108 protein-coding genes (1 of these 108 cut by a window edge) are annotated in these 115,343 nt (G+C 49.4%); 47 read left to right on the forward strand and 61 right to left on the reverse strand.

Translation table 11 applies throughout. From position 1 onward, the window contains the following. Positions 1 to 217 carry the 3' end of a Fic family protein gene (locus IPJ88_04105; protein ID QQR90923.1) on the forward strand. 335 nt of this gene lie to the left of the window's left edge, so the window shows 217 of its 552 coding nt (coding positions 336-552); its start codon lies off the left edge, out of view; it ends in the stop codon at positions 215 to 217. A gap of 171 nt (positions 218 to 388) precedes the next feature. Beyond that, complete coding sequence (eat, locus tag IPJ88_04110) at positions 389 to 1,852, forward strand: ethanolamine permease (protein ID QQR90924.1); 1,464 nt, start codon at positions 389 to 391, stop codon at positions 1,850 to 1,852. 99 nt (positions 1,853 to 1,951) lie between these two features. Here eat and IPJ88_04115 read toward each other — a convergent pair whose 3' ends face one another. Further along, the gene (locus tag IPJ88_04115; protein ID QQR90925.1) at positions 1,952 to 2,503 is read right to left on the reverse strand and encodes a hypothetical protein; all 552 of its coding nucleotides are present in this window, start codon (positions 2,501 to 2,503) and stop codon (positions 1,952 to 1,954) included. Between the two features lie 227 nt (positions 2,504 to 2,730). Here IPJ88_04115 and IPJ88_04120 point away from each other — a divergent pair, with 227 nt between their 5' ends. Then, positions 2,731 to 3,903, forward strand: a complete 1,173-nt coding sequence (locus IPJ88_04120) for a hypothetical protein (GenBank protein ID QQR90926.1) — start codon at positions 2,731 to 2,733, stop codon at positions 3,901 to 3,903. Positions 3,904 to 3,912: 9 nt separating this feature from the next. Here IPJ88_04120 and IPJ88_04125 read toward each other — a convergent pair whose 3' ends face one another. Continuing rightward, a complete protein-coding gene (locus tag IPJ88_04125) occupies positions 3,913 to 4,179 on the reverse strand; it encodes a rhomboid family intramembrane serine protease (GenBank protein ID QQR90927.1) in 267 nt (88 codons plus the stop codon). Then, on the reverse strand, positions 4,176 to 4,826 hold the full coding sequence (locus tag IPJ88_04130; protein QQR90928.1) for a rhomboid family intramembrane serine protease: 651 nt from the start codon (positions 4,824 to 4,826) through the stop codon (positions 4,176 to 4,178). Before IPJ88_04130 ends, IPJ88_04125 begins: the two co-directional genes overlap by 4 nt. 205 nt (positions 4,827 to 5,031) lie before the next feature. On the opposite strand from IPJ88_04130, the gene lipA reads away from it, so the two are divergent. The 4 genes from lipA (at position 5,032) to IPJ88_04150 (ending at position 9,507) form a co-directional block, all read left to right on the forward strand. Next, positions 5,032 to 5,979 (forward strand): lipoyl synthase, encoded by a 948-nt coding sequence (gene lipA, locus IPJ88_04135; protein QQR90929.1) that lies wholly within the window; start codon positions 5,032 to 5,034, stop codon positions 5,977 to 5,979. Between the two features lie 208 nt (positions 5,980 to 6,187). Beyond that, positions 6,188 to 7,117 carry a thiamine pyrophosphate-dependent dehydrogenase E1 component subunit alpha gene (locus tag IPJ88_04140; protein ID QQR91962.1) on the forward strand — a complete coding sequence of 310 codons (930 nt, stop codon included), beginning with the start codon at positions 6,188 to 6,190 and terminating at the stop codon, positions 7,115 to 7,117. A gap of 22 nt (positions 7,118 to 7,139) precedes the next feature. Continuing rightward, positions 7,140 to 8,114: an alpha-ketoacid dehydrogenase subunit beta gene (locus IPJ88_04145; GenBank protein ID QQR90930.1), complete on the forward strand. Its 975-nt coding sequence runs from the start codon at positions 7,140 to 7,142 to the stop codon at positions 8,112 to 8,114. A gap of 7 nt (positions 8,115 to 8,121) precedes the next feature. Further along, a complete protein-coding gene (locus IPJ88_04150) occupies positions 8,122 to 9,507 on the forward strand; it encodes a 2-oxo acid dehydrogenase subunit E2 (GenBank protein QQR91963.1) in 1,386 nt (461 codons plus the stop codon). A gap of 23 nt (positions 9,508 to 9,530) precedes the next feature. Here IPJ88_04150 and IPJ88_04155 read toward each other — a convergent pair whose 3' ends face one another. Then, positions 9,531 to 10,442, reverse strand: coding sequence for a LysR family transcriptional regulator (locus IPJ88_04155; GenBank protein ID QQR90931.1), 912 nt, complete (start codon positions 10,440 to 10,442; stop codon positions 9,531 to 9,533). Positions 10,443 to 10,993: 551 nt separating this feature from the next. Here IPJ88_04155 and IPJ88_04160 point away from each other — a divergent pair. Continuing rightward, positions 10,994 to 11,599 carry a DUF938 domain-containing protein gene (locus tag IPJ88_04160; protein QQR91964.1) on the forward strand — a complete coding sequence of 202 codons (606 nt, stop codon included), beginning with the start codon at positions 10,994 to 10,996 and terminating at the stop codon, positions 11,597 to 11,599. An 84-nt stretch (positions 11,600 to 11,683) separates the two neighbouring features. On the opposite strand, the gene IPJ88_04165 is transcribed toward IPJ88_04160, so the two are convergent. Continuing rightward, positions 11,684 to 14,218, reverse strand: a complete 2,535-nt coding sequence (locus tag IPJ88_04165) for a hypothetical protein (protein QQR90932.1) — start codon at positions 14,216 to 14,218, stop codon at positions 11,684 to 11,686. 125 nt (positions 14,219 to 14,343) lie between these two features. Here IPJ88_04165 and IPJ88_04170 point away from each other — a divergent pair, with 125 nt between their 5' ends. Then, entirely contained in the window at positions 14,344 to 14,553 is a 210-nt protein-coding gene (locus IPJ88_04170) for a hypothetical protein (GenBank protein QQR90933.1), read from the forward strand. Between the two features lie 271 nt (positions 14,554 to 14,824). On the opposite strand, the gene IPJ88_04175 is transcribed toward IPJ88_04170, so the two are convergent. Next, a complete protein-coding gene (locus IPJ88_04175; protein QQR90934.1) occupies positions 14,825 to 15,622 on the reverse strand; it encodes a hypothetical protein in 798 nt (265 codons plus the stop codon). Positions 15,623 to 15,674: 52 nt separating this feature from the next. Here IPJ88_04175 and IPJ88_04180 point away from each other — a divergent pair, with 52 nt between their 5' ends. After that, positions 15,675 to 15,968 (forward strand): hypothetical protein, encoded by a 294-nt coding sequence (locus tag IPJ88_04180; GenBank protein QQR90935.1) that lies wholly within the window; start codon positions 15,675 to 15,677, stop codon positions 15,966 to 15,968. A gap of 5 nt (positions 15,969 to 15,973) precedes the next feature. Here the strand turns inward: IPJ88_04180 and IPJ88_04185 are convergent, their stop codons facing one another. After that, complete coding sequence (locus tag IPJ88_04185; protein ID QQR90936.1) at positions 15,974 to 16,234, reverse strand: hypothetical protein; 261 nt, start codon at positions 16,232 to 16,234, stop codon at positions 15,974 to 15,976. Between the two features lie 9 nt (positions 16,235 to 16,243). Between IPJ88_04185 and mutY the strand changes: the two genes are divergently transcribed. From mutY to IPJ88_04200, 3 genes are all read left to right on the forward strand, one after another. Then, positions 16,244 to 17,362 (forward strand): A/G-specific adenine glycosylase, encoded by a 1,119-nt coding sequence (gene mutY, locus IPJ88_04190; GenBank protein ID QQR90937.1) that lies wholly within the window; start codon positions 16,244 to 16,246, stop codon positions 17,360 to 17,362. A gap of 63 nt (positions 17,363 to 17,425) precedes the next feature. Continuing rightward, complete coding sequence (serS, locus tag IPJ88_04195) at positions 17,426 to 18,736, forward strand: serine--tRNA ligase (protein QQR90938.1); 1,311 nt, start codon at positions 17,426 to 17,428, stop codon at positions 18,734 to 18,736. A 21-nt stretch (positions 18,737 to 18,757) separates the two neighbouring features. Continuing rightward, positions 18,758 to 19,807: a UDP-N-acetylmuramate dehydrogenase gene (locus IPJ88_04200; GenBank protein ID QQR90939.1), complete on the forward strand. Its 1,050-nt coding sequence runs from the start codon at positions 18,758 to 18,760 to the stop codon at positions 19,805 to 19,807. 146 nt (positions 19,808 to 19,953) lie between these two features. Here the strand turns inward: IPJ88_04200 and dnaK are convergent, their stop codons facing one another. Genes dnaK through IPJ88_04220 form a run of 4 tightly spaced genes read right to left on the reverse strand, consistent with a single transcriptional unit; the run spans position 19,954 to position 23,580 of the window. After that, positions 19,954 to 21,825, reverse strand: coding sequence for a molecular chaperone DnaK (gene dnaK, locus IPJ88_04205; protein QQR90940.1), 1,872 nt, complete (start codon positions 21,823 to 21,825; stop codon positions 19,954 to 19,956). Then, positions 21,826 to 22,542: a nucleotide exchange factor GrpE gene (grpE, locus tag IPJ88_04210; protein QQR90941.1), complete on the reverse strand. Its 717-nt coding sequence runs from the start codon at positions 22,540 to 22,542 to the stop codon at positions 21,826 to 21,828. It abuts the gene before it with no gap. Next, positions 22,539 to 23,084 carry a hypothetical protein gene (locus IPJ88_04215; GenBank protein QQR90942.1) on the reverse strand — a complete coding sequence of 182 codons (546 nt, stop codon included), beginning with the start codon at positions 23,082 to 23,084 and terminating at the stop codon, positions 22,539 to 22,541. Before IPJ88_04215 ends, grpE begins: the two co-directional genes overlap by 4 nt. Then, complete coding sequence (locus tag IPJ88_04220) at positions 23,044 to 23,580, reverse strand: hypothetical protein (protein ID QQR90943.1); 537 nt, start codon at positions 23,578 to 23,580, stop codon at positions 23,044 to 23,046. Before IPJ88_04220 ends, IPJ88_04215 begins: the two co-directional genes overlap by 41 nt. Positions 23,581 to 23,909: 329 nt before the next feature. Between IPJ88_04220 and IPJ88_04225 the strand changes: the two genes are divergently transcribed. The 3 genes from IPJ88_04225 to IPJ88_04235 all read left to right on the forward strand — a co-directional run bounded on the left by IPJ88_04225 (position 23,910) and on the right by IPJ88_04235 (position 27,146). Beyond that, entirely contained in the window at positions 23,910 to 24,206 is a 297-nt protein-coding gene (locus IPJ88_04225; protein ID QQR90944.1) for a septum formation initiator family protein, read from the forward strand. 50 nt (positions 24,207 to 24,256) lie between these two features. Beyond that, positions 24,257 to 26,434, forward strand: a complete 2,178-nt coding sequence (locus IPJ88_04230; protein QQR90945.1) for a diguanylate cyclase — start codon at positions 24,257 to 24,259, stop codon at positions 26,432 to 26,434. A gap of 310 nt (positions 26,435 to 26,744) precedes the next feature. Continuing rightward, positions 26,745 to 27,146, forward strand: coding sequence for a hypothetical protein (locus tag IPJ88_04235; GenBank protein QQR90946.1), 402 nt, complete (start codon positions 26,745 to 26,747; stop codon positions 27,144 to 27,146). 243 nt (positions 27,147 to 27,389) lie between these two features. Here the strand turns inward: IPJ88_04235 and trpS are convergent, their stop codons facing one another. The 4 genes from trpS to IPJ88_04255 form a co-directional block, all read right to left on the reverse strand. After that, a complete protein-coding gene (gene trpS / locus IPJ88_04240; GenBank protein ID QQR90947.1) occupies positions 27,390 to 28,355 on the reverse strand; it encodes a tryptophan--tRNA ligase in 966 nt (321 codons plus the stop codon). An 86-nt stretch (positions 28,356 to 28,441) separates the two neighbouring features. Then, the gene (locus IPJ88_04245) at positions 28,442 to 29,092 is read right to left on the reverse strand and encodes a flavin reductase family protein (GenBank protein ID QQR90948.1); all 651 of its coding nucleotides are present in this window, start codon (positions 29,090 to 29,092) and stop codon (positions 28,442 to 28,444) included. Then, positions 29,082 to 29,381 (reverse strand): OPT/YSL family transporter, encoded by a 300-nt coding sequence (locus tag IPJ88_04250; GenBank protein QQR90949.1) that lies wholly within the window; start codon positions 29,379 to 29,381, stop codon positions 29,082 to 29,084. The genes IPJ88_04245 and IPJ88_04250 overlap by 11 nt, the downstream gene beginning before the upstream one ends. Before the next feature lie 46 nt (positions 29,382 to 29,427). After that, positions 29,428 to 30,942 carry an oligopeptide transporter, OPT family gene (locus tag IPJ88_04255; protein ID QQR90950.1) on the reverse strand — a complete coding sequence of 505 codons (1,515 nt, stop codon included), beginning with the start codon at positions 30,940 to 30,942 and terminating at the stop codon, positions 29,428 to 29,430. Between the two features lie 157 nt (positions 30,943 to 31,099). On the opposite strand from IPJ88_04255, the gene IPJ88_04260 reads away from it, so the two are divergent. Next, positions 31,100 to 33,076 carry an ATP-dependent DNA helicase gene (locus IPJ88_04260; GenBank protein ID QQR90951.1) on the forward strand — a complete coding sequence of 659 codons (1,977 nt, stop codon included), beginning with the start codon at positions 31,100 to 31,102 and terminating at the stop codon, positions 33,074 to 33,076. Positions 33,077 to 33,109: 33 nt separating this feature from the next. On the opposite strand, the gene IPJ88_04265 is transcribed toward IPJ88_04260, so the two are convergent. The 3 genes from IPJ88_04265 to IPJ88_04275 form a co-directional block, all read right to left on the reverse strand. Further along, complete coding sequence (locus IPJ88_04265; protein ID QQR90952.1) at positions 33,110 to 34,483, reverse strand: protein kinase; 1,374 nt, start codon at positions 34,481 to 34,483, stop codon at positions 33,110 to 33,112. A gap of 70 nt (positions 34,484 to 34,553) precedes the next feature. Further along, on the reverse strand, positions 34,554 to 39,083 hold the full coding sequence (locus IPJ88_04270; protein ID QQR90953.1) for a hypothetical protein: 4,530 nt from the start codon (positions 39,081 to 39,083) through the stop codon (positions 34,554 to 34,556). Positions 39,084 to 39,324: 241 nt separating this feature from the next. Then, complete coding sequence (locus tag IPJ88_04275) at positions 39,325 to 40,635, reverse strand: hypothetical protein (GenBank protein ID QQR90954.1); 1,311 nt, start codon at positions 40,633 to 40,635, stop codon at positions 39,325 to 39,327. A 196-nt stretch (positions 40,636 to 40,831) separates the two neighbouring features. Between IPJ88_04275 and IPJ88_04280 the strand changes: the two genes are divergently transcribed. Continuing rightward, positions 40,832 to 42,604 carry a hypothetical protein gene (locus IPJ88_04280; GenBank protein ID QQR90955.1) on the forward strand — a complete coding sequence of 591 codons (1,773 nt, stop codon included), beginning with the start codon at positions 40,832 to 40,834 and terminating at the stop codon, positions 42,602 to 42,604. Between the two features lie 9 nt (positions 42,605 to 42,613). On the opposite strand, the gene IPJ88_04285 is transcribed toward IPJ88_04280, so the two are convergent. From IPJ88_04285 to IPJ88_04390, 22 genes are all read right to left on the reverse strand, one after another. Further along, positions 42,614 to 43,294 (reverse strand): hypothetical protein, encoded by a 681-nt coding sequence (locus IPJ88_04285; GenBank protein QQR90956.1) that lies wholly within the window; start codon positions 43,292 to 43,294, stop codon positions 42,614 to 42,616. Further along, positions 43,282 to 44,256, reverse strand: a complete 975-nt coding sequence (locus IPJ88_04290; GenBank protein QQR90957.1) for a hypothetical protein — start codon at positions 44,254 to 44,256, stop codon at positions 43,282 to 43,284. The genes IPJ88_04285 and IPJ88_04290 overlap by 13 nt, the downstream gene beginning before the upstream one ends. Then, on the reverse strand, positions 44,243 to 45,007 hold the full coding sequence (locus tag IPJ88_04295; protein QQR91965.1) for a CpaF family protein: 765 nt from the start codon (positions 45,005 to 45,007) through the stop codon (positions 44,243 to 44,245). Before IPJ88_04295 ends, IPJ88_04290 begins: the two co-directional genes overlap by 14 nt. Further along, positions 44,920 to 45,333 (reverse strand): Flp pilus assembly complex ATPase component TadA, encoded by a 414-nt coding sequence (tadA, locus tag IPJ88_04300; GenBank protein QQR90958.1) that lies wholly within the window; start codon positions 45,331 to 45,333, stop codon positions 44,920 to 44,922. Before tadA (IPJ88_04300) ends, IPJ88_04295 begins: the two co-directional genes overlap by 88 nt. After that, on the reverse strand, positions 45,330 to 45,716 hold the full coding sequence (locus IPJ88_04305) for a tetratricopeptide repeat protein (GenBank protein ID QQR90959.1): 387 nt from the start codon (positions 45,714 to 45,716) through the stop codon (positions 45,330 to 45,332). Before IPJ88_04305 ends, tadA (IPJ88_04300) begins: the two co-directional genes overlap by 4 nt. A 33-nt stretch (positions 45,717 to 45,749) precedes the next feature. Continuing rightward, positions 45,750 to 45,947, reverse strand: a complete 198-nt coding sequence (locus IPJ88_04310) for a hypothetical protein (protein QQR90960.1) — start codon at positions 45,945 to 45,947, stop codon at positions 45,750 to 45,752. Between the two features lie 14 nt (positions 45,948 to 45,961). After that, positions 45,962 to 46,801 carry a hypothetical protein gene (locus IPJ88_04315; protein ID QQR90961.1) on the reverse strand — a complete coding sequence of 280 codons (840 nt, stop codon included), beginning with the start codon at positions 46,799 to 46,801 and terminating at the stop codon, positions 45,962 to 45,964. Then, on the reverse strand, positions 46,798 to 47,700 hold the full coding sequence (locus tag IPJ88_04320; protein ID QQR90962.1) for a type II secretion system F family protein: 903 nt from the start codon (positions 47,698 to 47,700) through the stop codon (positions 46,798 to 46,800). The genes IPJ88_04315 and IPJ88_04320 overlap by 4 nt, the downstream gene beginning before the upstream one ends. 48 nt (positions 47,701 to 47,748) lie before the next feature. Then, on the reverse strand, positions 47,749 to 48,615 hold the full coding sequence (locus IPJ88_04325; GenBank protein QQR90963.1) for a type II secretion system F family protein: 867 nt from the start codon (positions 48,613 to 48,615) through the stop codon (positions 47,749 to 47,751). Beyond that, positions 48,612 to 50,216, reverse strand: coding sequence for a Flp pilus assembly complex ATPase component TadA (gene tadA, locus IPJ88_04330; protein ID QQR90964.1), 1,605 nt, complete (start codon positions 50,214 to 50,216; stop codon positions 48,612 to 48,614). The genes IPJ88_04325 and tadA (IPJ88_04330) overlap by 4 nt, the downstream gene beginning before the upstream one ends. Before the next feature lie 5 nt (positions 50,217 to 50,221). Beyond that, a complete protein-coding gene (locus IPJ88_04335; protein ID QQR90965.1) occupies positions 50,222 to 51,370 on the reverse strand; it encodes a pilus assembly protein N-terminal domain-containing protein in 1,149 nt (382 codons plus the stop codon). Next, positions 51,360 to 52,127, reverse strand: a complete 768-nt coding sequence (gene cpaB / locus IPJ88_04340; protein QQR90966.1) for a Flp pilus assembly protein CpaB — start codon at positions 52,125 to 52,127, stop codon at positions 51,360 to 51,362. Before cpaB ends, IPJ88_04335 begins: the two co-directional genes overlap by 11 nt. A gap of 13 nt (positions 52,128 to 52,140) precedes the next feature. Beyond that, positions 52,141 to 52,989 (reverse strand): hypothetical protein, encoded by an 849-nt coding sequence (locus IPJ88_04345; protein QQR90967.1) that lies wholly within the window; start codon positions 52,987 to 52,989, stop codon positions 52,141 to 52,143. 199 nt (positions 52,990 to 53,188) lie between these two features. Then, positions 53,189 to 53,728, reverse strand: coding sequence for a pilus assembly protein (locus IPJ88_04350; protein ID QQR90968.1), 540 nt, complete (start codon positions 53,726 to 53,728; stop codon positions 53,189 to 53,191). Beyond that, complete coding sequence (locus IPJ88_04355; GenBank protein ID QQR90969.1) at positions 53,709 to 55,643, reverse strand: hypothetical protein; 1,935 nt, start codon at positions 55,641 to 55,643, stop codon at positions 53,709 to 53,711. Before IPJ88_04355 ends, IPJ88_04350 begins: the two co-directional genes overlap by 20 nt. Continuing rightward, positions 55,627 to 56,649 (reverse strand): pilus assembly protein, encoded by a 1,023-nt coding sequence (locus IPJ88_04360; GenBank protein QQR90970.1) that lies wholly within the window; start codon positions 56,647 to 56,649, stop codon positions 55,627 to 55,629. Before IPJ88_04360 ends, IPJ88_04355 begins: the two co-directional genes overlap by 17 nt. Positions 56,650 to 56,651: 2 nt before the next feature. Continuing rightward, positions 56,652 to 57,176 carry a prepilin peptidase gene (locus IPJ88_04365; protein ID QQR90971.1) on the reverse strand — a complete coding sequence of 175 codons (525 nt, stop codon included), beginning with the start codon at positions 57,174 to 57,176 and terminating at the stop codon, positions 56,652 to 56,654. A 166-nt stretch (positions 57,177 to 57,342) separates the two neighbouring features. Next, positions 57,343 to 57,564: a hypothetical protein gene (locus IPJ88_04370; protein QQR90972.1), complete on the reverse strand. Its 222-nt coding sequence runs from the start codon at positions 57,562 to 57,564 to the stop codon at positions 57,343 to 57,345. A 9-nt stretch (positions 57,565 to 57,573) separates the two neighbouring features. Further along, complete coding sequence (locus IPJ88_04375) at positions 57,574 to 57,804, reverse strand: hypothetical protein (GenBank protein ID QQR90973.1); 231 nt, start codon at positions 57,802 to 57,804, stop codon at positions 57,574 to 57,576. Between the two features lie 230 nt (positions 57,805 to 58,034). Beyond that, on the reverse strand, positions 58,035 to 59,174 hold the full coding sequence (locus IPJ88_04380; protein ID QQR90974.1) for a hypothetical protein: 1,140 nt from the start codon (positions 59,172 to 59,174) through the stop codon (positions 58,035 to 58,037). Positions 59,175 to 59,279: 105 nt separating this feature from the next. Next, positions 59,280 to 59,543 carry a hypothetical protein gene (locus IPJ88_04385; GenBank protein QQR90975.1) on the reverse strand — a complete coding sequence of 88 codons (264 nt, stop codon included), beginning with the start codon at positions 59,541 to 59,543 and terminating at the stop codon, positions 59,280 to 59,282. Positions 59,544 to 59,687: 144 nt separating this feature from the next. After that, positions 59,688 to 62,153, reverse strand: a complete 2,466-nt coding sequence (locus IPJ88_04390; GenBank protein ID QQR90976.1) for an acyl-CoA dehydrogenase — start codon at positions 62,151 to 62,153, stop codon at positions 59,688 to 59,690. A 347-nt stretch (positions 62,154 to 62,500) separates the two neighbouring features. Between IPJ88_04390 and IPJ88_04395 the strand changes: the two genes are divergently transcribed. Then, positions 62,501 to 63,379 carry a hypothetical protein gene (locus IPJ88_04395; protein QQR90977.1) on the forward strand — a complete coding sequence of 293 codons (879 nt, stop codon included), beginning with the start codon at positions 62,501 to 62,503 and terminating at the stop codon, positions 63,377 to 63,379. Positions 63,380 to 63,392: 13 nt separating this feature from the next. Here the strand turns inward: IPJ88_04395 and IPJ88_04400 are convergent, their stop codons facing one another. Next, positions 63,393 to 64,004 (reverse strand): class I SAM-dependent methyltransferase, encoded by a 612-nt coding sequence (locus tag IPJ88_04400; GenBank protein ID QQR90978.1) that lies wholly within the window; start codon positions 64,002 to 64,004, stop codon positions 63,393 to 63,395. 195 nt (positions 64,005 to 64,199) lie between these two features. Between IPJ88_04400 and IPJ88_04405 the strand changes: the two genes are divergently transcribed. The 7 genes from IPJ88_04405 to IPJ88_04435 are packed head-to-tail and all read left to right on the forward strand — an operon-like array spanning position 64,200 to position 69,161. Continuing rightward, the gene (locus IPJ88_04405) at positions 64,200 to 65,357 is read left to right on the forward strand and encodes a M48 family metallopeptidase (GenBank protein QQR90979.1); all 1,158 of its coding nucleotides are present in this window, start codon (positions 64,200 to 64,202) and stop codon (positions 65,355 to 65,357) included. After that, on the forward strand, positions 65,347 to 66,012 hold the full coding sequence (locus tag IPJ88_04410; protein QQR90980.1) for a TIGR00266 family protein: 666 nt from the start codon (positions 65,347 to 65,349) through the stop codon (positions 66,010 to 66,012). The genes IPJ88_04405 and IPJ88_04410 overlap by 11 nt, the downstream gene beginning before the upstream one ends. 15 nt (positions 66,013 to 66,027) lie before the next feature. Then, positions 66,028 to 66,708 carry a TIGR00266 family protein gene (locus IPJ88_04415; GenBank protein ID QQR90981.1) on the forward strand — a complete coding sequence of 227 codons (681 nt, stop codon included), beginning with the start codon at positions 66,028 to 66,030 and terminating at the stop codon, positions 66,706 to 66,708. A 4-nt stretch (positions 66,709 to 66,712) separates the two neighbouring features. Then, on the forward strand, positions 66,713 to 67,414 hold the full coding sequence (locus tag IPJ88_04420) for a TIGR00266 family protein (protein QQR90982.1): 702 nt from the start codon (positions 66,713 to 66,715) through the stop codon (positions 67,412 to 67,414). Between the two features lie 46 nt (positions 67,415 to 67,460). Next, complete coding sequence (locus tag IPJ88_04425; protein ID QQR90983.1) at positions 67,461 to 68,066, forward strand: hypothetical protein; 606 nt, start codon at positions 67,461 to 67,463, stop codon at positions 68,064 to 68,066. A gap of 4 nt (positions 68,067 to 68,070) precedes the next feature. Beyond that, entirely contained in the window at positions 68,071 to 68,520 is a 450-nt protein-coding gene (locus tag IPJ88_04430) for a YiiD C-terminal domain-containing protein (protein QQR90984.1), read from the forward strand. An 11-nt stretch (positions 68,521 to 68,531) separates the two neighbouring features. Continuing rightward, positions 68,532 to 69,161 (forward strand): glutathione S-transferase family protein, encoded by a 630-nt coding sequence (locus tag IPJ88_04435; protein QQR90985.1) that lies wholly within the window; start codon positions 68,532 to 68,534, stop codon positions 69,159 to 69,161. Positions 69,162 to 69,169: 8 nt separating this feature from the next. On the opposite strand, the gene IPJ88_04440 is transcribed toward IPJ88_04435, so the two are convergent. Both IPJ88_04440 and IPJ88_04445 read right to left on the reverse strand, forming a co-directional pair. Next, entirely contained in the window at positions 69,170 to 70,057 is an 888-nt protein-coding gene (locus IPJ88_04440; GenBank protein ID QQR90986.1) for a fatty acid desaturase, read from the reverse strand. A gap of 514 nt (positions 70,058 to 70,571) precedes the next feature. Continuing rightward, positions 70,572 to 71,507: an acyltransferase family protein gene (locus IPJ88_04445; protein QQR90987.1), complete on the reverse strand. Its 936-nt coding sequence runs from the start codon at positions 71,505 to 71,507 to the stop codon at positions 70,572 to 70,574. A gap of 258 nt (positions 71,508 to 71,765) precedes the next feature. On the opposite strand from IPJ88_04445, the gene IPJ88_04450 reads away from it, so the two are divergent. Further along, the gene (locus IPJ88_04450; GenBank protein ID QQR90988.1) at positions 71,766 to 73,181 is read left to right on the forward strand and encodes a hypothetical protein; all 1,416 of its coding nucleotides are present in this window, start codon (positions 71,766 to 71,768) and stop codon (positions 73,179 to 73,181) included. A 120-nt stretch (positions 73,182 to 73,301) separates the two neighbouring features. Here the strand turns inward: IPJ88_04450 and orn are convergent, their stop codons facing one another. Then, complete coding sequence (gene orn, locus IPJ88_04455; protein QQR91966.1) at positions 73,302 to 73,853, reverse strand: oligoribonuclease; 552 nt, start codon at positions 73,851 to 73,853, stop codon at positions 73,302 to 73,304. 76 nt (positions 73,854 to 73,929) lie between these two features. Further along, positions 73,930 to 74,349, reverse strand: a complete 420-nt coding sequence (locus IPJ88_04460; protein QQR90989.1) for a DUF2721 domain-containing protein — start codon at positions 74,347 to 74,349, stop codon at positions 73,930 to 73,932. A 96-nt stretch (positions 74,350 to 74,445) separates the two neighbouring features. On the opposite strand from IPJ88_04460, the gene IPJ88_04465 reads away from it, so the two are divergent. Beyond that, on the forward strand, positions 74,446 to 74,724 hold the full coding sequence (locus tag IPJ88_04465) for a hypothetical protein (GenBank protein QQR90990.1): 279 nt from the start codon (positions 74,446 to 74,448) through the stop codon (positions 74,722 to 74,724). A gap of 108 nt (positions 74,725 to 74,832) precedes the next feature. Beyond that, positions 74,833 to 75,978 carry a hypothetical protein gene (locus IPJ88_04470; GenBank protein QQR90991.1) on the forward strand — a complete coding sequence of 382 codons (1,146 nt, stop codon included), beginning with the start codon at positions 74,833 to 74,835 and terminating at the stop codon, positions 75,976 to 75,978. A 66-nt stretch (positions 75,979 to 76,044) separates the two neighbouring features. Here the strand turns inward: IPJ88_04470 and IPJ88_04475 are convergent, their stop codons facing one another. Then, positions 76,045 to 77,628 (reverse strand): hypothetical protein, encoded by a 1,584-nt coding sequence (locus IPJ88_04475; GenBank protein ID QQR90992.1) that lies wholly within the window; start codon positions 77,626 to 77,628, stop codon positions 76,045 to 76,047. Between the two features lie 210 nt (positions 77,629 to 77,838). On the opposite strand from IPJ88_04475, the gene IPJ88_04480 reads away from it, so the two are divergent. The 3 genes from IPJ88_04480 (at position 77,839) to IPJ88_04490 (ending at position 81,620) form a co-directional block, all read left to right on the forward strand. Beyond that, on the forward strand, positions 77,839 to 79,653 hold the full coding sequence (locus IPJ88_04480; GenBank protein QQR90993.1) for an integrin: 1,815 nt from the start codon (positions 77,839 to 77,841) through the stop codon (positions 79,651 to 79,653). Between the two features lie 26 nt (positions 79,654 to 79,679). After that, positions 79,680 to 80,948: a glycosyltransferase family 39 protein gene (locus tag IPJ88_04485; GenBank protein QQR90994.1), complete on the forward strand. Its 1,269-nt coding sequence runs from the start codon at positions 79,680 to 79,682 to the stop codon at positions 80,946 to 80,948. 105 nt (positions 80,949 to 81,053) lie between these two features. Then, positions 81,054 to 81,620 (forward strand): hypothetical protein, encoded by a 567-nt coding sequence (locus tag IPJ88_04490; protein ID QQR90995.1) that lies wholly within the window; start codon positions 81,054 to 81,056, stop codon positions 81,618 to 81,620. Between the two features lie 37 nt (positions 81,621 to 81,657). Here IPJ88_04490 and IPJ88_04495 read toward each other — a convergent pair whose 3' ends face one another. From IPJ88_04495 to IPJ88_04505, 3 genes are all read right to left on the reverse strand, one after another. After that, a complete protein-coding gene (locus IPJ88_04495) occupies positions 81,658 to 82,251 on the reverse strand; it encodes a MarC family protein (GenBank protein QQR90996.1) in 594 nt (197 codons plus the stop codon). Between the two features lie 101 nt (positions 82,252 to 82,352). Then, positions 82,353 to 83,144: an SDR family oxidoreductase gene (locus IPJ88_04500; protein ID QQR90997.1), complete on the reverse strand. Its 792-nt coding sequence runs from the start codon at positions 83,142 to 83,144 to the stop codon at positions 82,353 to 82,355. Positions 83,145 to 83,274: 130 nt separating this feature from the next. After that, entirely contained in the window at positions 83,275 to 84,951 is a 1,677-nt protein-coding gene (locus IPJ88_04505) for a serine/threonine protein phosphatase (protein QQR90998.1), read from the reverse strand. Between the two features lie 374 nt (positions 84,952 to 85,325). Here IPJ88_04505 and IPJ88_04510 point away from each other — a divergent pair, with 374 nt between their 5' ends. The 3 genes from IPJ88_04510 to IPJ88_04520 all read left to right on the forward strand — a co-directional run bounded on the left by IPJ88_04510 (position 85,326) and on the right by IPJ88_04520 (position 90,092). Beyond that, positions 85,326 to 86,543: a DEAD/DEAH box helicase gene (locus IPJ88_04510; protein QQR90999.1), complete on the forward strand. Its 1,218-nt coding sequence runs from the start codon at positions 85,326 to 85,328 to the stop codon at positions 86,541 to 86,543. Positions 86,544 to 86,628: 85 nt separating this feature from the next. After that, positions 86,629 to 87,228: a hypothetical protein gene (locus IPJ88_04515; protein QQR91000.1), complete on the forward strand. Its 600-nt coding sequence runs from the start codon at positions 86,629 to 86,631 to the stop codon at positions 87,226 to 87,228. A gap of 332 nt (positions 87,229 to 87,560) precedes the next feature. Then, positions 87,561 to 90,092, forward strand: coding sequence for a hypothetical protein (locus tag IPJ88_04520; protein QQR91001.1), 2,532 nt, complete (start codon positions 87,561 to 87,563; stop codon positions 90,090 to 90,092). Between the two features lie 184 nt (positions 90,093 to 90,276). Here the strand turns inward: IPJ88_04520 and IPJ88_04525 are convergent, their stop codons facing one another. Further along, positions 90,277 to 91,320: a hypothetical protein gene (locus IPJ88_04525; GenBank protein QQR91002.1), complete on the reverse strand. Its 1,044-nt coding sequence runs from the start codon at positions 91,318 to 91,320 to the stop codon at positions 90,277 to 90,279. Positions 91,321 to 91,720: 400 nt separating this feature from the next. Here IPJ88_04525 and IPJ88_04530 point away from each other — a divergent pair, with 400 nt between their 5' ends. Then, positions 91,721 to 93,004 carry a CxxxxCH/CxxCH domain-containing protein gene (locus IPJ88_04530; protein ID QQR91003.1) on the forward strand — a complete coding sequence of 428 codons (1,284 nt, stop codon included), beginning with the start codon at positions 91,721 to 91,723 and terminating at the stop codon, positions 93,002 to 93,004. A 166-nt stretch (positions 93,005 to 93,170) separates the two neighbouring features. Here IPJ88_04530 and IPJ88_04535 read toward each other — a convergent pair whose 3' ends face one another. Beyond that, positions 93,171 to 93,719, reverse strand: a complete 549-nt coding sequence (locus IPJ88_04535) for a hypothetical protein (protein ID QQR91004.1) — start codon at positions 93,717 to 93,719, stop codon at positions 93,171 to 93,173. A gap of 258 nt (positions 93,720 to 93,977) precedes the next feature. On the opposite strand from IPJ88_04535, the gene IPJ88_04540 reads away from it, so the two are divergent. Together IPJ88_04540 and IPJ88_04545 are read left to right on the forward strand one after the other, a co-directional pair. After that, positions 93,978 to 94,424, forward strand: coding sequence for a hypothetical protein (locus IPJ88_04540; protein QQR91005.1), 447 nt, complete (start codon positions 93,978 to 93,980; stop codon positions 94,422 to 94,424). After that, positions 94,390 to 94,638, forward strand: coding sequence for a YtxH domain-containing protein (locus tag IPJ88_04545; GenBank protein QQR91006.1), 249 nt, complete (start codon positions 94,390 to 94,392; stop codon positions 94,636 to 94,638). The genes IPJ88_04540 and IPJ88_04545 overlap by 35 nt, the downstream gene beginning before the upstream one ends. 161 nt (positions 94,639 to 94,799) lie before the next feature. Here IPJ88_04545 and IPJ88_04550 read toward each other — a convergent pair whose 3' ends face one another. Together IPJ88_04550 and IPJ88_04555 are read right to left on the reverse strand one after the other, a co-directional pair. Next, positions 94,800 to 96,476, reverse strand: coding sequence for a hypothetical protein (locus IPJ88_04550; GenBank protein ID QQR91007.1), 1,677 nt, complete (start codon positions 96,474 to 96,476; stop codon positions 94,800 to 94,802). A gap of 291 nt (positions 96,477 to 96,767) precedes the next feature. Next, positions 96,768 to 98,054 (reverse strand): hypothetical protein, encoded by a 1,287-nt coding sequence (locus IPJ88_04555; GenBank protein QQR91008.1) that lies wholly within the window; start codon positions 98,052 to 98,054, stop codon positions 96,768 to 96,770. 44 nt (positions 98,055 to 98,098) lie between these two features. Between IPJ88_04555 and IPJ88_04560 the strand changes: the two genes are divergently transcribed. Together IPJ88_04560 and IPJ88_04565 are read left to right on the forward strand one after the other, a co-directional pair. Then, positions 98,099 to 99,370 carry a hypothetical protein gene (locus IPJ88_04560; protein QQR91009.1) on the forward strand — a complete coding sequence of 424 codons (1,272 nt, stop codon included), beginning with the start codon at positions 98,099 to 98,101 and terminating at the stop codon, positions 99,368 to 99,370. Between the two features lie 391 nt (positions 99,371 to 99,761). Then, positions 99,762 to 100,106, forward strand: coding sequence for a hypothetical protein (locus IPJ88_04565; protein QQR91010.1), 345 nt, complete (start codon positions 99,762 to 99,764; stop codon positions 100,104 to 100,106). A gap of 90 nt (positions 100,107 to 100,196) precedes the next feature. Here IPJ88_04565 and IPJ88_04570 read toward each other — a convergent pair whose 3' ends face one another. Continuing rightward, on the reverse strand, positions 100,197 to 101,318 hold the full coding sequence (locus IPJ88_04570) for a hypothetical protein (GenBank protein QQR91011.1): 1,122 nt from the start codon (positions 101,316 to 101,318) through the stop codon (positions 100,197 to 100,199). A gap of 302 nt (positions 101,319 to 101,620) precedes the next feature. Here IPJ88_04570 and IPJ88_04575 point away from each other — a divergent pair, with 302 nt between their 5' ends. Next, on the forward strand, positions 101,621 to 103,150 hold the full coding sequence (locus IPJ88_04575; protein ID QQR91012.1) for a CDGSH iron-sulfur domain-containing protein: 1,530 nt from the start codon (positions 101,621 to 101,623) through the stop codon (positions 103,148 to 103,150). Positions 103,151 to 103,314: 164 nt separating this feature from the next. Here IPJ88_04575 and IPJ88_04580 read toward each other — a convergent pair whose 3' ends face one another. From IPJ88_04580 to IPJ88_04600, 5 genes are all read right to left on the reverse strand, one after another. Then, positions 103,315 to 103,842, reverse strand: a complete 528-nt coding sequence (locus IPJ88_04580) for a hypothetical protein (protein ID QQR91013.1) — start codon at positions 103,840 to 103,842, stop codon at positions 103,315 to 103,317. 2 nt (positions 103,843 to 103,844) lie between these two features. After that, positions 103,845 to 104,915, reverse strand: coding sequence for a hypothetical protein (locus IPJ88_04585; GenBank protein ID QQR91014.1), 1,071 nt, complete (start codon positions 104,913 to 104,915; stop codon positions 103,845 to 103,847). 46 nt (positions 104,916 to 104,961) lie between these two features. Next, positions 104,962 to 106,065: a hypothetical protein gene (locus IPJ88_04590; GenBank protein ID QQR91015.1), complete on the reverse strand. Its 1,104-nt coding sequence runs from the start codon at positions 106,063 to 106,065 to the stop codon at positions 104,962 to 104,964. Between the two features lie 64 nt (positions 106,066 to 106,129). Beyond that, positions 106,130 to 107,806 (reverse strand): serine/threonine protein kinase, encoded by a 1,677-nt coding sequence (locus IPJ88_04595; GenBank protein ID QQR91016.1) that lies wholly within the window; start codon positions 107,804 to 107,806, stop codon positions 106,130 to 106,132. After that, a complete protein-coding gene (locus IPJ88_04600; protein ID QQR91017.1) occupies positions 107,806 to 108,702 on the reverse strand; it encodes a hypothetical protein in 897 nt (298 codons plus the stop codon). The genes IPJ88_04595 and IPJ88_04600 overlap by 1 nt, the downstream gene beginning before the upstream one ends. Positions 108,703 to 109,119: 417 nt before the next feature. Between IPJ88_04600 and IPJ88_04605 the strand changes: the two genes are divergently transcribed. The 6 genes from IPJ88_04605 (at position 109,120) to IPJ88_04630 (ending at position 114,642) form a co-directional block, all read left to right on the forward strand. Then, positions 109,120 to 109,596, forward strand: a complete 477-nt coding sequence (locus IPJ88_04605) for a hypothetical protein (protein QQR91018.1) — start codon at positions 109,120 to 109,122, stop codon at positions 109,594 to 109,596. Positions 109,597 to 109,765: 169 nt separating this feature from the next. Beyond that, complete coding sequence (locus IPJ88_04610) at positions 109,766 to 110,104, forward strand: hypothetical protein (protein ID QQR91019.1); 339 nt, start codon at positions 109,766 to 109,768, stop codon at positions 110,102 to 110,104. Between the two features lie 184 nt (positions 110,105 to 110,288). Beyond that, positions 110,289 to 111,161, forward strand: coding sequence for a hypothetical protein (locus IPJ88_04615; protein QQR91020.1), 873 nt, complete (start codon positions 110,289 to 110,291; stop codon positions 111,159 to 111,161). Positions 111,162 to 111,495: 334 nt separating this feature from the next. Beyond that, positions 111,496 to 112,632, forward strand: a complete 1,137-nt coding sequence (locus tag IPJ88_04620; GenBank protein QQR91021.1) for a hypothetical protein — start codon at positions 111,496 to 111,498, stop codon at positions 112,630 to 112,632. Further along, complete coding sequence (locus IPJ88_04625; GenBank protein QQR91022.1) at positions 112,590 to 113,024, forward strand: hypothetical protein; 435 nt, start codon at positions 112,590 to 112,592, stop codon at positions 113,022 to 113,024. Before IPJ88_04620 ends, IPJ88_04625 begins: the two co-directional genes overlap by 43 nt. Then, on the forward strand, positions 113,014 to 114,642 hold the full coding sequence (locus IPJ88_04630) for a hypothetical protein (protein QQR91023.1): 1,629 nt from the start codon (positions 113,014 to 113,016) through the stop codon (positions 114,640 to 114,642). Before IPJ88_04625 ends, IPJ88_04630 begins: the two co-directional genes overlap by 11 nt. Before the next feature lie 126 nt (positions 114,643 to 114,768). Here the strand turns inward: IPJ88_04630 and IPJ88_04635 are convergent, their stop codons facing one another. Together IPJ88_04635 and IPJ88_04640 are read right to left on the reverse strand one after the other, a co-directional pair. Next, positions 114,769 to 115,053 carry a type II toxin-antitoxin system RelE/ParE family toxin gene (locus IPJ88_04635; GenBank protein QQR91024.1) on the reverse strand — a complete coding sequence of 95 codons (285 nt, stop codon included), beginning with the start codon at positions 115,051 to 115,053 and terminating at the stop codon, positions 114,769 to 114,771. Beyond that, complete coding sequence (locus IPJ88_04640) at positions 115,054 to 115,320, reverse strand: hypothetical protein (protein ID QQR91025.1); 267 nt, start codon at positions 115,318 to 115,320, stop codon at positions 115,054 to 115,056. Positions 115,321 to 115,343 lie beyond the last annotated feature (23 nt).

A 115,343-nucleotide genomic window follows, 5' to 3' on the forward strand; every position in this document is an offset into this window, starting at 1 on the left:
AAACGAGCGCCAAATTAACGTGCTTAGTAATGCTCTGAAAAACACTCACTATAGCCTAAGCATTAAGCACCATCAGCACACCTACAAGGTTGTGTATCAAACTGCGCGGGCGGATCTTTTGGAGCTCGAGGAAAAGGGTTTTTTGAAAAGCAAGAAGGTGGGCCGCAAGTTTGTCTTCTATCCAGCGCCTGATCTAAAGAGACGGTTAGAGCACTAACGATTCGAACGAAGCGCAGGACCGGTGGCGGGCGTGATGGTCGTGACTGGCAGCTAGATTGACTCAGCATCAAGCTGAGCTATCGTAGCGAGAAGCTTTGAAAGTGCCGGTGTTTGCTGGCCTTTTTTCTAATTGGAATCCATGATTTGTTATGCGTGCTAGTTTTCTTCCATGCCCGATCCGAAACCCACTGGTAAAGGCGTTCGTTACGAAGAGGTGCATGAGGCTTATTTTGAGGCGCGGGGGCTGAGGCGGCATGCGGGGGTTTGGTCGCTTTGGGCGCTTGGGGTTGGGGCGGTGATCTCGGGCGATTTTTTTGGCTGGAACTTTGGGCTTGGTTTTGGTGGTTTTGGCGGAATGATTTTTGCCACGGCGATTGTGGCCGTGATGTACGCGGGGCTTTGCTACAGCATTGCGGAGATGACTGCGGCGCTTCCGCATACGGGCGGCGCTTATTCTTTTGCGCGCACAGCGCTCGGACCTTGGGGTGGTTACGTCACGGGTTTGGCCGAGAACATGGAGTATGTGCTTACGCCGGCGGTCATCGTTGTGGGCATCGGTGGTTATCTTGGGGCGATTTTCGAGACGCCCGAGAGCTTGGAACCGCTTTGGTGGTTTTTAAGTTATGCGCTTTTTGTGATCATCAACATCATTGGTGTTGAGCTTGCATTCAAGATGACCGTGGTGATTACTTTTGCCGCGCTCGCAGTGTTGCTAGTATTTTTTGTTGGCGCGCTGCCGCACGTGGACATTGCACGCTACGGTTTTGGCGTGACTCAAGCGCAGAGCATTACCTGGCTTCCTCACGGTGTTTCAGGAATACTTCGGGCGCTACCCTTTGCGATTTGGTTTTTTTTGGCGATCGAGCAACTCCCCTTGGCTGCCGAAGAAGCGCACGCGCCGCAACGTGATTTGCCCAAAGGCCTTACCTGGGGTTTTTTGACTTTGACCGTGTGTGCCTTTGGCACTTTGTTTTTCAATAGTGTGATTCCGCCCGGTGCGCAGGTTATCGCAAGCTCTGAAGAGCCGCTCTTTGATGGTTTTCGCACCATCTTCGGCAGCGGTCTTGCATCAAAGCTGCTTGCGGCGGTGGCGCTCACAGGTCTTCTTGCAAGCTTTCATGCGATCATCTACGCAGGCGGCCGGCAGATTTATTCGCTTTCGCGCGCTGGCTACTTTCCGCGCTTTTTATCGCTCACTCACAAAAAACGTAAAACTCCGCACGTGGCTTTGTTTGTAGGCAGCGTACTTGGCTTTGCTGTGACGCTCGCGGTGCGCTGGCTTGGAAAGGAGCAAATGGTTGGGGCCGTGCTTTTAAGCATGGCCGTGTTTGGCGCAATGATCGCCTATTTGCTGCAAATGATTTCTTTCATTGTGTTGCGCTTACGCTTTGAATCAATTGAACGTCCTTACCGTAGTCCGTTTGGTATTGCAGGCGCGATGACTGCGTCAATTATCGCGCTCGTTACACTTATCGCACTTTTCATTGGTGAAGCGATGTTTGTGCAAGCGGTCATCGGTGCTGCGTTATGGTATGCGTGTGGTTTGGCTTACTTTGCGCTGCACGCACGCCATCGTCTTGTCTACTCGCCCGAAGAAGCTTTTGCTGAGAAGCATTTGAAACAATTGCTGTGATCAACAAGCGGTATTTACGACACAAGATTACCTAGTCGGGTGATCGAACAATCGAGCCACCACGGCGAATCGCTGTCTCGGCGTAGATCTCCGTGCTTTTTAGGGTGCGATAAAAACTTCGCAGGTGCCGCCGTATACTTGTTCCCCTGGGTCAGCCACGAGGGTGAACTCCAGTGTCTCAGACTGAGCGAACTCGTATTGCCATGAATAAATATAGTCTGGAGCTCCCCCACTCATTACGTTGACTGGAGCAATTGCCGTTGGCTGTCCCTGTCTTGTGACGCGAATTTCGAAGTTAGTGAGTGCCTGACCCGCAGCATAGTTCAAGATCCATGTTGAGATAGTATCGGGTGGATCAAAAAAGTATCCTTCAGAGCACGATGATATTGGTCCACTGTCAGCATCTGCATCGGTTGATGCATCAGCTGTAGTTCCCGTATCGGTGTTCTGAGAACGATCGTTGATGACATCTTGGCTTGCGTCGGCTGGTGGTTCGCTCGGATTTGTTACGCAAAGGTTGGTGGTTTTGTCGCAAAAATAGCCCTCAATACAAGGACAAAACTTGCCGTGGAGATCCAACCCCTCGCTGGAACAGGAAGCGAGCAGCAGCAGCCAAAAGCCAATCGAAGCACTCGTCCTTACGCTAAGCATACCATAGCAATTAGTGTAGTGCTTGATGGGCATAGCGTCGAGACATTTGGTCTTCTTTAGCAGCGGTTACAGGTAGGTATCCTGTATGTGGATTGTGCGTGGTAATCCCTGCGCAAGGGTCACGAATGTACTATTGAAATCATTACGCAATATCGCTTTGGTGTTGAAATAAAACGCCTTGCGTTGAGTTTATTTCGTACTCGGTTGTCGCTAGCAAAGGTATTCCTATGACTCGATCTGTTTTTCCGTCCTTCGTCCCCATTCCTATCGCCGTTATGATGGTTTTGTTCGCAGCAAGCTGCATCACCCCGGATAGCGAACTTGAAACTGCAAGCGACATGCAAACTGCTTGCACAATTCAAGTGGAGCTTCCCGCAGACCAAGCTTTTACAGACTTTGAGCATTTTGACTATCAATTGGTAGGTGAGGTAACTGAGGTTCATCCCGCAACGCCGTCGAAGATACCAGAGCCACTGTCGATTAGTTTTAACAAGAACAACGATGGTCAGTGGAATGCTGTTGTGCCCGGTTTTATCTTCGAGCATAGTCTGACTTATGGCCAGTATATAATGACCATGCAGCCTGGTGTTGATCCGCAAAACGATGCTGGGCCATCAATCGTTGCACCGTTTATATTCAACGACGACGAGAACGGTTGCCGATTAACTGCAGCGATGCCATTTTATACTTTCTATAGCGATAATGTTATTGGTCAAATGACAGTATTTGTTGAAGTTGTCGCTTCACCAGAAAGGTGTTCATCTGCTATTCAAGCAAGTGATTTCTTTACTGGACAGCGCACTTTCCGACTGTCAGTTCAAGATTCAAGTGCCCGTTGGCTTAGCCGCAGCGATGTGGTGATTGACTTTGATGAGCACTCAAGCTGTGCAAAGCAGCCGTCAGCCACTGGGGTCTCAGAAGAACATCTATGCACAGATCCCATTCCTGAGGTCGCGTCCGATAATGGGAGCAGTTTTTGCACCACGGTCAGAAAGGAAAGCGCCGCTGCGCAATGTTTTAGTTTGGATATCAACGACAGCCATGCTCTAGGTGCCGGGGGAAACCCTGTTGTTAATATTCACGTCCTACCCGAATCCTATTCCATGGACGATAAGGGCGGGCTTGCAGAGGTTTCTGCCTATGAAGTGTATATGAATTACACTTGTTTTAATGGAGTTGTAAGTTGGCGGGAGTGTGGTGGTATTAACGAAGGACTTTTTGTGGGTGGATGTACAGGTCGTCCTTTGTCTGAGCAACCTTTTGATGCAGGTTTGGTTTATCGTATCCAGAACTGTAAAGGCACAAGCGATGAATCCGGAACCGCAGAGATCTGTATTAAGGGTGCTGGTGTGGGAAGCTACAAGATAAGCGTTGATGTCGCCGCGGGTTATCTGCATTAAGGTTACGATTTAGCGACGAAACACTCTGAGCCAGTGTTTTGATGCAAGGTAGCCCCAGGCTGCGCCCATGAAGAGTCCTGCGCCGTGAACGACATTGGCTACATGACCGACAAGGCCCGTTAGGCACAAGACAAACCAGCCAAGCATGAACATGACAATCTGAGGGTTGAGACGAATACCGTAGCTTGGATCATATTTGCCTCGAATCCAGAGATAGCCAAGCAAACCGTAGACAATGCCAGACATGCCGCCAAACAGCGGGTTTTGTACAATCATAATTGCGCAACGTTGGATACCACCGCAATCACAAGAACCATGACCAACAAAAACAAAGAGCTTTGACGGTTTTCAATTACGCTGCCAAGGTCTTTAAGCCACCACATGTTGAAGAGCAGATGCAAAAAACCAAAATGCACAAAGATGGGCGTAACAAGTCGCCATAGCTGTCCTGATTGCAAATCGCGAGCAAGATTCCAACTGATGTATTCACCTTGCTGCTTGTAGTTTACAATAGTGAAGTGTCGCACGACATTGTGATCTTCACCGAGCTTTGTCATCACGGCGACAAGCACGCTAAACGCGATCAAAATTAACGTCACTCTACCCAAGCGAAGTGCTTGGCGTTGGGCCAGCTGTTTGCGTAAGTTGATGTGTTTCTTTAACTCTTCAGCTTGTGCTTTTTGCTCTTGTTTAAGTAAGATCTGAGCTTGATCCCAGGCTGCTTTGTATTTGGGATCGTTCGGCTCCTTTTCGTACTGCTCAAGCAGGTCATGGGCTTTTTCCAAGTCCGACTCCGCATGAATCCAGACCGCCCAAGGCTCCTCATTTAAAGGACGCACTTCATTGGTAATGCCCTGTGTGTAGAGGTATGCACCAAAGGTTTTTGCTGCTTTTTCGTTTTGGAATGTACTGAGCCTTCGCATGCTGGCTGCGTTACTTACGGTATATAAGGAAGGAGTACCAGCAAGCTTTGAAGAAAACTTCTGTTTTTTAGCGGTATTATGCGCGTTTTTGCCTCACTGTTGCTTTTGCAGTCGTGACACAATTTCGCTATAATGAAGTCTTCAAGGGTGTGCCTTGAGCTTCATGCCTAACTGCGTTAAGCCGCGAAGCCGAAAGGGAAATATAGTGGCAGTATCAGCTCGAAAACCACAGTGGCTAAGGGTTCGCATTCCGGGAGGGGAGCGTTACAACAAACTGCGCGAGATGTTTGGCAAACTCAAGCTGGCTACTGTGTGCGAAGAAGCACGCTGCCCAAATATTGGAGAGTGCTGGGGCGAAGGCACTGCGACGATCATGATCCTCGGCGATACCTGCACGCGCGGTTGTCGTTTTTGTGCGGTCACATCGGGCAATCCACGGGGCGTTGTCGATACGGATGAGCCACAAAAGGTGGCTGAGGCTTTGGCCGTGGTGGACCTTGCCTATGTGGTGTTAACCATGGTGGACCGTGATGATATCCATGACGGTGGTGCTTCGCATGTTGCTAAAACGGTACGCAATATTAAAGAGCGTAGTCCCGAGTTACTGGTTGAGACCTTGATCGGGGACTTTGCGGGCGTGCAAAAAGATGTAGTCACGGTGGTTGAGCAGGGCAGACCGGATGTCTTTGCACATAACGTTGAAGTGGTGCCGCGCTTGCAACGTTCAATGCGTGATGCACGTTGCTCATGGGAGCGTTCCAGCGATGTTCTCAAGTGGGCACGGGCTGCGGGCGCGAATATTACCAAATCCTCTCTTATGGTAGGATGCGGCGAGACCGAGGCTGAGATGCTTGAAGCCATGGAAATGCTCCGTGAAGCCGATGTCGATGTACTTACGATTGGACAGTATTTGCGCCCAACGCCTAAACACGCCCCGCTTATTCGTTACGTTGAGCCGGACGAGTTCGATCGCTACCGCGAAGCGGGCTTGCAAATGGGCTTTAAATTTGTGGCTTCAGGACCTTTGGTGCGATCAAGTTACCGAGCTGCTGAAGGATTCATTCAGGGCATCCTCAAAGGTGCCGATTCTCCTATTGAAAACCGCTACGGGAAAAAACGTCGACACTTGCAGGTGGTGAATTCATGGACATGAATGAAAGTGATAAAACAACGCATGACTCACTTCGTGTTCTATCGGAGCCGCCAAGTGGTGTTGTGAGTGTGCTTGATAACGAAGGCAAAGTTGTAAAACCTAAAAACGATCCGCATTTGGACGTCGAACTCGTCAAACAAATGTACATCGCGATGCGTCGTACACGGATTATTGATGAGCGTCTGGTAGCGCTGCAACGTCAAGGCCAATTGGTTTTCACATTGGCTCGGCTGGTGAAGAAGCTGCCATTGTGGCTTCGGCGGCAGCGATGCGTGAAGTGGATTGGATTTTTCCCTGCTACCGTGAGTTTGGTGCACTGCTTTGGCGAGGTATGCCGCTTCAAGGCTACATTGATAACATGTACGGCAATAGCAACGATTCGTGTAGAGGTCGTCAAATGCCGGATCACTACAGTGGGAAGCCTTATCGTTTCGCTTCAGTGAGCTCGCCTATTGGAACCCAGCTTCCCCAAGCAGTGGGCTTTTCGTGGGCGGCCAAACTAAAAGATGAGAAAATTGCTGTAGCTGTCTATCTTGGCGAAGGTGCTACAAGCTCGGCTGATTTTCATACGGCGATGAATTTCGCAGGTGTGTTTCAGACCCCAACCGTGTTTTTGATTCGCAACAATGGCTGGGCGATCAGTGTTCCTGCAAGTCATCAAACTGCAGCCAAAAGCTTTGCCGATAAAGGCGCAGCCTATGGTGTTCCCGCAGTGCGCGTCGATGGTAATGATGCGCTTGCTGTTTATAAAACAGTCAAAGCAGCTGCCGAAGAAGCTGCCGCGGGCGAGGGGTCAAAGCTGATTGAGATGCTCACCTATCGTATGAGTGGTCATTCGACCAGTGACGATCCACGGGCTTACCGCTCGGAGCAGGAAGTTGAAGCTTGGCAGCAAAAAGATCCCATTGTGCGTTTGCGCAAGTATCTAGAAAGCAATCAAGCTTGGAGCGAAAAAGACGAAAGCGATTGTGTTGAGCAACTTCGCACCGAACTCAAAGCCTGTATTAAGAAGGCTGAAGAATCCGAACGTCCTTCGATCGCATCGATGTTTGAAGATGTCTACCGAGAAAAACCCTGGCACCTTAAAGAACAACAGCGGCAAGCTGAACAAGGTCCACGTCACAAGGCCAATCATTAGCCGCCCAGGGGAGTAAACGTTTATGCCTGAGATGAATATGGTTCAAGCCCTTAACAGTGCCCTTCGGAGCGAAATGCACTCCGATGACCGGGTCGTTGTGATGGGAGAAGACGTTGGCCAAGTGGGTGGCGTGTTTCGAGTCACACAAGGTTTGTTCAAGGAGTTTGGTGAAAAGCGCGTGATTGACACACCGCTTGCTGAAGGCGGCATCATTGGTTCAGCCATCGGCATGGCGATGTACGGTATGCGTCCGGTGCCTGAAATCCAGTTTGCCGATTTTATATTTCCGGCTTTTGATCAAATCGTAAGTGAAGCTGCCAAGTACCGTTACCGCACGGGTGGAGAGTTTAGTTGCCCCATGGTGGTGCGTGCACCTGTGGGTGGTGGCATTCGCGGGGGGCACTATCACTCCCAATCACCCGAGTCACTCTTTATCCATAATGCAGGTCTCAAAGTGGTCTGTCCGTCAAACCCTTACGATGCAAAAGGCCTTTTGCTGGCCTCTATTCGTGATGATGACCCCGTTTTATTTTTTGAGCCCAAGCGCGTCTATCGTGCTGTTAAGACGGACGTACCTGAAGAGCCTTATTTGATTCCGCTCAGTGAAGCTAAAGTGGTACGTGAGGGTCGCCATGTCACAGTGATTGCTTGGGGCGCGATGTTGTTTGAAGCTTTGGAGTCGGCTGAGAATGCTGCACGTCATGGTATCGAAGCTGAAGTGATTGATTTACGAACACTGTGGCCGGTTGATATCGATACGATTCTTGAAAGCATCAAAAAGACAGGCCGTGTTGTGGTCGTACATGAAGCAGCAAAGAGTTGTGGATTTGGCGCAGAACTTGTATCGCTTATTGCTGAAAATGCGTTTTTGCATCTTGAGGCACCACCGGTGCGTGTTACGGGTTGGGATACGCCCTTTCCCTATACCTTAGAGAACGAATATTTACCGCTGGCGCATCGTATTACCCCGGCTCTTTTGCAGGCCGCTCGTTATTGAAAGGATCATTATGCGTTTCGAATTTCGCATGCCCGATATTGGTGAAGGAGTTTCTGAAGGCGAGATTGTCGAATGGCATGTCAAGCCAGGCGATAACGTCGAAGAAGAACAAGCTATGGTCGAAGTCACCACCGACAAAGCGTCGGTGACCATCGATATGCCAACCTCAGGCGTTGTCACCGAGCTTTGTGCCAAAGTAGGTGACATCGTTAACGTGGGTACGGTTATTGCTGTGATTGAAACCAAAGCTTCTGAGAAACCGTCATCAAGCCGGCGCCCGTCTGCACCGGCAACTCCTGCAGCAACAGCGGTGGGCGACATTAAAGATTCATTGCTGCCGGGTATGGCTGCTTTTCAAAAAAGTCGTCAGAAAAACAGCCCGACCACTCAAGGCAACGGGCATTCACAGCCACCACCTCCGTATTTTGCAGATAAACCAATGGCTACCCCGGCGACGCGTAAACTTGCGCGCGACCTTGGCGTCGATCTTCGGCAAGTCAAACCCAGCGGAGACAGTGCTCGAGTGACCAAGCCTGATGTTATGAATTTTGTAAACGGCGTGGAGCAGCACATGGCGGCTTCGAACTATATGCATTCGAGTCAAGGTGCGATGACACCTGCTCGGCGCGATTCGGTTCCGGCGCCTAAGAAAGCCGAACTTCTTAGTGAGCCGCCAACCCAAGTGCACGACATGGAAGAGCGAAGGCCATTCGTGGGCATCCGTAGGCGCATTGCTGAGCGCATGCAGCACGCAAAGAACACGGCTGCTCATTTTACCTTTGTTGAAGAGTGCGATGTAGGCCGTCTTCAGGATTTACGCGAAAGTCTCAAAGAAGAAGCCCAAGCCAACGATGTGAAGCTTGCCTATTTGCCTTTTATTGTTAAAGCAGTTGTTGCAGCTCTGAAGAAACATCCCGAGCTCAATACCATCCTTGATGAAGAAGCCAATGAGCTTGTCACGCGGAAGTACCATCACATCGGCATTGCAACGGCAACGGAACGAGGTTTGCTTGTGCCGGTGGTGCGCAACGCCGATCAACTTTCGGTCATGGAAGTCGCCAAAGAAATCGAACGCCTTGCTAAAGGTGCTCGCGAGGGTTCTCTTTCGACCTCCGAGTTGCACGGCTCAACTTTTACTGTGACGTCTCTTGGAAAGCACGGAGGCTTGTTCGCTACGCCTGTCCTTAACTTTCCTGAAGTAGGCATCCTTGCCGTGCATCGTATGAGGCAACGTGCGATTGTCAAAGATGGACAAATCACCATCGGCAACGTGATGCTTTTGTCGTTTTCCTTTGACCATCGTTTGATTGATGGTCACGTAGGCGCAGCCTTTGCTTACGAGATCATTCATTATCTAGAGAATCCCGGTCGGCTCTTTTTAGAGATGCGTTGATCCAAAGATTCACCCAACGCATTCTAGGCGAACATGCCTTTTTGTGCGCAGGGCTCGATGTGCTTGATAAGATAGTCTTTGAACAAACGCACGCGTTCCGGGAGATACCGACTGGCTGGTTGTACTACGTGCACCGCGCCTGCTTTGGCTAGCCAAGAAGGCAGAACCCGCTCCAATGCTCCTGCGTTAATACTTTTGGCTGCAAGAAACGATGGGATGAGGGCAATGCCGCTACCGGCTTCAACCAGTGCCGCGCTAATACTGTATGCGGTTGTGTTAATGGTGCCTTGGACTTCAACGCTTTGGCTTTGCCCGCTTTTATTGAGTGTCCACTGTTGCTGATTGTCCTTAGCGCGAAATAACACGGCTGGATGTTTGCTAAGCGAAGCGATGTTTCGCGGTTTGCCATGTTCTTTGAGATACGCCGGTGCTGCGACAAGCCATAGCTCGGTGCTCATGACCTTGCGTGCCACTAGCGCCGAGTCGTGCAACTCGCCTGCTCGTATTGCCAAATCAAATCCTTCCCGCACCAAATCAACGATGCGATTGCTTAGCTCGACGTAGATGCGTATGCCTGGATGGATATTGCAAAAGCGATGAATGATCGCTGCAAGCATATGACTAAAATCTTCCGGAGCCGTGATTCGTATTTCTCCGATGGGCTCGGCTCCAACGTCGCGAACAATCTCAGTTGCATCGATCAGTCGATCGATGGCAGAGACAACCTGCCCGAAAAAAGTTTCCCCGGCTTGCGTAAGACGAATCTGACGTGAGCTTCGCCTTAGCAGTTGTACGCCAAGTTCTTCTTCCAAACGACTCAAGCGCCGGGAGACAGTGGATTTGGGTACCGCTAAGAAACGGGCTGCGGGGCTAATGCCTCCTTTTTCAACCACACGCACAAAGGTCGTAATACCATCTAAATCAATGCCATCCATAAATCACTGTTCCGTTTTTGCAACGATTTGTTTAAAAATAGCGTTATTGTTCAAAAACGCAACCTGTCACTGTAATCCAAGAAGCGCTGCAGGGTCCTGAATTCGCGGTATAGACAGAGCTTCTGCAGGTACTGGCTACTCCTATTGAGCTGGTCTATTCTAAAGACGTTCATGGTCGGAGCGGGGCTCGCCAGAACGTACAAGGAGAGTCATCATGGCCAGAGGTCAAGAGAAACCCAAAAAGAACAACAAACCAAAAGTATCTATCGAAGACAAGAAAAAGAAAAAAAGAGAAAAAGAACTCAAGGCAAAACAGATATAGTTTGTGTTTGAAAAGTAATTGACGTTTTACAAGATAGGGCTGCTGCCAGAGTTAGAAGATTATTTTCTTCTCTGATTGCAGCCCGATTCTTTTTAACGCCAACTTGAATTGTTTTGTGTACTTTCTTTTTCGTCGAAGCCCAGTCTCTTTATTTCATCGGCTTCTATGGCGTCTTGTAGTGTGTTGCAGCAAGTGTAAGTTTTGTGCAACAAGATAGTTTATGAAAGACATGGCTGGGCAGCGTTTATTTAGTGAGGCGGCGGAGCGTAACCGTGGGCCGATTCTTGAAGTGCTGAGAACTCTGCTTGCTAAAGATGCGAGGGTGTTTGAAATCGCCAGTGGTACGGGTCAACATGGCTTTTACGTTGCGCACAACTTGCCGTCGATTCAATGGTTTCCAAGTGATGCGAGTCCGGAGGCCTTGACGAGTATTTCGGTGTGGCGGAACGAAGCACAAGCTGCCAATCTTCATGCGCCGCGCCATTTGGATGTCTGCGAAAAACCATGGCAGCTTGAATCCAAGTTTGATGCTATTTTTTGTGCCAACATGGTTCACATTGCTCCCTGGGAGGCTAGCGAGGCTTTGTTTGATGGCGCTGCACAAAACCTTGAGAAGGGTGGTTTGCTGATCTTGTACGGGCCGTATCGTTTTGGCGGAAAGTTTAAAGCTGAGAGCAATCGAGCCTTTGATCAATCGTTGCGGGCCCGTAACCCAGAGTGGGGCGTGCGTGATTTTGAGAAGCTAGACGCCTTAGCAGTCGAGCATGATCTCGAGCATCAGCAGAGCATCACCATGCCGTCCAACAATCATGTCTTGGTGTGGCGCGCTAATTAAGTCCGTAGGCGGCGTTGAGGCCGAAGAAGATGCCGGAGATGGATAGGCCAGCATCTGCGCGCATGAGACTGCAGACTCTTGACTTTAAGGTGTCAGTGATGCGCCACCTTTGTATAGCAAGGCTGCGTGCAGGGCTTCGGCAAGGTCGTACAGCTGAGTGCGTTGGAGCTGAAGCATGCCTACCTCGCGGGCTCCGGCTTGCGCCCCTTCAAGAGCTGCTGAGGAGAACGCCGCCGAAAGGCCCAGCGCGCTATCGTGCATTTGCCAGAGATAAATTTCATCAAATTGGGAAGCCAAATCCTTTACTAATGTTGGTCCAATGGCTTCTCGTGCTAAACGAAACACTGCAAAATCAAAACGCGTAGGTTCATCGACACTTTGCAAAATATAACTTTTCAAGCCCCGCAATCGGTCACCAAGAGCAATCGGACCCCCGTTTTCTCGAAGAATTGCCATAACATCGGTGATTGCCTCATCAAACCAACTAGCCTCTAAGTATTCCGCTGAAAGACCGTATAGGCCGTTCTGAATCATGCTTTGTGGTACGAAATTTCCAGACTGAGCAATGTAGTCGTCCAATACTGGGATTAACACATCTAGGCGGTCGGACTCGGATGCCATGAGTCGAAAGGCTTCCTGTGCTTCATCACCCGCGATGCCCCACATTTCAAACTGAGTGTGTGCAATTTGATAATAAAGCTCGTGTGCAGAAGTTCGAATGCGTCGCAAGAGTTCCGTTTGTGTTGCGAGGCTTCCGGAATGTCCAGGGATATCCAACGTTCGAACGAGGGCTGAGCGCAGTTGCTTTTCGTTCGAAGCCCCCATCAACTCAATCAGCACTTCGTCAATTTGGTCGTCAAGAACGTTGCGAGCATTAAGGTTGGCGCCTGTCCAAAACGACTCCAAAATGGCGGCAACTGATTCGTTGAGCTGCCCGTTGCGGTGAAAAGCTTGCCTCAAAAAAGCCACCATATCATCGCTAACCGTTCCAGCCTCTCGAATTTGAACGAAAAGATCGTACACGTTTCGTGAAGCTAGCGTGCGCGTATAGCTATCGATTGCATTGACAATCTCATTTGAATATTTACGGGCTGACGCTGTTAGTGCGTGCAAGGTTCCATCCATACCAGAAGCAATGCGTGCCACGTTGATCCTTGGCCATTGTGCTTTTGGCAAGTCATTCAGGTATTCTGAAATTCTCATTAGGTACTGCCCGAGCGGCGAACGTACTTCGGCGAGCTCTGGCATGAGCTTGGCAAAGCCAAAGGCTGTGGTGATGGCCTCGAATGCAAACCATGCGCCCGTAGCAATAACGCCTTGACGCTGTGCCATATAGGCAGCCCGATTAGCCAAGGATGGTTCAAGTCCAGACTGGTAGGCGTCTTCGAGGAGCAACATGCGGTCTATTTTTTGGTAAAGGTAGGTGCCGGTCACCGTTGCAGATGCTAGACCTGTGATCTCGACAAGGAGTTGTCCAATGGGAGATAGCGGTGGGGCAAAGATGGCCAACGCTCCCCAGATGCCGAGCGATACGCCCGTTGATATCCCAAGAACAGTCTCGATGCGCTTTTGTTCGTATGTCCGCTCGTCGACTAAGGTTTGTACAAAGGCATCGATGTTATAAAAATCTGGATGTTCTACTAGAACCGCTGTCCGGACTTCGGTAAATAGGCTGAGCAACACGACCTCTTCACTGCTCGCATTGCCAATGCGTGTGCCCGACTCATCGAATTCAAAGAGCTCAGCCTCCACTTTTCCCAAGTTTTCTTCGAGCACGGTGAGGCCTTGTTCCATGGTTGTGGCTGCCGCCGCATCGCCGGGCGCATCTTGAAGCAAATACTCTCCGACTTCTTTGCTCTGTCCAGCAAGTTTTATGCTGGACAATGGTTCTGCACCGTAGATGACTTGAAAAGCAGCTTGGTTTTTTGCGAACTCAATTTGAGCTAGACGCAAAACATGCATGAGTCGGCTATCCTTGAGAGTTTCACGTGTGTAGTCACGATTGTTGCTGCTCGCGAATCGGGCCACCGTTTGCCTTATTTCATCAATTAGGATGTAGCGCTGGCTGTAGTTATCGAGCTCGCCGAATTCACAATAGAGCAATCCGTCCGGATTGAGTGATGTCACCACCTCGCCCTCTCCAGGGCTACATGGCGAATTGGCGCTGTATGGTACGGCGTGAACACGATGAAATCGTCCTCGAGGACTGACATTGATTTGCTCACTTGGAAAAGTTGGTGCAACCACGTAGATATTGAGTTCCGGCCCTAGATAACTATCGAAATCTTCAACTATTCGACGCACGGCCTGCGCTTCATCCAGAAATCCGGTACCGACCGAAGTTAGAACACTTTCGATATGTTGTTGGGTGACGGTAGCTTGGTCACGAATGGCTGGATCCATATGAGGGAACATTGTGATGGCGTTCGTGTTCTGTTCGATGCCACTGCGCAGACTATAGTAAAAGTCCCAGCTCTCTGGAGTGCTTTGGTAGGGGGTGCCAGATTTTACGTGGTTGAGGTAACTTTTCGCCAGCTGAAGTTCTTGCCGTGAAGTATCGATGCGTTTGGCTGCTTCTGTTTTTAGCACGTAGGCATATTCGGCCATTTGATGAGACATGGCACAAGCTGTTTTGTTGCCTTGATCATCTGAAGATAGCTCGTCACAGTGTTCTTGGGCATTGACGCTGGAAGCAGAAAAAAGCTTGTTAGCGCGAGCGTACTAAGCAAGAAAATGTTTTTGATGTGAGATACAGAACCTATCGACATCTGTGCTCTCCTGTGGCTGCATTGATTTCTTTGCATTCCAAACCGAACACGCAATCGAAACTGGTCTCGCAGACACCATCTTCAGCAGTAAAAGCGCCATTGTCAGAGGCTATTGAATGGCTTTCAGTTGTTGGTGTGCATGCTGTGATCGATACAAGCAACAAGATGATAGTGGTTAGCCCTTGATTAGTACGACGCGGTAAAAGCGCTAAGTTAAGTTTCATTTAATGTACTCCGTTGCAACTAGAGTAAAGCAAACTCCATGCCAGCTCTGTACCCCCTTCACAATAGATTAGGATTGACTCCTATCTATTGGGACAACTCAATAAGCAGCTTTGCGCAGCGTTGTCTTGAAGCGAAAACGCATAGGCGTTTTCACTACAGTGTAGTCGCTTGCGCTGAGGGTTAGTGTTCCCCACTATGCCATGGCGATCAGACTTAGCAGGAATTGCTCTCCCTAATTAAGTCCGTAGGCGGCGTTGAGGCCGAAGAAGATGCCGGAGATGGATAGGCCTGCATCAGCGCGCATTTGGAATTGTTTGATGGGTTTATAGCGAAAACTGAATTGGGGGATGGAAAGCCATGGAAAAATAAATGGCTTTGCGCCTCCATGTGCCCAACTTGGCTCGCTGTAGCCGGGGTAGTGGTTGTTGTCAGCGCCGCACCATGGGGCGCCGTCGCTAGTGGTGGTTGCTGGGTTGCCTGCAGAGGTGCAGTCGCGCCACGCAGAAGGATTATCTGGATTGGGATTGCTCGGATCGTTGGGATAGACCTGAGTGCGATGAAGGTTATCGAACACAGCACCTAGACCCACTCCTCCTCCGATCAAGAATGCATACCTGCTGCGTTTTCCGGTCCACACTTCGAACAAAAGGTCGATCGTTCCGTAGATGGCTTTGAGATCACTTGAGACCCGCTCCCAGCTTTCTTCGCCGTCTCCTTTGCCCTTAAATAGAAAAGGATCCATGGAGTAGTCCGCGTACGATAACGCGATATTGAGCTCTGTGCCGCCCTTGCGCGTGGTGAACTCAGGGCCAAAGGTAAAGACGTTAACGGTTGATCCGCCTTTGGCAAAAAGGTTCAGAACAAATTTAGGAATAATCAGGTCCCGAAAACGCATACCGATAAAGGAGTAACGTTCGCTCGAAAGTTCTTTCGGGTCATTGGGATTGGGTTTTGCATCTTGAGCCCATGCTTCAGTTGAAATAAAGCAGCTCATCATCAAGACCAACATGATTCCAACTAACGCTCTCATGGCTTTACAACTTTCATCTGCACGAAATACCTAGTGTATTTCTAGGATCGCTTTGCGTTTAAGCAAAGGTTTCAATTGCCTAAAAAACTATCGCGAAAACCGTTTTCGAATGAATTTTCGCGGTGCGGTATTTAAATTATTGTTTTTATTGCGCTTTAAAGGTGGGATCCTGGATCGGGGATGTGTAGGTGTGGGTGTGGGCGCAGCTTTGGAGGAGGGCACGGTATTGGCTAGCCCTGAGCGGGGCGCAGGGCTGGCATGCGCATTGGTGATTGGCGTAGCTGGGAGGGCGAAGTTCAGCGCCTGGGGCGAGGGCGAAGCATTCCGACGGCTTGGCGGGCGATAAGCAGTCTAGGCGCAGAGGAATTTCAAAATTGCTTTTCCATTTGCCTTGATGTTTGGATTGTAGAATGGCGGCTGGCGCAAGGTGAACGGCAGCACTGTCATGGTTTTGGATACTAAGTTGCAGGCTGCCTGTTTGGTCTTTCTCAAGATCAACAATGACGTGGGGCTTGGTTTTGGGATCGATGTTTTTTTCCGGTTTTTCGGACTCGGCTCTTGAATTTGTGTGGGTTTCGTTTTTGTCTTTGGTGTGGCTTCCGCCGCATGCAAGCAGTGCCCATGCCCCAAACATCATCCAAATTAAGTATTTCACAGCCACTAGCCCTAACGGATTCTTTTGAGCATCGCAAGATACGAAGAGCGCTACTTACTTGGTATCAGAAAAATAAACGCGATTTGCCATGGCGCACGAGCAGTGATCCTTATGCGATTTGGGTCTCGGAAATCATGCTGCAGCAGACGCAGGTGAGTACGGTGATTCCTTACTATGAGCGTTTTATGAAGCGTTTTCCGAGCTTGAAAAGCTTGGCATCGGCAGATGAAGACGAAGTGCTCAAGCATTGGAGTGGTCTTGGCTACTATCGCCGAGCGAGGTTTCTGCATCGCGGTGTACGAGAGGTCCAAGCACGTTACGGAGGCGAGCTGCCAAAAGATGCTAAAGAACGACAAAGCATTTCGGGGATAGGGCGCTATACCGCGGGCGCGATTGGTAGCATTGCCTTTGATCAGCCGGAGGCCATTGTCGATGGTAACGTGGCGCGGGTACTCAGTCGTTTGCTTGGGATTACTGCGCCGCTTGGGAGCAAAGAAAGCGAGCAGCTGCTTTGGGAGCTTGCTTCTTTATTGGCGAAGGGCAGGCAACCGGGTGATTTGAATCAAGCATTGATGGAACTTGGCGCAACGCTTTGTACGCCGAAGCAAGCAAGCTGTGGGCTTTGTCCGTTGAAGGCTAAGTGTTTTGCGTACAAACATGAGCAGGTAGCAGCACTACCCGTCGCTCGAGTGCGCAAGGCGCCAAGGGAGGAGCATTGGGTGACGGTGATGGCGCTTGCAAGTGCCAAGAGTGGTGCGCAAGAGAAGCGTGTCTGGATGGTGAAGCAAGATGGTAGCCGTTTTGCCGGTTTGTGGGGGCTGCCTTCGATGCAAGGCAAAGGCGCAGGAGATGCCCGGCGGATTCTTGGTGAATCTTGTATCGATGCGGTGCTAGAGCGCAAAGCTCGAGGGCATATCGAGCATGTGCTGAGTCATCGTAAGATGAAAGTTGAGCTTTGGTTGGCCAGTGGCGCAAAGGCTCGAAAAAGCTCGACGCGACAGCTTGTGCCCGTTGGAGATATTAAGGGGATGGGAGTATCGACGCTCACGAGAAAATTGCTGGATTTACGAGTTTGCCGGCCATGAGATCTTGCAGCTATAGCTTGCTGATCTCTTGAGTGTGCCGGCAAGCCGCGGTACACCGGCGGCATGTTGGATTTAAAGTATGTGACTGAGCATTTGGATGAAGTGACCGCTTCTTTAAAGAAGCGTGGCGCCTTACCGGACGGACTTGGCAAAATCGCTGATTTGGCCGAGCAACGTCGAAGCTCCATTGTAAAAACAGAGACTCTTCGTTCCTTGCGTAACGATGCAAGTACGGCCATGGCCAAAGAAAAAGATAAAAGTAGTGCTGCCTTTGCCGAGAAGCGTACCGAGCTGAAAGAGCTTGGCGATCAAATCAAAGAACTTGAAGCACAAGCTTCATGGGTTGAATCGGCCATCGAGGAGATTGTTCTTGGCATTCCCAATCTTCCTTCCGAGGGAAGTCCTGTTGGCAAAAGTGAAGCTGACAATCGCTTGTGCCGTCAGTGGGGGCAAAAGCCAGAGATGCACTTTAAGCCCAAAGATCATGTGGATCTGGGTCAAAGTCTCGGTCTATTTGACTTTGAACGTGCTGCGAAGCTTAGCGGTGCCCGATTTAATGTGTTGAAAGGCCATGGGGCTAGGCTTGAGCGCGCGTTGATCAGTTTTATGCTGGACTTGCATAGTGCGGAGCACGGTTATCAAGAGCTTTGGCTGCCCTTGCTAGTCAAAGACAGTGCTTTGCGGGGCACGGGTCAATTGCCTAAGTTTGAGAAAGATTTGTTTAAGATTTCTGAAGATTGGCGGGCTGCGCAAGATGAAGACGCCTCGAAGCTTTATCTTATTCCAACCGCCGAAGTTCCGATTACTAATTTTAGAGCGGATGAGATCTTGGAAGCAAAAGAGCTGCCGCTTGCTTACACGGCGTATACGGCTTGCTTTCGAAGCGAGGCGGGAAGCTATGGCAAAGACACCCGTGGGATGATTCGTCAGCATCAGTTCGATAAAGTAGAACTTGTGCGTTTTGTTAAGCCAGAAGATGGGGAACGGGAGCTGGAGCTGCTTACGCATCATGCTGAAGAAGTGCTTCAACGTTTGGGTTTGCACTATCAAGTTGTCGAGCTTTGTACGGGCGATTTGGGCTTTTCGGCCAAGAAGACCTACGACCTTGAGGTGTGGTTGCCTGGGCAGCAGGCTTATCGGGAGATTTCGAGCTGTTCGTGGTTTGGTGATTTTCAAGCGCGGCGCGCGAAGATCCGCTACCGTCCCGAAGCAAAAGGAAAGCCGCAGCTTGTCCATACATTGAACGGCTCCGGTTTGGCCATCGGACGAACCATGGTAGCTTTGCTCGAGCAAGGTCAACAAGCCGACGGAAGTGTAGTGCTTCCCGAAGTTTTGCATTCTTATATGGGTGGCGTTCAAAAACTCACACCGTGATGAACGAGGTGAAGCGAATTTATGAATCAACGCGTTAAGCCACCGGAGGGTGTTCAATGCAAGGTATCTCTTGCCCAACGAACGACCTTGCAGGTGGGCGGCGCAGCAGAGTTTTACGCTGACGTAAAGAATGAGACACAGCTGCGGTCCTTGTTGAGCTGGTCGGCTGAGCAAAAATTGCCTGTGCATTTGTTGGGCGACGGATCAAACATTGTTGTTGCGGACGAAGGCGTGCCTGGCTTGGTTTTGCATATGGCTTTGCAAGGCCGGAAAGTTGAGCGCAAAGGTAGTCAAGTACTGATCGATGTTGCGGCCGGGGTGTCGTGGGACTACTTGGTTGCGTATAGCGTTACGCAAGGCTGGGCTGGAATGGAGTGTCTGTCAGGCATTCCAGGAACAGTGGGAGCTACGCCGATTCAGAATGTGGGGGCTTACGGACAAGAGGTATCGGAGCTCATTACGAAAGTGAAAGTATTCGACGTTTCAACACAGAAGAGTTTCGATCTTTTAGCAAAAGACTGCGATTTTTCGTATCGAAACAGTTTGTTTAAGAAAAACGATACGGGATTAATTGTCTTGGCTGTGGAGTTCAAATTAGAAGACAATGGTCCTGCAGAAATTCGCTATGCCGAGCTCAAAGAAGCACTGACAGAGCCGAAAGCGGTCACACTTAGGCAGGTGCGACAGACGGTGCTTGAACTTCGTGCGAACAAAGGTATGTACATCGATGCGGACGACTATGTACCTAGCGCAGGCTCGTTTTTCATGAACCCCGTGTTAGATGAGAAGAGCTTTGCTGCGTTTGAGAAACGTTGCCAAAGCAAAGCCCCTTCTTTTGAGATGAACGCTAGCCACCGAAAAATTCCCGCGGCGTGGCTAATTGAAGCTGCCGGCTTCAAAAAAGGTCAGAGCTTTGGACCGGTGAGGATCTCAGAGAGGCACGCGCTTTCGCTAGTCAATCTCAGCGGCGCGACAAGTCGCGATCTTTTGCTTGCTGCTACCGAGATTCAAGACAAGGTCGAAAAAATATTCGGTGTGAGGCTTCAGTTAGAGCCGTGTGTCTGGCCTTAATTAGCCCCTGTCGATCTTGAAGATCTTGAAACCCATACAGTTTTCGCTGCTCCTCAAAATATCGCCGATACTTCAAGATATTCGGACGCCGCAATGCACGCAGATTTGCGGCAAGATGGCTCAACCTTTTTGACTCGCAGCATTCGTTAAGAAGTCTCAGAAGGATTTTCTTCTGTTTCACTTGGCTCTTGCGCCTCTTCGGCTGGTACTTCTTCAGGAGCGTTGTACATGGCTTCGGCGATGCTGAAGGCGCTCATTTCAAGTTCTTGGATAGCTGCACGAATGGCTTCTGCTTCCGGTTCAACGAGAGTTTCTTTGAGCGCCGCTATGTCTTCTTGCACTTTATCGAGAATTGAAGCGTCAACAAATTCGGCATACTCTTTGACGGCGCGTTCTGAAGTGTAAAGCAATGCTTCAGCGCCGTTTTTTAGTTCTGCAAGTTTCCTGCGCATGGCATCTGTTTCTCGATGCTCGTCGGATTCTCGAATGATCTGATCGATTTCTTTTTCATCCAAGCCACTGGATGCAACTACTTTAACTTGCTGTTCGCGTCCGCTTCCTAGGTCCTTGGCGGTGACGTGCACAATACCGTTAGCGTCGATGTCAAATGCAACTTCGATTTGAGGCACGCCTCGTGGTGCTGGAGGAATTGGCGAGAGTTCAAACTGAGCGAGACTTTTATTGTCGGCCGCCATCTGACGCTCGCCCTGCAGTACGTGAATCGGCACGAAAGATTGATTATCAAGGCTAGTCGTAAAGACTTCGGTCAAATGAGTTGGAATCGTGGTGTTTCGAGGAATAATTGCAAAGAAAACACCGCCACCAGTTTCAACACCCAAAGAAAGCGGGGTCACATCCAGGAGTAGAACTTCTTCCATGTCGCCTGAGAGTGCGGCACCTTGGATTGCCGCGCCCATGGCAACGACTTCGTCTGGATTGACACCTTTACTCGGCTCTTTCTCGAAAAACTCTGCGACACGCTTTTGCACCATGGGCATGCGAGTCATTCCGCCGACGAGAATGACTTCGTCGATGTCAGAGACACTTAAGTTAGCATCTTCAAGGACGTTTTTGCAGGGGATCAATGTTCGATCAACTAGTTCGGAGCAAAGGATTTCTAGTTCACTGCGCTTAAAGGTTTGAACAAGATGTTTTGGTCCGGTTGCATCGGCAGCGATAAAAGGAAGGTTGATTTCAGTTTCGTGCGAGCTTGATAGTTCGTGTCGTGCTTTTTGAGCTTGCTCTTTGAGACGTGATAATGCTGCACGATCTTTGCGTATATCGATTCCCGTTGAGCTTTCAAAGTCTTCCGCGAGTTTGACCATAAGGGCTTGGTCAAAATCTTCGCCGCCAAGGTAGCTGTCGCCGTTGGTTGAAAGAACTTTAAATACCCCGTCCGCGATTTCCAAGATAGAAATATCGAAGGTGCCGCCACCTAAATCATAAACAGCCACTTTGCGGACTTCTTTTTTGTCGAGGCCATAGGCAAGTGCCGCTGCGGTCGGCTCATTGATAATGCGTTTGACTTCGAGTCCAGCAATTTTTCCAGCATCTTTGGTGGCTTGTCGTTGTGCGTCGTTAAAGTAAGCAGGAACCGTAACAACCGCTTCAGTGACTTCTTCCCCCAGATAAGCTTCAGCAATTTCCTTCATATGCACGAGAATCATTGCCGAGATTTCAGGAGGTGAGTATTGCTTCCCTTCAATTTCGACCCATGCATCACCATTGGCAGATTTAACAATCGAGTAACTTACGTTATTGGCTTGGGCTTGCGCTGATTTTGTATTGAACGACGTGCCCATTAGACGCTTGATTGCAAACACTGTGGACTCGGGATTGGTTCCGGCGTGTCGTTTAGCTGCCTGACCAATGCGTCGCTCGTTTTCGGCTATAAAAGCCACTACGGATGGTGTTGTTCGCGCTCCTTCAGCATTTGGAATGACTGTCTTGTTGTTGTGTTCGATGACTGCGACACAAGAGTTGGTGGTACCTAAATCGATGCCAATGATTTTTCCCACTTAGTCCTCGTTTGCTTGTACAGCGTCGTCTTCACTTGTAACTGCTTTAGGAGGTTGGGTCTCAGCATCGTCGCTGTATCCCCCATTGGCTTCAACGCTCTTTTGTTTGGGTTTGGCGACAACTACTAACGCAGCTCTCAAGACGCGGCTTCCGATGAGGTATCCTGGTTGGATTTCGGAAAGGATTGTGCCAGGTGCTGCTTCATCGCTTTCTTGTTGTTGAAGGGCTTCGTGAACGGTCGGATCAAATGCTTTACCGACGGTACCAATGCGTTCAATGCCTAGACGCCGGGCTCCATCTTCAAACAATCGCAAAACCATCTGAACGCCTTCGATGAGCGATTTTGCATCCGAGGTGTCGCTGGCGGCTTGTACCGCACGCTCAAGGTTATCAACCACAGGCAACAGTTCTTGAAGTGCTTCTTCTTTTCCTTTGATTTCGGCTGCTTGCAAGTCTCGGCGGGTTCGTTTGCGAAAATTGTCAAAGTCGGCTGCCGTGCGCAAGTAGGTTTCTTTAAGTTTAGTGTGCTCTTTTGCAAGCTTTTCGAGCAAAAGACTTCTCTGCTCGTCTTCGTTTAGCTCTTGGACTTCTTGTTCCTGCGCATCATCTTGCTCGGTCGTTGTCGACTCTACTGGGAGCTCTTGGGTCTCAACGCTTGGACGTTCGTTTATTTCAGCTGGAGGTGCTTCTTTGCTTGTCATGTCGTGATCTGTCATTGATTATTTTCAAGTATTTCACTCATTACTTTAGCTGTATACCCCACAAGTGGCACGATTTTGCCATAATCGATGCGACGAGGTGTGATAACACCTACTGTACCCTCTGTGCTCCCTTGAACTCCATAATTTGCGTAGATCACGCTCAAGTCCTTGGAGCTATCAACGTGCATTTCGGTACCGATGGCGACCTGAACATCTTGAGCAGCGATGGTGTGATTCAGTAATTCAAGTAGCTGTGTTTTGCCCTCTAAGGTACGTAAAATAGCCCGAAGCGTTTCGGCGTCCTTGAATTCAGGGTGCTGAAAAAGGGCTTCCTGCCCTTCGATGAGCAGTTCCGGTTCAGGCTCCTCAGCAGTGGCGGCGCTGACGACAGCAGCCATTTTTTCGAGTAGCACACGGTAAGCCCCGTGCTCAGCGACAATTTCCTCACGCAGCTTTTGCTGCAATTTACGGAGGCTTTGCCCCGAAACGCAAGCATCAAGGTAATTGTGCAGTTGTTCAAGCTCCGGAGTCAGACAGTGGAGTCTGCGGCGCGACAATCCGGTTTTTGACGATGCCCGAGCGACTTACGAGCACAACGAGTAGTTGTTTTGAATCGAGCGGAACGAAACGAATTTGCCTCAGCGTCTCAACCTCGAGTTGAGGTGGAGTAAGGATCGCAGCCGTGCCGGTCATCGATGCGAGCAAGCGTCCTGATTCGCGCAGAAAATCTTGCCGCTGTGAGAATGTGTTGTTGAGATGCGCGGCTACATTGTAGCGGTCCTGGCGAGGTAGCTCTTTGATCTGCACAAGAGCGTCAACAAACACGCGAAACCCGTAGTCGGTGGGAATTCGACCCGCGCTTGGGTGGGGCTGAACGAGGCATCCAAGATCCTCCAGCTCCGCAAGAACGTTACGAATTGTTGCTGAAGAAAGCTTTAGCCCATAACGACGCGCAAGATTCCCAGAGCTAACAGCTTGACCTGTAGCGATGTACTCCGTTAAGGCAGCATAGAGGATTTGCCGTTGTCGATAACTAAGTTGTTTCGTTTCCATGAAGCATGATAGGTGAGAGCCGTGCTCGGAGCTTAAGGCAATAATTGTAACTGGTCAGTCTGTGGTGGCAGCAACGACTTTTTTCCGAGGTTGTCGTATATTCGGCTTAGGTCCTCGGACTTCGTCGTCAGGTACTGATATACCATCCTCCTCAGTCCTGTGGGCGCGCTCGAATCTACGAAAACCTCGAAAAAAGACTTGTCTTCCAGCTTTGCCATCGTGTTCGTATACTTTTTTGTTAACTGCGGACTTTTGTCATCGACTGACCGAGTACCAATAATTTCAGCTTGCGTGTCTAATTTTGGCAAAATTTTGAGAAAAATTGCAAGATGTCCAGTACCTTGAATAATACGATTGCATGGATGTTGCCATTTTTATTGCTAGGTACGGCTGTAGTGGGCGTGCCAATGCTGATGTTTGATTCAAAAGGATTGCCACGATATCAAGCGCTTAGCAGCGAACTGCATCGGGTCGAGAACGTTAATGACAAGCTTGAGCGTGATGTTCAGCGCCTGGAGCATCAGGTCAAAGCGCTTAAAACCGATCGGTCGGCTATAGAGGCTATTGCGCGTGATGAGCTGGGAATGATCTACGAGGGTGAGATAGTTTTTCAGTTTAATCGTTAGGGATTTTTGCAGCGCTCTTTTTTGCGCTCAGAAGATGCGGTAGCGTCTAGGTGCCTGTTGTGACCTCGTTTGCCCTGAATCTCGTTGCTAAAATTGTTTTTCGTGTGCGAAGCACTGCGTCGACATGGTTGGGCTATATCGCCGTTGGCTTATTGGGCGCTCCTGTGGGGCTTGGGGCGTTTCTTCCGCGTCATCGTCCCTATGGCTTTTGGCATTTGGTGTACGTTGTGGCGTGGGTTGCTGTGTTCCTAGCTCGTGTTATGGGCCGGTTTCGCACTTCTTCCTCTGTACGGTATTCTGCAACAACGAGCTCGATGGCGAAGTTTCGCCAGTTGTTTATCGGAAGCATTGGCGCCGATCTTGAGATTGGTTTGCTCTTGCTCGTGGCCGTACAAGCCATGGTGCAGGCGAGTGGAGGTCTGGGAAGTCCCCTTCATCCTTTGGTGTATGTGCTTTTAGCCTTTATGGCTGCTTTTGCCGACCGTTGGGTCGGCATGTCGCTCGTGCTTAGTGCGTTTTTTCTGGAGCTTGTGCTCTACTTTTTCACTGAAAATCAAACCGCACTTCGTCCTTTTCTATTGTATGCCTCTTTTCGGCTCTTTTTCGGTTTGACCAACTGGTTGTTTACGAGTGTTGAAATAAGGCGCGTTCGTCAGCGTTCAAAGCAGGAGTTGGCGACGGCCCAAGCTAAAGTACTTGAAGATGCACGTTTATTTCGTTTGGTGACAGCGCCTGCAGGGCATGAACAACGCGATGACGAGAGACTTTTTCGTTCGAGTGTGGATGAAGTTAAGCAAGCGTTGTTTCATATGCTTGAGCTCCTGCAAGCAACGCTCAACTTACACACTTGTATTTTGCTAATGCTCGATGATTTTGAACACAATCTTCGTATTGTTGAGCTTTCAACCAAGAGCGATGACATTGTTCCGAGTCCAATTCTTAAAGCACACGGGGTTGTCGCTGCGGTTATGGAAAAGCGCGAGCCTGTGGTGTTGTCCAACCTTAGGCTTGGCTACCGAGGCCTTTGCTATTATCGAGGTCCCGCAGAAGTAACCGATTTTGTTGGTATTCCGGTGTTTGAAGGAGAGCAGCTACGAGGCGTGCTATGTGCCGACCGAAAAAATGGTGCGGCATTTTCCCAGGATGAAATTACGATTTTTGCACATTCTGTTCATCAAATACTTCGCGTACTTCAAAATGAACGTGTGTTTGTTCAGCTTGAACAATCAAAGTACGAGCAAACGATGCTCTATCGCGCATCGCAATCGCTCAGTGCGGCGCTTAGTGTAAATGACGTGGTTGACGCTGCAATTGAAGCGACGGCTCAGATCTCTGCTTATGATTTTTGTGCTGTAAGTACCTACGATCGTCACAAACGAAAACACTTGATTCAGCGTGCCGTAGGACGCGGCTCCGAGGCGCTTCAAGGCTTTTCGTTTTCGGACAATACTTCTCTGACAGCCATGGTGGTGAAAACAGGGCATTACCTTCCCTACAGAGGGAGTTTTGATGACAAACAGCAGACTCTCTACACGAAACGCAAAGAGCTTCCCAACATGCGCTCGTTGCTTGTTTTGCCGCTTACGGCACAGGACAAAACCATAGGCACGATTGCCGTGGCTGCCGCGCAGAAAAATGCTTTTTCTTCTGCGATTCGTACCACCTTGCAGGTGTTGTCTACGCAGATTGCAACAGCATTGGCAAACGCTCAAGCCGTCAAACGTCTGGAAGAGCTTGCCACCACAGATGGTCTAACGGGTTGCCTGAATAAGCGAACCCTTCTAGGCGAGATGGAACAGAAAGTTCGTTCAGCGGAGCGTTTCGATCGTAAGCTTTCTTTAGTGATTGCGGACCTCGATCACTTTAAAGCTATCAATGATACTTATGGTCATGCTGCAGGGGACCGTGTCATCCAAGCTTTGGGTACTGTTCTGCAACGTGTCAAACGAGAGACTGATTTGGTGGCTCGTTTTGGTGGAGAAGAATTTTGCCTGCTCTGCGAAGAAACCGATACGGCCGGAGCGGTTTTACTTGCAGAACGCGTTCGTGAAGAGATTGCTGCCAGTGTATTCAATACGGAGCAAGGCGTGATTAACGTGACCTGTTCACTCGGCGTCGCCACCTATCCACGCGATGCACGTGACAAAGAAGGTTTGTTTGAAGCGGCCGATAAAGCGCTATATATGGCCAAACATCAAGGACGTAACCGTGTTTGTGCTTCAACGTAACAGTACCTGGTCAGTCTCTGCCGACTTCGAGCACTTTTTCCGAGGTTTCCGTATATCCGGCTTACCTCCTCGCTCCTCGTCGGCAAGTACCGGCGTACGTGCCTCCTCGTCGCTGCGGGGGCGCTCGAATCTACGAAAACCTCGAAAAAAGAGTTGTCTTCTAGCTTTGTTCTTGTGTTCGCAGTACTTTTTATTAACTGCTGGCTTTTGTCGCGGACTGACCGTGTACTAGCACACCGCAATTTTTGCGATATTGGCCCGTTGGGGTAACGTTAGCCAAGTGTTTTTCTTGAAGAGGCGATGAACACAGATGAGATGGCTATTTATTTTATTGTTAAGTGGGTGCTTTTTTCAAAACGCGAGCGCCCAAGAGCGATTGAAAGATGCGGTGACTGAACTCAACGATCATGCACGTTGGGGACGCTCCTATGCGGCGCTGCAAATCGTACATCCAAAATACCGAGGCAGGTTTAGCGAACGTCGCGAAACGTGGGGCAAGGATGTGCAGATCGCTGATGTGGATATTCAGCAGGTTAAAATGGATGACGATAAACAGGAAGCAACCTCTTCCATACTGGTGAGTTGGTATTCTTTTAAAGACATGCAACTCCAAAACACGATTATCGAGCAGAACTGGGAACGAGCAGATAGTGGTTATCAGCTCGTTAAAGAAAGAGTCGTAGAAGGCAACAAGCACCTCCTCGAGCACTAGGGGGCTTATGATTGATTGCTTTTTTGCCTATGATTAGACGGTTTCCCACGCGGGCCCTGGAGCGGCTTTCCTCCTCGAAAAAACTCCTCAAGTACCAACGTATATTCGTCGCTTTTTCTGCGGGGGCGCTCGCTCCAGAACCCGCGTGAAAAACCGAGTGCTAGATAACCTTGTTTTACCGGAGTTTTTTAGGAACCTAAGCTAGGGGGTGTTTCGCCTGACGCTGTGGTTTTGAAACCGAGATTAAGTAATACCGACGGCTTTTCGCACGCGCTGCATTGTTTTATCAGCAATGGCGCAGGCTCGTTTTGCACCTTTTTTAAGGGTTTCTTCGAGCTCCTTTTCATTCTTACGAATTGATAAAAAGTGCTCCCGCTTGGGGCCCAGCTCAGCTTCAAGGGCTAGGTGAAGGTCTTGTTTTGCGTGTCCCCATCCGTATCCGCCAGCGTTGAGCTTGTCTTTCATGATCTGTTGCTGCTCGCTTGAGGCCACTGCGCGGTAGAGCTCAAAGACAGTACTGCCTTCAGCGACTTTGGCGTCCTCCAAGGATTCTGAGCCCGTCTTGATCTTCATGATGACTTGCTTGAGTTCCTTTGCCGGGGAAAACAAGGGGACAGTATTACCGTAGCTCTTGCTCATTTTTTGGCCATCGGTACCCGGCACAAGCAGAGAATCGTTGATGAGTGCTTCAGGAACAACAAGCGTATTTTCTCCAAACAAATGGTTAAAACGTGTAGCAACATCACGACTTAGCTCGATATGCTGTTTCTGATCTTTTCCTACCGGGACAACATCGGTATCAAAAAGAAGGATGTCTGCGGCCATAAGCACTGGATAATAGAAAACGCCAGCATTTGGGCTTTCGTTTTGCGTCAGAGCGTCTTTGTAGGCATGACCTCGTTCAAGTTGTCCCGTAGCAAGCAAGCAGCTTAGAACCCAACTCAATTCGAAGACTTGCGGCACATCCGACTGTCGATACAAAAGTGTTTTTTCAGGATCGAGCCCACAAGCAAGCCACGTAGCCGCAACATCGTAAACGTAGCTCTTGAGCTTTTCTGATTCACGGAGCGTTGTGAGCGCATGGTAGTCTGCAATGAAAAAGTAAGTGCTGTACTCCTGGCACAGTTGCAGCGCAGGCTTGATCGCACCAAGGTAGTTGCCAAGGTGAGGAGTTGCTGTGGGTTTGATGCCTGTAAGTGCGGTTTTCACGGTGTGCTGTCGTCTGCTGTCTATGCCAGTTAGTTTTTGTTTAGGAGTACAATAAATAACGAGAGTTAGGATAGCTTGTTTTAGTCCTATTTAACTTTATCTGTAGTGGAATGCTTTTCGAGAGCTTTTTTGCCCCAAGGGATCTCGAAGATGTCTTTCGTGCTGCAGTAGTTGAGTCCACCCATACGGCCCACCGCAGCCAACTTTTTCTGATCCACGTGAAACCTTTCGTTAATAAGATCATCATCGGCATGAATCCAAACGACGCGTCCAATAACAATATTTCCGCCGGCAACAGCTCCGGGATTAAGTTCGATAACCTGCTCTAGTTTGCATTCAAAGGCCATTTTGCAGCGAGCAACCCGCGGACACTTTACTTTGATGCTTGGTGAAGCTTCAAGACCCGATAGCTTGAACTCGCTTTCGCCTCTGGGTAGCTCTTCTGCACAAGCTGCCATTTCATATTGAAATTCTTCAGAAACAATGTTTACGACAAATTCTCTGGTGGTTTCGACGTTGAGTAGGGTGTCTTTTTTGCTGCCATCTTTTTTGTTCGCCGGACAAAAAAGCAGGGTAAGAGGATTGCTGCTTACACCCGTAAAAAAAGAATAGGGGGCAAGATTGCTTTCGCCTGAAGCAGATTGGCTCGACACGAAAGCTATGGGCCGAGGCACGACCGATCCAATACATAGTTTGTAACGGTCAGGCTGAGAAATTTTTTCAGGATCAATTTGCATGACGCAACCACCTCCACATCCAAAATAGTCCACCGACGCTCAGAACTAGCGTGGTTGTTGTTAAGGCCAATGATCCTTCAGCGAACATAGCCACGCGCCCGATCGACAGAGCAGCGAGCCCAGCTAGGAAGATTCCCATTAGCGCTTCGCCGGCAATCATTCCGGAAGACATAAGTACTCCTTTATGCTGAGAGTGTTTGCTGTGATCCGCAACGTGCGAAAGAAAAGCACCTGCAAGCATAGGGACAGTTACACCAAAAGGTAAATAAATTCCAACAGCAATTGGCATGAGATGCAAACGAAATACAATATTCTTTTTCGTTGCAAAAGAGTATCTAAAAGCAAAATGATAAGGCCAGAACCCACCCCCTAGACCAGACCATGTCCCATGGCAGACGTTGATCTGAAAAGAAGCCTCTAGCCAAGTTGGCAAACAAGGTGGCCTGTGGGGCGGCAAGCTCGCGTCCGCCAATGCCACCAGGTGTATTTTCATGAAGGAGTTTTAGGACCGGAGCCATCACCACGGCGCCTACGATGACACCAGCAATCTGCATACGTTGCTGCAACTTGGGTGATGCGCCCACAAGATGGCCCGTTTTTAAATCGTTGCAGACGTCTCCCGACGTACACGCGACGCAGCATACGATGCCAGCGACACCAAGCATGGCCGCCATGGCTTCTATTCCTTTAACTCCGGTAAAAGCTGTTGTTGCTAAAATGAAAAGACCGGAGATCAGTACAGCTGTGATCGTCATCCCAGACACTGGACTGTTGCTACTTCCAACCAGGCCCACGATATAGCTGGCCACGGCGGTAAAAAAGAAGGAAAGCACAAACATCAACACGGTAGCGAGAAGGGTTACAGCAAGGTTGTGGGTGAACTCGAAATAGATTCTCGCGATGACAATCACAATTAGTGTGGCAAGCACTGCGATACTTCTGCTGGAGATGTCTTCATCGTCTCCTTCATTGTGATTGTTCCCGTAGAGACGGTCTTTGACATGCAAAAATGCTGACCTGAGGCCGCTTCGTACGCGTATAATGGAATCAAAACCTGCCACGAGCATGGCGCCAACACCGATGTACCGTATGCGGCTATCCCAAATGTGCCAGGCGCTATCGACAGCAGATAGTTCGGATGTCCCTGTGCTGCCGAGCAACGGAATACAAAAGAGCCAAGCAAAAGTCCCACCGATAAAAATCAATAGAGCGATTCGCCATTTTACGATGAAGCCGACGCCAAGCAATGCTGGTGAAATATCGGCGCCAAAATAGAACACACGCTGGTTTCCAAAGAAAAATGCACTTTGAAGGCTATGCGCGATGATTTCAAAGAATCCGGCAAAGATTTTAAACAAGGCTCCGACAGAAGCGCCAATGAATATTGGCAAGGCATTTTGTGTGTGATCGGAGCCCGCTTCAGCGGCCCGCAGTACTTCCGCGCATGCAACGCCTTCAGGGAAAGCAAGGTCTTTGTTATCAACCACGAACACTCGGCGCATTGGGATCATAAACAGCACTCCGAGCAGACCCCCGCTCACGGCTATTCCTGTTGTGAGCCACCAGTTGAAGTCTTCCCATGCTCCTACGAGCACCAGTGCGGGCAGGGTAAAAATGACACCTGCCGCAAGAGACTCCCCTGCTGAAGCTGCAGTTTGAATTTGATTGGCCTCTAGGATAGTGCCGCCTCGAAAGACGACCCGAAGCAATAAGATTCCAACAACGGCAGCGGGAATCGATGCGGAGACCGTCATTCCAACGCGTAGACCAAGATAGACATTGGCAGCGCCCATAATGGCCGAAAGGAGAAGTCCAAGTAGTATCGCGCGTACGGTGAGTTCTTGATGCATAGCGGTCCTTTAATATCGCGATCGGCTGCTTGAGTGTTCTCGTGAGAAGCTGTCTCGTATAGGTTGAGCGAGAATTTCGTAGTTTCCATGAAGAAAATAGCGCATGATGCCCAATGAGACCAAATCTTCGTGCTATGTCACTGTGTAGGCAGCTGCAATGTCTTTGTTATCTGATCTTCTAAGCCAAACCGGTCCGATCGCACGTAGTGTTTCTGGTTACGATCACAGGCCTTCGCAATTGGAGATGGCCGAAACCGTGGCACAAGTTCTCCAATATGGTGGCGTGTCGTTGATTGAAGCCGGAACGGGAACCGGCAAAACGCTGGCTTATCTTCTACCAGCCTTCTTGTCTGAAAAACGCGTGGTTGTATCCACTGCAACGAAAGTTTTGCAGGATCAAATCATCAACAAAGACATTCCTTTACTGGAGCAAGCATTGGGGAGCGACCTGAGAGCGCTTCCTATTAAAGGTTTATCAAATTATGTATGCAAACGCCGTTATCGGAACTTTATACAAAGCTCTGAATTTTTCGATTCTCGCTACGCTCAAGACACTGAACTTGTTCAGCGTTGGATGGACGCCGCAGTATACGGAGAAATCAGTGAGCTTAAACAGCTAAAAGAAAACTCGCTTCTTTGGCCTAAGATCAATAGTGGAACCGATACGCGAATTGGTGCTCGTTGCTCATTTTTTGAGGAATGCTTTGTCACTCAGCTTCGACGCTCTGCAGAGCATGCTCAAGTTTTGGTCGTGAATCACCATTTGTTTTTTGCGGATTTAGCGTCGAAGGGCCCCAACAACAATGGCATTCTTCCTCCCTATGATGCCGTTATTTTTGATGAAGCGCATCAAATCGAAGACGTCGCAACAGAGTTTTTTGGTGTGCGTGTTTCGAGCCATCATTTAGAAACATTGATACGAGATTTGGTGCAAAGCCAGTTTTACCTTGATGAACGAGGCGCATTCGAATTGCTTTTTCGTCAAGTCGAACGTTGTTTTTCAGAGTGTTTCTCGTTGCTTCCAAAAAACCGTGAGATTGATTCACAGCGTTTTGAAATCAGCGTGGAGCATTTCTCTGATGCAGTTCAAAAAAAAATGTTCGAGTTGGATGATGCCTTAGACGCTTTGCAGTCAAGGTGTGACAACTACTCAAAAAAGCACGCGATAGCGGCTCAATTCGTAAAAAGAATACGGAATCTTCGAGATGATATTTCACTTATTTCTGAGGGAGGAAATCGGGACCATGTGATATGGGCAGAGCAGAAGAGTCGCTCTTTGGCAATTGGTGCTAGTCCGATAGATATCTCTTATGTGTTTCGTTCGCAGGTGCTTGAGCGAAATGAAGCTGTGGTTTGTACAAGTGCAACTTTGTCATCCTCATCGTCTTTCAAGTTCATTAGGCAACGTTTAGGTATCGAAGAGGAAGTAGATGAGAAAATCATCGAATCGCCCTTTAATTTCCAAGAACAAGTAATTCTTTATGTAAATGAAAATATGGAGCTGCCTAATACCGCTACCTACAATCAAAGTATTGCCGAAGAGATTATTTCATTGATCGAGCTGAGCAAAGGTGGCGCATTTGTATTGTGTACTTCACTAAAATCCATGCACGAGCTTCATACGCTATGCGCAAAGAGACTTGGGTTCAAGTGCTTGATGCAGGGTCAGGCTTCCAAAAATGAGTTGCTTAGTGAATTTAAGAAAGATGCTAATGCTGTGCTCTTTGGTTCTGGGAGCTTTTGGGAAGGAGTTGATGTGCCAGGCGCTGCACTGCGCTTAGTTATCATCGACAAGTTGCCTTTTGCGGTCCCGACAGATCCTCTTTTGGTCGCACGAGCGAAAGCTATTGAAGAACGCGGCGCATCGCCGTTTATGGATTATCAAGTTCCTTCGGCGGCGCTCGCTCTAAAGCAGGGTTTTGGACGGTTGATTCGTAGCAAGTCAGATAAAGGCATTGTCGCGGTGCTGGATTCGCGGCTTGTAAAAAAGGGTTACGGAAAAGTGCTACTACGCGGGCTCCCTTCATGTCCTATCATCAAAAATTTTGATGAATTAAAAATACGCTATAAAGATCTTTGCCCGAGTGTTGTAACGTTAAAAAGTGAAAACGAATTAGAAGTGCGTGTGTTTTAGAGCTACACGGCGGAGGTGAAAAGTTTTTTCTTTTTATGTTTGCTCGCTCTTCATGTCGTGTTTGAGTAAGTTTTTGGTAAGCATGGTTACGGCCTCTTTTTGTTTTGAACTAGGCGTGTTTGCTCGTGTTGCCGAGATTTGTTCGAAGCGAATGGAGGTGCTTCCGACAACGATAACGTCTCCTGGTTTGAGAACTGCTTGGCTTTGTTTAATGCCATTTACAAAAGTGCCGTTCTTGCTGTGCAGGTCTTCGATCCTAACTTTCCCTTCATCAACAGAAATCACAAAATGCTCGCGTGAAGCATCTAGATCGTCCAAGGTCCAGTGGACATCTCGACCACGCCCGACGATCCAGCGGCTTTGGTTCTGGCTGATGCGAAATTCTTCGCCTTTTTGCGAAGCTGTTTCGATGACGAGCCTGGCTTCGTTTGGGGCAAGCTTGCTTACAGCTGGGCTTTTCGCTCGATGCGTATGAATAGTCATCTCTTCGGGCATGATGGCGTTGATCAGTGCAGCAATTTGCGCGGAGTCGATGCGTAGCGATTCAGGTATCGCATGGTAGAGCATGCTTCGTAGTTCTTGGGCTGTTTGAGGGCGGTATTCGGGATCTTGAGCCAAAGTTTTCATTACCAGGTCATCTAATTTTTCCGGTATCTGTTCGTTAATTAGGCTTGGCTGTGGGATGGGGGCTCCGCGCAAACGATCCATGAGTTCATCCGTACTACTCACGTCAAACAGTGTTTCCATGGTCAATAGCTCCCAAAGCACCACGCCAAGAGCAAATATATCTGTGCGTCTATCGATAATTCTTCCCAAGGCCTGTTCTGGTGCCATGTACTGATATTTGCCTTTGACAATTCCAGAGGCTGTTTTTTCTTGGTGGTTAGCGGCTTTTGCAACTCCGAAATCGATGAGTTTTACGTAGCCCACATTCGCGATCAGGACGTTAGTGGGGCTTACATCACGATGAACAATATTTAGGAATTGGCCATTGTCGTCTCGTGTTTCATGTGCTGCATGAAGACCATCCGCAATGCGCATGGTAATGGCGCAAGCCAGTTCTGTGGACATACGTCTGCCCTGTCTTCGCAAAGCGCGCGTCAGTTCACTTAAAGAGCATCCTGGAACGTATTCCATGACTAGAAAGTGTGTACCTTCCCATTCGCCGAACTCTTCGACTTGCACCACGTTTGGGTGTTGAATGCGTGAGCAGAGCATCGCTTCATCCACAAACATTCGGACGAAGGTTTGATGGCTCTCTAGCCGTGGGTGAATTACTTTAATAGCAACTCGCCTGGAAAAACCTGCTGCTCCCCTGCGGCGGGCAAGGTAGAGTGTTGCCATACCACCTGTTTTCAGATGGGCAAGTATCTCATAGTCACCAATGATATCGCCTGGACGCCACATGTTTCACTTCATTTTGCCTGAAGTGCGTCGTTTTTTGAAATAAGCGACTTTTGGGCGTTTCTCCGTGGAATTATTCCTTGGAAAGACAGTCGTAGTTTAGCTCAAAGCCTGTAAGGGTGGGTGTGACCGTTTGATCACTGGAGGCCTTTAGGACTGCTTTGACCTGTAGGTACGGCAGGTGATCAAACTGCCCATCCGCTTCTAAAGCTGCGCCGATATCCACGGGTCCTGTTTCGGGCGGTGTTGTAAAGACTAGCGGTGTTGCTGTATCAAGCCCCGCTACCGTTTCCGAAGTTGAAATTTCCCAGCGCACAGCACTATTGGATGGAGTCGATACTGTCCACGATAAATCTCCCCAGTCTGGACGTTCCGTGTTGTGGCACTGACCAGAGCTATCGTAGTTACGCCAATACGTGCCTGTAGCTGGGTAGGTTCCGGTGGATGCGCCAGGGACAACGATCGTTACATTTACTGTGTCTAGCACGTAACTCCCATCTCCTAAGAGGTCAATTGTAAAGGTATAAGTGCCCGGTGCGGTGATGGTTGTGTTTTCAAAGCCAACCGAGAACTGCACGTTCGTTCCAGGCAAGCATCCATCAGTAGGATTAGGCCCGCCGTACCATGTGGCGTGCGTTACGCCGCAACGAGCGGCCGACTCGGCTGTAGGTACGGTGGCGATAGAGGTAACGAATTCCGTTTCATCTACAGCGGCAGTGGCGAGATTGTCATTTACACGCAAGGTGATATTCATGCGTGAATAGTTGGCAAGCTCGCTAATAGCTCTGACCACGATGCTGCTCAGACCGGAGCCGTCTTCGCTGATATGGTAGACAAGTGGATCGCCGTCTGCATTAACTGAACCGGTATCGTAAGCAAGCTGTCGCATGACTGATTCGCTTTCTGAGTAATCTTGGGCGCATTCGACAGGACCGTAACTGTCGCACACATCCGTGTTTCCGCAAGTAGTGCCATAGCTATCACATACAGACCAGCATGCGTAATACGAGCTACAACCACCTTGGTCGCAGTACGAGCCACTGCCGCATTCTTGATGGGAACTAGTGCACGCAGGGATGTCGCAACGATATTCGCTATGGCTTGCCAAACAAGGTTGATCGCAACTATAGCGCGGCGGATCTCCAGAGTTGATACTGATCACTTTGGCCCCAATGGCGTTTAGTTGTGACACCGTATCGGAATAACCAGGCGCAGGCACATCGTATTCTTCGGCAAGTGCTGGACCGTTATGGGATTTTGCGTCCGAGAACATGACAACGATGGGTATGGCACCTTCTCTAAAACAAGGGTATCCAAATTCACCTGCTGCACAACCGGTCTGGGGCGGCGTATAGTAGCCATAACCTGAGGGCCATGAGCCGATGCCGAGGTTAAATACACTTGCAGAGTTGATAACACCTTCTACCAGCACATAGTAAGTTCCTGGATCGAGTTCCCGGTGAATCGTTGAGTTCGGTGAGCTTGAATAAGCCGCTGCACATGTTTGTAGATTACCTTCATCGACGCTGTCTTGATACAGCCTTAGCATGGTGTACATATGGCTTTTGTTTGTGGTAATGAGCACTTCTGATCGTTCACTCAATGTGAACTTAAAGACTGTGTCGTTTCCGGTGCCAGTATTTCCGTAACAATCTAAGCCGGTGTAATCATCGCTGTAATACCAGTTGTATGAAGCTGTTTGGTAAGTTGTCCATGTGCCACCGATATCGCCCAAGTCGTAGGCATTGCTTTCGTTGTCGCCCAGTGAGGGGCCGATAGTGAACTGGAATGTTCCGGGGTCTGTCTGATGGTTTACACAGGAATCCAGGACGACGTAATAGGTTCCCGGAGTGATAGTATCGACTCCAACTTCGCCACCTTGACTTCCAGCATAGGCTGAAGTCCAAGACCAAATCTCGTTGAATCCACTATCATAAATCATTACTGTGGCGTCGTAGTCTGTACCATAGGTCGACCATGTGTAGGATTTTTCTTCGGTTACCGTAAAGGTAAAAACAGCGTCTTTGCCCGAATTGCCTGAAGCGCACCATATGTTGGCGTTGTAGCTGAGATCTTGCAATTCGCCGGTAACAGAGCTCGCCGCGTTCGTAATATCACCCAGATCGTAAGGCGCTCCTGCTCCGGCAATACCCGAAGAGATTTCAAGTGAGAAGTTGCCCCTTTTCTGGGAAGCGTTTAAGTTTCCGTCGATAACGACATAGTAAGTTCCTGCTGTTAACCCTACATTTAGATAGGATGCATCATCGCAGTCCACGTCGTTCCATCCAGCATCCATGATATTGATTGTGGGAGGAAATGCTGAGGCCGTGGCATCAAATATCACAGAGGCATCGCTTGTTAGATAGAACTGGATGACTACGTCTTGGGAGTTGATATCGGCGTCACAATAGCCAGCGGTGGTCCAGTGACCGTATTCGCTTGTGAAATTGGTGGTTGTGCCGGTAACAGTTATTCTATCGGAACTGGGGTCGAAGTTGCCGATGTTGTAAGGCCTGAGTTGCTGCTCTCCCTCAGCAAGTGGAGCGACGTTGAGCTTGAAGTTACCGGTGCCGTAGCCGTCAACAATGGCGTAGTAGGTATGCCCTGGTATCGCTGTAAATTCGATCTTTGAGTCAAGATCACTCCCGTCGATGTCGTCGTTGCAAGCGATTTCAGTGGTGGCACCATCTCGAATGCTTAGGGTGGTATCAAAAGCTGTAGTTCCGGAGGTTGATATGACCAAGGGCGTTGTTGTTGATACGCTAAAGGAAACCACAGCATCTTTATTTGAGCCCCCACAGCTGTCAGTATAGTCATTGGAGAAGCCAGAACTGTTTTTGCCAGTGAGCAGATGACGCGTCGATGAAACATCCCCGAGTGAATAAGCTGTAGCAATCGTATTGTTGCCTGAGCTACGAATGTCAACATTGGAGGGAGCTGCGGGAGGTGCTGGTAAAGCAAAACTCGAACTTCCAGAAGGTACGGAAAGTGTAGTGGGCGTTTGACTAAGGTCTACTTGATAGAGGTACTCATCGGCTGTGGTTGAATACGATTCTGTATATGGAAGGCCAAGGCCTGAGGCGACGCTCCAGAGCGCTGGACTTTGTGATTCGGGGTAGTCATCGCCGCATTTAGCAACAAGCTTGTCCACTGCGCTTTGCACAGCGGGACGATCATTATAGATGATGTTTTGAAGGTTGAAGTACGGAACGTCGTGTGTTGTACCCGTTGCTCCGTCATCGCACGAGCCGCTTCCATCGCCGTGTGGAGCAAGAGGATAGTCATCGAAATAGCCCACACCAAAGGCTGCGTCTGCGATGTCACAAGAGATCGCGCCCATCAAACCTTCATATGCGGCTGGAACACTGTCGGGATAAAGATCCAATCGCACAAAGGTGTCCGTCCAGTCGCCACCCCCCTCGGTGTATTCAAATACAATCGTATGCGAACCTACGGTGAAGGCATGCGTGTAGGTTCCTGAAGTGACAGTTGATGGAACCACTTCAACACCGTCAATGACAAGGCGTGCCGTGTCTGTATCCCAATTGCCAACATCATCCGGGATCGTATAATTAAAAACATAGCTAGCAGTACTCGAAATATCGAGTGTCGCGGACCAGCGCGCAGACATTAGGCTTTCATCGAAATCCGTGCCGTCAAGATAAAATAGTCCGGGGTTAGGCCAATCCCAGTTAAAATCGATGTATGAATCTGTTCTAGACAATGATGGCGAACCGCTGAAGGTATCATTTTCGTAATAATCCCCGGACCAATCAGAAAGCGTTCCGCCATTCAATCCGCAAAGAGTCGGGTTTGTGACATAGGTACCAGTGGTAAGAGATGCTTTTAGGTTGTCGATCTCATCTTGCATGGATGCAGTCGTATCCATCAAGAAGTAAACATCGGCGTAGCGTACTTGGGTGGAGATATCCAAGGGGTCGTAGACTGCCGGATCACCTACGGCAAGCACGTGAAAGATATCACCGTTTTCAGTAAAACCGTCGCATCCTGGATCGGATACACAGGCGCCTGGCTCGTAAGCATCTGGAACGCCGTCGCCGTCTGTGTCAGTTAAGCCACCACCGCCGCCACCGCCACTGCCATCTAGAATAATACCGCCACTTCCCGAATCGTACGTGACATCTGAGGAATTGGATGCGTTGAGATCGGTTCCCACAGGATAGTCTGTTGAGATATTGCAAGTGGGATTGCATGGGTTGCAAGATACGGGTCCTGTAATGGCGCCTGAAAATGCACCAGGGCGAGGCAAGGTGTAGTGCTTGTCCATGTTGCAGATGCCCCAGCTTCCATCAACACATGTCCGAGTGCCGCTTTCACATTGCAGAGTCGTATCTTCGATTTTGCTTAGTGCGTAGCAAGGTTCGGTATCGCCGTCGGTGCATGGTCCGCCTGCGTAAGGTGCACCACATTCGGTGGCGCGACTCGGATCATGATCGTCACAGTCTCCGCCCTTGTCGCAACCACGTCCGTATTTATCTCCATCGATATCGACACAACTGTTTGGATCGGTCGGCGTCTTTGTATCGTCGGTGGAATCAACTGGTGCGGATTGCTGTCCGCAGGATAAAAGAAAACCCAACATTAAAAAGATGGGAGCAAGTTTGTGTTGCGAGTTTGCGTTGCGTGTAAGAATCGACGTACCCTCCAGAGCGCCTAGAGCACTTCCGAACTGCAATTAAAGCAATACTCGTTCCATCCGGCCAATTCGTGGTTGTCTATGAAATTATGCTTTTATTTTGACACCAGATGCAAAGTAAACATCGCAAATTATTGTTTGAATACGCAAACTTTGCGTGTGTTGTCGAAAAAGCTAACAGGTACGCTTATTCCACACACCAAGCTGCGATCGCATTTATTTTAGTGGCTTGTGCAGAGGCATCGGTGAAGGCAAGCGCGAGCTGTGTCAGATCTTGGCTTGTTTGAATGCTTAGATCATCAATCTCAGTCGTTGCTTCTATTTCAAGAGCTGTTCTGTCTGTAAGCTGATTTCCGAAGGGATAGAAGGTTTGCAGATTGAGCGTTTTGACCCCGTTTTGGACGCCTTCAAAAGCAACGACGACAAACGATAAAAGCGGGACCATTGCAACATGGTTGGTGCTTGATGCCGAGGTATAAAGTTGTCTGAGGATGTCTTGATCTGCAGGATCTGCTTCATCATGAATGTTACGCAGTCGTGCGCGTGGCGATGAGCCGTTTGCCAATTCAGTCCACCCTACCATTGTGCTTGTGTTTGATGTGCGTACTGCAGCGAGCTCTCCCGTAAGAGGGTCAGAACTTTCGCGAGGTACTTCTGTGGTGGTGCTCGATAGAGCTCCAGAAGAACCACTAATCGTGCGAATATTAATGACGTGACTTGTATCCGCCTTGACCGTGGAGACCACCAATGCGCTATGCTCGCCTTTTGCGAGTGTATATGCGAGTAGATCGCCATCGAGCACTACTTCCGTTGGTCCGTGTTTTGGACTTCCATCCGAGCTCACGGTGGCGAAGAAAAGCTTCTTTTTTTGGACTTGCGGACTTGTCACTTGAGAAGACCATGCGAGTGAAAAACTGCCGTTTTTCAGGGATACTGCTTCTATAGAGAGTGCTGGTCCAGTGTCACTTCCGAGGACTTCAGAAGTGCTCCAGGAACTACCGTTGAAATACCGAGTGTAAACTCGCTTAGAGGAAAAATATGTCCCTATAAAGGCAAACAGTTGAGTGTCATTGAGCCCGGTAACGGACTGTGGCTGATCAAGCGAAGAGAAACCTCGTTGGATTTCGGACTCGCTTCCAAGCACTCCCTCGGCATCGAAGTCTTTTTGGAGAACTACTGGAACGTTTTGTCTTTTGCTTGTGTAGGTAACCGACAGGCTGCTGTCGCGTGTTTTTAGTGAAACCGTCCCAGCAGAAATACTGTTTTCAACGATCTGCATGGGCTCATGCCATTGGCAGGGGACGAGCGCCAGATTTGGCCGAACCCCTCCGTCTGGATAACTATTGATGTCCGAATCCGATAGGTCGCCGTCGGTTCGTCCGTCGGTAGAAGCATCAAAGCTTGAAGAACGTCTTTTGTCTGAGCTACAGGAAGTCAGCAAAAAACATCCTACGGTGACTAAGATGCGAAACAAAAGAGAATGACCAAGCCGTTGCATGCTAAGCGCTCCTATTGTCTCATCATGCCTCGGCTTGAAGGTCAAAGCAAAGCATCGGTACATTGGCATCGTTTAGTGATGCGTAAGGTGTTTCCCTACATAAGTTCTAGCATGGTAGTTTGCAACGCTTAGTTTTTCACCTATTCTATGCCTTGTGATCATGCGTCCATACGTGTGCCTGTTTTTTAGATGCTTCGTGTTAAGTGCTTTGTTGGCTTGTGGCAGCGATTCGACGGGCTCATCTACGCCCACCGTTCTCGATAGCGATGGTGATGGCATTTCAGATGAAGACGAAGGTAGCGGAGATTTAGACGGCGATGGCATTCCTAACTATCTTGACGATGATTCAGACGGAGATGGCATCCCCGATAGCCAAGATAAAACAACGTACTGCGCCGATGGGCGGAAAAATGTTTTCGAAACCGATGTCGATTGTGGCGGAGCGTTTTGCGATGCTTGTGTGGAAGGGAAGAGTTGCACTCAGGCAGCAGACTGCACAACCGATACCTGTAGCTTCTTAGTATGTGTGCCTGCTCTGTGTGCAGACGGGCAGTTGAGCGAAGGCGAGACTGATATCGACTGCGGTGGGATTTGTGGCGCCAGTTGTGTCAGTGGCAGAAATTGCACGAGCAACGATGATTGCCAAAGCAGTCATTGCGGTGCTGATCAGGTATGTGCTGCATCAAGTTGTGATGACGGTATTTTGAACGGGGAAGAGGAGGACGTTGATTGCGGTGGGCCGGATTGTGTATTGTGTGAGAAAGCCTTTGAACTCCGTTTTATAGCCCCGACCTTGTTTGATCCTGTTCTTACACTAAAGGCACAAGCGCCCGCTGTCGAATGGGAATTTTCATCTGGCCTGATGCTTAGCGGATCGAGCATTAGTCAAAACATAGACGGCAGTGGAGATATTTCTGTTGCAATCAAACCATTTAGCCTCCGCAATTACCTTACAGGCCTGGTGGCTCCAAGCGATATGTTAACGGGTGGTATTCCGGCCAGTTTCGTCACATTAATCGAGCTTGAAACTCTGGATCTTAGCAACAATATATTAAGTGGTGCTTTGCCCACCGATTTAGGCAACCTTAGTAAATTAAAACTTTTGCGGTTCCAGGGCAATCAACTAAACGGCACGCTTCCTAGCTCGATTACATCACTTGCGGCCCTTGAGATTTTGGATCTCGGCGGAAACTTCTTATCCGGTAGTCTGCCTTCTGGTCTTGGTTCACTTGGCAATCTTCAGGAACTGCGTCTTTACCAAAACAACTTCAGCGGCAGCATTCCAAGCACATTGGGATCGCTTAGTCATTTGACGCGTTTGTATTTGTATTCAAATCTTTTTGAAAATGCCATTCCAAGTACGCTTGGCAGTTTATCGAATCTTACGCATCTCTATTTGCACAACAACAGTCTAAGTTCCAGCATTCCTACTGAATTGGGATCGTTAGCAAGTTTAAAGATATTAAACCTAAGTAACAATCAACTCAGTGGAAGTATACCGTCTTCGTTTTCAGGACTGAGCAGCATCGAGCAGCTTATTCTAAACAGCAATAGCTTTTCAGGAACGATACCGTCTCAGCTCAATAGCCTAAGTACGCTTCACAGCTTGATTTTGAATAATAACCAAATTACGGGGGCGAGTAGTAACAGTTTAGGGGGTCTCGTTAACATTCAAATCATCAATCTTAGAGACAATAATCTTGATCAGAGCGCTTTGGATGACGTGATTTCCCAGATTTATGCCGCACGGGCTACTTACAACACCCCCGCGCCGATATTGGCTATTCAAGGCAATTCGGGGACTCCTTCTGGCAACCATGCAGCGCCGCCGGCCTCTGGCCTAAGCGATTCGGATTGGAGCTGGAATGGCAGTGGTCACGATCCGCTGACTGCGCTGGCCAAGGTCTATGATCTTGAAAATGACGTGCGCTCAGAGAGCTTTAATACCTGGACCGTGCAGTGGGATTAAAAATCGTTTCTAGCGAATAGGCATGGGAATGAGCTTGGGACGAGAGTGTTTGATTTTGCGGCGCTTGCGTACCTTTCGTTCAAAGCTCTGCTCAAAAGTATAGATGGCATCTGTTGCGCTAACTTCCAGTGTTTTTGTCGGATTTTGAGGCTGTAATAGCGAATCGCTCTGCGTGTCGATGAGTAGCGTGAGTCTCTCATCGGGTTTGCTTTCAACTACCAGATGGGCGACACCATTTTTATTGGTTCGTGCAATTGTTCTTCCCTCAATCAGTATCGGAAGGTTTTCCTTTCCAGAGGCACTGACCAGCACGGCTACTTTCACTTTTTCCGGGGCACAGACAAAAGAGTGGCGAAGAGAACGAATCTCCTGCTTGTCTCCAATCGGCGAAAACTCTCGCAGTCGAAAACGAGCTGTATCGTTTTCGGATCGAAATCCTTTCGGACATACGATAGCAAGAGTGTTTGTATCCCCCACTTTTCCGTGTAATTCAAAAGCAATCTGACCTCGCGCATTTGTCGTTCCAATGAGCTTGTCATTTACAAGAAGCGAAACAGACTCGAGCTTCACTTGATCAGGGGTCTCAACGAATACTTCAATTGGAAACGATTGGATGTCCTGGGATTTCTTACAGCTATTTGTGGATATGACAAGAAAGGTAAATAACAAAATAGATACTAGTCGGTGCATGGCTTTCCTCCTTGGCCGAACCCCTTCGAGCATGAGCGATTGTTTTCACGTTCAAGAATCTCGACAAAGGTGCTAATGTTTTTATCGTGATTTAACAGTTTGTTTAGCCTTTGGTATTGCGCGAGCGCATCTGTTGTTTGTCCAGATATGAGGGCCTCGACAGCGAACTTCTCCGTTGACAAGATTTTTTCTTCAAGAGCGGCACGTTGCTTTTCAAGATCTTGCTCGGAGATTTCGTCTTTAGGCTGCTCTTGAATGCGAACCGTCTTTTTCTCAGGAATTGTTTCCTGATCATGAGGCGATGGTTTTGTAGGTGTCGGGGTGTCAGGTATAGTAATACGTTGCTTTTTGCTGAGAGTAACTTCTTCGGTGTTGCCGTGATTTTCCGCTGGATGCGCTAGCCAGCCGAGAGCAACGGCTGCTGCGAAAAGCAAAGCAGCCACAAGAACGCGAAGCGAGTTTGGCAGTGTTTGGATTTGCTTTTTTCCTAGACTAAGTGCTTTTTGAAAACGGGTGTGTGTGCCGTCTGCCTCAGGTGGCATTGCGAATCGCGCTTTTTGGAGGTCTCGCTTTTCTATGTCTCGAGGCACAACTTTATTTGCTTCTCCTATGACGGTGGAAGTCAGCACTTTTTGTGCTGGTTGTTTGTGCCCAGACTTTGCCTTAGGCCGTGAAGATGGTGTTCGTAGGGGAGCAAGCTGATCAAGCAGATCTGGGGTGCCTTTTTCTTTTCCTTTGTCTTCGGATTTGTTTTTTTCGCTATGAAGCTCTTTCAAACGCTTAGGTAGATCCGGATCAAAGGTTGTTTTTGGTTCCTGTGTTGCTGCATAACTGGGAAAGGCTTGAAGAAGGCGCTCGGCAAGGTGTGGATCGATTGCGGTTGGCAAAGCATCTTGTGATTGTTTCGAGCTCTTCTGATTTGGATCCTGCATATCGTCCTCGTCGTTCTTATGCTTTGACATACATGCTCCCGGGCAGTTCTAAGCCGTGCGCTTGAATCTCTTCTAGACATTCAGGAAGTGATCCTGTCGGGACTAGACCCGATTCGCTGTTGTCATCTTTATTGAATGAGCGACGAAACATGTCCGTGAGCACGTAGCCCCTTTCTCGATTAAAACCGCTTACTTCGGTGATGTGGGTGATGCCGCGGGATCCATCTGAGAAACGAGAAGTCTGTACAATGAAGTTAATAGCTGAGGCAATCTGAGCTTGTAGTGCTGATAGAGGAAGCTCCACGTCGCTCATCAAGGCCATCGTTTCCAGTCGGTTCAAAGTGTCTTTAGGATAGGTGGCATGCACTGTCGATAAACATCCACCGTGACCTGAGGTCATGGCTTGAATGAGTTCAAGAGCCTCTCCACTACGAATTTCGCCAACAACGATACGATCCGGTCTCATCCGAAGCGTTGCTTTAAAAAGATCCCGTATGCTAACTTTACCGCGACCTTTGGGATCGGGCGCAACCGCCTCGAGCTGGACGACATGCGTTCGCTGAAGTTGAAGTTCTCGAGAGTCTTCAATGACAACAACACGATCGTCGATGGGTATGAAAGAAGACAACGCGTTGAGTAGCGAGGTCTTGCCGGAGCCGGTACCGCCAGCAACAATAATGTTTTGTTTTAGTTCTACAATGGTTTTAAAAAATCTGCTGAGTCGTTCCCTAAAGCGCCAAAGGAAATCAGTTTGTCGATGTCTAGTTTTTCTTTTGAAAATCGGCGAATAGCAACGTGTGGGCCGTCGGGCGCTGCGGGTGGGAGAATGGCTTCAACTCTGGATCCATCCGGTAATCTGGCTTCAAGTATCGGGTGATGTGCATCAACCTGTCGTCCAACAAACTGCCCGAGGTTGCGTAGCGCCGATTCCAATGCTTCTCGCGTAGAGAAGGTCACTTCACTTGTATGAATCTTTCCTTTCTTTTCATAAAAAATCTGCTCAGGCCCATTGATCATGATTTCGGTAATGTTTGGGTCGTCAAGATAGCTTTTAATCGGCTCAAGAAAACTCAATAGCGTTTGTTCAAATACTTCTCGGGGAATCATCCTCTGTCCTCCGCGCTTGTGTCGTTTTGCAGTGCGAGCGTGAGAAGGGTAATGGAGTTTTGCGCTTCCTCCGCGTGGTTGCCACTGGGTTCAAGCTCGAGATAAGCTGTAAAATGAGAGATGGCTTCGCTATCGGACTGAAAGTGGTCTCGTAGAAGCGATGCCAAAATAAAATGACAGAATGCGGCATTTGGAGCATCTCGAAGCACATGGTCGAGTTCTTGTTTTGCTTTTTCATGCTCTCCAGTCGCAATGAGAATTAGAGCAACGAGTTGTCTAAGCTTCCATTCTTTAGGATGAGCGTTTAGATAGGGGGTCGCATGTTGCAACGCTGCGTTGTAGTGCGAGCCAGCAATGCAAACTTTTACAAGCCGTGGAATCAACTTGGCCTTGGAGTATCCTTGTTTTAAGGCAGCTCAATAGTACTGCTCGGCACGCAAATACATCGCTCGCGATGCAAATACATCGCCTTTTTTTACTAACTCGGTAGTGTTGTCGTACTCAGAACTGGTTGATTCTGCGCGCTGTGGACTGACTGTGCTTTGCGTCGTTGCGCATGCTGTTAAGCCATGAGTACCCAGTACGATCATAAAAATTATTATTGTCTTGTTCATTTTCCTTCTCCTCACTAGTTCACGGCCCGTAGACGCAGTGATCGCTCTAGTCGATCAAGCCAATCGGTATAGTCGTTTGTTTGTTGCGCAAGCATCTGCTTGAGACGGGACACTTCACGAAGTGCTTCGAGAGCTTCGTTTTCTTTTAGATGATGCTCTAAACGTGCGCGGCTTGATGCGTAGTCTTCGATGAGCCGTTTTTCAAACGACTGTCGTTTATGGCGCACGAGATTAGCTGCTTCGTTGATGCGAATCTCTTCTAAGCAGTTCTCTGCATTTTGATAGAGGCTGACGGCCTCGACGCCGTCACTTGGATCGAAGCTGTAACGTAACGCCTTGGAATCGGCTTCTGCGCTGAGCTCGCTTATGCGCGCTAGAGTTTTTTCTCCGCGCAACTGACAGGTAGTAATAGTCTTAAAAAGGGGTGGTGCGTTCGGTGTGTGAGGTCCGCTGGAAATCGCTCCCGAACGAAGGAACTGCGCTCCAGCAAAAAACAGAAGCAATAGAGCTGCCGCTACGAAAATTAGCGGATGAACTGAACTGGTTTTTGATTTTTTAGTTTGACCTAGCGTTATTTTGATTCGTCCAATGCTGATTATTGTTCCCCAGCGAAGTAGGCCTGTATCAAAGGTCTGGCCGTTTACAATCACTGGGGTGGGCGCATCTTCCGATACGGATAACCAACAGCCGTTTGCTTTTGGAACCAACAGCAGATGCTGAGCAGCGAGCTCGCTTGCTGCGACGATAAGTTGTGCACCGGGACCGCGACCGAGAATCATTTTTTTCTGACTAAGTCGGTAACGTTCGACGGTGCCGTCGGGTAGAGTGATATCGATTTGTTCTAGGGTGTTCATAGGCCAGATTGCATGGTGTTGATAACTAGAGGTCCGAGCAGAATGATCATGATGGATGCAAAGAGCATCATGAGTGGGATCATCATCATGACTTCTGCGCGAGCAGCAGCTTCTTCGGCTAATACCGATCTGCGCATGCGCAGCATGGTGGCTTGGATTTGCAGGACTTCAGCAAGTGGGTTGCCTTTTTCTTCGGCTTGCCGGACGGCGCTTACAAAATCTTTAACCGCCTCAGTTGGAACGCGCTCGGCGAAGGCTTCGAGTGCTTGTTTGCGTGTATGACCGAGTTCGAGTTCTTGTAAGATGCGATCGAGCTCTTCGTGGATTGCATCTTCTTCGACTGGCGTGTGTCGAACGATTTGGCGAAGTGCGCCCACAAAATCCATGCCGGCGCTCATGCACAAAGCCGCCAGATCAATGGCTGGAGGTAAGCCACGACCAATTGCTTTGAAACGTTTTTTAGTTGATTCGGCGAGCATGGAGCTTGGCAGCCATGCGCCAATCGCTATGCCAATCAATACGACGTAGGGCGGAAAGTAGCCGAGCAGTGTAAGGAAAGCGCCTGCGGAGCCGAAAACCGTCCCTGCAAAAATCATGAGCGCGATGTATTCATCTGCGCTTAGACCAAGATACTCACCACTTATTTTGATTTGCTTTTGTAGTGAATCTCGATGGCTTTGGATGCTAAAACGGCTAACCCAGCTTGCGAGGTAGCGCATGGCTGGCTCAACCAAGGAGAACAAGGCGCTTTGTTCTAAGGCGCGCTGACGCTTTAAGCCGCTCAGGCCTCGTGTGGGTCTGGGGCTAAGCGGTTGTCTCAGAACGGCAAAGAATAGGATCCCAAGGGCGATGCCGATGAGGACGATTCCAGCGTGCGATATGAGCCAATCAATGTTCATACCCTTTCATCGGTCAAGGGCTGGCTCGGTTGCGTTATTGCAGTCTTTTTAGATATCGACGCTCAGAATTTTTCGAGCTACGATGACTGAGGAAGCCCACAAAATGACGGCAATTGTAGCGACAACATTGCCAATGAAGGTGTCAATTAGGGGTCTAAGGAGCATCGGGTCGATTTTGTGGATGGCCAGAATCAGTATCCCGGGGATGGCCCCAAGCACCCAGGCTTGTGATTTGCCCGAAGCCGTTTTGGTGCGGATTACTCCCTCAAGACGTGCCATTTCACGTAGGGCTGAAGCGGTTTCTTCCAAAGTCTCAGGGAGATTACCCCCGCTTTGTCTGGCGACAAGCAACGTTACAACGGCGCTAGAAATGGCCCTAGAACCAATTCGGTTGGCCATGCTGTGAATCGCCATATCGAGAGGGGTGCCAAGTTTGTTTTCTTTCAGGAGAAGATCAACCTCCTGAGCCATCGGCGCATGCAGCATGCTTTGGGTTGATGCGATGGCATCTCCTAGCGATGCACTGGCTTTCAGGGAATTTGCGAGCGCCAGGAGCCAGCCGTCAAGCTGCTCTTCGAGTCTAATGACACGTTTGTTCCGGAGCCTGGTAAACCAAAGATTAGGACCAAAGGCAATCAGCGTTGTTACTATCAAAAAGGGATAGGTCTTTAGAACAACACATACGAAGATCCACAAGCAGCTTATAACAAGTTGCCAGATAGCAATTAGAGATCCTTTTTCCTCCTCCATGAGAAAACGCAGTTCGCGGTCTAAATAACGAACGTAGCGTTTCCAGTTTTTCTGAAAGATACTGTCAGGTGCAAGCAAAACGAAGTAGACACTAATTGCTGAGGCAATAGTAAAAAAGCCAACGCCCAGATAACCAGTGAGATCTGTGACAAAAGAAGTGCTCATAAATAGTCTCCGTCGTTAACAAGGCCATGACTGATAAACTGATCAAGAAAAGTTGGCAGATAGCCGGTGGCACGAAATTCGCCATGCACTTTGCCATTGCCATCAGTGTGTGTACGATGAAAACGAAAAATGTCATGAAGCTCAAATCGGTCGTCTTCTATTCCTACAATCTCGGTGATGTGAGTTACTCTGCGTGATCCGTCTGAAAATCGAGTTTGTTGAAGAACGACATCGACACTTGCTGCAATTTGATCGCGAATCGCACGAGCAGGGAGATCAAGACCCGACATGAGTGCGAGTGTCTCAAGCCGTGATAGCGCTTCGACAGGACTGTTTGCGTGAGTTGTTGTCATGGATCCTTCGTGTCCAGTGTTCATTGCTTGCAGCATGTCCAAGGCTTCACCGCCTCGGCATTCTCCCACGACGATGCGATCAGGTCGCATACGTAGGGCGTTTTTGACCAAATCACGAATGCTGAACGCGCCTTTGCCTTCCATGTTTGGTGGTCGTGTCTCAAGAGATACAACGTGAGGTTGCTGCATTCGTAGCTCGGCTGCATCTTCGATGGTTACAATACGCTCGTGCGAGGGGATGGCTGTTGAAAGCACATTGAGCAGGGTAGTTTTTCCGCTGCCTGTTCCACCAGAGATCACGACATTCTTTCGCACTTTTACAGTGCGTTCGAGAAACTTTGCCATTTGATCGGTGATGGATGAAAACTTTACAAGATCATGCATACCCAAAGCGTATTTAGGGAATTTGCGGATTGTGATGCATGCACCGCGAATGGCTAGCGGCTTGATAACAGCGTTGACGCGCGATCCATCCTTAAGACGGGCGTCTACCAGGGGTGTGGATTCATCGATGCGTCGACCTAAAGGCGTTACAATTCGCTCGATGACCGCCCGAACAGAATCATCGTCTGTGAAATGAGTAGTTGTTTTCTCGATCTGTCCAGCGCGTTCAACAAAAATAGTTTGAGGATCCACCACCATTATTTCAGTCACCGAATCATCGGCAAGCAAGTCTTCAAGCGGACCTAGGCCGAGCGTTTCATCGGTGATTTCTTTGATGAGTTGCGCACGGTCCATGTCCTCGGGAAGGCGTTCTCTCATTTCGCCCACAATGCGACCCAGAGCGTCTTTGACTTTGGGTCGCATGTGTTCGTCGTCAAACTTGCTTCGATCCAAGTTAACAAGATCTAGAAAATCCAAAAGGCGACGGTGGATTTCTTTGCGCAAGTTGACGTGGTTAGTGCTTGTGGGCTCGGTGCTTAGTTCCTTTTCGCCTTTTTGAGTTAGCCATTGCGGAATAAGTGCTGCATTGCCGATCTCAATGGGGCAACTTTCGTAGATGACGGTTTCTTCCTTTAGGAAAAGCTTGCCAAATACAACAGTCCCGTTGGACGATGAATCCGTGATGCTCAGAGCACCATCGCGTAGACGCAAAGTCGCATGGGTGCGAGAAACAGAGGGTAAGTCGAGCACAATTGAGCTATCAGGATCGCGACCTATGGTGATAGACTCACCCTCTTTCATCGTGAAACTTCGATCTGTTTCACCCGGTACGTGCACCACAAGACTGAGAAGCACTTCGTTCATAGCAACTATCTCCTTGGTGTGGTGGTGTAGTAGCGAGGCGAGTTTTTCTTGATGGGATCCAAGAGCTCGACATCATCGGTATTTCCTGAAAAATCATCATAGATTTCCAACGCCTCAGCGATTCGATCGCGCGATTGAAGCGATACCGCATCAACCACCGAAGGTACGATGAAAACAAGGTTCTCTACGTTTTCTGATTGTTTTGCTTCCGATCCAAAGAGCAGGCCCAGCAAGGGTATTTGGCTTAGTCCCGGAAGACCCGTGTTTGCTTTTCGTTCGCTCTTAGCGTTGAGGCCCGCAAGAATCAGCGATTGGCCAAGTTCCAAGTTTACGAGTGTTTGAAGCGCGGAGGTGCTTCGTCCTGGGACATCTGCTCCGGGGTCTGTAAGCTCGGATACGTCTGCTTGAACTTGGAGTTCAATTCGGCCGCTGCGTTTGTCATAACGTGGAAGCACCCGGATATCACTGCCAAAAGCGATTTTTCGAATCTCCGCCGTCAATGCTCCTTGAACAGGAATGTTGACCTCACCACCACTTGCAAAATGCGCTTCATTGCCGTTTGAAGTGATTACCGCAGCCTGACGCATGACTTTGGCCCAACCGGCAGTTTGCGCAATGTCCAAGCGCGGAAGAATCTGATCCGCTATCGTGGCCGTTGCACCTTGAAAGCTGCCAGTGATTAAATCAATACCGACATTCGCAGTGAAATTGGCAGCTACCGATCCCGGCCAACCGATGCCCAAGTTGTGGTTGTACGATTCACTGACTTGCACAAAGTAAAAGTCCAAGCGGATATTATCGATAGCTTGTACGTTGTCTGTTGCGCTGCTGGCTTTACTCACGGAGATATTATAGGTCACTTGACTTCCGTCCATCATGATAAACAAAAGCGTTGTGGTTCCCGGGCGAAGAGCAACTAGCACAAACTGCGATGCGTCTTTGGGAAGTCTTACATCAACAATACCTGGAGCCCCTTCGGAGTTGCTTCGTACGTTGCGAGCCGGAATACTGCTTTGCTCGCCAACGGACATGCTGAGATTGCGTTGTTCGCGACTTGCGCTGCTTTGCACGTCGGGTACGTCTTGTGATGCAGCATGCATGGGCATCAAAAATGCACTGACGAGTAGAGAGGTTAATATCTTTCTAGCGAACATGTTCAATCTCCTTTGATTTAATAGCCCCAAGCGAGGGTGCTGAAATATTTTCTCGTTTACTTGCATCGTTCAGGTCGTCGTTGGACGTTTCTGGAAGGTTACGCAGGACCTTGATGTCATCAGGGTTACGCAAAATAAGGGTGAGCTCCCCTTTAACTTTGGCGTGAGCTAAAACTTGAGCTTGTTGAAGGTTGACGCCCAAGGTCACCTGATTGAACGCTCTAGAAGACGATGAGCCGCTCTGACCCATGTTGCTCCCAGCAGCCAATATCAAAATATTTTGCAAAAGAGGTACAGTGCTGTCTTTGAGACCACTGTCGTGAAACAACACATCGACACGGTCACCGGGGCGTAGAAGGCCGCCGAAGGTTGATGCCGAGTTTGTCGGAATCGTGATCGCGCGCATGCCTTGAGCAACCAAGCCCGATAGGTCTCGGCTCGATTCGCTGGTTGTGGCTAAATCGCTCCACAAGACCGACTCATTGGCTTTGAGTGTGGCACGGGTGCGAACGCCAATAATGCGAGAAGCTTGGTCGACTTTAATGTGCCTATCTTCGACGTAATTCTCGGGGAGCTTCCTTGTGGCAAGCATGCTTTCAGTGACTGCTGTGCCCATGGGAATGTCTTCGGTTGCAAAGATAACTGGAATCGGCTCGCCACCCGAGGTTTCTTCTTCAAAGCGCTTTTTGTAGATCATCAGCGCAGCTGTGCCTAAAAGCGCTCCAAGTACTGCGAACCATATTGCTCTGTTGTTCATCTGCTCATTCCTTTCAATGCATACTCATGACGTTCGCAAAACCGCGCCCATCGCTGTTCGTGCCTGTAACGATCGCCACCATTCGACTGCCCTTTTCTGCAACCAGTGTGTGAGGTGAAGTTTTCTGGCGCTTCAAAGCATCCGGATCTTCGCTAAGATCCCAGCCGCTTTTGGCAAGCACTTTTTGATAAAAGCGAAACAGCTCTCGTCCGTTTTGCTTTGCTCCGCCATAGATAGCTAGTGTTTGCGGGTGCCCCACTTCTTTGGCACTGATCAGACGTCTCGAGCCTCCAGGCCGTGGCACATCAGGCAAATCAAAGCCTGGCGCATCCCCCTGGTTCGGAAACATTTCAAATATATTGAGTGAACCTTCGCTCCAAAGGTTTGCAAACAGCGTTTTTTCTTTGCCCCGCTCAACGTAGAAATATCGAAACTCACCGACTTCGGAAATATTTCCCGATTCAGCAAAACGGTTCAATCGCTTGGAGAGTTCTTTTACATCAAGCTCTCCCTCCCCAAAATCAAAGCACGCTACGTAGCCACGTTTCTCGGAATCGTGCCTTAGAGTAGAGTCAAATAATTTTGAATAGGGTGTTTTATCTAGACGCTCGTTTAGACGGCCATCGTGCTTTGCGCATCGATCTTCGAATTGATCGAGAACTTGATTGACCGAATCGTTGGTCGTGCCCACCGACAGTTTGATGGATTGGCCATTGATCAGCACAGTCCTTGCGTTGTCTTGTTTGGAGGTAGCTGAGTATCGAATCATTTCCGGGCCGAGGTTCAGCAACATCTCGTTTAGGTCAGCTTTGGCGGCAACTACCGAAAAGCCAAGAACCAGGGCGTGTATGATAAAAATCACACCCACTACCTTTAGGGTTCGGCTGGCTGTTCGCAGCAAAGCTGCCCGGAAGCTGAATCGCCTCTGCTTCAAGATATTTTCGCTGATTTTACCAAGTCTCATGCCCTTTTATCGGACTCACAGAAGGCTAGTTGCGTGATGCCGACGAAAAGGTTGAAAGGGCCCCCAGCGCTCTGAGCGGGGCATTCGGATCACCGCACTAGTGGCTAAGAATGCTCGTGCCAATATTAATGGCTTTTTCTAGGAAGTTTTTCTCGGCTTCGTTGCACATCAAGTACTGCTTGGCCTGAGTGGCTTTTTTGCCACCACCGAAAAGCGAGGGTCGCTCAACGTGCTTTGAAGCAACTACTTTGACGGGACTGCCAAACAGGCCTTTGTCTACCTCAAGTGCATCGGAGATAGGATTTTTGTAGGTCTCGAATTGGCTTTCTCGATCCCTCTTTTCCAACTGATCGGATTTGTTATCCATGTACTGCAGGGGGTCTGGAAGATCTTCGTAGCCATTTTGTGTTTCAGGATCTTCGGGGCAAATGCTGGGTTTTGGGCCTTCGCAGCCTTTTTCCGAATACTCCCATGCGCATTGCCTGGCTACGAGCCGAGCTTGCTGGTTTTGATAGTATTGGCTGTGCATAAAAAGCACGCCTACCCAAAGGATCAGCAACACGGGCAGCATAATAAGCGCTTCGGCATAGACAGCACCGAGCTGAGAACGTCTTTTTTTAGTGCAATATAAGGTCATCGACACTCCCTAGTTCAGAACTATTGGCTTCGGAGCAATCCGAGCCATCTGGTAGACTCTGTTGACTGTCGGCAAAGTCACACGAAGATGCCGAGTCATTCGCCATCGGAGCTGTTTCGCTTTGCTCTGTTGATGATTCATCTGGCATTCTGAAACGACGTAGTCTGCCGCGCCAGTGCATGTGCCAAAGCCACTCGTCACCATTGCTTTCACTGTCGTCGTAGTAATATTCAGCTTGAGCAAAGTTAATCCGGCTTAGTTTTTGAATCAGGTCCTTGATGCCACCGATAGCCGATGTGTTGTCTTTCTTATTCCATCGAGCCATCTGCACAATACGGTCAGCTTCTTTCGAAGCGTCTTTGCCAACCACAATCGATCGTAGCTGAAATGTTTCTTCGCCCATAAAAGCATTGTCGATAATACGCTGTGGCGATCGTGCATACTTTCTGTCATTGAAACAACTTACGCTTCGACCGTCCTCAGTGCTAACCGTGTCGTTACTTTCTTCGATGGATCCGAGCTTTGCATCAGCTACAACGGTCTTTTTTTGCTCCTCGACACAGCCGACGATGTGTTGCATTTCACGGTAGCTAACAGATACTTCGCCACCCGTAGGAATCTCGAAAGCTTGCGGAACCTCAAAACCAATTTTACATACAGGTTCACTGAAATCATCTGCATTCCATTCGACTTCAGAATTGGGTGAGAAAACATAGGAGCTTTGGTTTGCAAATTTTGAAGGACACTTGACTTTATCGGGTAAGTTGTCAGCATCACTTGCTTCGGTGTTGCTGGAGTCCTGCGCCACTATCTTCCCAACCATTTCACTGGACCCATATTCTCGGTCTTCAATGTTTTCGTACACTTTTCCGGTGGGATCTTTTCTGAAGTGAGCTATGACGTCGCGTTCGACGTAACTAAATCCGACAAAATCCTTGTTGCTGTTTGGATTGCACTCGCTTCGGGCATCTTTAAGACGCTGTTCACAGAGTTCGTTTTCACAATGCGCATCGTTTCCAACAGGTTCACTGCTGTTGAGGTCTTCTTCCGCTTGTGTACAAATCTCTTCGGGACTATCGCCCTTTGCCATATCAAGTGAACCAAAACATTTTTGAAAGGCAGGGGAATGAATCTCGGGAATCGATGTTTTCTGTGTGTACTCGTAGCTCGGAGCTTTCTCTTCTTTTTCATCATCGCTATTTGAAGCACCGCAAAAATAGCTCGGAAATGTCTTGGCGAGCGCAGATATGGGGGCTTTGACGAATTTCTTAAGCGGACCAAAAGGAATTCCCGCGATGTCTCCGACGTATCCGGCTGCGCGAGTACAGAGCTCATTGAAATCGTCGTCTTTCACGGGAAGCTGTTCATAAATCGGCCAGATGACTCCAAATTTTGCGGTTGGTTTGTAAGCATCGGAAACCTCCAACACAACTTTCGTTTGGGATATCACTGGTATAGTCATGCGGATGGCAACTTCGCCGCAGTGCAAGGCTTCAATCATTTTTAAGATAGCGGGCTCAACGCTGTCATACACGTTATCTGCCCACATTTTGACACTTTGCATTTCCGCGGCGCCTGGAATGCAAAACACGCAAGTTCCCCATGATGCAATGTAGATGCCGTAAAGAACGACTGCACCAACCACAGCTACCGCAGAGATAAGTTTCAAAGCAATTAAAATGGCCATGAGCGCGGCCATGACCATGTTGAACATCACTAGCAAGTTCATGCCGCGGGCGTGCATTATTGCGGCGGAAAGCGCGGCAGAGTCGGCGGCGTCTTGCACTTTTTCGCGGTACATGATGGCTTCGCCGATGCCTACGGAGTAGTAGAGCATGGCGACCAAAAACACGGCCATGATCACACCAAGCACCATGATGGCGCCTTGTTGATCGTCTTTAATTCGCCTCGGCATCGTCGTCCTCCCGATCTTTTGGTGGCTCGCATGGCACGGGCTCTTCGCTGTTTTCGAGCTCGCTTTTGTATTTGTAGTTGGAGGCTTGGTTGGGGAGTGTGGCTTGTTCGCGGAATACTTTGAAGCGTTGACCCTTGGCGCCAAATAGGATTTGCAGCCCAGGAACTTCAGAGTGAGCGAGTTCACGAGGGATGATTTTTGCTTTTTTATCTGCTTCGCTTTCTTCTTCGCTGCTGGTATCTTCGTGTTGGTAGTCAAGGAAGTCATTGCGATCAAAGGTAAGGTCTTCTACATTCTCAAATTTTTCTTTAAGCTTTTTGCCGAGCCCGCCAAGAATGGTGTCCATGGGCTTACACATCAGGTACGAGACGAGCGGTACCGCGCAGTGATAGAGATAAGTGACGCGCACAGTAACGTTGGCATCTTTTGCGATTTGGTACTGCGAGTCGGTGCCCTGCTCGGATGAAGGGAAGGTGACTGCTGTGCCGCCCTTGTTGTAGATAAGCCCAGAAAGCATGCGTGATTCGGGCATAAAGCCTACGGCGAGGCGCATGGAATCTTCGTCCCATAAAAAGCGTGGATCGGGCGCCAGAGTGAGCAGCGGCGTGTAGACCGCATTGCGAATGGCCTGCATGCGGGGCCCTGCGTTGTTGTAGCGTGACGAGACACGGTCCAGGGACTGTTTATTGAGTCCCGCTTCTTTCTTTATTTTCCCTGGCGTGTTGTTTAGAGCGGTTTCTGCGATTCGACCAAGCAATCCATCGACGCTGTTTCCGTTGCCGCCGGTGAGGCAGCCGCGCGGCACGTTGTTGTAGTGTTGGGGGTCATCATCGATTACCACAATCGCAGAGCGCACGCCGCGAATCGCAGCGTGTTGCACGGTAAGTCTTGCTGAAGAAAAGAGCGCAAGTTGCATAATGGCCATCCAGACTAAAAAGATGGGAATGAAGACAAGAAGAAACTCAACATAGATCGCGCCGCGTTCTGCTTTGATCAGTTTTTGCACGCCTAGCCCCATAAGCTAATGCTCCTTAGCGCGATGCTCAGGCCGGCAGCGCTGAAAATGGGAAGACCAAAGCGTAAGCTGCTTAAAAGCTGGGGTTCAATCGTTCGCCTTTTTTCTTTGGGCAAAAAGACATTGAATGAAAGGAAAAAAGTATTGCTCAGCGTACGCCAAAGCAGACCTTTCCAAGTGAGTGCAAGCAAGGCGTAGATCGCTGCAATGATGAAAGCAAAGAGTTGGATCTCAATGCCAATCATGTAGCCACACAGCGCCCCAACGGCTGCAAGCAGCTTGACATCGCCGCCGCCAACCGCGCGCTTGTAAAACAAAAGCAGGGGCACCAAGCCACACAGAACCATTCCAAGTAAAGAGCGAATCAGGCCCCAAGGAAACTCAAGCACTGCCGCGTAAATGGGCGCGAGAATCAAAACCGGGAAGGTAAGCCAGTTTGGAATAGTTGTACGGCGCCAATCCGTGAAAGCGGCCACTGCGCACACACTGAGCGTTATCCATTCGGCTAAACTTGGCATGATTGATCCTTTGTAATGATGGGATTCATGCTTCTGTTATCGGCGAGCTGATTTGGAAGTTGCCTGCGATCGTCGAAAAGAGAGATAAAGAATAGCGTTTAATAAATACAAATAGCCGTGGCCCGAGGAGTGATTTCGGTGAGGCTATCTGAGTGCAAGCCGAGGCTTACGGGATGGGAGCGAGCAAAATAGTGCGCGCTAAATCGTATTGCCGCACAAGAGGAATGCCAAGCCCTGCGACAAGTAAGGCAGCGATCAAAGTGACCAGAACCACCAAGGTGATGTATTCGGCGTAGATAGCGCCACGCTCGCATGGTCTCAGCTGCATTGATATTTGGAAAAGAGCCTGCCACGTACGTTTTAGACGTAGTGGCAGACTTTTTGGCATAACCATGATTTAGTTGCTTTCGGGGGATCCGTTGTCCGAACCAGAGACAACGTCGTCCTGAAAGGTCTGATTGGCTCCTTCGATTTTGCCTTTCACGGTTTTTCCGAAGTTCTGCCAACCGATGATGCCTGTCACTGCAATCAGAACCAGAATGATGATGTACTCCACCGTTGAGAGACCTTTTTGATCCTTTAGCAATGAGCGTTTAGCGGCCAGAGATGTGTTTTTGTTTGTGTTCATAAATACCTCGCTTTGAAAAGCCGCCAGTTCACGGTGGCTTATCTCCTTTCACTAAGCTTTATCGGCAGCTTCAAAAGCGAGTTGCGTGAAAAGCGGCATCTGCCAGATATGTCATTAAATACATCAAAAATATGCCAAATATGGCGTATTTATAGCAGAAAACCTGCCATTTCTGGCAGGTCCCTGTCTTAAGAGATTTCATCTCTCTCTTTGTGATGTAGGCGAAAAGACTACTTCTTCTCGATTAAACGCACGGCATCGACACTGACACGGTAGCCTTTGTTCACCTTGATAAAGCCTTTATCAAGTTCGCTGGTGTCCACGATTTTCGCAATCCACCAACGCTTGTTGTGCGCAGTTTCTTCATTTTGGGCTTTGATAAAGATCCCATTTTGTTGCTCGTAAGGCATGATGACTTGCACGCCCTTTTTAAGATCGTCTTGCGATGCTTTTTGCGAGCTATAAACATGCTTGACCTCACCGGTCCATCCGTCGGCTAAACGAAGCACAGTAGGTTTGCCACTTTTGCTGTCTTTGAGCACAACGCCCGCGTGCGCAAAAATGAAACCCACTTCAGGAATATCGCTGTCGGCAATGAACACATGGTTTGGCGTAAGAAAATCGCCATCTTCGCTTCCGGCAAGGGTTACTGCAGGCGAATCGTCACCTTCGATGAGCCTTAGGGCGTTGACGTTGACTTTGTGTCCGCCTGCAACGGTGACAAAGCCTTCATCAATGTCATCCATACCAACAATGCGAGTGAGCCACCAGCGTGTTTGATAAGCATCCTCGCGTGACTTAGGGCCTTGTTGGAGGCGTTGCCTTTTGTTGAAAGGTAAAATCACTAGCTTACCTAGACCAAGTTGCTTTGGATTCGCTGCTTTTGTGCGGTAAACATGTTTGCCCTGAAATTCGTTTCCAGTACGCACACTTTGAAACTTTGCTTCGCCTTTGGTGTCTGCTTGGCTTAGCTGTTTCGCAGGCTCGACATAGACATAATCGCGATCGAATTCTTTTTTACCAACAAAAAGAATGCCTGCTTCAAGACAGTGATTGGCCGGGTTAGGGCAGCTATCGAGCGAAGCGCGCTGAGTCTCTTCGGTGACAGTCGCTTTTGAGGCCGGACAGCCCTGCGTGCACATGCCTTTGTTCTTTGCGCAGTGTGGGCATTTGCCGGCTTCGTTTTTGTGGGGACAGTTTTGGCACTGTTTGCAGCTTCCTGGAGTAGCGCAGCTTTTGCACGTTTTACAAGGACACTGCTGCTCTATGTTGGGTGTGGTATCTTGCTGCTGAGCGCTGCTGCCGCCGCAACCAAGGCCGAAAGAAAATAGAAATACAAAAAAACTAAGAAGTCCTACACGATTCTTCATGAAAGAAACCTCCTTCGATGGGGATTATCATTGTTATTAAAGGATGCCATGTGGCTACCATGCGCAAACATGAGCCGCAACTTGACGCTGCCTGTCACTAGAGCACTAGTTTCGGTTTTCTAGGGCGGTTTTGATGTGTTGGTAGCCTTCTTTGAGGCTACTTAGGCCTGCACGGCCGGCTTCTTTTAATCCGCCAGCGGTTTGATTGGCCGCGTTTTTTAGGCGGGTAATGGTTTCTTGGTTTTTTTCCCATTCTTTTTCGAGCTTATCCCAGTCATCTTTGAGCTCGTTTTTTAGCAGATGGCTTTTTAGCTTAAGCTCATCACGAAGTTGTTGAAGCTTTGTGAGTGCACTTTTATCAAATTCCATGGCGCTCCCCTTATAGTAAAGGCCTATTCGCCGTGCTGCGTGAACTATTCCGCTAGCATGACGGGCCTTTCATCCCCAAAAACATAATGCTCATACGAAGAAGGTCAATGCCTCGCATGGTATTTAGATCACTTTTGGTGTTGTTTAGACTTCTTTTGCCAAAGGAGCCGGCGGTCTTGAATGCATGGTGCGGAAAACATGCGATTCAAAGGCATCCACTCGAATGACTTCATTGCGGGCTTCATCAGCAAGTTCAATCAGTTTTGCTTCTTCTTTACTGATGATTCCGGCTTCTAAAGCATTATTAACCAGGGCATCGCCTGGTGCTTTATCGATTTTGCCTTCGCGAATGGCATCACGAATTTTACGCTCAACCTTGAGGGCATCAACGGCTTTGTCCAAGGCAGCTTCGAGCTTACCGAGACCAGCTTCGTTCGAAGGTGGAATGTAGATATCGCGTGTGAGCTCTTCGCGCTCTTCTTTGTCTTCGAGCAGTGCACGTGCAACTAAAGAGCCGAGTGCATCACTGGGTTCTTTGAAACACTTTCCCCACGGGAAAATAATCGAACGAATCAAAAAAGCAGCAGGCCTCATGGGCAAGTTATCAAGCACGCCACTGAGAGCTTCTTGAATCTTGTACAAGGCGTGGGTGCAGCACCACTCAAGCATCGGCGTGTATTTTTCTTGATGACCTTCGTCGTGATACTTCTTTACAGTGGCTGATGCGATGTAAAGCCATGCGAGTGCGTCGGCGAGTCGGCCGCTAATTTTTTCACGCCGCTTGAGAGATCCACCAAGGGTGGCCATGGCGATATCCGATACGAGCGCAAAGCTAGTGCTCATGCGTGTTAGATGAGCAAGCCATTTTCCGGCCGCTCCGCTAACACCGGTCATGGCACCGCGTGAACCTGTCATTCCAAGCACAAGAGCACGCGCCACGCTTGAAAATACAAAGCCGACGTGTCCGAAAAAGGCCCAATCAAATTTTTTCAGATCGCGATCTGCGACAGCCATCATTTCATGTTGCACAAAAGGATGGCAGCGAATGGCGCCTTGCCCGTAGATGATCATCGATCGGGTGAGAATGTTGGCGCCTTCAACGGTGATGCCAATGGGTGCTGCTGCATAAGCACGTGCCAATATGTTTCGTGGCCCGCGGCAGATGGCAGCTCCTGCGCGAATGTCCATGGCATCGGTTACGACTGAGCGCATGGCTTCGGTTAGATAGCATTTCGCGATGGCCGAAATTACCGCAGGTTTTTCTCCAGCGTCAACCGAACTAGCGGTAAGCACCCGGACTGCGTTGGCCCAGTATGCACTTGCACCAATGCGTGCCAAAGGCTCTTCGATACCTTCAAACCGACCAATTGGCGTATCAAACTGCTCGCGTACGGTTGCATAGGCGCCGGTGACGCGCGCTGCAAGCTCAATTGCACCAACCGATAGAGCAGGAAGTGAGATGCTACGTCCCGCTGCCAAACTTTCCATAAGCATGCGCCAGCCTTGGCCAGCGTTTTCTTTTCCGCCGATGATAAAGTCCAGCGGGACAAACACATCTTCGCCTGTGTTCGGGCCGTTGTGAAAGGGCACACCCATGGGATCGTGTCTTGCGCCGATGGTGATGCCAGGAAGTTTAGCTGGAATCAAAGCGCAGGTAATGCCCAAATCTTCTTTGTCCCCGAGCAGCTTGTCAGGGTCTTTGAGCCGAAAGGCAAGACCAATAACAGTGGATACGGGTCCAAGCGTGATGTAACGCTTTTTCCAGTTGAGTTTCATCCCAAGAACTTCGCGGCCTTCGTAGTGGCCTTTGCAAATCTCTCCGATGCTTTGCGTTGCTGCAGCATCGCTGCCTGCTTCGGGGCCAGTGAGTGCAAAACAAGGGATTTCGTGACCTTGCGCGAGGCGCGGCAGGTAGTGCTTCTTTTGCTGATCTGTTCCGTAGTGCAGAAGCAGTTCGGCAGGGCCTAAAGAATTTGGCACCATGACCGTGACGGCAGCGGTAACGCTTCGGCTGGCGATTTTGGTGACCACTGCAGAGTGTGCGATGGCTGAAAACCCCAGACCGCCAAACTCCTCGGGAATGATCATTCCCATGAAACGGTGCTTTTTGATGAAGTTCCAAACTTCCGGAGGAAGATCACCTTGTTGCTGAACTCGCCACTCATCGAGCATGCCGCAAAGCTCATGCACGGGTCCGTCTAAAAATGCTTTTTCTTTGTCAGAGAGTCCTTGTTTTTTAAATTTCAGTAATTTTTTCCAGTTGGGTTTGCCAGAAAAAAGTTCACCGTCCCACCATACAGTTCCGGCTTGAAGTGCGATGCGTTCGGTATCACCCATGCGCGGCAAAATACCTTTCATGATTTTCATCACCCAGGATGAGATGAGCAATGCGCGCAAGGGGCGGAGGCCGAAGACAAGCGCCCACGCAAGATAGAGCCCAGCCAAGATACGAAATGTGGTGGATTGAATCTGCTCGCTGAGTATCCACGGTAAAAGAGCAATTGCCGCGCCCAGGAGTAATGACAGGTAGGCTCGGCCTACAAACATCAAGCCGATAAAAACAATAACCCCAAGGCCCCAACACAGATAAAATAGCGTGCAATCACACATGTTTATGCTCCTTAATGAATGACGCGAAGCATAACATGACTTTGCTACTTAGAAGATCTTCTTGGGGTAGCTTTGCGTCCGCGAGTTTCAATGGTGCTGGACGTTGAAGGGTCGTGATAGCTCCGCGCTGCTTTGCGCTGAGCTCGGCGTGCGCATCAAAGGCTCTCTATGGATAGGGCAAGCGCCTATTCTGTGCCCATTGAATAAAATAACTAAATAAAATCAATAGAGTTTTGGCGGCACAGTCTTTGCATTTGAGAGTTAGCATGGGAATGCTCGGAGCACTAAAGGCGGCGGGTGGGCAGAGTATCTGCTTCAGCGCTACAATTATACTTTCCAGTTCATGTATGGGAAACGTGGATGGTCCCGGTGGCTCGAATGCCGCGCAGACGGGCGATCCGAACGCTGTTTCCTCGAATAATAGCCAAACAGCCACTGCATCGGGCGATGCGGGCAATGGCGATGCATCAACGCCCGAGACACCGTCTTTTCCAGCAGGTGCGGCATGTCCGTCCTTTGCGATATTGTGTGACGATTTTGAGGCAAGCGGCACACTCAATTTGGATTTATGGACCTCTGATTTCCAAGATGGTGCTGTTGTAATTGATGAAAGCACGGCAGCGGAAGGTTCACGATCGGTGCATGTTTCAGCAGGCAGTGCCAACGGCTTTTGGGGAGGTCAGTCTTTTGCAAACAAAACACCTATCGCTGCGCCCGATCAACAAGTGTATTTGCGGGTCTACATGCGTTTTGAGGACTTAAGTTTACCAGGATGGCATCCGTTTTTTATTACGGCTGTGGGTCCGGACTACAATCCTGATGAATGGTGGCTCCATGCTTCGGTGAGCTTGGCCGCGCTTCGCAATGATTTTGCTATTACGGTGATGGGTTTTGATGAGTCAGCCATTTGGGCAGATGGAGATGCATACAGTGAGCCGGGCGATTCCACGCCGGATTCGGAGCATCAGTTGCAAGCCAATACTTGGTTCTGTTTTGAGATGTTGTTTGATGGACAAAACGATGCCACACAAGTTTGGATCGATGGACAAGAAGTGTCTGATTTTCACACAACCGATGATACTTGGTATAATGACCCCGATCATTGGTCACCTAACTACGATGGCTCGACCTTTAGCTTTGGTGTCAGTACCGACGATGCCCACGCCTATGACATTTGGTATGATGCGCTAGCGATGGCCCATGAGCGTGTTGGTTGCATTGAGTAGTGATCGTTGATTCCTAAAGCTGGCATATCGCGATACAATGCTCGGAGTCTTCATCAAAGGAGCCTTGGTTAAAATCACCAAAGAAGCGCACGTTGAACCCTTGCTGTTGAAGGTTTTCTTTGAGCCACTCTGCTGAGACATAGTGATGAACAATGGATTGGGAAAGCGGTACATAATCTTTGCTGGCAGGAACAAACCGGTAGCGTGCTTCGAGCGAGTGATTTGGCAGACTCCAAAGATGTTGTTCATAGACGTGCCAGCTTTGATCTTCAACATCGATGGTTGTGAGAAAATGGGCATCGGTATCGTGTGTGTCGAAGTTTTCTTCTGCATGGCTCGCGTTCCAGACATCAAACACAAAGATACCGTCATCGGCGAGGTGATTTTTGACTGAGGAAAAGAAGCGAAGTCGTTCTTGAGGGCTGCTTAGACAGTACAATGTATTGAAGGGAGACAGGATGGCATCGAAGCGTTGATCTGTTTTGAAGTCAATCATGTTTTGTTGAAGGAAAGCGGCTTCGGGTACTCTTTTTTTTGCGCGAGCGAGAAGGGCTTCATCCTGATCGAGACCGGTGAGTTTTCGTTTGCTTTTCTTAAAGCATGCAGCATTCGTCCCGATCCACATCCAAGTTCAAGGATGTTGAATTTGTTTCTACAAAGCGCTTTGTAAAAAGCGATGTCGCCGGGGCTGCCATAGTGCAGCGCTTCGTACAGAAGTGCATCAAGTTGTGGATTCATGAATTTTCACCTTAAAAATCTTAGTGTTCATTGGCCTAAAAGAAAAGTGCGAAAAAATCCTCCTTCAGGTAGAGTTCCACGCATGCATGCATTTAGTGGGGGAGTGTTTAGCGATAGCCTCGAAAGAGGGCGCTCTGTTGCAAAGTTGCAAATCAAAGCAGAAGGTATCTGCGCTGAAACAGAGACGCAGTCGTTTATGATTCCTTACTCGGAGCTTCACGCTGAAGTAGGCGGAGCAAGTGGCAAGATGGTGTTTTGCCGCAATGCCGAGCGCAGCGTGACGGTGTACAGCGAAGAGAGGGGTTTTTTGAGTGCCCTGGCGCGCTCAAGCAAAGGCCCTTCTCAGAAGCAGTTGCAAACGCTTGTTGAGGCGATGGCTCGCAAAAGCATGCAGGTTAAGGTTGGCTGGAGCATTCTTGGAGTTGTGGCTTTTGCATTGAGCATGGCTGTGTTTGTGATCGTTGTGAAAACATCATGGCTTAAGGATGCAATTCCTACGCAAGTGGACAAAGAGCTTGGCAAAGTAGGCATGGCGCAGATGCGCGGCGACTTGCCGCTTAGCGACGCCAAAGTCGCCCGTGATGCGCTTGAAGTAATTTTGAAACGGCTAGAGCCTTTAGCAGACCCTAAAGGGCGCTGGAAATTTGATTTGAAACTGGTCGATCGTTCGATGGTTAACGCTTTTGCACTGCCCGGCGGTCAGATGATCGTCTTTCGTGGTTTAGTGCAAAATGCGGAGCATCCAGACGAAGTGGCAGCGGTATTGGCTCACGAGATGTCTCATGTCACACGAAGGCATGGTGTAACGCGCTTGCTGCGTTCCGTAGGGATTGTTGGCGTGGTCGAGGTTTTGGTCGGTGATGTGGGTGGTGTTTTGGCGATGGCTAAAGAGCTGCTAACGCTTTCCACCATCAACAACTACAGTCGCGTGCAGGAATCAGAGGCGGATGCAGATGCAATTCGTATCATGCATCAAGCGGGACTCGATCCCTTTGCGTTGGCTCGTTTCTTTGAGCGGCTCGAGAAAAAACAAGGCGATATTCCTGACTATCTTGAGTGGATGAGTAGCCATCCCAGTCACAAGGAGCGCATCAAGGCAGTCGAAAGGTATCGGCCCAAGACCTCGTTTCACCCAAAGGAGCTAGCAATCGATTGGGATGCGGTTCAAGCTTCGTTTGGCAAAATGTCCTCTACAAAAGAAGAAAAAGCAGTACCTAAAGGAAAAGAGAATGGAAGCTGATATTCGTTACAAACCTTCGTTTGCCGCAATATTTCTCAAGTTAGTTCCAGGCGAATTCATCATGGCTGAGGCAGATGCCATGGTCAGCATGGACGAAGGCACTCAGATTAGAACCAAGTTTAATGGTGGTTTTTTGCCGGCTCTGCTAAGGCGCATTTTTGGTAAAGAATCTATGTTTGTTAACGTCTTTAGTTGTCCCAAGCACAAAGCAAGTTCGGATCTCGTGCTGAGTCAGGCCTTTCCCGGAGACATTGTACCGATCGAATTGCATGGCACCATGATGTACTTGCAGCCCGGCGCATTTGTCGCGTGTACAAGTGGTATCAAACTTGGTGTGGGCTATGCCGGTATTCGTAGCTGGATCAATCGAGAAGGTTTGTTTCGGCTTAAGGTTTCTGGTCGCGGCATCGTTTGGATCGGAGCCTACGGCGGCATCTTCGAGCGTGAAGTTCAAAATGAATACATCGTCGATACAGGGCACTTGGTTGCCTATGAGCCTACTCTATCGATTGGCTTGGGCCTTGCAGGTGGGGTGTTTTCCAGTTTTTTTGGCGGCGAGGGGCTTGTGGCGCGCATGCGTGGCCAGGGCAAGATTTACATGCAATCGCGCAGCATGGATGGCCTTGCCGCGTGGACCAACGCGCATTTGTACTAAATGAGGAACTAGATCATGCAAGTAGAAATCACAAAACGTCCTGCTGCGGCAATCGCAAAGGTTCGCTTGTCTTTAGGCGAGACCTTGACGGCTGAAGTGGGATCGATGGTAGCGATGTCTACGGGACTTCAAGTTGAAACCAGTAGCCTTAAGCGAGGCGGCGGAAGCCTATTAAAGCTACGTCGCATATTTGCAGGAGAGAGTTTTTTCTTAAATCACTTCACTGCACAGACTGAAGGCCAAGAAATTTTTGTGGGACCCAAGAACATTGGCGACGTGATTCACCATCGTTTGGAAAGTGCTTCGATGATCGTGCAAGGCTCAAGCTGGCTTGCTTCAACACATGGCATCGATATTGACGCCACCTGGCAGGGGATCACGGCAGGACTGTTTGGCGGTGAAGGTTTGTTTTGGGTCAAATGCAGTGGCAGTGGTGATTTGCTCCTAAATAGTTTTGGCGCAATTTACGAAATTGATGTGAAGGACAACTACGTCGTAGACACCGGACATATTGTGGCCTTTGAAGATACCTTGCGTTTTAGCGTGGGCAAGGCCACGGGGAGTTGGATTGGATCCTTTCTTGGTGGTGAAGGTCTAGTGTGTAAGTTCTCAGGGCAAGGCAAGCTTTATTGTCAAACCCACAACCCGCCCTCGTTTGGAAAACTGCTTGGCCCAAAATTGAAACCGAGGAATTAAAAGCATGAGTGAAGCATTGCAATTTAATATTGAACAACAGCCTGACTTTGCATTGCTTTCGGTGCAACTTCAGCCGGGACAAAAGATCCAAGCCGAGCCTTCGGCGATGGCTTCGATGGATCCATCGGTGCACATGAAAGCAGGGCTTAAAGGTGGGCTCATGAAATCCCTTGGGCGTGCTTTTGGTGGGGAAAGCATGATCGTTAACACCTTTACTGCCAAAGGGCGGCCTTCGGAAGTGACTTTTGCACCTGGTCCGATGGGCGATATCAATCACTACCGTCTGCAAGGTCAGACCCTCTACCTGCAAAGGGGCTCTTATCTTGCAAACACTGAAGGGGTGCAGATCACTGGTTCTTGGCAGGGCGCCAAAGGATTTTTTTCAGGTGAAGGCTTGGTGCTTCTTCAGGCGACGGGTGAGGGGGATGTGTTTTTCAACACCTACGGCGGCCTTATCGAAATCGATGTGCAAGGTCACTACATCGTTGATACGGGTTATATTGTTGCCTTCGAAGAGACGCTTAATTACAAAGTTGGCATCATGCCGGGTTTGAATCTTTCCTCCAAACTTAAAACTTTCTTCTTTGGTGGCGAAGCGTTGGTGTGTACGTTTTCCGGGCAAGGAAAGCTGTGGATTCAAACGCGAGCAGTGCGACCCTTTTTGCGCTTTCTGCACCCGTTTAGGCCTCGAAAAAAGCGTGGCTAGAAGCTAAACATGCCATTTGCTCAGGCTTTTGTTATGCTCATGGGCAATGAAGGAAGCATCCAAATACCAAGTCATCTTTATGGCTTCGATTTTTTTCCTTGTAGCTTGTGGTGATGATTCGGACTCCAAAGGCAATAACGATAGTGGGGTTGATGCTCAAAATGATGCAACATCACTCTACGATGCCGCAAACACGGATGATCGTTGCAAAAACGGTCCGCTGAGCGAGCCGCTTGCCGATTGCATGCCGTCTTCTGCAGTTGCCAGTGATGATCTGCTGCAAGACTGCGTTGATCGAATCAATCAATTGCGCTGGGAATGTCAATGCTTGCCACCTTTGCAGCGCTGGGCCGAAGGAGAGGCTTGCGCCGCAGAGCATGCAGAATATGACATAACACATGGTGCGCACGCGGGCTTTGGTGACGAAATTTGTTCATCGGGTGGCCGTGCGCAAAATGAATGTCCGGGTCGTGCCACCAACTCAGCGGTGATCGATTCATGTTTGCAACAGATGTGGAATGAAGGCCCTGGCGAGCCTTACGCCCAGCATGGCCATTATATCAACATGACCAATGAAGCTTACACCAAAGTCGCTTGCGGCTTTGCAGATGGCGGTGATAGCGGTATCTGGTCGGTACAGAATTTTAATTAATGTCATGAGTCCACTGGATCTTCAAAACTACATTCATCAGCACATCCCATTAACCCAAGCGATGGGAATTGCGGTGCATCTCGGCACTTCGGAAAAAGTGATTCTTTGGGCACCGCTTACGCCCAATCTCAATCATAAAAAAACAGCTTTTGGTGTAAGCATTGTTGGGCTTTGCACGGTGAGTGCTTGGGCATTGCTCTTTTTGTTTTGCAAAGAAGCTGGGGCTCGAACGGAAATTGTAATTCAAGATAGTCGAATGCGCTACTTGCGACCCGTGCACAATGATTTTGTGGCTACATCGCTAGCTCCGAAGCCTGCATCGCAGACAGAATTTATTGAGACGCTCAAAGAAAAGGGCAAAACCACGATTCGTTTGCGCAGTGTGCTTAGCGAGGAGAACAGCGATGATATGGCTGCTATCTTTGATGGTGTATTTGTGGCTCAACAGGTTTAGTCAGTTAGGCCATGAGTGAGAATTTAAAAAAGCAAGCGCCTATTACGGTCTATTCCTATCGTCGTTGCCCCTTTGCGATGCGTGTGCGCTTTACTTTACATGAAAAAGGCGTGCCCTTCAGTGTAGTTGAAGAAAAGCTACGTGATTTTTCTAAAGAGTTACGCAAGATGCATCCGGAAGCCAAAGTTCCTGTGCTCGTGCATGGTGATCTTGTGCTTTATGAGTCGGCTATCATCACCGAATACCTCGATGAGATATTCCCTGAGCCAAGTTTTATGCCCGATCGTCCAGACGCGCGCGCGAAAGTGCGCCTTTGGACCTATTGGTGCAACCATATCTTTAAGCCCGAGGTCGACCGTTACAAATATGGACCATCACGATTAAGCGACGATGAAGTTAAAGAAGCCACACGGCTTTTATTTGAGCATCTCGAAAAGCTAGAAAATCAGCTTAGTAAAACACCGTATCTTATGGGCGATGCGATGAGCCTGGCTGATATTCATGTTTTTCCATTTGTAAGGCAATTATCTAAAGTCAGCCCTGAGCACCCTGCTTTTGCAAAAAGCTCTGCCGTTCTTAGCTGGCTAAATGTTATTGTTGCCCGGCCCAGTTTTGGGGCCACAATGGAAAAACAGGGTTAGGGGGGTTCCTAGGCGGTTTGCTTGGGGCTGAGCGTCGTTACGGAAGGGGCGCGAGTAAGTTTGTTTTGACGGCCTTCTTCGAGAATACGCGCTGGAGGTTCGCGGATTTCCCATACAAGGCCCACAAAACCAAGCATGCGAATCACATAGTAAGTGATGTCGTATTCCCACCAATAAAAACCCTGGCGTGTGCTGCTCTGATAATAGTGATGGTTGTTGTGCCAACCTTCTCCCAGCGTGATAATTGCCAAGAGCCAGTGGTTTTTAGAGTCATCGCCGGACTCAAAACGGCGTTTACCCCAAAGATGTGTGAGCGAGTTGATGGTGAAGGTGCCATGCCACAACAGAACGGTGGAAAAGAAAAAGCCCCAGAACAAAGCAAACCATCCGCCCACAAGATAGAAGGCAACGGCGTAGATCACGGGTGGGATAAGGTGCCAGCGGTTGAGCCAGACCAGTTCTGGAAACTTGGCAAGGTCCTTGACGCGATCGTAGTCGGTGCCGTTTGTTTTAGGGTTCAAAATCCATCCGACGTGCGAGTACCAAAAGCCATGACGTGCGGGTGAATGCACATCATTTTCTGTGTCCGAATATTTGTGATGATCGCGGTGATGAGCTGCCCACCAGAGCACGCCTTTTTGAGCTGTGGTGCTGCAAAAAAATGCCAGGACCGCTTGAAACCAGCGCGAGGTTTTATAACTGCGGTGCGAGAAGTAGCGATGATAGCCACCCGTCACGAAAAACATGCGCACAGCATAAGAAGCAAGCGCAAGCGCAAATCCAGTCCATGACCAGCCAAAGTAAAACAAGCCGGCGATGGCGATGAGATGAATTGCCCAAAAGGGCCAGCTGCCCGGATGAATATAAGAGAAACGATGTTTCGATGCGATTTCCATGTCCCAAAGCTAACCAACCCCAGTCAGCCCCAAGCCATCCCCATGTCATGATTCTGTCATATACGTATCTACTAGTCTTTTTCTATACCTAGATAGCGTCGTTCGCCGGCAAGGAGGGTATTGATCCTGAGCTTTCAAGACCACAAACTGCGGAAGGCGCACACCTTTTTCTTTACCATCGGGTTCATTCAATGCGCCACATGCAGACGCTCAGGATCAATACCCTCCTTGCCGGCCTATTGCTGCTGCGCATTTCATGTAACGGCTACGATCAAATGGTGCTTGTGCATCGAAAAAGTACATAGCGTGAGAAACCCGGACCAATGAACTGGTGCAAAAAGTCTTGTGTGCATTCTGATTGAGTGCTGCGTCGGAGCGTCTGCATGTGGCGCGTTAAGAGATTGTGGGGATGAACGAGAATTTTGGCATACGCAGTTGGTGGTCTTGAAGGCTCCGACGCAGCACTCAATCAGAATGCGAATGCGAATGCTTTTCAATCCTCCATAGACACAACTTACAATACCCGTTTCAAAGGGGTGAGTCTTAGTAAAGCCACGAAGGCAAAGGTGCCGAAGAAAGTAGACCACAGACGGATGGATGGAACGTCGATAAGACCGTGCTCTTTGAGGTAAGGCGTAAGAAAAAGCGCAAACACCAATGGATGAAGCACGTAGAGTCCAAGCATGTTCGGAACAATTTTAGCAGTCCATTTATCGAGAAAGTTAGGCAACCACGTTGCTATCGTAAGCACCAATAGACCGCCGCCAAAACGAATCAAGTAAACTTTCATGACTGGCTCGATAAAGTGATACATGCTCCAGCCTAGGACGGCGTAAATAGCAAACAAAAGCAGTGCCCAAAGACGAAGGTTTGTCATGTTCTTCTGAAAAGAAAGCATGCGTCCTACGGCCAAACCCAGTGGAAGAGTGGGCAGGGAAAAAACCCACTGTCGGTAGGGCCATTCGAGATTAAATTGGGTCGGAATCCAAGCAGCAAAAACAGCAACAATCACGCTTGCGATGCAAAGCACTCCGGGATGCCAACGCCAGGTCGCCTTGTGAATGAAGTGGGCCAGCACTCCAAAACAAGCAATGAAAGGTAAGAACCACAAATGATCTCGCGGGCCATAAAACAACATGCTTGTTTTAAACCAACCCATCGCAGGTTCTCCTGCTTTGTAAACGTAATAGGCGCGAATGCCGCCGATGACTAAGGACCAAAATATCCAAGGAATCACGATGCGCTGCCATCGTCTTAGGATAAATCGTTCGGTGGGCGGCGGTTTAGGCTTGGCCACACTAAGTGCAACCGAAAGCACCAAGAACATTGGTAGCCCAATGCCTAAAAACACGTGCGTTCCAAGCACATGGATTGCCATGGGGTCGATCGCTGCGATTAACCTTAAGCGATCCCAATTGTACAGGTAGCCAACGCGAGCGCTTTCGGTCACGGCGACGGCTTTTTCTTCCGAGCTGATAACTATCCCGGGCTTGGCTAGGCTTGCTCCCTGCATAATCCCGGGCGTTTTAGCACTGTTTTGCTCCGTGTCTCGTTAAAAAAGTTCTATTTCTTTGAAAATACCGGACTTTTGTGCGTTTCGAACAGCCCATTGATTGCGCTGCAGCAGGCTTTGTGTGTCTCGCACGCAACTTCTCCTACCTGCCACCGATAAACAGTCAAAGAAGATTATTTAGCGTGGAGAAGTAGTATGGAAAAAGCATCATGGATTTGGTTTGCGTTATTTGCGGTTGGGTTGGGCGCTAGTTGCGCACAGTCTGCCGAATGTCCGGATAACCTTGCAGCACTTGATGGCGCCTGTTTCCCGCAATCCGTAGTTGACGCGAAACAAAAAGGCAGCACTTCGAGTCTAGATGGAAGCAGTTCGGATGGCGTCAATGCGGATGGAGTTCATCTTCAAGATTGCGATCCACATTGCATTATTACTGCCAAAGATTTGCAATCGAACTATTTCGGCGCAGCCGTTGCTGTTGACGGTGATGATTTGTTTGTCGCAGCAAGTGATGACTCGGATGCTGCGAGCAAAGCAGGAGCTGCTTACTTTTTTGAGCGCGATCAGACGGGATCCTGGAAGCAAATCCAAAAAATCACCGTAAGTGACGCCGAAGCAAACGATTTTCTAGGTCTTGGCGGTGCTGCTTCAATGCACGAGAAGCGTTTGATTGTTGGCGCAAGCTACAACCGCGATCTGTTGGGCACTCCTAAGGGCGCAGCCTACATCTTCGAGAAGAACGAGGATGGTGTTTGGAAAGAAACTCAGCTTCTCGATATAGAATATACTGCTCCAAACTCAACAACGTATGCTTCATCTGTTGTGATTCACGGCGACTATGCTGTCGTGGGTGCGTATTTAGAAGATCAAGGGCCAAAACAAGACTACGGCGCGATTTATATTTATAAGCGCGAAGACGATGGTCGTTGGCAACGCAGCTTTCGATACGCGGGGGACTCGTACAACGAGTACCGTCGTTTTGGTCGAGCGCTCGCTTTTGATGGCGAAACCCTTGTGGTTGGTGCCCCAGGTTGGAATCCGGATGACTCGCACTCTGCTGGAGCGGGCGGCGTTGAAGTTCTAAGCCGTGTTTCAGATAGCTATTGGGATGCAGAAGTACTTGCCACACCTGCTCCGATGCAAAGCGATGAAGAAATTGGGGCTTCGGTTGCAGTCTACGGGGACGATCTTGCAGTAGGCCATCTGCGTAGAGACGGATCAACTGGAGCGGTGAGTTTGTATCATCGCGATGCAAGCGGTGCTTGGAGTTACGTCACCATGCTTCAGCCTAGCGAGCTTATGGCAGCCGATCAGTTTGGTTTTGCATTGAGCATGAAAGACGATGCCCTTTTTGTTGGAGCGCCGTTTCATGTAAGCGAGGCAACCACCAAAGGGGCGGTGTTCGTGTACACGCGTTCACGATTAGACAATATATGGTCCTATGAAAAGACCATCACTGCCCCTGGTGGTGAGTCAGGCGATCATTTTGGTGCGCGACTTGATTTTGATGGTCAGCGACTTGTCGTGGGGCATGGTGAAAAAGATAGCCCCTCCATCCAAAACCAAGGAGCGGTCTATGTTTTTGACTACAACGTCTCGACGACGCAGCCCTAAACGTTGAGCACGATTCTGTTTCAGGCGTAGTACACCTGATTCAGTACCCCTGCAGCCGGTGGAATAAGGCCTCCTCTTTATCCATCGGCTGTTTTAATTCGCCTAACATTCTTCGGGGGCTTACTTCCGAAACACGCGATCTCGGTAGAAGCGAAGTTCGTTGATGGATTCGCGGATGTCATCGAGAGCTCGGTGAGAGTTTCTCTTTGGTGGCAGAGCTTCGCTTACTTCGGGATACCAACGACGCACCAGCTCTTTAACAGTTGAAACATCAACATTGCGGTAGTGCAAGTAATCGCTAAGCGCTGGCATGTATTTAAACAAAAAACGTCTGTCCTGATGAATTGAATTGCCTGCGAGCGGAACTTGACCCTTCAGAAAGTGTGCTCTGGCAAACTCTAAGGTTTGTCGTTCGGCTTCTTCAAGACTGATGCTCGATCTTTTTACGCGTTCTACCAGGCCAGATTCCGTGTGATGCTTGGTGTTCCAAGCATCCATCGCGGCCAAAATCTCATCCGGTTGATGAATCACAAGTTCAGGACCTTCGGCGATTGCATTAAGATTCGCGTCGGTGACAATTGATGCAATTTCTAGAATATGTTCTTTTTTGGGATCGAGACCCGACATCTCCAGGTCTACCCAGAACAGTAATGCTTGTGTTCCCTTCGCCATGAGTCCATGCATACGCGGCATGGCTATCTTTAGGCAAGGCCTCTAAATGATTTCGATCGCTGCACCAGAGCCCAGATCAAGAGTTTGCGTGAGTTGTCAGTCTGGTCGTTTTTTCGAGATCTTGAAGCTGAATGTTCAATGCGCGTACCGAAATGTGAATTTCATGAACAGAGACGGCGAGCGATGCCAGTAAGGTCAGTAGACTGATGCCAAAAATTATTTCTCCAGCCATCGTGTATTTGGCAAAAATTAAAAACATGGCAGCCACGCATAGCAAGAGTGAAAAAACACCCAGTTCTTGCATCAAGCGAATCAATCGTACGCGGGCAGAAAGGTTCGCGATCTGCGCTAGTAAGAGTTGATTTCCTCCTTTTTTGTACTCGTCGTGAAGTTTTCGAATGAGCGCCGCGAGAGCCAAAAAACGATTGGTATAGGCCAACAGCAAGAGCGATATAGCTGGGAAGAGTAGTGCCGGGGTTGTAAGGTCAATATTCATAGGGACAGTGATTTGTTGGAGCGCACCATAGCACGCACAAGTTGTCCTAGCATCCTTGATTCTTTGGAAGTAGCTTGCGGCACGTGACTTTGACTGATGAAAGAGATAAAATTCGTTCTCGAAGAGAGGTGTCGGGTGAAAGCATCCAGAATCAAAATAGCTTTACTCTTGGGGATTTATGTCTTTGTGAGTATGAGTCTAGGAGCCTGTAGCAAAGAGACAGGGCGCAATGCTCAGAAAACTGCTCACTCTGCAGGCAGTGATATTGAAAACACAGCCAAAAAAGCCTTCAAAGGTACAAGGCACGTGGCAAAAAAGGGCTGTGAAGAGTTCGATAAAGCCATCGGTAAGCATAACAATTGTGGCTCGGACTAATCTCCTGTGTGCCTCTGCGAGTTGACTGAACACGAGTAGCACATCAAGCTTACGAAAGTGATGTGCTATTTAACTCCTTGCCGAGTTGTGTTCCTTGTCATTTTGTTGATGAGTTGTTCCCTCGAAACGCCTCCTGAAGCTGTTGAGATTGGGTTTTCCAGTTCTAGTGCTCGAAGCGTGACGCTGAATGTTGCGAGTTACAACCTTTTTCAGCGACCTGCTTGGTTTGATAGCCTTGCCGGACAAAGCAATCCAGAGTGTCGGGCTTTGGCTGTGGGATCGGGTCTTTTAAACTTCGAGCCGAAGCTCGATATCGTGGCGCTTCAAGAAGGCATGGATACAGGACTTATGAAATCGCTAGCGGTAGCTTCTGGTTTTTCAAATTCACTATTGAATCAGCCACCCAAAGCCAGCGACACCTTGGGATGCTTTGATGAGGAAGGTAGGGTATGGCGCGAATCGGATCCTAGCCAAGGGATGCAGTTTGACGGATGCAAAGAGCAGCAAAAAACCTTCACTGTCATAAATGGTGGACTGGCTCTATTGACTCCTCATTCATTGCCAGAGCTTAGTCCTGCGATCATTAAGCCCTGCACACCAAACTTGGATGAGGCTGCTGTAAGCTGGCCCTATTGCGCCATGTCTTGGAGTGATATTTGGCCGAACAAAGGTCTTCTGTACGCATCGATCAACATCGTTGAGCAAAACATCAGTTTTATCGTGCATGTTATTACGACGCATCTCAGTGCATCAACTCAAGAGGTGCGAGACAAGCAACTTGACACTCTACACGCTTTTATCGAAAACAAGTTTTGTTTGGATCCTCAACGCAGGCTTGAGCCTATCTTGCTGTTGGGAGATCTCAATGTAAAGAAAACTCCTGGTGATCGCGAAGACTACGATCATATGCTGGAGCTGCTTAGTACATCGTGTCTCGGTAAGCCGAGGGACTTGTTAGAGGAGTTCTATCACTCTAAGTTTTCGGCTCATGCTCCGGGAACCATGATGTGCGAGGGTAGCCAGATCGGTGAATGCGCTCCACCTACGCCAGATCGGCGTTTAGACTACATCTTCGCCCTTGAACCATCCGACCCAAGCAGAGCACTGTGGAATCTAAATGTCCTCGAGGCGCGTACCCTCGAATTTCGAAACACAGATTGTGCTTACCAAGTAGATGGTAAGGAGCAGAATTCGCTGGGGCGACTTTCTGATCATGCGATGATAATGGCGCAACTTGAATGGACCACACGATAAAACAAACCCTCCACATGCATGAGGCATGCGGAGGGTTATCTTGCTTGCTGATAGCATTTTCGGCTATCAGTTGATCTCATAGATCGCCGAGCTCAGTCCGTTGGCTCCCGTATTCGATCCTTTCGAGCCGCCTACGCCGCCTTTGCCGCCTGCATTCGGGGTGATGGTGCTTTGCGATTGCTGGAGCTTAGCGCCGGAGCGTAGAGCGATACCAAAGCTTGAGCCTCCCATGCCGCCACCGCCTGCGCCGCCAGATCCACCTCGGCCGCCATCTCCGCCTTTGCCTCCTAGAACATAGTAGGCCTGGCCACCATAGGCTCCTACGCCACCGGATCCACCAACGCCCTTCGCACCGCCGTCGCCACCTGCGCCGCCATTGCTGCTGGTGACTTCAGAGTTTTGTAAGTCGAGAGTGATACCACTGGCTAAGATGCCAATACTCGCGCCGCCGCCGTATCCACCGCTGCCTCCAAAACCTTCACATCCACCGCTGCCGCCTGAGCCGCCTGACATGTAATATCTTTTAATGGGACTGACGACCTTATAAGCTGCTGCGCCGCCGCCACCACCGGCACCGATTGTCCCGTTGCTACCACTACCAGCGAGGGCCGGAGCGTATTTGCTCTCGGAGAATGTTCCGAGTTTGAGACCTGCGGCCCCATCTTTGCCATTGCTGCCGATGCGGCCGGATGCGCCCAAGCGATCGGCATAATTGCCCGATGCTTTGCCTCCAGCAGCGCCCAGTGTACTGTTTCCGCCGTTGCCGTTATTGTAACCGCCGTAGCCTGAACGCGTTAATAGGCTGAATACTGTGCCGCAAGACGATCGGACCGAAGGTGTTGCGCCGGTATCTTTGTTTTCTTGCGCCCATCCTGGTTTTCCGGCTACGCCATTGTTGCCATTTTTACCGTTTTTTCCAGCTGTTCCAACCTGTCCTTTGCCCGCTTTGATGGTGGAGTTAACGATTTGCAGTGCTCCTTTGCCTTCAGCCATGACAGCAATCGAGCTATCGCTTGTCTTCGTTGCGCTGGCTGCGTGGATATCAAAACCTTCGATTCGACTTGTTCCGCTGAGCTGATTGAGGAGTATTACTCTATTGGCGCCGCTGAGCACACTGCGATCCGTGCCTCTGGACCAGTCCGCCTGTGGTAGATAACCGCCCACGAGTATGAGCTTCCTGTTTTTGAGATCTTTCGGAAGTTGAAGCATGTCTTTTTCTACATAGCTTCCTGCGGCGACTAGAATCGCATCAATATTGCCGCCACTTGCCCCACCAAGACTTTCCAAAGCCCCTGCAATGGATGCAAAAGGTGCGTTAAGGCTCCCGTTGTTGCTGTTGCTTCCCGCCGGAGCAGGCGCCACGTAGAGTTGATTGGCCGCGATGCCATCGCTACCGTCGCAATTGTCATCAAAGCCGTCGGCATCCAGAGGATCATCGGCATTGGGATCGCAATCAGCAGTGTCGTTGAGATCATCGCTTGGATCGTCTACCGAAGCATCGGGGCTCGCTGTAAAAAAGGGATCGTCGCCGGCATCGGTATCGAGGCTCGGATCGTCGTTGACTGGGCTCTCTTCTTCTGCGGCGCAGGCGCTAAGCGTCAAGCCGCATAGAAGTAGAGTGTTGAGTAGATAGTATTTCGTGACTGACATGGTTTCCTTCTAGGTTGTGGTGCAACGCACACAATTTCATGTCCCCTTATCGACGCTGCGTAGGTCGAGTTGCGTGGGCGCCGGAAAAAAAGAGGAATTGGAGCAAGCAAAAAAAACTAGAAACGACGCAACTTCGCGCTCCGATGAGCCGATAACTGCTGGTATCCACAGAAAGGTCGTTGTACCGTATTGGCCAAGGAGTCTTTTTACATGAAAATGATTGAGAAAATCGTTGTTCTTGCCTGTCTTAGCCTAGCGGCGTGCTCTACTGAAAGCATTTGCCCGGAAGGCTTAGAGGTAGTGAATGGTCAGTGCACACTGATTGCTCCGGATGCACCGAAGACAGCGCCAGAGCTCAGCATCGAAGCTGGGACAAAGACTCTTAACTTTGGCTGGGCTACCATCGATGGCGCTACGAGCTATAAACTTCTTGAAGACGCGGACGGCTCAGGCGAGTTCACTCAGCTCGGCGATGATCTATCGGAGACGAGCTCAAATTATGCCCATACGATTTCGGTCCATACCTTTGATTGGGACCATGCTGTGTATAAATTGCAGGCCTGCAACGAAGGTGGGTGTATCGATTCAGAAGCCGTAAGCGCAAAAGATCACATGCTTGATGCGATTGGCACCCTTACAGCTTCCAACGCTGAAGCAGGTGATCGTTTCGGGACAGTGGCCATCAGTGCTGACGGAAGCACGCTTGCCGTAGCAGCTCAAGGTGAAGACAGTGGATCTCCAGGAATCGATGCTGACCAAGATGGCAATACCATAGAAAGCGCTGGAGCTGTTTATGTCTTTGTACGAGACGATACCAACAGCTGGGTGCAGCAAGCGTACATCAAAGCCCCAAACCCAGGCGGATTCGCTAATTTTGGGTATACTCTTGCGTTGAGCAGTGGTGGCAACACCTTAGCGGTAGGGGCTGTCAACGAAGGTAGCAGTTCAACCGGTATTGATGGAGCATACAACGGCTCTGCTTATCGGGCTGGTGCCGCTTACGTATTTAGTCGTGACGGAAATGGCCAGTGGTCACAAACTGCTTATGTCAAAGCATCAAACACGGAAACGTATGATCATTTCGGCGGAAGTGTTTCGCTCAGCGCTGATGGCCGGACCTTGGCCGTAGGAGCCTATGCAGAAGATAGCGACGCAACAGGCATCGGCGGAGCACAAAACAATAATTCACGAGAAAATTCCGGTGCGGTCTATGTATACACAGCCACTAGCGATGGGGGATGGAGCCAGCAAGCGTATATCAAGGCACATAAGCCGGGCGCCGACGATTTATTCGGCTACAAAGTTTCACTCAGCGCGGATGGTAACACGCTTGCTGTGGGTGCACATCAAGAAGATGGTTCCGGTACTGGCATTGACGCCACTGTGGATGATTTGTCTTCCAATGCTGGCGCTGTGTATGTTTTTGTTCGCAACGCAACATCGCAATGGTCACAACAAGCCTATATTAAGTCATCGAATGCTAACGTGGGTGATTCATGCGGCATACGCATCGATTTAAGCTCCGATGGAAATACGCTAGCCGTTGCCTGCTCTGCGGAAGATGGTGCTGCTACTGGTATTGGCGGAGACCAACTCGACAACACAGCAGCAGATGCTGGCGCTGTTTATATCTTTGCACGTGATGGTAACGGCTCCTGGTCTCAGCAGAGCTATATCAAAGCATCCAACACGGAAGCTGACGACGTCTTTGGGCTCGATGTTGCACTTAATGGCGATGGTCAGCTGCTTGCTGTTGGTGCGGCGCTTGAAGATGGTAACGCTCATGGTATCGGTGGCGATCAGGTTAACAATGATGCTCTCGATGCAGGTGCTGTCTATCTCTTTCGACGAGAGTCCAATGCATGGACACAGCAGTCCTACATCAAGTCGCCAGTTACCGAAACCGGTGATCGCTTTGCAAACGTGACTTTGGATGAAACAGGATTAATCTTGGCAGTGGGCGCGTGGCATGTTGGGAATAAATTGTCCGACGGTCATGGTACTGGTGCCGTTTATCTCTATTAAGTTATTGCTCTTAAGAATCACCTTGTATGCGTTCACCTGCTATTGGAAACAAGATCGTAGATTTTTTTACGCTAGCCCATAAAATCTCGTTCTATCCTTTGATAGTTGCAATAGTTCTCTGGATGGCTACTACGCTGTTTAGCCATTCAGAACCTTTTCGGTTTTCGGATTCTAAAGCGTATTGGTTTGAAGCAAATGCACTTGTTCACGACGGAGAGTTTCGCGAACCTTTCGATACTGGAACGGTTCCCACAACATGGCGTCCACCACTGACTGGTTTCGTTACATCGTTGGTTTTACGTACATGCGATGATCCAAATGTTGTTGTTCGTTTGCAACAGTTGATGTTTTTTATCACAGCAATTTGCTTGTTTGCTTGCATGCGTAAGCTGAATGTGCGGGCAGGCATCGCGATGTTGTTTGCATTGTTCTATCTTTGGTTGCCTTCTATCAACGATGTAGCTCGATCTATCATGTCCGAGACGTGGTTCATGCTATTCGTTGTGTTTTCAATTTTTTGCGCACTTTGTCTAAAGGACAGTCGGTCACGCTCATCGCTTATGCTATTTGCACTAATGTGTGGTGTAAGCGCAGGACTAGCATTGCTAACACGTACAGTTTTTGTGGCATTAATCCCCACAATTTTAATCCTTGTATTTCAACTAATTCAAACGAAGAAGAAATCAATTGCTATTTGGCTCTTTTTTTTCGCTTTTCTCGCGACACTAGCGCCGTGGACATTGAGAAATTACCAAGTTCATCATCAATTTGTTTTTATCAACACCGCCGATGGCTACAATGTATATCTTGGTAATGTTCACGATACAGCAACAATGCCTGCCAAACACCCTGATCGCCAACGAATAGAAATTCTTCGTAAACGTTACGGAGAAATTAAAACTCAAAAAATACTGAAAAGTCGCGCTTGGCGGTATATCTTATCACACAAGGCGCAGTCGCTTAAACGCTGGGGTGTAAACTCAATTAAGTTATGGCTTTCAACTACATCGCGTCCACGACCATTGCTATTTCGCTTGATCGTAGTATTCAGCAAATTTACTTTACTTGCACTAGCGCTAATAGGGTTTTTCGTATTTAGAAAGCAAGCTGAAGCTTGGGCTTTCATATGCACTCCTGTATTTTTGACAATTGTGCATGCTATGACTTTTGCAACGTGGCGGTTTTGGATACCGGCGGCACCCGCATGTGTTTTTTTGGCTGCGATGATTGTTAATAAGTGGTTGGACAGCTGCATTGAGTTCAGTATGGCCTTGGGGCGGGGCGCTAGAGGGTGAATTATGGAGGAGTGGCCTTTATGGATAGCGGCGTGAATAGGAAATGTGGTGTGCTTATGTACATGCTTGAAGCGTTGCAGGAATGATAGAGGAGATCGAATGCAAATGAATCGTGGATTTCTGGCGGGTGCTGGTTTTGTTTTGATGATTGGGAGCGCCGGTTGTGATTGGGTTTCGCAGAAAATTGGGGAGAAGGTAGCGGAAAAAGCTATTGAAAGTGCTTCCGGCGGCAAGGTCGATGTTGATGCAAAAAACGGTAAGCTTGTTTACAAAGACAAAGACGAAACCCTAGAGCTTGATGGGAAGAAGGGTAGCTATTCCCTCAAAAACAAAAAGGATGATTCGGAGCTGCAAGTGGGCAAAACGGCAAAGTTGCCGGATGGTTTTCCGAGTCTAATCAAGCTTTATCCGGGCTCTAAAATACTTGCAAGCTACGGCGGGACAAACAAGGGCAAGAGCACTTATTCTCTAACGCTTAGCACAGACGCTGGCATGGATAAGGTGACTGATTTTTATAAGTCTCTTGCTGACTTTGAAGTAAAGCAAGAAATGAACAGCCCCGTTCATCGTATGCTCGGGCTGAAACACAGCAAAGAAAAACTCGAACTCAATGCCATGATCATGTCGAAAGGTCAGCAAAGTACCATTCAGCTCAGCGTCACAGATGGGTAGTTGAGGAGATTGTTGGCTTCGCGAACTCAACCGAACACTAGTTGATAAAAGCGGCAACGCCGACGCGAAACATCGCCACTGCGATAGCAGCTAAAAACAGTGACATCACCTTGCCAAAAGCACGAGCGATAGAAGGGCGAATGAAGCGCGTGACAAACTCCGCAAAGTGCAGCAAGGCCCAGATCAGCGCCATGTTGATCGCCATCGATACGATGACCAGGGCTTTGCCATGGCTATCGGACAACACAATGCAAGTGGCCAAGGTGGCTGGGCCAACGATGATGGGGGTGCCAAGGGGTACGACGCCAGCATCGGGATCAAGATCACTCTGCTTGCGTTGCTCCCGTGTAAAAATGAGATCATAGACAGCGATCAGCAGTAGAATCACTCCACCGGCCACGCGAAGATCATCTACCGTGATATGCAAGAAGCGAAACATCGCTTGGCCCAGAAAAATAATCGCTACCGCTATTAAAAGCCCGGTTATAATTGCATGGCGAGCCAACAAGGATTTGTCTTTGGAGTTCATAGCTTCGGTCATGGCCAAAAAAATTGGCAACACCGTCAGCGGACTCATGGCCACAAACAAAGGGAGAAAAACTTCACTAAAGCGAACTATAAATTCATTCACGCCCCTTCTTTATCACATAAGGACTGAGCGCAGAAGAGAATAATAAAGGTTCAAAGCAAAGTTTTTCTCCCTGCGGTTGAAAGGAGACTACAGGCCAAGATTTAGACTGGTGGACCTAGTATCGCTCCGCCGCTGGCTTCGATGCGCTGAGCCGTAATCCAACGGCTATCCTCCGATACCAAAAAAGCAATGGCATCGGCGATGTCGTCTGCTTCGCCAATGCGTCTTAGAGCAGCCGCATTTGCAATGGCATTTCTGAACTGTGGGTTCTCCAAGCGCTCTTTGTTCATGTCGGTGTTGATGGCGCCGGGAGCAATGCAGTTAACCGTAATACCCCGTGGCCCAAGATACTGAGCCAAGTAGCGAGTGAGTACTTCTATGGCTCCTTTTGTGGCGGCGTAAGCAATGTAAGGTGGGATACTGTAGCGTGCGAGTCCGCTTGAAAGCGTTACGATTCGACCGCCTTCTTTCATCATCGGCAACGCTTTTTGAACGAGAAAGAAAACGCCTTTGATGTTGAGATTAAAAAGACGATCAAAATCTTCTTCGCTTGTCTCTTCGATCACTGCCTCGTGAATAATACCCGCGCTAGCAACTAAAATATCAATACGTTCAGCTAAGTCGGCTGCCTTGAGTTCTTTTTTGAGCTGATCATAAAAAGACTGAATGCCAGCGACTGAAGAAAGATCACCTTGTACCAATAAAGCTTTTGACCCGGTGGCTTCAACCTGCTGTTTGACTTGCTCGGCCGCTTCGCGGTTATTCTTGTAGTTAATCACGATATTCGCGCCGTCGCTCGCAAGTCGTAAAGCAGTGGCCCGGCCCAATCCCCGGCTCGATCCGGTGATTACAGCTAGCTTGCCGCTTAAACGCTTGATACTTTTTGTATTCATTTATGAATCTCCATTGGTATATTGTTCATAGATGGCTGCGTATGTTGCTGCAAATATACTGTGTACTTCGATGAGTGACTACTAGTGCTCCGATCAAAGCACTAGGTATTCATCGTTGCGAACGCGAACACTAGCTTAGGTGATTGATCTCAGGTGGGCTTTTGAAAAATGCGTTGCGCTCTGGTGTATTGAACGATTCATAGTCAATTTTCCAGGGCCTTATTGAAAGCTCTCCTTGGCGATAAGTAACGGTCATGGCCATTGGGGTGACTGAACGGTAGCCTGAGTTTTCTGGCAAATCGCGATTATTGCATCCGCCTGCGGAAAAAAGAGTAAACAGGGCGATTGATTCATCCTCAAATGCACGAAAACCTTCTTCGATTTTCTCGTGCCCACGTACCAAACTATGACAACCCACACGCTTTAAAAAGAAGGCAGCTTGGGAACGTCCAAAGGCAAAACGTGCGCTTTGTTTTTGAAGTTCAGCGGGAATCACCTCGGCTACGCTTGGATCGCTCCACATCATCTCAAAACGAATGTCAGGATCGTTAAGGCTCGAAAGATCCTTGTATTTTTCTTTCAGGGTAGCGTCACGTGCGATACCGCCGTGGACGAAGAGCATGCCTTCAAAGAAAAGCATGTTCGGTAAGTTTTCAAAAAGTTCGATGTATTGCCGAAAGACTTCGGTTGGCAAATGAGGTTTGAGGCTGTTGATGGTTTCAGATGGTTTTACGCCGCCATAAACTTGTCCCTGATACTCGAGAAAATATTCATGGTTGCCGCGCAGCACGTAGACATGTTCGGGTGCGTGCAGATACATTTCTAGCACAGCACGCAAAACGCCATTAAGACTGAACATGCCGCGATCAATATAGTCGCCGAGAAACACAAGCTTTGGTTCAAGATGCTGTTCGGGGTCTTTTCTAAATGCTTCGAGCTTTTCAAAGAATTGGGATTGGTTTACGGCTGCTTTCAAACAACTGTAACAGCCATGTAAATCACCAAGCACGAGCAGCTCGTAGTCGTGTTTTTGGGGTGCTACGAGATAAACATGTTGGTCGAGGAACTCTGTATCTTCGAACTCGCTCACCTTTTGCTTTCCAGATAGTTTACCGTGGCCCAACTGTTTTTGCTGCTTCAATTGATCGATAGCTTTTCGTACCAACGCTAAATCAGAGGCAACCTGTTGGCTCATCTTCTCCGGATCCCGAGAGTAATGGTATTCGAATTGATCAAAAAAGGGATGGCTTGGTGCCGTCAGATTCATTTCTACAGCGTTGCTTACATTGACCGGGTGAATTCGATCCTCTTCGATCAGTTTTACGTCAAGCTCTGCTTCAAGCAGTTCACTCAGTTCCGCTCGAAATTTAATCTCTGCTGGATGCGCATTCCCATCTGCCATCATAAGCTCGTTAATGCATTCCATTAACGCTTCTTGACCTTCTTTATCGAAGCTCTCGAAGAACTCAAAGCAACGGACTTTTAGCTTTGCGTGCACGAACTTGTCTTGTTCCTCACCCTCTGCCACAGCTTCGGTAAAAAGATCTTTAACGTGGCGGTCTACTTCCGCAAACACTTCGCCGAAGTGTTTGGTGTACTTCGCAGTCAGTTCGATCTGTAGGTCTTTTGAAGCGTCTGCTGCACCCGTAAGCACGCGATGGGTGACAAGTTGACGGATATATCGACGAATAAACTCGCGCTCACTGTTATCGAAATCGCCATCGATATACCCAAAGGTTGTGAGATAAAAAATGATGGCGTGCATTTGCCGTTCGGCAAGCTGTGGATCAGCACTAAAGGTAATCATAGTGCACTATAGTATCGCGCTTCGAATGCCATGTGGAATTTGTGAAGTAGGACCCGTTAAGGCGTAGAATTGCCTTCGATAAGTTCGACTGGACCTGGCTGCATCCATATTTTTCCTTGCCAAACAGCCATGTTCGTGACATAAGCCTCCAAGCGAGATCAACGGCAACTGTTATGAAAATGATAGATCGTTGACGTCCTTCCCCGTTTTGGGGTCCGCTTTTTCATCAATTGCATATGTCTCAGGGCGGGATGTGTGATGCACCGCAAGAAGGCTCGAGCCTCAATCTGGCTGAGCTATGAGACCCAATTCAATTTAACGCGACTGCGCACAGCCACAGGTTGTGTATGCGCACTTTGCAGAAAGATTTTTATATGAACCCTTCCGTTACCCTTAGCGAAAACAACAAACCACAAAGTCACGATGCCTTTGCAGCCTTAGGCCTTTGCGAAACATTGCAACGTAATTTGGATCGCGCTGGATACAGTGTTCCTACACCGATCCAGAAAAAAGCGATTCCTCACGTCCTGCAAGGAAAAGATCTGCTGGGCTGTGCTCAAACAGGGACGGGCAAAACCGCGGCCTTCGCCTTGCCTATTTTGCAAAAGATCATGCAAGAGTCTCGCCCAGCCGGACCCGTAGCGATTCAAACACTGGTGCTTGCTCCGACACGCGAGCTTGCAGCACAGATTGGAGCCAGTTTTTCCACTTATGCAGGACGCGGTGGGCCGATTTCCTACGTCGTCTTCGGCGGTGTGAGTAAACATGGTCAATTGCAGGCCTTGCGTCGTGGTGTTGAGGTGCTGGTAGCGACACCAGGTCGACTTTTAGACTTAATGAACGATGGCGTCGTGAAGCTTGATCGTGTGCATACTTTTGTTCTCGATGAAGCTGATCGCATGCTTGATATGGGTTTCATTCATGATGTGCGGCGCATTACACGTGCGCTGCCTTCATCACGACAGACCTTACTCTTTTCCGCGACTATGCCAGCTGCGATTCAGGAACTAGCAGACCGCATTTTGCGTAACCCAGTGCAAGTGGCTGTGGATCCAGTTTCGTCCACACGCGCGCCAATCGAGCAGTCGGTACACTTTGTTGAAAAATCGAAGAAGACCTCATTGCTGATCAAGTTGCTCGGCGATAAAGAGATCGATCGTGCGCTGGTCTTTACACGTACGAAGCACGGAGCCAATCGTGTTGTGCGCAATCTTTTGCATGCAAAAGTAGGCGCTGCAGCCATTCACGGAAACAAGTCTCAATCAGCTCGAGTGCGGGCGCTTGAAGACTTTAAAGCAGGCCGGGTTCGCGTGGTTGTCGCTACTGATATTGCTGCTCGCGGCATTGACATCAAAGACCTGTCCCACGTCATCAATTTTGATCTGCCCAACGAACCGGAAAGTTATGTGCATCGCGTCGGACGCACAGGCCGAGCGGGAGCGAGCGGAATTGCGATATCGTTTTGTTCTGACGAGGAACGTCCCTATTTGCGCGCCATTGAGAGGCTTACAAAACGCGACATCGCGCAACGCGAAACTCCGTCCGGCCTTATGGCAGCAAAACGTAATCGCTCACCTTCCGCTTTTCGATAATAAAAAGGCCTTTCCTAAGCAGTTTCGCCTTTTTACTTAAAGCACTACAATTGCACCTCGTCCCACGAACGCAAAGGAGGTATCCATGTCTCAAATTGCTTCGGATGCCAGGTCCTTACTAAAGGGTTTTGATCTAGCCAAGCTCAACGAACAACAGAATATCGTATGCGCTATTCGATCTGATTTTACCATAGCCTACACGAATGAGCACTGGCGGAAGTTCGCAGAGGAAAATGGTGGGCAACCCACGATAAAGGATCACTGGGGTGTGGGCACTACCATCACCGACGCTTATAGCGAAGCGGTTCGTGACTATTATGTGGCGCGTTACCTAAGTTGCCTTGAATCTGGAGAGCCCTGGAGTCACACGTATCAGTGTTCAAGCGCTAGCACCTATCGGGAATTCCACAAACTGGTTTATCCTTTAACTGGTCGGGCGGGATTACTGATTGTTCACTCGTTAAACTGCGAAGCTTCCATCGAGGAGCGTGTTTTCGAACATGATTTAGCGAGCTTGGCCGATGAACAAGGCGTCGTTATGCAATGTTCTCATTGTCGTCGCATCCGAGTTCCTGGTGAAAATGATCTTTGGGTTTGGGTTCCTCGATGGGTTACGCAATCTCCAGTGAATGCGAGTCACGGTTTGTGCCAGCTTTGTCTCGATTTTTATTATCCGGATAGTTAACCAATCACGGCTATGGTTCGAGACAAAGCTCCAAAACCAATACAGGCTCGCGTGAGTCTGCCGAGTCATTGCTTGCTGCATTATTTTCTTTTTTGAGTAAACGAATTCCCTTTTATAGCCATTGCGTCTAGATCTGTGATGGCAGGTATCCATCGAGCAATTTCTCCGACCAGCAATTTTTCAGGGGGAATTGACTTTTGTCGAGAATTTGGCAACCAGGCCGCCTTGGTTTGAATTTATTTTTTTTCTGTATTGCTGGCGTGAACTGAAGAAAACTGCGTAATCTCGTTGGGCTCATGTCAACTCGCAGTACGAAAAAGGGAAATGAAAACATGTTCGATAAACTTACACGCATTCTAGGAATCGCGCTGTTTCTATGTACCAGCGTTGTCGCTTGCGACGATGATGGTGCCGTGGGATCGGGCGCGCTTGTACAAACTGTAGATTTGGCAGCCGGGGAGGCTTGCTCTAATGGTGGAATCACCATTCAAAGTGGTGTTGATAACGATGGAAACGGCATGCTCGACGAAAGCGAGATCACAGACACACAAGATGTCTGCAACGGCTCGCAAGCGAAGATTTTGTCTCGCACTCAAGCGCTTGCTGCGGGTGATGTCAACTGCCAAGCAGGTGGTAACTTCATTGAGATCGGAATGGATAATGGCGATGGCGACGGCACTGCCGGAGACGCTGTGTTGCAGGATGGCGAAGTAGACAGCCAGCAATATGTTTGTGCCGATACGGGAAACACTGTGCTTACTATCGGAACGATCCAGCCGCCAGACGGCCCACCCGGAGCGTTCACCATTAATACAACGGGCGGAGCATCAACCACCGGAACGGGTGGTCAAGGTGGCTACCTTGCCTACGAAATCGACTCCGGAAGTGCTGGTGGACATATTAAGTTTTTCACCACTGGTGAAGTCGATGCGTCTTTCGCTGTACCGGAGGTAAGTGCTGTGGATTTGGGCGATGTTCCTATGGAAGTTTCTGCAGATCTAAGCGTTGCTTCTTATGCTGACGATGGAACGGCTCAGACTGCGCTAAGCGGTGCTACGCCTAGTGCTCCGGCGTATTATTTCGTGACAAGCAATACTTCGATGCGAAAATGGGATGGGACAACGGCTTCAACTGTGACGGGAATTAGTGTTGCCTCAGGAGCAACCTTGACCCTTGAGCCCAACTATTCATCTCTTGTTCAATTTTACATGAGTAATGGGTTGGTCAACAACGGAACCATCAGCACAGCTCTTCTTGCAGACACTGTAAGTCGAGCGAATCTGTACATTTATTGCGAAAGTTTTGTTGGAAACGAAGGCTCTTCTATTGATACCGCGGGTGAAGATATTAGTTCGGGATCCGATGGCGGAAACGGTGGTTACGTCTACCTTTATGCGAGCTACTCGAATTGGTCAGTGTACCAAGGTATTGGTTCGATTCTTAACCATGGCAGCATCAACACCTCGGGGGGCACCGGTGACAACGGCGGAGACGCGGGTCAAGTGTACTGGTACGCCAACCAACGTGTTTGGAACACTGGCAACATAAGCGCAGTGGGTGGCCGCGGCAATGCCAGCGGTACAGGAAACGGCGGCAATGGAGCCTATATAGAAATTGATACGGACTATGGCAGCAATTTCAACTCGGGTAACCTAAACGCATCGGGCGGAAGCGGCACTCAAATTGGTGGTAATGCTGGATATGTCTATCTCTACATCGGCTACCCGGGTGACATTCGCAACACGGGTAACTTGACTTCCAATGGTGGTGACGTGGATGCCGAGTGCACAACAGGCTGCGCCGGCGGTGATGGTCGATACGTTTACTTCTATGAGTATGGTGGTCAGATCGTCAACTCTGGAGCACTCAGCAGCCGAGGTGGTGATGGTGCAGCCGGCGACGGTGGTGACGGTGGCTATCTTGAGATTGGCTCAAGCTATGATGAGGGTTGGTATTCAGACTATCAGCCGATAGGTACCTACCATATTGCCGGAAACATCGATCTTCGTGGTGGTGCTGGCGATACAAGTGGCGGCGATGGTGGCTACTTGAATGTCTACATTGATGCCCGGTATGTTCCAAATGGCCAAGAGATTATTTTCTACGGCTACACGGACATCATCACGAACGGCGGCAACGGTGCAAACGGCGGCGGTGCCGGTTTCATCCGAGCGCAAAACCTCTATGGTGATTCTGATAATCTCGATTACACGCCATCTGGCGGCGTGATCAACTATACGAAGATCACAGCCATCGGTGGTACTGGCAGCAATGGATATGGTGGTCAAGGCGGTTATGTTGATTTCGAAACCGACACTTACTATGGCTACATGACAGAAGCTGAAGTCGTGTACAACTTCGCAGACATTGATGTCAGCGGAGGAGATGCGACGGCAGGCAATGGTGGTCGAGCTGGATATGTCTTCATGTTCGGTTTCAACCGCTTGGAGAATCATGGCAACATCATGGCCAAAGGTGGGGATGCCCTGACTGTCGACTATAGTGGTGGCGATGCGGATTCCGATCCGATTCAGTTGTTTGCTGATCTCGGTGAGACGATCAACACCGGAAACATCTCCGTGATTGGTGGAAGCGGTCTTGGTACTGGTTCTGGTGGTGACGCAGAGCGCATCGAGATTGTTGGTTATACAACCACCAATAGCGGTGAACTGAAGTCAAATGGTGGTTCTGCAGATGCTGCAGCAGGTTTTGGTGGTAATGCCGATATCATCTTCCTGTACAGCACCTATGGAGAGACGAGCAACACTGCCACTGTGCTTGAAGTCAATGGCGGTGCAGCGAACACTCCTGGAACTGACGGAGCTATCTTTATTGATGGCCTCGCTGTGACAGAGTCGTTTTAGCCACGTGATCTCAGCAAGACAGGTGCTTTAACTGAACACCTGCTAAAGAAACCCAGGAAGGACTCGACGAGAGTTGTTCCTGGGTTTTTTTAGGCTTACTTGAAATACAAAACGCAAAGCTCTTCTTGGCGATGCTTCAGCAAAAGCTTTTCTAACTAAGGACTATCGAAGCCAAGAACACAGCTCAGGGAATAGGGAGCCATGTGACGGTTAGATCGGCCACTCTCATTGCCGTTGAGGTGATGGATTGTCCGAACGGTTTAACTGAAATCTCGCTTATCGTACGGCCAGCGGTTACGGCAAGTTGGACTTCAACTTGGTGCAACGGCGCTATGGCAAGGCTATCTCTCGAAGGCGAGGAAAAGTAGGTATCCTCATCGACAGGCTCTAACACGACTGGGATATTGCCAACATTTACAACGTCAAAGATTGCCTCGTTCACATCGTAAATGCCGACGCCTACCACGCTGTTTGCAAGATTAAGAACGGATGGATCGGCATAGCTTCCATAACTGTCGGCACATACAAGCACTGTGTGATCCAGTAGTAGTCGCTCGGGAGACACACCCGTCATCGCATAGCTAGCAAAGCCCAGTCGCTTCATGCAATCCGGGCCATCGTCTGTCGGTGCATACGGAAACCAGTCGATAATCTCTTCTTGACCGGACGACATTTGCTCATAAAGATCCCATGTCGCGCCAATCTTATCGACGGTATCGCCCCAAACTTCAGAATCGGGTAGCGACTCGTCTTCCCGCACTCCAGTCTGCTCGCCTGCATCGTTCACGTTTTGTCCTCTGCGAGCCTGTGCAAATAAGTCGCGCCCTAGCTCTATAAGATCGCTAAACGCGATACGCTGCTCGCTTCCGATCAGCGCTGCAAGAGAACTGTGCAAGGCGACAAGATTTTCGTAGCGTTCAGCCGGTTTCCACTTTTCCCAGCTAGCGAAGTCAGTCAGTTGTTCGAGGGTTTGTCCAAGCGCTGCACTTGCGTTGCTGAACACTTCGGGGTGCGTATTCACATACCAGATCCACAAAGCGACTGCTGCAAGGAGCAGAAACCCCACCAGTACTGTTCCTACGGTCAGCTCGATAACAAAAGCTTCTTCATCGCCTTGAGCACCAAACTCATCAGCGCTTTGCAGCGCACACGCTGATTGTCCAATAAGACAACAGACCAGCAATACACAACAGATTCTACTGAGCAGCGTTGAGCGCGAACGATTCATTAGCTTATTAATAAGCAAGAGCTATGCCAAACAGGCGTTGGCAGTCGAACTTCGTTCTAGCTTGCTGGCATATCGAGACAAGGCATCGAGAATAATGGCAGAAACATTTTCTGCCACACCTACCTCGATCGATGTGGGAAACCCACCTTTCCCGTCATTGCCCACTGGGACAGTTAACCCAGACTGAGGACTCCAATTCACGCGAGTTCTTTAGAGACAAAGCGTTTCAAACCTTGAGCGAGCAGTCTTGAATTAATTCATGTTGTTCGCCGCGACTTGAGACCGTCCCGTGGTGTAGGGTAAGGTGTTTGTTTACCTATTATTTTAGGCATTGTTCAACCGGGTGGAGTTCTAGCTAACTTGCATTCGACAGGCTTCCGGCACACTATTAATGTTCGGCATGTTTGTTAACTTGGTATCTAAGCGAAAAAGCACAGATCCAAAGCGGATTGGTTTGCATCTGCTGTGTTGGTTCCTATGCTTGATGATTGTGGCTATCGTAGGGTGTGAAGGAAAAATCGGAGCGCTGCCGGGTCACGTACAAGCGGGTCTGCCTGATCCCGCTGAGACCTTCGATGCTGAGTGCTCTTCTTGTCATGGGGACTCGATGAGTCCTGCGCCGCCCACCGGCCTTGATGGTGAGAGTGCGACCACGGATCGAGCAGTTGGTGCACACCGAAGTCATTTGGGAGAAGATTCTGTGTGGCACGGAAGAATCGAATGTGGCAACTGCCATATTGTTCCAGCTGAAACCAGTTCACCAGGGCATATAGATGGTGACAACGTAGCGGAGGTCACTTTTGCTGCGCTTGCGACAAGCAACGGCGCTTCACCAGAATGGAACACCGAGACTTGCAGTAATGTTTATTGCCACGGTGCAACACTAAGTGGCGGCTCACTTACCACACCGACTTGGACTCTTGTCGATGGAAGTCAGCGTGCATGTGGAACCTGTCATGGCTATCCACCACCTGCGCCGCATCCGCAAGACGAGAGCTGCGGAAACTGCCACTCGACCATGCAGCCTGGCTCCGATACCTTTCTTGATCCACAGCGGCACATCAATGGTGTGTTGGATGTGGGTGTTCAAGGCCAAACTTGCGATAGCTGTCATGGATCCGATGGCATTGCAGCTCCGCCCCTTGATCTTGCGGGCAACACACAAAGCGCAGCTGTGGGCGCGCACCGCGTGCACTTGGCTGCTTCCGATTGGCATCGCGAGATTGCATGCTCAAACTGCCACGTTGTTCCAGTCAATGTTGATGATGCCGGACACATCGATGGTGATAACGTTGCAGAAGTTCCGTTTGATGCGCTTAATCCTTCAGCCAGTTTTAACCTTGGCTCGGCTACTTGCAGTAACTTGTATTGTCATGGCAATGGCCAGAGCTCTAACGGGACAATGATCTGGACTTCAACCGATCCCGTAGAGTGTGGCTCTTGCCATAGCACCAACGCTGCGAACTCAGGTCAAATGAGTGGCCGTCATCAATTGCACGTGCAGAGCAAGGGTGTGACGTGCAGGGAATGCCACAACGAAGTGATCGATTCGGGAATGAACATCATTAACGCTGATTTGCATATAAATGGTCAGCGCAATATATTATTTAGCGGCGGCGGCAATTGGGATTCCTCCGCGCGCCGTTGTTCCAACATATCCTGTCACGGAAGCAAATCGTGGTAGTTGGGGACATGCTCTAGCACTATTTTGTGAATGATTACATTATGTTGCGAACACGGTCGCGGAACCGTGTTGAGACAGAACGATTCCGCGATCGCTTCTGTAACTCAGGGAAAACACATACGTATTTTATCATAAGCATGTCCCTAACCAGGTTCGGATTTTCTCGTTAGCGAACGCTCTGGCTGCCGCAGGTAGCGTCCAGAGTGCCGGAGACCTGCTCGATCTCAAGTTCTGTAAGACCGTCGTCGAAGACGCCGCTGGCAGTTACGCTGTCGCCGTCGATGTTCACCACAATTTCGGCGGCGGCTCCTCGTGCATGCCAGTCAACGACCGGATCCGAAAAGTTTTCAATATCGTTAACGTAGACGGAGTAGATAACACCATCTCCTTCATAGCGTTCCTGAGCAGTGTCGTCTTCGATTTCAGCTTGCATTTGCACGCGCGATCCATCGCTGTGCACACCGAAAGAACTCGAACTGAACACGAAGGTCGTACTCTGGGTAGCCGCGTACCCAAAAGCGCAACCAAATGAGTCGAATTCCCAAGTTTGCTCGCCGATGGTTAGTGTGGCAGACCCCCTATCACTTGGCGTCTCGCTCGTATCCGTCACGTTTGCATCCGCTCCGTTCGGATCGATTCCGTCTTTATCATCGCTGCTGCAAGCGAACAAAAAGCACGCTACAACAAACGCTCCATAGCTTTTTCGTCGTGTCATGGATAGACCCTAACTGTCTTGTCGAACAATGGGAAGTGCTGCCTCTCATTCACACAAAACAGCGATGACTCAAAAGTCGTAAATAGGGGACGCATTACCAAACTTAGTGCCTCCATATTACGAGTTGCATTTTGAAAAGCTTTGGGTTCGCGCATGTCTCCTTGATTGTGCAAATCATGCAAAAAAAGTTGTTTCTATCCGATGCTTTAAAATATTTGACGCCTTGGAAGCCGAAGCGCTGCTGCGGTGATCTGGCTCATGGTTGGTTGGGAAACTGTGCTCGTTGTGCTTGCTGCGCTCTTTGTCGGAGCGATGCTTCCTGTGTTGCTCCAGCTTTACGTCACCTTAGCAAGCGTGCGTAAGGAATTGCGCAAGAGTTCAAAACACGCAACACGCGTGTTTGACGAAGCCCATGAAACGCTCGTGCAAGCTTCGGCTTTGGTAAAGCATATTAGTAGTCACAAAGAAGACTTCAGTCAGTTGGCGCATTCGGTCAATGAGGTCACGCGTATGGTCAATCAACTTAAAAGCACAATCACCATTGCCTCGGCTGCCGGAGCCGCCATTGGTCCCGCGGTGCAGGCTTTCGTCAAGAGTATGCACGACTGTTCGGCTGAGCAGTGCGAAGAGCAATCAAGCGATGGTGATTCCGAAAAAAAAGGAGAACATCATGAGCAACTCAGAGAAACAAGTGTCCGGTGCTAGCATCCTGCTTGCATTTTTAGGCGGTGCAGCCATTGGAGCCAGTGCAGGTTTGCTGTTGGCACCGCGCGCTGGGAAAGAAACACGCAAACGCATGGGCGAAGCTGCACAGCGCAGCCGAAGCCGTGTTGAGCAAGTTCCCAAAGCGATCGGCGAGGCTTCTCATGCCGCAAAAGCCGCGTTCAAAAATTCGCTCGAAACCAACGCTTCGTCCTAGAAAGCAAGACGAAGCAAAGCAACATGCCCGCGGTAATCTGCAAAATCTTGAGCAAAGGTTTTGGAGGTACTGTGGGCTTGTGTCTGCTGCGTCGCGAGCTGTTACGGCCTGCATATCGTCCGAGACTATTGTGCAAAACCATACCCAAAACGCTCAGGGTCTTAGCCGGGAACGGGATAGCTGTTGGGGGCGCCTGGATTGACATCCTTGAGCAGAACAGTGCCGGTCGTGGTGCCGTCGCTTATCCAAGGCTCGTAGCCATGCGTTGGTTCTTGTCCGATGAAGAAGATAGTTTCACCGATCAAACGAAGAGAAAAGGCTCGACTCGTTCCAGAAGGATTTGGGGCTTTGACAAGAACGGTGCCGCTGTCGGTGCCATCGGTTTTCCACCAAGTCGAGCCCCCGACGCTCTCATACACTGAAAAGTACACCGCTCCGCCAAGGGTCACGAAAGAATCAAATTCAACGCCGTTAGCTCCGTCATTAATATCTTTGACTAAAACCGTGCCCGTATCGGTGCCGTCGGTCTTCCACAATTCGGTGCCGTGTGTTCCATCATCGGCGGCAAAAAAGATGCTACCGCCAAGTTCAAAAAAGTAAGAGGGTAAGCTATCGCCGCTACCGGGATTGATGTCTTTGACCTGCATCGTGCCCGTTTGAGTCCCGTCCGATTTCCAAAGTTCGATGCCCGGAGTATTTCCACCATAAGCACTGAAATAAAGGATGCCGTTATGTTCAAACAAACCGGTTAGATTTCCCCCATTGCCGCCGCTTACGATCTCGGCAGCCAGGACCGTCCCGGACTCGGTGCCATCCGATTTCCAAAGCTCGTTGCCAGTGCTGCCATCGTTGGCCCGGAAATAGATCACGCTTCCTACTGCAATGATTTGGCTGACAAAACTGTCACCCGCTCCCGGGTTGATGTCTTTGACGCGGGTCGTTCCGGTTGCGGTGCCGTCTGACTTCCATAGCTCTTCGCCGGCAGTATCATCGTAAGCTGAAAAATAAAGCGTTCCGTTAACATCCACAAAACCATTCGGTCCACTGTCGCCCGCGCCGGGCTGAATGTCCTTGAGCATCACGGTCCCGCTTGCGGTGCCGTCAGTCACCCACAGTTCGTTTCCGTTCGTGCCATCGGTGGCGCTAAAAAACACTTTACCGTTTGAAAGAGTAAAGCCGCCGGCGTTAGACCCGCCACTGCCATCAGCAATATCTTTGAGCAAGGTTGTGCCAGCATCGCTGCCATCGCTTACCCAAGGCTCCACACCATGGGTGTCTTCATACGCGATAAAGAGAAGATTGCCATTCGGCAAGAGAATGTGTTCCGGACTCGTCGTGCTGTTAGAAGAGCCTGCGGCGATGTCTTTGAGCATCACTGTGCCAGCGTCCGTTCCATCCGATACCCAAGGCTCAAAACCATCGCTGCCGTTGGTCAAAGGCTGATACACAAACGAAGCGCACTGAATGTCAATCGAATCAATGCCCACGCTGCTGACGGTGCCTTGCCCACCAGAAATCGAGCAGCTTTGAAAGGGCGGCTGAGCTGTGATGGTCACATCGAAGTTTGCGCCCTCTTCGAGACCCACTGTAAATTCAAACGAACCTTCTTCCGAAACCACCACATCATAGGCTCCGTTGAGCTGAAGGGTCACGCTGCCGCGCAGGCCCGAGACACTTCCGCCAATGGAAAGCGTTACCGCGCCATCCGCGCCGCCGTCAGTGCCACCGCCATCATCGAGACCGCCATCGCCTGTGTTTATTCCGCCAGCGTTATCTCCGTTGCACGCCAAAAATAAACAGCACAATCCAAGTTGAAACCCAAGTGTGATTTTTCTCATAGGACTTGAACAGTAACGGAAAAGACTTCAATCACCAAATTTTGTTAACACCGACATTTTCGTGCGCGTATCAACGTGCACGGTCATATTCTCTGCGGCTAAAACCATTCGTGCTACGTCTGACCTTGCCCACTTCACACTAGACCTAAAGCCTAAAGCCGGTACTCGTCCGGCATCATGACTGTGGTGTCATTCAATTTTAGCAATTGCAGGGTTTATATTGCGAGGACGATGGATGCGAACACGGACCACAGGAAGTCCCAGTTGAGCCCCGGGCTGGACGTTGTTTTGTCATCGGAGTTTGTCTGAAAAAGAAAAAGATGCCCCGCCCAGACTGACTGCCGGAACAAAAAACAAAGTTGGTGGACCTTCTAGAAATGCCCAGCGAAAACCGAGTTCTGCATTGCCTTGCACGTAGCCAATGAGCCAGCCTTCTGGCGCGAGTTCGTTAAGGGTGAGGTTGTGTGTGAGCGATACTTCGCCTAGACCGAACTGCGCATCAACGTTTGCATACAAGCGATTGACGCCGCCGCCTAAGTCTGTGCCAAACGCAAGGCCAGCGCCACGAAACCGACCATCAAACAAGAACTCTTCAAGGACTAAGCCGTCGACATTAACCTGGTAGGGCTTACGGTAAGACATAAGGCCGATGCCGAAATAAAAAGGCGGGAGTTTTCCTTTGGGGTGGTGCACCACCGAAGAAGACTCTTTGGACTGATCGTAGCGCACGCCCAAAACCAGAGTCTCAAAGCCCGAGACGATCCTAAGATTATTATCGGACAGCTCGCACTGCTCAAGATCACTTGAGGCGTAGCGATCGACTACGCACACCGGCTGAGACGGCTTGGCGCTGGTTTCAAAAGCCCTCGACTCGTATCGCACGATGGGCTCCCATGCATTGAAAAACGGAAAGCCAACCATGCCGAGCAGCCACGCTGCCTTGGGAAGATGTGAGCCGACTTGCGCAATCGTTGGTGCTGCGCCAGTTCGTGGACCTGAGAGACCGTTTGATTCGTAGTAGCCTTTGTGGATGTTGATAAGATCAAACAAACGCGCTTGAACGCTAACGCGCCAGGTAAGGTAGCTTGCCATGCTGATTTGAACGCTGGAGTAGTCTTGCGGGAGCCAGCCTCGGTATCCTGCGCCAAAAGTAATATCGAGCTCAAAGTTCTTAGCAAACAAACGTACAGGTAAATCATTCCTAGTATTGAGCGTCGTTGAAAGTTGCTTTTTTTGTTGAGACGTTGGCTTCTTTTGGCTTGGTTGTTTGTGAGCCAAAGAAGAAGACCTTTTGGGTCTAGCGTTCTGCTTGCTTTGCTTTTGTGATCTGCTTTTATCTTTGGAGCGCTCTAGGCCTTCTTCAACGTGCTCACGTACGCGCTCTTTAATGCTTTGGGCCTTGGCCGTAGAAAAAGAGAAAGCAATGAAGAATACGATCACAAACCAGCGCATTTGTCTGTGTCCAAAAACAATGTGAGCCAAGAGCAACAGCAGCGTAACGCAAAACTTGAAAAAACAGGTAGCAAAAAGCTCAATAAACAGGGGATGCGCCTGACCCAGGAAAAATGTAGGCAACATCCGCTGCTACCTGCCGATAACCGAAGTAAAACGCAGGAGCATCCATGAAAAAGCTATTTCTATTGATTTTAACCTTTGCACTTACCGGTGCTTGCAGTTTTGAGACCTCAGGGGCAAAAAACTCTGAACCAACTGATACCCCTACCGATAGACAAGAAGGAGAAAAGCTCGTTGATTGGCCAGGCAAGCCTTTGGAGCTTTCGGGCCGAATCAGCGAACCTTTGGTTTTGTACAACACCACCGCGCTGCCAGATCAGGCTGACTACATTGTGAAAGGGTACGGGGATCTCGAAGCTTGGTCTGACCTTACCATCATGCCTGGCGTCACCATTGAGTTCACGGAGGGTGTGGGCATCGCTGTTGAGCGTGAAGGATCGTTGTACGCCGTCGGTACAGAAGAGCAGCCAATTGTCTTTACCGGCAAAGAAAAAATTCCTGGTTTTTGGAACGGAATCCTTTACGGCACCACATCAGAAAACAACCGACTGTCTTATGCTGTGGTTGAATACGGTGGCGGTGATGAGCTGAATACATCCGCTCCTGTGGCTTTGGTAGCGCTGGGTGGTTACAATGCGGAGGCGAAGGTTGTCATTGATCATTGCACTTTTCGGCATAGCGCTGGACACGGTCTAGGTGGCAGGCCAGCGGATTTGACTGGATTTTCCAACAACACCTTTGACGATATCGCGCTATCTCCCGTCACTCTGCACTTTGCACAAGCGCGACATCTCGACGCTGCTTCAACATACCTTGGTAGTACTCTTAATGGTATGCATGATGTGATTGAACTTACCGGAGGCAGCCTTAGCGTTGCAATGACTCTCAAGAAACTGGATGCGCCGTATCGTTTTGGCCCTACCAGTTATGCAGTCACCGCTGACATTTTAAACATCAAAGCACCGCTGACGATCGATCCAGGTGTTAATATCCACATGGAAGAAGACACTGGTTTTATCGTGGAGGAAATGGGATCACTTACAGCTCAGGGCACTACTGAGGAGCCGATTGTATTTCAAGGCGAGCTAAACAACGGCCCATGGCTGGGTCTTGGATTTTTAAATACAAGCGCAAACAACCTTCTCGACAGGGTTGAACTCGACGGCGGTGGCGGCGATGACGCGAGCTTTGGTTCAGAGGGCCTCTTTTATCCAGCAACAGTTGCTGTTGGTGCGGCGAATGATGTTTACGGTAAGCTAACCTTTACCAACAGCACCATTACGAACAGTGTCGGTTGGGGAGTGTACGTCTACCCCGACGGTGACCTTACGCAGAGTGGAAACACCTTCAACAATAACGCCTCAGGTGACATCAACTAACCTGACGCTTGCTTTTGGAAAAGCGTTGCGAAAATGAACCGTCAGCAAAGAGGGACAGGCGCCGAGTATAGCGCAAGAAGGCGTCTGTCCCTCAATGCGAAACGCGCGGAAGATGTAAGCCCGCACGAATGCAAAGTATGGCTCAGTCGAGGGCGGGAATATCTTCAAGATTCATTTTTTCTGAGCTAAAATACGATTAGCTGGAATCAAGAGCGCAAATTTGAGTCCGAGCTTCGGAGCTTCAACACCGCCTAACGCTCTATTTTGCCCTGGTATTAAAAAGGAAGCACCCTGATTTGCTCAAGTGAGAGTCACATAGACGTAGAGTTCTTTGAAATTATTAGCTACCATTTCATGGCTATGACAATAACTTGTACTGTGCGAAAAGCGATTGAACGATTACATTGTTCGCGAGATTGCCACACCACGATGTCGTTATTACAAACATGCTGTGTCAGGAATGCAACCTGCCGAAGTTGAACAACTAATAAAAGAACTATCTTATCGCGAATTCATGGAGCGGTTGGTTGAGGGGCTTGAATTTCGTAAGGATTTTCCAGGAGATCACATTAACTGGTGGGATGAAGATAAAATCATCGACTTACTCAAGCAAGTTGGTTTTAGCGAGGTTTATCCTTCGCGTCGTGGACAGTCGATGTTTCCTCCTCTGACCGATCTTGACTTGTTCGACTCAACTCAGCCCAATAACTCCCTTTTTGTTGAAGCTGTGCGATAGATCATCTGAGCCGGTTCTGTGACGCTTTCCTAGAAGCAAACGATTCCATAGTTACAGAACATTTTTGAATTACTCGAGCCGACACGTTTTCTATTGTGCTGGGTCGACGTCCGGACCAACGATGGTGAAACTCTGGGTCTTGTTCGAAGCGTTGGCGACTGGGAGGCTGCTGGCGATTTCATCCCCAGCTGACGTGAGGCTCTCGGGAGTGAATCCCGTCATCGTGAAGCTGCTCGCTAAAGAAGCACAGTCCGAGCTATCGAGCTCGCTCATGTCTGCAGCCGAAAAGCACAACGCAACTGCGCTTGCATCTGCACAGTCCCCTGGACCTGCGCCAACGTGTTTTCCTTCAACCCAAATCATCGTGCCATCCGAGATCATTTGCATTCCGCAATGCAAATGCGTCCCATTTTCGGTTGATGCGGCGTAGTTCACTTCGAAGGTATCGGTTTCGGCGTTTGCCTTGACACGATAGCCGGAAATGCGGTTGAAGGAAGGGAAGTTTTCCATCATCACAAAATCCACGGCGTTCTTGTCGGACCCTGCAGAAGCAGGTTGTACAGTGGCGAAATAACCGAAGCGATCTTCATCGTTTTGTTGATTGAGATAGAGCCATAGTGACTGACTGCTGCCTGATTGGCCAAAGGCCATACCCGATCCGGGTCCACTCATGTCGCCTTCGCTGTCAAATGAGTCTGAGCATTGCAGATCGAGCTGGATGCTAAGCGCATCGATGCCGGTGATACTGATGTCGTGAGTGGCCGCCGTTGCAGCCAAGCACGGTGCGGTTCCGGTTTGGCGTTGGTTGATTTCGCTCATGCGCGCATCCAAGTCTTCAACCGCAGCATTGATGATCCCTTCGGCGCTTCCGCCTGATAACTTATTATAGGTGTCCTTGAACATGGCTTCGATCGCACCCTTCGGGGTGGTTTTGTCGTAGCTCGAAGAATTTTGCGCGTGCGCCGTTTTTAGAATGAACAATTCGGCCAACGTTTTTTTAATCTTTTGCACTATCGAAGCATTTGCAGTGGCAGCAGAGCGTAGGTGCTCAGGGGTCGCCTCGCGTACGATCGGTGCAAGTTCTGGAACGTCAAACTGCGATGATGAGCTACCGCTATCTTCCGCTGAATTAGTCTTGCTTTCCGAGCAAGCAGCAGTGATGAGCAGCGAAACGAGAACTAAAATTGTTGAGATGATTTTGCGCGTGTTCATGTTTTGAATTCTAAGACAAAGCTCCATCACATTGCAAAATTACATGCCAAAACAAGTAGCAACTGCCAGCAGGTCTCACGACAGCCACCCACCTGTCGGATGCAACGATCTCGTTCAAAAAACTGCTATCGTGTTTTCCGTGATCCAGAGCATCGTCCCATGCCAACGGGAGATGCATGGCATGCGAAGAAAAATACGTTGGAAGGACTAGCTGTTTCAATTTGTTGCCGCGCTCCACGATGGAGTGTGGTACAGGTGGTGGAGCGTGCCACCACGGCGAGCATTAAAACAGGAGTGCTAAGATGAAAGTTCCGCAGATCGCAGCGCGTGCGCCAAAAAAGACTTCTGTGCGCAAAGGCCAAGAGTACTATTGGTGCGCGTGCGGAAAATCGCAAAATCAGCCCTTCTGCGATGGATCGCACCGAGGCAGTGCTTTTGTCCCGAAACAATTTGTCGCCGAGGAAGATGGTGATGTGTATCTTTGCATGTGCAAGCATACAAACAATCCACCGTATTGTGACGGCACTCACGCCAAACTACCGAAAGAGGAAACAGTCGTCTTACAACCACGCGAGGGCGTTGGTGCCCGAAGCTCGGCAGAAGAACCGTACGTCGAGTTTATTCACGAGCTGGCGCGCAATGGACTAAGTCAGCTTGGCCATCACGGCGAAATGGGCGCGATGGGTGTGCCGCGCACGCTGCTTCCGAGTTGGGATGACATCCAAATTGTAACGGCTCAACTGCACCGCAAGCCCTTGCTTGATGACGCTCCGGTGGGGAGCAATCTGGTCATTGGCCCGCGCGCAAAGAAACCGCTGACGCTCAACATTCCGCTCTTCGTATCGGACATGAGTTTCGGTGCCCTCTCCGAAGAAGCCAAGATCTCGCTTGCACGCGGCGCAGAACTTGCCGGCACGGGCATTTGCTCCGGCGAAGGAGGCATGCTCCCTGAGGAACAACAGAGCAACAGTCGCTATTTTTACGAACTCGCTTCGGCTCAATTTGGTTATGACGAAGCGCTTCTGAGCAAGGTGCAGGCCTTTCACTTCAAAGGCGGCCAGGGCGCAAAAACAGGTACAGGTGGTCACCTGCCTGCAAACAAGGTGGTCGGGAAAATCGCAGAGGTCCGTAAACTCAAGGAAGGCACTCCAGCAATTTCGCCTGCTACATTCCCGGCTCTCAACACGCCCAAAGACTTTGCAAACTTTGCGCGCCGTGTGCGAGAACTTAGCGGGGGTATCCCGATTGGTTTTAAACTTTCGGCGCAACACATCGAAAAAGATATCGCGTTTGCAATCGAAGCGGGTGCGGACTACATCATTTTGGATGGTCGAGGCGGCGGCACCGGTGCTGCGCCTCTGATCTTCCGCGACAACATTTCAGTGCCCACTATCCCCGCCCTAGCTCGCGCCCGACATTTCTTGAACAGCAACGGACACTCCGATATTACCTTGATCGTAACGGGTGGTTTGCGCACACCAGCAGACTTTGTCAAAGCCATGGCACTTGGCGCAGACGGCATTGCTCTCGCCAACTCCGCGATACAGGCCATCGGTTGCGTCGGGGCCCGCATGTGTAACACCAACAACTGCCCCTCAGGCATTGCCACACAAAAGCCTGAACTGCGAAAGAAGATCAATATCGATGAGGCTTCACAACACTTGGCGCGTTTCTTGGGCGCTTCAGTTGAGCTGATGAAACTTCTAGCCCGAGCCTGCGGCCACGATCATTTAAACAAACTCTGCCATGATGATCTTGTAAGCTGGAAAAAAGACATGGCCGAGCTAAGTGGTGTGAATTTCGCCGGTGCACCAGGCAGCGAATTAAGCTGAGATGGTGGACCTTTTTCGAAAGCATGGACGTACGGGTTGTGCTGCTGGTTCAGAACGATTCATTGGCATGCTTGAAACGAAGCCAGGCAAAAGTCGTCGTTTGACAAAACCGGGTAGAAAATCTGCTTCAAAATGATCACCCCTTCGGTTCCTCGATTCGCTGGCTATGGTAAGTCGAAGAGCAATACGAGATTGAACTCATACACCACAGAACTCTTTTCCCCTGCAACGATGCTCGCGGGAACACACCGCGGTCCGAAACCCTCGAAACCAACCATATCCCCCTTTCCAGGTGCGGGTGAATCAGCAGATGCATTGGTCACATCGTCAAGAAATACGACGAGGCCGTGTTCCCCAGGCGCGATATTTTCAAAACTTAAAACCAACTCAGCCCCCGACTCCGGCACCGTCACGTCAGACTCGATGTGACCGAACACAAACGCTTCAGGTTGCTCCAGCTGATCGCAATCACTCACGAGGGTAATGTACAAATCGCCCGTTCCGTCACCACCCGATCCAGGGGGAACTGTGCTTGAGAGAGTTAGACTCAACTGGCCAGTCTTTGCTGAACCGGTTGCCGTATCCGAACCATCACTTGATGATTCATCTGCACACGCTGGCATCAAGAACAGTGCAGTGACGAGAGAAATCAAAAGGAAACGATTTAGTGTTTTTCGCATAGATTTTTCCAAGGCTATTGCTCCGAGCATCTCGGTTGTGGTGGATAACGTGGCGCGAGCCCGGCCGGGATGATACGGTGAGCCTCAAACACCGAAGACATGCTCAAGGCATCGCAAGCCAAGGACGCATTCGTGCTCGACGGATCTTCTCGTACATCAGCAACACTGTCGATAAGCTGCTCAAGATAGAGGCTGACGTCACCCTGTTTACAACCAACACCTGAGACCAACATCGTGTTGATAAATTCACCGACAGGCCAGCGTCCGGTGAATAACAGCGGCGAGATCTCTTGATTGTCCTTCGATATTTTTCCATAGATTTTCATATCGGTAAGCACGAGGTCAATACCGTATTTCTCACCATAGGTTGCATAACGGCGCCGGTTCGGCAATTGAGCAACAAGTTGGCGGTCACGGATATATCCCGGAACGCGATCGACCGGATTGTTGATATCGCCTTGTACAAAACGACTTTCATCTAACCACAGTCGGTCGGTACCATCCCAATTGAGTTCCTCGAAAACAATATCGCTATCCGTAGCATGTACGCTCAGGGGATTGGCTAAATCTTCTGTACCGGCCGGTAGACCGTAGACGGACTGACTAAAACTCAAATAAACAAGTGGATCATTATCTTCTCCATTCCAGCCATAAATCACCAACGTTGGAGAATCAATCGCGCGTCTCTGTGAGTGCTCCAGATCGGATTCCAAATCGGACGCAATTGACAAGGCAAGAGGCATGACGTGTTGGGCAACAACGTTGTCGACACCACCATCACCATCGAGGCTTGGAGTCCCTGCGCCGCTCATACAACTGGAAAGTGGCTGGTCTGCGGTTGTGCATAAACCATCAATATCGAAACCAATTTCCTGCCATTCACCATCATCTAATTGCAGACGAATTTTGGAGGTTGCAAACCAAAGTTCGCCAATATCTTCGCCATCATCGGTGAGGCTCGGCGAAGTTGGGAGCTTTTTTAGAGTGCAGCTGCTTTGGCTCTGCTTAGCCACCAGGCCCGGATCGTATACCGAACAAGCGACAAAGAAGCCTGAACAAAGCGTAAGCAAAAAGACGCGAGCCACTTCTATAGTCTAATGCACTAGGTGCGCAACTCAAGAGGAAGATGAACTACGTACCTTGCCCTACACAGGCATTTATATCAGGCGCAATGTGTAATCCGCCAGTGTTAGCCCTGTATGCGGAAAAGTGCAGGCCGATGCTCAGTGCGTCGCATGAAGGGACGGAAGATCCCACACCACCCGTCGTATACAGATCAAGGTTCGAATCGATGAAGCGTTGCAACGCCGAGAAGTCTACCTGCACAGAATCGGGGCAAAGACCGAAGTCGGGTAATGCTGTGAGGGCGTCGGAGCGACGCCAAGACCCAACGATGCTTGCCTCCAAGATGCTTTGCTCGGGAATTGAGATTTCAGCTATCAGATACGCGTTCACTAAAATAACACTAAGTTTGCGTTCGCTATCGTAGAAACTCAAAACAAACTGATCCGGAATCCGAGCGACCAGGGTGCCCTCACTGATGTAAGCATCATCGTCGACAAATCTTGGCTTCGCCAGGCCTCCGGAAAAAAAATCACTGGCCCGTAACCAAAAATGATCGTCTCCGTTCCAAATGGGGGGAGCATAGGGCCAATCTGCATCGAGCGGAGTCCCTAGTTGTCCCGGGTCAACTTCACTCGACAAATCACCTGGTACACCGAACACTGTCTGTGCAATATCAACTTGGACTTCGCTATCGTTTACTTCTCCATTCCAATTGTGAACCTTAGCCCAAACGGCTCCAACGCCTTGCTCCAGTGCTACCTGAAAATTAGTAGCAGCTTCCGGAAATACCGAAAAAATAAAAGGAGTCACCCTCTTAGCAAACACATTGTCCTGTCCTTGCTCACCATCCTCAATAGGAAGATTGTCTTGAGTCACACATGCATTGTCAAAGTTGGGCGCCCTAGTGCAGCTTCCATCGAGATCATAAGATCGTGTTGTGGCTGCACCATCTTGGTTTAGCCATTCCAGGTTTGCCAGCACAAATACCAAATCGCTTTTTGAGTCGCCCCCAGTTGGCGCTGGCCGCGAGGGAATGCTTTTTAGCTGGCATGCTTGCGCAACAAGTTCCGGATCATAAACTTTGCAAGAAGCGCAACTGAGGGCAAGCAGAAGCCAGGCTATCACTTTCGAAGCGCCAATTGTTTTTTTTCGTCTTGGCGTTGCACTCACGTCGTTTGCTTACCATTCTTGGAGTGCTTTGTTTAGTCACAAAGCTTTCGTTCGATTTCTGTGTTTACCGGTAAGGGTTATCATACAGCGCATTGCTGCTTGTTGTGCCCGGAGGCCGAGTGTCATCACCCGTTTTATTGCCTGATTTCTTCGACTGAACTGCTTCCTTGGCTTCAGTTTTAGCATCCTTAGCAATAACTTGCTTCGCATTCTTGACTCCTTGCGATACCGATTTAGAACCACTGTTTGATTCGGGTTGGAGCACTTTGCGTTTCCCGTCGTCAGGCGTTTCATCAGTCACTGCTTTAGTAGCCAAATTATCAACCTCAGGGCTCTTTAGGGCATTGCCATGGTTGACGTTTCCTTCAACGCTCGTCGTAACGTTGCCCGGGCCCGCTGAGGCCTTGTCGTCTTCTGGAAGGGAAGTGCTTATTGATCGGGCAGCGTCAGGCTGGTCTGGTGTTGATCGAAAGATCATCAGAAAAGCGAGAGCGGCTAAAACTAGAGCGATACCAACGCTGCCTACCAAAGCCAGCTTGCGTAGTTTAGAGCGTCGCCAAGCTAACCCTGACATCCTTTGTGAACTCGCCGACAGCGCAGCTTCCGGACGCGTCGGTGTGTTGGAATCCGTTGCCCATGGATCAATTCTTTCTCTTGAGGCCCGCATGACTTCCGACATTTCTCGGCGAATTGAGGCGGTCGTTTCCGATTCCCGCTCAAAAGACACAGGAAGCCGCTCGGAAGCCTCGCGAATAGCTTCATCGCGGCGCGCTAACAATTCTGGCGCGGTCTCCTTCACTTTTTGTGCAACCAAACGATGCGAGGCGAGCCCGCCAAAATGCTTCGCTGCTTCTTCCAAAGCGATGGCAAAATCTTCAGCGGAAGCAAATCTTTCTTCAGGGTCACGCGCCAAAGCTTTGCTCACCACCTCATCCAAAGGTTTAAGTGCATTATCTATCTCCGAGACAAGCGGAATCTTTGCATTTAGTAGCTTTCCAATCTTTCCGCTGTTGGTATCCGAGTCGAACAGACGTTTCCCTGTCAGCATCTCCCAAAGTACAGTTCCCATTGAAAAAAGGTCAGAGCGTTGATCGACCTTGTGATCAAGCAAATACTCTGGTGCCGCGTAAGTAAGCTTTCCCTTAAAATCACCGATATTGGTTGTTGTGGTGAGTCTACTGTTGGCTTTTGCAATTCCAAAATCGCTAAGCTTCGCAACGCCATCAATATCGACCAAAATATTATGCGGAGAAACATCGCGGTGAATTAGACCCAAGGGTTGTCCTTCATCGTCACAAAGATTGTGAGCCGCATTGAGCCCTGCCAACGCATCGGAAACGATACGCGAAACAATCGGAACGCTTAGTGGCTCATCCGTCGTTCTCTTTTTGGACAGGGTTCCAGCATGATGACCCTGGACATACTCCATCACAATAAAATAGCCATGTGGTTGAGACACTGCGACATCAAGTATCGCAACCACATTACTATGGTGGATTTGAGATGCGATTCGAGCTTCATCGAGGAACATGCCAACAAAAGCCTCATCCTGAGTAAAACCTGCGTTCAGAAATTTGATTGCCACACGCCTAGAAAAGCCACCAGCGCCATGAGCGCGGGCTGCATACACCGTTCCCATGCCGCCCTGCGCAAGTGGGCATAGAAGTTGGTAGCGCCCAAGCCTTGTCCCACTGAGGTTAGCTTCGCCGAAAGATTTGGCAGTGGATTGCTCGGCCGCCATCACAAGGACCCTTGGTAGTTGAGTCCAACAGCGTGATCGCTTAGCGCCACGTTGAGTCCCTTGTCACCGTCCGACCAATCCGTAAAAAACAGAGCCACAGTGGCCGTCGCAAGGACGCTCAGCGCTGTTGCGCCTATGAATAAACTAGTACGCAGTTCTTTACTTTGGTCTTTATCGAGGGCCTCTGCAGTTGGGTTGTTCTCGTAATCATCGATACCCGCGAGCATATCCATCCCTGACCAGATGGTGAGACCGAGCAAAATAGAACTTAGCCCGATGCCCGTATAGACAAACAGGGGGCTTAGACCCTCTTGCTTGGGTTCCGAGGCTTTTTCCCCTGATGCAGGTTTTAGAGTTGTTTGTAGATTGCTATCTTCGTCAACTGTTTCACTTTGAGCGGGGGCTTGCAGCTCCACATCGAGGACCTCCTGCGGCTTCAGGGAAAGTCGCCTTTTCACCACGCCCGATGAAAACTCAGCTGACACTAAAATTTCTTGTTCGGGTAGAACAAAAAATTCACGTTGCTCAACCAAACGGTCGTTGACCAGCAAGGTGCAGGCCTCACACCTTGCACGAATTTTTCCGAGCTCATCTTCAGCACGCTTAAGAGTGGGCATCCCAACATCAACGCTTGCTGGATGCATTGGAAACTTTTCCAGTAGAAGCAAAGCGCGATTGGCAGCTGCTGGTAGATCTGAGGTCGCGAGATAAGCTCTTATGGACTGTCCTAAAGCTATGGCTGATGGCCAAAGACGGTAAGCCGTATCAAACCATCGCGCCGCAACTTCGTAGTTTTCTGCTAAAAACGCCGCTGCTCCCGCGTCATACGCTTCGGCAGCGCCCTTTCGTCTCTCAAGCGAAGCGTCGTTTGTTTGCGCACAAGCCACGGCAATCAAGGCGGGACTCCCGCTTAGCGCGTAAAAGATACAAAAGCAGCATGTAGCGAACTTTATCGCACTCCGGGATCGCGTTTTCATTCCTTTATCAAGTGTACCACGTGCCTCGCCCGGCTCAAAAAGCCTGTTTACAAACAAGCGCAGATAAGTCGGAACAAGACACCACACAGTCCCACACCAGCTCTTCAAACAAGCCACATATCAACAACGGATGAAAAACAAGTTCCATTAATCAGCCGCGTTTAGCTGTGTGGGTTGAGTCAAGACAATAGCCCACACGCAAGTTGCATCCGTCCCCCGATCATGCAGGTAGCAAGACAGCACTTGTGATGTTGGGTTTCGGTCATTTTGTTATTCAACCGAGGGATCCTGAGTATCCGTCCCTTGGTTTTTATTTATCTATTTAGCAGTGGTGCAATGGCCGTTTCTGCAGCTGCCGGCAGGACACTCTTTGTTGCTGTAGCATTTGCCGCCTGCAGTGGTGCACATGCCGCTGCGGCAAACACCGCCCGCGCACTCTTTGTTGCTGTAACACTTGCCGCCAGCGGTCGTGCACTGTCCACTCCTACAACTGCCAGCAGGACACTCTTTGTTGCTGTAACACTTACCGCCCGCAGTGGTGCACAGCCCCGAACGACACACACCGCCGCCGCACTCTTTGTTGCTGTAACACTTACCACCTGCAGTCGTGCATGTCCCGCTTCGACACACACCGCCAGGACATTCCCGATTGCTGTAACACTTACCGCCTGCAGTGGTGCACAGTCCCGATCGACACACGCCCCCGCCGCACTCCCGATTGCTATGACAGCGCCCAGCATTGCTTTGCCCAAGTGCAAAAACAGCCGCAACTACAAACAAGAGCACAAACAACAAAGCCGTCTTTACAACTAAGCGCACTAAACCAAGCCTAGCACGCGACAACCCATCCCGCTTTGCCCTCTTCGCACACGGTACTCACTACTATAAGGACGAGAGGCTAGAGACGGCATGGCAGAAATGGCATGGAAAGTATTGTAAAAGAGACGGAAATGGCATTAAAAATGCTTAAAACAAGACATGAATGTCATTAAAAGTGCTTATAAAGCGACATCTTTGGCAATGCCATGGATTTGAAGGCGCTAAGATTAGTGTTGAAGATAAGTTGTCTACATGCAGCGCTTCGACACCTTTTCACGATATTGTTCAGCGGCTTTGGAATCTGTGCCATGTGCTGCGCGACTTAGCCAAGCTGGTCGAGTCCATCGATGCGCTTGATTGGTATTCGGCCAAAAGCAAACGACTCATCGCAGCAGGAAAGCCACCCAAAGTGGCTATCACAGCAGCGTCCCGCAAACTGTTTTGCATCGTCAATGCCATGCTGCGGGATGACTGTTCTTTTCGGACTATGCCTGCAGACTAACATCTTTCCTTAAGACGTTTGCTGACACCTTTCTCATCAGCACGGCCTCGCGTTGAGGGCAGCGATTCGCTGGTGCTGAGGACTGACCCCATCGCAATTCAATAGTTCAAGAAACATTAGTCAGTAAAATCAGCAGGAAAAATTGGTCTGATCCTTGCAACAACTCTCAGGCAAGGAGTCTTCCATGCCCAAATCCTTTTTTTCATTTCCACTCATTGTCATTCTTTGTATGACGTTGTCCTTCAATGTGAGTTGTGCTTCAGAAACACAAGAAGCCGCCATCGAAATGAGTGACGATGCTTTTACAGCCGAAGCGGGCAATTTCATTCAGGTACTCCGTGACGCAGTGGTTGCACTTGGGATTGCAATTGTTGCAGAAGTCTTAGTGGCAGCATGGATCATTACTGTCCCAACTGCGCTTTACCTGGAAACAGATTTACCTGAAAAAAACTGGACGACCTTGCAACAACTCGCCTTCATCCAACACGTATGGATGACGCAACCACACGCTGTCTATCAGGCGTTTGCCGAGCAAGCCACCTTAATACTACAGACCTTCTTGGCCAATGCATCAGCAGCACTTAACCCGCCCATGCTTGATACGGTCCTTGCTGCCTCTGTGGACACGAGCGGTTACGAGACTCCCGAAAATCTAACCGTCGACTACTTTGTTAGCCTCGGTATCACCGAGCCTAACGTTTGCCTATCCACTTGCATTACCGACGACGGACGGCTTGCAGGTTTCCGACAAGATGTGGCCCCCGAAGACCGCTTCCGTGCAGCCTATGGTCTTGGCGTTGGGCCCACTCTGGATATTGCCCATGCCATGTCACGCGTACAACTGGTACTTGCCGTGGCAGCGGGCAGTGGCTACAGCCGGATTCGACAAGCAGCCGCAACCACAATCGATATCCTGGTGCGCATGGCAACTATCGAGAACAACTACACGGGACTTTCTCAAAGGCTTGCAGAACAGGGAACGCTTGGTGGTTTTCGGAGCAGCGTGTCCCAGTGCCCTCATATTCAAACCGAATGCTTTAGCCCATCGAGCAACTAGCGTTTTCTGCAACCCAGTGCTCTAGCGAGGAAGCCTGGTAGGGTGTCAGGTCGCTTCATGTAGACACTTTCTGAGAAAATGCATCGATAAGATGGGCATACCCTGAACGCTGTTGTCTACATGAAGCGACCTGACACCCTTGTGAAAGAGTAGCGTTCGGAGTTCCAGGGACAGCACACTCAACTTGTTCACTAGAGTGTAAGATTGATTGGATTTGCGTAAGGCGTTCCCAGAACCGCCTGATCTATTTAGCTGTGGTGCACAGTCCCGAACGACACGACCAGGCAAAAATAGTACCTTTACAGGATAGAGTAACTACGCTTAGGGTGGCGGCATGCAAAGCAGAAACAGCGTGAAGTCGATAGCCCAGATAAAGACTTTTTTTAAGTTGGAAAGCAGGTTCCACGCACAAGTCGCATTGCTCTTTGTCGTGGCATGCGGGGGCAACACGCAATGCCCAGATGGTTTTGTCAATGTGGGTAGCAGCTGTGCTCAAGAATCGGAATACACAAGTGATCTGGTTTGTCCGGTGGGCGCGGAGTGCGGAGCTTGCGATCCAAAATGTGACGAAGGCTACGCTTGCTCGCCTTCCACCAATCAATGCGTCGCGCTTAACTCAACATGGGAGTCCGAAAGCCTCGGAACTGTTTACGGGTCCGCACTTGATTCAATGGGTAATGGCTATATTGCGGGTTCGTTCAATTACGTTGCACTTGATGACACCAGTGGAGAGTCCGATATCGCTATAGCTTTCGATGAGACAGGCTCGATTCGATGGAAGCTTAGTGTGAGCGGTAGTAGGGTCTGGCCAAATGGCAGTATCACTTTGGCAAACGACATCATTGCAGATGAGAGCAATGGACTTGTGTACATAACCGGTGTTTACAGCGGTGAAAATGTAGACTTTAGAACAACAACGAACGATGTGTATCTAACACCAAGCACTCCGAATGGCACTCAACCTACGGAAGATATATTCGTTGCTTGTTTGGCTGCAACGACGGGACAACTCCAATGGTTTAGTACCTACGGAACAGAGCTGTCGGATCGTGGAAGCAAACTAGCGCTGGACTCATCGGGAAATCTCTTTTTACTCGGTTTGTTTGAAGGAACGATGACGATGAACGATGTGAGCATTACTTCACCGGTGTCCGATCCCGATATCTATGGGCCACGTCCTTTTTTGGCTAGCTTCGATTCGTCTGGAAAAGTCATTGATGCAAAAGCCTTTCTAGGAGGAACGCAATTCTCATCTTACGCTTTATCTGTCGATGAAAGCGAGCAAATCTACCTATTGGGACGAGGCTACGAAAAAGCCGTGTTTGAAAACATTGACATTGATATTGGATCAGAATCGTTTGGAAGTTATATAGTCAATTCAGCGAAACCTTCACGCCCTTGTGGAGTCGATCGTTTGAAAATGAGTATTTGCAAAACGCGATTCACGATGCCGACAACATTTTCATTTTAGGAAATAGATACAACTCTTTGTTTGCTACGGCGCTCAAATCCATCGATGGAAGTGATGTGTGGTTTCGTTCTATCGAAGCAACCTATGGCATTGGTAGCGATCTAGCATGGTATACCGACGATATATTAATCCTTTCCGGAACCTTTGATGGTGCGCTTTATTTTGACCCGCAAAAGCCTCTTCAAAGCGATGGACTGAGTGTGTTTGTCAGTGCGTTGAGCACTAGCGATGGAAGTGGACTCTGGACTCAAAGCTTATCTTTTGAAGACAAGCAAAGCTACGCAGGCTTGCTCAATGTAGCAGCAGACACGAGTGTTCGCTTAATTGGATACACTCGCACAAGCAGTCTCGAGACGTCGACCTTTGTTGCCGAGGTGAGTTATGCGCAGTAAAACTATTTTTGCAGAAGTGTTGCTGCTCTTGTGGCTGCTGACTCTGAGCTGTGAGCAATCGCAAAGCCCTGCTGCCACGGCGGAGCATTGCAGCTGTCCTGAGCTAGCCAACACGCAAGCCTACTGCGACGATGATGGAGCATGCTCTTACACATGCCAAGAGGCTTACGTCGATTGCGACGGTGATCTTAGCCAGATTGCTTCCAATGGTTGTGAAAAGCATTTGTTGCTGCCTTCTGCATGTGGCAGCTGTGATATGCAGTGTGGGGAGCAACAATACTGTCTTGATAGCACTGGATCCTGCCAGGCCCTCAGGACCGTTTGGGCCAATGCTTACGGCGGTGTTTCAACGGATATTGCTGCAGACTTGGCAATCGATGCAGATCAGAACATTTATGTCACTGGAGCGTATTACTCTTCTTCTTCAGATAATCCGGCATTCTACGGTGGAGATAGTCTTCCAAAGTTAGAAGGTCTTGGTGTTTTTGCGGCTAGCTACGATAGCAATGGTGCTCACCGCTGGTCGATCGGTCTTGGAGGTGGTGGTAGCAGTATATTAAGCACCTTAGCTCTGGATGCTTCTGGCTTTATATATATCGGTGGAGCATTCAGAGGATACAATATGCCCTTTGACTCTTTGAGTTTATCAAGCACGGTGGATAGCGATGGTAATTATACGCAAGACTTCTTTGTGGCCAAGCTTGATGCAAACACTGGACAAATTGTGTGGGTAAAGGGCTTTGGTGGGCCGAGCTATGTAGATCGCGTTTTCGCACTAGCTATAGACGAGTCTGGAAATTGCATTGTTGAAGGTAAATTTTATGAAACGATTCAATTTGGCCCAGAGGCTCCCTTGCTACAGAGTGCTCAAGATGAAGAAGGAAACCCCACCGAGGAACTCGTTGTGGCCAAACTTGATGGGGATGGAAATCACCTGTGGTCTAAAGCCTTTCCTTTAAACGGTGGCTATCAGAACAGAGCACTTGCCATCTACCGCAATGAGCTCGTGATCGCTGCCGGAGCGTTTGATAAGACAGTTAAGCTTTCTGAAAACATCGAACTAAAAAACAAAGGCGACAGTGACGTATTCATCATGGCGCTTGATTTGAACTCCGGAGAGCTTCAATGGGCCAACAGCTACGGTGGCGGCTATAGCGATGATGCAAACAGTATCGCTATAAACGACGATTCTGTATTCATGGCTGGCCGCCGATCTTTTTCACGCGCCTTCGTTGGAGCATGGAGCCTAAAAGATGGTGCTCAACAATGGATAAAACTAAGTCGTGGCGGACTTGCTAGCGCCACCGGCGTGGCCATCGGCCCAAGCGCCGACCTCTATGTCACTGGTACATTTCAAGCCCCCATTACTTTTGGCACAGGTATGCAGGTCGACAAAGACACAACTGGCATGTTTGTTTACCGATTGAGCCCTGACGGTCTGGGCCGCTGGATTTATAGCTTTGGCACCGGTAGTTCTTATGCGATCTCCGCCGATGAAGATGGCGCCATCACTGTCGTGGGGACTTTTAACGACCGCTATGATTTTGGAACCGGGTCAATCGGTAGTGAAAACGAAACCTACAATGTACACAGTCTTGTTCTTCGTATGAATGAGTAGATAGGCAACGCAGAACAACGTTTATTTAAATGGCATTGAGATCGGGGACATCTCTGAACAATATCGTGGGTGGTGGCATCGGTGCGGTGATGCTACCCGTATGCCGCTCGATTGTGAATGCTTAAGCTATTTCAAAGGGCAAATGCTTTTGATTCGATCGAGGTCTTTGTAGACCTCACGACCATGTGCGATGCGCAAGACAAGCACCATAATTGTGGTGTCGCTGATATCGTAAACGATGCGGTAGTCTCCCTTTCTTATCTTGTAGAAAGGATAACCCGTCAGACGTTCTCTCGGAGGTTCATTTGCAAGCTTGTCGATTTCCTCGCTCACTTTTTTTTGAACTGGTTTATCGAGCTTTCGATATTCCTTGGCTGCTGCGGGCGCAATCTCGATCGTGTATTGGGCCATCTAGCGCTTGTCGTCGGTCTCGGTTTTAAGTTCATCCCAGGAGATCGCCTTTTCTCCTTTAGCTTTCATTTCATCGAGGGCCTTTTGCGCGAGTTCTCCGTCGATGCGATCTTCAAGCGCTTCAAGCAAACGCATGTCCTGCTCGGAAATCAGATAAAGTGCTTCCTGCCCTCGTCGCGTGATGCGCGCACGAAGGCCTTGGTAGGCCACCCTGCTATATAAGGAAGTTGGGATGCGGGCTTCAGAGGCTTTGATACTATCACTCATATGTACAATATGACCTAATTGTA

The sequence above is a fragment of the Myxococcales bacterium genome, assembly GCA_016699535.1.
GTDB lineage: Bacteria > Myxococcota_A > Polyangia > Polyangiales.

What these genes read in the sequence shown, in the direction of transcription:
- eat (QQR90924.1), top strand. Translation starts at nt 389, where the DNA reads ATGCCCGATCCGAAACCCACTGGTAAAGGCGTTCGTTACGAAGAGGTG.
- IPJ88_04115 (QQR90925.1), bottom strand. Translation starts at nt 2,503, where the DNA reads ATGCTTAGCGTAAGGACGAGTGCTTCGATTGGCTTTTGGCTGCTGCTG.
- IPJ88_04120 (QQR90926.1), top strand. Translation starts at nt 2,731, where the DNA reads ATGACTCGATCTGTTTTTCCGTCCTTCGTCCCCATTCCTATCGCCGTT.
- IPJ88_04125 (QQR90927.1), bottom strand. Translation starts at nt 4,179, where the DNA reads ATGATTGTACAAAACCCGCTGTTTGGCGGCATGTCTGGCATTGTCTAC.
- IPJ88_04130 (QQR90928.1), bottom strand. Translation starts at nt 4,826, where the DNA reads ATGCGAAGGCTCAGTACATTCCAAAACGAAAAAGCAGCAAAAACCTTT.
- IPJ88_04145 (QQR90930.1), top strand. Translation starts at nt 7,140, where the DNA reads ATGCCTGAGATGAATATGGTTCAAGCCCTTAACAGTGCCCTTCGGAGC.
- IPJ88_04155 (QQR90931.1), bottom strand. Translation starts at nt 10,442, where the DNA reads ATGGATGGCATTGATTTAGATGGTATTACGACCTTTGTGCGTGTGGTT.
- IPJ88_04160 (QQR91964.1), top strand. Translation starts at nt 10,994, where the DNA reads ATGGCTGGGCAGCGTTTATTTAGTGAGGCGGCGGAGCGTAACCGTGGG.
- IPJ88_04165 (QQR90932.1), bottom strand. Translation starts at nt 14,218, where the DNA reads ATGTCTCATCAAATGGCCGAATATGCCTACGTGCTAAAAACAGAAGCA.
- IPJ88_04175 (QQR90934.1), bottom strand. Translation starts at nt 15,622, where the DNA reads ATGAGAGCGTTAGTTGGAATCATGTTGGTCTTGATGATGAGCTGCTTT.
- mutY (QQR90937.1), top strand. Translation starts at nt 16,244, where the DNA reads ATGCCCCAAACATCATCCAAATTAAGTATTTCACAGCCACTAGCCCTA.
- serS (QQR90938.1), top strand. Translation starts at nt 17,426, where the DNA reads ATGTTGGATTTAAAGTATGTGACTGAGCATTTGGATGAAGTGACCGCT.
- IPJ88_04200 (QQR90939.1), top strand. Translation starts at nt 18,758, where the DNA reads ATGAATCAACGCGTTAAGCCACCGGAGGGTGTTCAATGCAAGGTATCT.
- grpE (QQR90941.1), bottom strand. Translation starts at nt 22,542, where the DNA reads ATGACAGATCACGACATGACAAGCAAAGAAGCACCTCCAGCTGAAATA.
- IPJ88_04220 (QQR90943.1), bottom strand. Translation starts at nt 23,580, where the DNA reads ATGGAAACGAAACAACTTAGTTATCGACAACGGCAAATCCTCTATGCT.
- IPJ88_04225 (QQR90944.1), top strand. Translation starts at nt 23,910, where the DNA reads ATGTCCAGTACCTTGAATAATACGATTGCATGGATGTTGCCATTTTTA.
- IPJ88_04235 (QQR90946.1), top strand. Translation starts at nt 26,745, where the DNA reads ATGAGATGGCTATTTATTTTATTGTTAAGTGGGTGCTTTTTTCAAAAC.
- IPJ88_04245 (QQR90948.1), bottom strand. Translation starts at nt 29,092, where the DNA reads ATGCAAATTGATCCTGAAAAAATTTCTCAGCCTGACCGTTACAAACTA.
- IPJ88_04250 (QQR90949.1), bottom strand. Translation starts at nt 29,381, where the DNA reads ATGCCAATTGCTGTTGGAATTTATTTACCTTTTGGTGTAACTGTCCCT.
- IPJ88_04255 (QQR90950.1), bottom strand. Translation starts at nt 30,942, where the DNA reads ATGCATCAAGAACTCACCGTACGCGCGATACTACTTGGACTTCTCCTT.
- IPJ88_04260 (QQR90951.1), top strand. Translation starts at nt 31,100, where the DNA reads ATGTCTTTGTTATCTGATCTTCTAAGCCAAACCGGTCCGATCGCACGT.
- IPJ88_04265 (QQR90952.1), bottom strand. Translation starts at nt 34,483, where the DNA reads ATGTGGCGTCCAGGCGATATCATTGGTGACTATGAGATACTTGCCCAT.
- IPJ88_04270 (QQR90953.1), bottom strand. Translation starts at nt 39,083, where the DNA reads ATGTTGGGTTTTCTTTTATCCTGCGGACAGCAATCCGCACCAGTTGAT.
- IPJ88_04275 (QQR90954.1), bottom strand. Translation starts at nt 40,635, where the DNA reads ATGCAACGGCTTGGTCATTCTCTTTTGTTTCGCATCTTAGTCACCGTA.
- IPJ88_04285 (QQR90956.1), bottom strand. Translation starts at nt 43,294, where the DNA reads ATGCACCGACTAGTATCTATTTTGTTATTTACCTTTCTTGTCATATCC.
- IPJ88_04290 (QQR90957.1), bottom strand. Translation starts at nt 44,256, where the DNA reads ATGTCAAAGCATAAGAACGACGAGGACGATATGCAGGATCCAAATCAG.
- tadA (QQR90958.1), bottom strand. Translation starts at nt 45,333, where the DNA reads ATGATTCCCCGAGAAGTATTTGAACAAACGCTATTGAGTTTTCTTGAG.
- IPJ88_04310 (QQR90960.1), bottom strand. Translation starts at nt 45,947, where the DNA reads ATGAACAAGACAATAATAATTTTTATGATCGTACTGGGTACTCATGGC.
- IPJ88_04315 (QQR90961.1), bottom strand. Translation starts at nt 46,801, where the DNA reads ATGAACACCCTAGAACAAATCGATATCACTCTACCCGACGGCACCGTC.
- IPJ88_04320 (QQR90962.1), bottom strand. Translation starts at nt 47,700, where the DNA reads ATGAACATTGATTGGCTCATATCGCACGCTGGAATCGTCCTCATCGGC.
- IPJ88_04325 (QQR90963.1), bottom strand. Translation starts at nt 48,615, where the DNA reads ATGAGCACTTCTTTTGTCACAGATCTCACTGGTTATCTGGGCGTTGGC.
- tadA (QQR90964.1), bottom strand. Translation starts at nt 50,216, where the DNA reads ATGAACGAAGTGCTTCTCAGTCTTGTGGTGCACGTACCGGGTGAAACA.
- IPJ88_04335 (QQR90965.1), bottom strand. Translation starts at nt 51,370, where the DNA reads ATGTTCGCTAGAAAGATATTAACCTCTCTACTCGTCAGTGCATTTTTG.
- cpaB (QQR90966.1), bottom strand. Translation starts at nt 52,127, where the DNA reads ATGAACAACAGAGCAATATGGTTCGCAGTACTTGGAGCGCTTTTAGGC.
- IPJ88_04350 (QQR90968.1), bottom strand. Translation starts at nt 53,728, where the DNA reads ATGACCTTATATTGCACTAAAAAAAGACGTTCTCAGCTCGGTGCTGTC.
- IPJ88_04355 (QQR90969.1), bottom strand. Translation starts at nt 55,643, where the DNA reads ATGCCGAGGCGAATTAAAGACGATCAACAAGGCGCCATCATGGTGCTT.
- IPJ88_04365 (QQR90971.1), bottom strand. Translation starts at nt 57,176, where the DNA reads ATGCCAAGTTTAGCCGAATGGATAACGCTCAGTGTGTGCGCAGTGGCC.
- IPJ88_04370 (QQR90972.1), bottom strand. Translation starts at nt 57,564, where the DNA reads ATGCCAAAAAGTCTGCCACTACGTCTAAAACGTACGTGGCAGGCTCTT.
- IPJ88_04375 (QQR90973.1), bottom strand. Translation starts at nt 57,804, where the DNA reads ATGAACACAAACAAAAACACATCTCTGGCCGCTAAACGCTCATTGCTA.
- IPJ88_04380 (QQR90974.1), bottom strand. Translation starts at nt 59,174, where the DNA reads ATGAAGAATCGTGTAGGACTTCTTAGTTTTTTTGTATTTCTATTTTCT.
- IPJ88_04385 (QQR90975.1), bottom strand. Translation starts at nt 59,543, where the DNA reads ATGGAATTTGATAAAAGTGCACTCACAAAGCTTCAACAACTTCGTGAT.
- IPJ88_04390 (QQR90976.1), bottom strand. Translation starts at nt 62,153, where the DNA reads ATGTGTGATTGCACGCTATTTTATCTGTGTTGGGGCCTTGGGGTTATT.
- IPJ88_04395 (QQR90977.1), top strand. Translation starts at nt 62,501, where the DNA reads ATGGGAAACGTGGATGGTCCCGGTGGCTCGAATGCCGCGCAGACGGGC.
- IPJ88_04400 (QQR90978.1), bottom strand. Translation starts at nt 64,004, where the DNA reads ATGTGGATCGGGACGAATGCTGCATGCTTTAAGAAAAGCAAACGAAAA.
- IPJ88_04405 (QQR90979.1), top strand. Translation starts at nt 64,200, where the DNA reads ATGCATGCATTTAGTGGGGGAGTGTTTAGCGATAGCCTCGAAAGAGGG.
- IPJ88_04410 (QQR90980.1), top strand. Translation starts at nt 65,347, where the DNA reads ATGGAAGCTGATATTCGTTACAAACCTTCGTTTGCCGCAATATTTCTC.
- IPJ88_04415 (QQR90981.1), top strand. Translation starts at nt 66,028, where the DNA reads ATGCAAGTAGAAATCACAAAACGTCCTGCTGCGGCAATCGCAAAGGTT.
- IPJ88_04420 (QQR90982.1), top strand. Translation starts at nt 66,713, where the DNA reads ATGAGTGAAGCATTGCAATTTAATATTGAACAACAGCCTGACTTTGCA.
- IPJ88_04425 (QQR90983.1), top strand. Translation starts at nt 67,461, where the DNA reads ATGAAGGAAGCATCCAAATACCAAGTCATCTTTATGGCTTCGATTTTT.
- IPJ88_04430 (QQR90984.1), top strand. Translation starts at nt 68,071, where the DNA reads ATGAGTCCACTGGATCTTCAAAACTACATTCATCAGCACATCCCATTA.
- IPJ88_04435 (QQR90985.1), top strand. Translation starts at nt 68,532, where the DNA reads ATGAGTGAGAATTTAAAAAAGCAAGCGCCTATTACGGTCTATTCCTAT.
- IPJ88_04440 (QQR90986.1), bottom strand. Translation starts at nt 70,057, where the DNA reads ATGGAAATCGCATCGAAACATCGTTTCTCTTATATTCATCCGGGCAGC.
- IPJ88_04450 (QQR90988.1), top strand. Translation starts at nt 71,766, where the DNA reads ATGGAAAAAGCATCATGGATTTGGTTTGCGTTATTTGCGGTTGGGTTG.
- orn (QQR91966.1), bottom strand. Translation starts at nt 73,853, where the DNA reads ATGGCGAAGGGAACACAAGCATTACTGTTCTGGGTAGACCTGGAGATG.
- IPJ88_04460 (QQR90989.1), bottom strand. Translation starts at nt 74,349, where the DNA reads ATGAATATTGACCTTACAACCCCGGCACTACTCTTCCCAGCTATATCG.
- IPJ88_04465 (QQR90990.1), top strand. Translation starts at nt 74,446, where the DNA reads ATGAAAGAGATAAAATTCGTTCTCGAAGAGAGGTGTCGGGTGAAAGCA.
- IPJ88_04470 (QQR90991.1), top strand. Translation starts at nt 74,833, where the DNA reads ATGAGTTGTTCCCTCGAAACGCCTCCTGAAGCTGTTGAGATTGGGTTT.
- IPJ88_04475 (QQR90992.1), bottom strand. Translation starts at nt 77,628, where the DNA reads ATGTCAGTCACGAAATACTATCTACTCAACACTCTACTTCTATGCGGC.
- IPJ88_04480 (QQR90993.1), top strand. Translation starts at nt 77,839, where the DNA reads ATGAAAATGATTGAGAAAATCGTTGTTCTTGCCTGTCTTAGCCTAGCG.
- IPJ88_04485 (QQR90994.1), top strand. Translation starts at nt 79,680, where the DNA reads ATGCGTTCACCTGCTATTGGAAACAAGATCGTAGATTTTTTTACGCTA.
- IPJ88_04490 (QQR90995.1), top strand. Translation starts at nt 81,054, where the DNA reads ATGAATCGTGGATTTCTGGCGGGTGCTGGTTTTGTTTTGATGATTGGG.
- IPJ88_04500 (QQR90997.1), bottom strand. Translation starts at nt 83,144, where the DNA reads ATGAATACAAAAAGTATCAAGCGTTTAAGCGGCAAGCTAGCTGTAATC.
- IPJ88_04505 (QQR90998.1), bottom strand. Translation starts at nt 84,951, where the DNA reads ATGATTACCTTTAGTGCTGATCCACAGCTTGCCGAACGGCAAATGCAC.
- IPJ88_04510 (QQR90999.1), top strand. Translation starts at nt 85,326, where the DNA reads ATGAACCCTTCCGTTACCCTTAGCGAAAACAACAAACCACAAAGTCAC.
- IPJ88_04515 (QQR91000.1), top strand. Translation starts at nt 86,629, where the DNA reads ATGTCTCAAATTGCTTCGGATGCCAGGTCCTTACTAAAGGGTTTTGAT.
- IPJ88_04520 (QQR91001.1), top strand. Translation starts at nt 87,561, where the DNA reads ATGTTCGATAAACTTACACGCATTCTAGGAATCGCGCTGTTTCTATGT.
- IPJ88_04525 (QQR91002.1), bottom strand. Translation starts at nt 91,320, where the DNA reads ATGAATCGTTCGCGCTCAACGCTGCTCAGTAGAATCTGTTGTGTATTG.
- IPJ88_04530 (QQR91003.1), top strand. Translation starts at nt 91,721, where the DNA reads ATGTTTGTTAACTTGGTATCTAAGCGAAAAAGCACAGATCCAAAGCGG.
- IPJ88_04535 (QQR91004.1), bottom strand. Translation starts at nt 93,719, where the DNA reads ATGACACGACGAAAAAGCTATGGAGCGTTTGTTGTAGCGTGCTTTTTG.
- IPJ88_04540 (QQR91005.1), top strand. Translation starts at nt 93,978, where the DNA reads ATGGTTGGTTGGGAAACTGTGCTCGTTGTGCTTGCTGCGCTCTTTGTC.
- IPJ88_04545 (QQR91006.1), top strand. Translation starts at nt 94,390, where the DNA reads ATGAGCAACTCAGAGAAACAAGTGTCCGGTGCTAGCATCCTGCTTGCA.
- IPJ88_04550 (QQR91007.1), bottom strand. Translation starts at nt 96,476, where the DNA reads ATGAGAAAAATCACACTTGGGTTTCAACTTGGATTGTGCTGTTTATTT.
- IPJ88_04555 (QQR91008.1), bottom strand. Translation starts at nt 98,054, where the DNA reads ATGTTGCCTACATTTTTCCTGGGTCAGGCGCATCCCCTGTTTATTGAG.
- IPJ88_04560 (QQR91009.1), top strand. Translation starts at nt 98,099, where the DNA reads ATGAAAAAGCTATTTCTATTGATTTTAACCTTTGCACTTACCGGTGCT.
- IPJ88_04570 (QQR91011.1), bottom strand. Translation starts at nt 101,318, where the DNA reads ATGAACACGCGCAAAATCATCTCAACAATTTTAGTTCTCGTTTCGCTG.
- IPJ88_04575 (QQR91012.1), top strand. Translation starts at nt 101,621, where the DNA reads ATGAAAGTTCCGCAGATCGCAGCGCGTGCGCCAAAAAAGACTTCTGTG.
- IPJ88_04595 (QQR91016.1), bottom strand. Translation starts at nt 107,806, where the DNA reads ATGGCGGCCGAGCAATCCACTGCCAAATCTTTCGGCGAAGCTAACCTC.
- IPJ88_04605 (QQR91018.1), top strand. Translation starts at nt 109,120, where the DNA reads ATGGCCGTTTCTGCAGCTGCCGGCAGGACACTCTTTGTTGCTGTAGCA.
- IPJ88_04610 (QQR91019.1), top strand. Translation starts at nt 109,766, where the DNA reads ATGTCATTAAAAGTGCTTATAAAGCGACATCTTTGGCAATGCCATGGA.
- IPJ88_04615 (QQR91020.1), top strand. Translation starts at nt 110,289, where the DNA reads ATGCCCAAATCCTTTTTTTCATTTCCACTCATTGTCATTCTTTGTATG.
- IPJ88_04620 (QQR91021.1), top strand. Translation starts at nt 111,496, where the DNA reads ATGCAAAGCAGAAACAGCGTGAAGTCGATAGCCCAGATAAAGACTTTT.
- IPJ88_04630 (QQR91023.1), top strand. Translation starts at nt 113,014, where the DNA reads ATGCGCAGTAAAACTATTTTTGCAGAAGTGTTGCTGCTCTTGTGGCTG.
- IPJ88_04635 (QQR91024.1), bottom strand. Translation starts at nt 115,053, where the DNA reads ATGGCCCAATACACGATCGAGATTGCGCCCGCAGCAGCCAAGGAATAT.
- IPJ88_04640 (QQR91025.1), bottom strand. Translation starts at nt 115,320, where the DNA reads ATGAGTGATAGTATCAAAGCCTCTGAAGCCCGCATCCCAACTTCCTTA.